109 protein-coding genes, 1 tRNA gene and 6 pseudogenes (2 of these 116 cut by a window edge) are annotated in these 115,343 nt (G+C 35.9%); 90 read left to right on the forward strand and 26 right to left on the reverse strand.

All coding sequences use genetic code 11. The annotated features are described in order from the left end of the window. Nucleotides 1-281, forward strand: partial view of an MDR family MFS transporter gene (locus tag ABH961_RS14615; RefSeq protein ID WP_098079643.1) — the end only. 958 nt of this gene lie to the left of the window's left edge; 281 of the gene's 1,239 nt are visible here — the last part of the coding sequence; its start codon lies off the left edge, out of view; it ends in the stop codon at nucleotides 279-281. Between the two features lie 92 nt (nucleotides 282-373). Here the strand turns inward: ABH961_RS14615 and ABH961_RS14620 are convergent, their stop codons facing one another. Beyond that, complete coding sequence (locus ABH961_RS14620; RefSeq protein ID WP_140386854.1) at nucleotides 374-760, reverse strand: Hsp20/alpha crystallin family protein; 387 nt, start codon at nucleotides 758-760, stop codon at nucleotides 374-376. A gap of 124 nt (nucleotides 761-884) precedes the next feature. After that, entirely contained in the window at nucleotides 885-1,007 is a 123-nt protein-coding gene (locus ABH961_RS14625; RefSeq protein ID WP_000517650.1) for a small acid-soluble spore protein P, read from the reverse strand. 121 nt (nucleotides 1,008-1,128) lie between these two features. On the opposite strand from ABH961_RS14625, the gene ABH961_RS14630 reads away from it, so the two are divergent. Together ABH961_RS14630 and pdaB are read left to right on the forward strand one after the other, a co-directional pair. After that, nucleotides 1,129-1,392 (forward strand): hypothetical protein, encoded by a 264-nt coding sequence (locus ABH961_RS14630; RefSeq protein ID WP_001146295.1) that lies wholly within the window; start codon nucleotides 1,129-1,131, stop codon nucleotides 1,390-1,392. A 46-nt stretch (nucleotides 1,393-1,438) separates the two neighbouring features. Beyond that, a complete protein-coding gene (gene pdaB, locus ABH961_RS14635; RefSeq protein WP_095205706.1) occupies nucleotides 1,439-2,164 on the forward strand; it encodes a polysaccharide deacetylase family sporulation protein PdaB in 726 nt (241 codons plus the stop codon). A 40-nt stretch (nucleotides 2,165-2,204) separates the two neighbouring features. Here the strand turns inward: pdaB and sspO are convergent, their stop codons facing one another. Further along, nucleotides 2,205-2,354, reverse strand: a complete 150-nt coding sequence (sspO, locus tag ABH961_RS14640; RefSeq protein WP_098079641.1) for an acid-soluble spore protein SspO — start codon at nucleotides 2,352-2,354, stop codon at nucleotides 2,205-2,207. Nucleotides 2,355-2,645: 291 nt separating this feature from the next. On the opposite strand from sspO, the gene acnA reads away from it, so the two are divergent. Then, on the forward strand, nucleotides 2,646-5,369 hold the full coding sequence (gene acnA / locus ABH961_RS14645; protein WP_048544062.1) for an aconitate hydratase AcnA: 2,724 nt from the start codon (nucleotides 2,646-2,648) through the stop codon (nucleotides 5,367-5,369). Between the two features lie 116 nt (nucleotides 5,370-5,485). Continuing rightward, the gene (locus tag ABH961_RS14650; protein ID WP_142330306.1) at nucleotides 5,486-7,135 is read left to right on the forward strand and encodes an ABC transporter ATP-binding protein; all 1,650 of its coding nucleotides are present in this window, start codon (nucleotides 5,486-5,488) and stop codon (nucleotides 7,133-7,135) included. 23 nt (nucleotides 7,136-7,158) lie between these two features. Here the strand turns inward: ABH961_RS14650 and ABH961_RS14655 are convergent, their stop codons facing one another. Then, nucleotides 7,159-7,416, reverse strand: a complete 258-nt coding sequence (locus tag ABH961_RS14655) for a hypothetical protein (RefSeq protein ID WP_048544059.1) — start codon at nucleotides 7,414-7,416, stop codon at nucleotides 7,159-7,161. 250 nt (nucleotides 7,417-7,666) lie between these two features. Here ABH961_RS14655 and ABH961_RS14660 point away from each other — a divergent pair, with 250 nt between their 5' ends. The 4 genes from ABH961_RS14660 (at nucleotide 7,667) to sspN (ending at nucleotide 9,769) form a co-directional block, all read left to right on the forward strand. Continuing rightward, nucleotides 7,667-8,242 carry a TlpA family protein disulfide reductase gene (locus tag ABH961_RS14660; protein WP_000269060.1) on the forward strand — a complete coding sequence of 192 codons (576 nt, stop codon included), beginning with the start codon at nucleotides 7,667-7,669 and terminating at the stop codon, nucleotides 8,240-8,242. A 115-nt stretch (nucleotides 8,243-8,357) separates the two neighbouring features. Further along, nucleotides 8,358-9,305, forward strand: a complete 948-nt coding sequence (locus ABH961_RS14665; RefSeq protein WP_098048234.1) for a 3'-5' exonuclease — start codon at nucleotides 8,358-8,360, stop codon at nucleotides 9,303-9,305. Between the two features lie 142 nt (nucleotides 9,306-9,447). Further along, nucleotides 9,448-9,591, forward strand: a complete 144-nt coding sequence (locus ABH961_RS14670) for an FbpB family small basic protein (protein ID WP_001254698.1) — start codon at nucleotides 9,448-9,450, stop codon at nucleotides 9,589-9,591. Nucleotides 9,592-9,634: 43 nt separating this feature from the next. Then, on the forward strand, nucleotides 9,635-9,769 hold the full coding sequence (sspN, locus tag ABH961_RS14675) for an acid-soluble spore protein SspN (protein WP_000527987.1): 135 nt from the start codon (nucleotides 9,635-9,637) through the stop codon (nucleotides 9,767-9,769). Between the two features lie 68 nt (nucleotides 9,770-9,837). Here the strand turns inward: sspN and ABH961_RS14680 are convergent, their stop codons facing one another. Next, nucleotides 9,838-11,130, reverse strand: coding sequence for a glycoside hydrolase family 18 protein (locus tag ABH961_RS14680; RefSeq protein WP_046954571.1), 1,293 nt, complete (start codon nucleotides 11,128-11,130; stop codon nucleotides 9,838-9,840). A gap of 109 nt (nucleotides 11,131-11,239) precedes the next feature. Here ABH961_RS14680 and ABH961_RS14685 point away from each other — a divergent pair, with 109 nt between their 5' ends. Next, nucleotides 11,240-11,659: an acyl-CoA thioesterase gene (locus tag ABH961_RS14685; RefSeq protein WP_000495804.1), complete on the forward strand. Its 420-nt coding sequence runs from the start codon at nucleotides 11,240-11,242 to the stop codon at nucleotides 11,657-11,659. 26 nt (nucleotides 11,660-11,685) lie between these two features. Here the strand turns inward: ABH961_RS14685 and ABH961_RS14690 are convergent, their stop codons facing one another. Both ABH961_RS14690 and plsY read right to left on the reverse strand, forming a co-directional pair. Further along, on the reverse strand, nucleotides 11,686-11,976 hold the full coding sequence (locus tag ABH961_RS14690; RefSeq protein ID WP_001054448.1) for a HesB/YadR/YfhF family protein: 291 nt from the start codon (nucleotides 11,974-11,976) through the stop codon (nucleotides 11,686-11,688). 108 nt (nucleotides 11,977-12,084) lie between these two features. Next, a complete protein-coding gene (gene plsY, locus ABH961_RS14695) occupies nucleotides 12,085-12,681 on the reverse strand; it encodes a glycerol-3-phosphate 1-O-acyltransferase PlsY (RefSeq protein ID WP_098091643.1) in 597 nt (198 codons plus the stop codon). A 225-nt stretch (nucleotides 12,682-12,906) separates the two neighbouring features. Between plsY and ABH961_RS14700 the strand changes: the two genes are divergently transcribed. The 8 genes from ABH961_RS14700 to ABH961_RS14735 all read left to right on the forward strand — a co-directional run bounded on the left by ABH961_RS14700 (nucleotide 12,907) and on the right by ABH961_RS14735 (nucleotide 23,869). Next, nucleotides 12,907-14,763, forward strand: a complete 1,857-nt coding sequence (locus ABH961_RS14700; protein WP_098079633.1) for an anaerobic ribonucleoside triphosphate reductase — start codon at nucleotides 12,907-12,909, stop codon at nucleotides 14,761-14,763. After that, the gene (gene nrdG / locus ABH961_RS14705) at nucleotides 14,760-15,212 is read left to right on the forward strand and encodes an anaerobic ribonucleoside-triphosphate reductase activating protein (protein WP_048544052.1); all 453 of its coding nucleotides are present in this window, start codon (nucleotides 14,760-14,762) and stop codon (nucleotides 15,210-15,212) included. Before ABH961_RS14700 ends, nrdG begins: the two co-directional genes overlap by 4 nt. Before the next feature lie 18 nt (nucleotides 15,213-15,230). Then, nucleotides 15,231-15,908, forward strand: a complete 678-nt coding sequence (locus tag ABH961_RS14710; RefSeq protein ID WP_001044683.1) for a response regulator transcription factor — start codon at nucleotides 15,231-15,233, stop codon at nucleotides 15,906-15,908. Between the two features lie 202 nt (nucleotides 15,909-16,110). Further along, nucleotides 16,111-17,352 carry a S1C family serine protease gene (locus ABH961_RS14715; RefSeq protein ID WP_048544050.1) on the forward strand — a complete coding sequence of 414 codons (1,242 nt, stop codon included), beginning with the start codon at nucleotides 16,111-16,113 and terminating at the stop codon, nucleotides 17,350-17,352. 79 nt (nucleotides 17,353-17,431) lie between these two features. Further along, complete coding sequence (locus ABH961_RS14720; RefSeq protein WP_048544048.1) at nucleotides 17,432-17,845, forward strand: CoA-binding protein; 414 nt, start codon at nucleotides 17,432-17,434, stop codon at nucleotides 17,843-17,845. A 374-nt stretch (nucleotides 17,846-18,219) separates the two neighbouring features. Then, the gene (gene parE / locus ABH961_RS14725) at nucleotides 18,220-20,184 is read left to right on the forward strand and encodes a DNA topoisomerase IV subunit B (RefSeq protein WP_048544043.1); all 1,965 of its coding nucleotides are present in this window, start codon (nucleotides 18,220-18,222) and stop codon (nucleotides 20,182-20,184) included. 1 nt (nucleotide 20,185) lies between these two features. Beyond that, nucleotides 20,186-22,609 (forward strand): DNA topoisomerase IV subunit A, encoded by a 2,424-nt coding sequence (gene parC, locus ABH961_RS14730; RefSeq protein WP_001147486.1) that lies wholly within the window; start codon nucleotides 20,186-20,188, stop codon nucleotides 22,607-22,609. Between the two features lie 228 nt (nucleotides 22,610-22,837). Next, complete coding sequence (locus ABH961_RS14735; RefSeq protein WP_048544041.1) at nucleotides 22,838-23,869, forward strand: oxidoreductase; 1,032 nt, start codon at nucleotides 22,838-22,840, stop codon at nucleotides 23,867-23,869. Between the two features lie 56 nt (nucleotides 23,870-23,925). Here the strand turns inward: ABH961_RS14735 and ABH961_RS14740 are convergent, their stop codons facing one another. Further along, nucleotides 23,926-24,369 carry a VOC family protein gene (locus ABH961_RS14740; protein ID WP_098079631.1) on the reverse strand — a complete coding sequence of 148 codons (444 nt, stop codon included), beginning with the start codon at nucleotides 24,367-24,369 and terminating at the stop codon, nucleotides 23,926-23,928. An 83-nt stretch (nucleotides 24,370-24,452) separates the two neighbouring features. Between ABH961_RS14740 and ABH961_RS14745 the strand changes: the two genes are divergently transcribed. Continuing rightward, nucleotides 24,453-25,397, forward strand: a complete 945-nt coding sequence (locus ABH961_RS14745) for a helix-turn-helix transcriptional regulator (protein WP_098079630.1) — start codon at nucleotides 24,453-24,455, stop codon at nucleotides 25,395-25,397. Nucleotides 25,398-25,490: 93 nt separating this feature from the next. Here the strand turns inward: ABH961_RS14745 and ABH961_RS14750 are convergent, their stop codons facing one another. Next, nucleotides 25,491-26,111, reverse strand: coding sequence for a TetR/AcrR family transcriptional regulator (locus ABH961_RS14750; protein ID WP_098079628.1), 621 nt, complete (start codon nucleotides 26,109-26,111; stop codon nucleotides 25,491-25,493). A 137-nt stretch (nucleotides 26,112-26,248) separates the two neighbouring features. Between ABH961_RS14750 and ABH961_RS14755 the strand changes: the two genes are divergently transcribed. The 11 genes and pseudogenes from ABH961_RS14755 to ABH961_RS14805 all read left to right on the forward strand — a co-directional run bounded on the left by ABH961_RS14755 (nucleotide 26,249) and on the right by ABH961_RS14805 (nucleotide 39,452). Beyond that, nucleotides 26,249-27,142 carry an ABC transporter ATP-binding protein gene (locus ABH961_RS14755; RefSeq protein ID WP_098048240.1) on the forward strand — a complete coding sequence of 298 codons (894 nt, stop codon included), beginning with the start codon at nucleotides 26,249-26,251 and terminating at the stop codon, nucleotides 27,140-27,142. Then, nucleotides 27,135-27,941, forward strand: coding sequence for an ABC transporter permease subunit (locus ABH961_RS14760; RefSeq protein WP_098068981.1), 807 nt, complete (start codon nucleotides 27,135-27,137; stop codon nucleotides 27,939-27,941). Before ABH961_RS14755 ends, ABH961_RS14760 begins: the two co-directional genes overlap by 8 nt. A 50-nt stretch (nucleotides 27,942-27,991) precedes the next feature. After that, the gene (locus ABH961_RS14765; protein ID WP_098068980.1) at nucleotides 27,992-28,363 is read left to right on the forward strand and encodes a VOC family protein; all 372 of its coding nucleotides are present in this window, start codon (nucleotides 27,992-27,994) and stop codon (nucleotides 28,361-28,363) included. Between the two features lie 127 nt (nucleotides 28,364-28,490). Then, nucleotides 28,491-29,024, forward strand: coding sequence for a sigma-70 family RNA polymerase sigma factor (locus ABH961_RS14770; RefSeq protein WP_098642780.1), 534 nt, complete (start codon nucleotides 28,491-28,493; stop codon nucleotides 29,022-29,024). Nucleotides 29,025-29,036: 12 nt separating this feature from the next. Next, complete coding sequence (locus tag ABH961_RS14775; RefSeq protein WP_048544025.1) at nucleotides 29,037-30,035, forward strand: hypothetical protein; 999 nt, start codon at nucleotides 29,037-29,039, stop codon at nucleotides 30,033-30,035. 18 nt (nucleotides 30,036-30,053) lie between these two features. Then, complete coding sequence (locus tag ABH961_RS14780; RefSeq protein ID WP_098630860.1) at nucleotides 30,054-31,091, forward strand: LCP family protein; 1,038 nt, start codon at nucleotides 30,054-30,056, stop codon at nucleotides 31,089-31,091. Between the two features lie 156 nt (nucleotides 31,092-31,247). Continuing rightward, a pseudogene (locus ABH961_RS14785) lies at nucleotides 31,248-32,466 on the forward strand (dicarboxylate/amino acid:cation symporter). Between the two features lie 348 nt (nucleotides 32,467-32,814). Continuing rightward, nucleotides 32,815-34,527, forward strand: a complete 1,713-nt coding sequence (locus ABH961_RS14790; protein WP_098079622.1) for a peptide ABC transporter substrate-binding protein — start codon at nucleotides 32,815-32,817, stop codon at nucleotides 34,525-34,527. A 339-nt stretch (nucleotides 34,528-34,866) separates the two neighbouring features. Beyond that, nucleotides 34,867-36,573 carry a peptide ABC transporter substrate-binding protein gene (locus tag ABH961_RS14795; RefSeq protein ID WP_098079620.1) on the forward strand — a complete coding sequence of 569 codons (1,707 nt, stop codon included), beginning with the start codon at nucleotides 34,867-34,869 and terminating at the stop codon, nucleotides 36,571-36,573. A 304-nt stretch (nucleotides 36,574-36,877) separates the two neighbouring features. Beyond that, entirely contained in the window at nucleotides 36,878-38,584 is a 1,707-nt protein-coding gene (locus ABH961_RS14800; RefSeq protein WP_048544017.1) for a peptide ABC transporter substrate-binding protein, read from the forward strand. A gap of 148 nt (nucleotides 38,585-38,732) precedes the next feature. Beyond that, nucleotides 38,733-39,452 carry a class I SAM-dependent methyltransferase gene (locus ABH961_RS14805; protein WP_098077941.1) on the forward strand — a complete coding sequence of 240 codons (720 nt, stop codon included), beginning with the start codon at nucleotides 38,733-38,735 and terminating at the stop codon, nucleotides 39,450-39,452. A 40-nt stretch (nucleotides 39,453-39,492) separates the two neighbouring features. Here the strand turns inward: ABH961_RS14805 and ABH961_RS14810 are convergent, their stop codons facing one another. Further along, nucleotides 39,493-39,861 (reverse strand): hypothetical protein, encoded by a 369-nt coding sequence (locus ABH961_RS14810; protein ID WP_098706651.1) that lies wholly within the window; start codon nucleotides 39,859-39,861, stop codon nucleotides 39,493-39,495. A 135-nt stretch (nucleotides 39,862-39,996) separates the two neighbouring features. Between ABH961_RS14810 and ABH961_RS14815 the strand changes: the two genes are divergently transcribed. From ABH961_RS14815 to ABH961_RS14835, 5 genes are all read left to right on the forward strand, one after another. Next, nucleotides 39,997-40,332 carry a hypothetical protein gene (locus ABH961_RS14815; protein WP_088064493.1) on the forward strand — a complete coding sequence of 112 codons (336 nt, stop codon included), beginning with the start codon at nucleotides 39,997-39,999 and terminating at the stop codon, nucleotides 40,330-40,332. Nucleotides 40,333-40,500: 168 nt separating this feature from the next. Beyond that, complete coding sequence (locus ABH961_RS14820; RefSeq protein ID WP_098077944.1) at nucleotides 40,501-40,839, forward strand: VOC family protein; 339 nt, start codon at nucleotides 40,501-40,503, stop codon at nucleotides 40,837-40,839. Nucleotides 40,840-41,095: 256 nt separating this feature from the next. Further along, entirely contained in the window at nucleotides 41,096-43,195 is a 2,100-nt protein-coding gene (locus ABH961_RS14825) for a vWA domain-containing protein (RefSeq protein WP_098078833.1), read from the forward strand. Between the two features lie 73 nt (nucleotides 43,196-43,268). After that, complete coding sequence (locus ABH961_RS14830) at nucleotides 43,269-46,631, forward strand: tubulin-like doman-containing protein (RefSeq protein WP_098068974.1); 3,363 nt, start codon at nucleotides 43,269-43,271, stop codon at nucleotides 46,629-46,631. A gap of 57 nt (nucleotides 46,632-46,688) precedes the next feature. Then, nucleotides 46,689-46,823 (forward strand): hypothetical protein, encoded by a 135-nt coding sequence (locus ABH961_RS14835; RefSeq protein WP_001116178.1) that lies wholly within the window; start codon nucleotides 46,689-46,691, stop codon nucleotides 46,821-46,823. A gap of 79 nt (nucleotides 46,824-46,902) precedes the next feature. Here ABH961_RS14835 and ABH961_RS14840 read toward each other — a convergent pair whose 3' ends face one another. Genes ABH961_RS14840 through ABH961_RS14850 form a run of 3 tightly spaced genes read right to left on the reverse strand, consistent with a single transcriptional unit; the run spans nucleotide 46,903 to nucleotide 50,672 of the window. Further along, complete coding sequence (locus ABH961_RS14840) at nucleotides 46,903-48,039, reverse strand: Ger(x)C family spore germination protein (RefSeq protein ID WP_098077949.1); 1,137 nt, start codon at nucleotides 48,037-48,039, stop codon at nucleotides 46,903-46,905. Beyond that, the gene (locus ABH961_RS14845) at nucleotides 48,040-49,137 is read right to left on the reverse strand and encodes an endospore germination permease (protein ID WP_048544002.1); all 1,098 of its coding nucleotides are present in this window, start codon (nucleotides 49,135-49,137) and stop codon (nucleotides 48,040-48,042) included. After that, nucleotides 49,134-50,672: a spore germination protein gene (locus tag ABH961_RS14850; RefSeq protein WP_048544000.1), complete on the reverse strand. Its 1,539-nt coding sequence runs from the start codon at nucleotides 50,670-50,672 to the stop codon at nucleotides 49,134-49,136. Before ABH961_RS14850 ends, ABH961_RS14845 begins: the two co-directional genes overlap by 4 nt. Nucleotides 50,673-50,969: 297 nt before the next feature. Between ABH961_RS14850 and fdhF the strand changes: the two genes are divergently transcribed. The 17 genes and pseudogenes from fdhF (at nucleotide 50,970) to ABH961_RS14935 (ending at nucleotide 66,438) form a co-directional block, all read left to right on the forward strand. Then, on the forward strand, nucleotides 50,970-53,909 hold the full coding sequence (gene fdhF, locus ABH961_RS14855) for a formate dehydrogenase subunit alpha (RefSeq protein WP_098077952.1): 2,940 nt from the start codon (nucleotides 50,970-50,972) through the stop codon (nucleotides 53,907-53,909). 12 nt (nucleotides 53,910-53,921) lie between these two features. Continuing rightward, complete coding sequence (locus tag ABH961_RS14860) at nucleotides 53,922-54,404, forward strand: helical membrane plugin domain-containing protein (RefSeq protein WP_000729894.1); 483 nt, start codon at nucleotides 53,922-53,924, stop codon at nucleotides 54,402-54,404. Nucleotides 54,405-54,520: 116 nt separating this feature from the next. Continuing rightward, a complete protein-coding gene (locus tag ABH961_RS14865; RefSeq protein WP_000039582.1) occupies nucleotides 54,521-54,865 on the forward strand; it encodes a Na-translocating system protein MpsC family protein in 345 nt (114 codons plus the stop codon). A 16-nt stretch (nucleotides 54,866-54,881) separates the two neighbouring features. Continuing rightward, nucleotides 54,882-55,679, forward strand: a complete 798-nt coding sequence (fdhD, locus tag ABH961_RS14870) for a formate dehydrogenase accessory sulfurtransferase FdhD (protein ID WP_098068969.1) — start codon at nucleotides 54,882-54,884, stop codon at nucleotides 55,677-55,679. Between the two features lie 20 nt (nucleotides 55,680-55,699). Then, entirely contained in the window at nucleotides 55,700-56,716 is a 1,017-nt protein-coding gene (moaA, locus tag ABH961_RS14875; RefSeq protein ID WP_098077955.1) for a GTP 3',8-cyclase MoaA, read from the forward strand. 200 nt (nucleotides 56,717-56,916) lie between these two features. Continuing rightward, nucleotides 56,917-57,696, forward strand: a complete 780-nt coding sequence (locus ABH961_RS14880) for a formate channel (RefSeq protein WP_033656377.1) — start codon at nucleotides 56,917-56,919, stop codon at nucleotides 57,694-57,696. Nucleotides 57,697-57,720: 24 nt separating this feature from the next. Further along, a complete protein-coding gene (locus tag ABH961_RS14885) occupies nucleotides 57,721-58,737 on the forward strand; it encodes a molybdopterin-synthase adenylyltransferase MoeB (protein ID WP_404519573.1) in 1,017 nt (338 codons plus the stop codon). Nucleotides 58,738-58,755: 18 nt separating this feature from the next. Next, the gene (gene moeA / locus ABH961_RS14890; protein WP_098642781.1) at nucleotides 58,756-60,063 is read left to right on the forward strand and encodes a molybdopterin molybdotransferase MoeA; all 1,308 of its coding nucleotides are present in this window, start codon (nucleotides 58,756-58,758) and stop codon (nucleotides 60,061-60,063) included. Beyond that, nucleotides 60,044-60,508 (forward strand): molybdopterin synthase catalytic subunit MoaE, encoded by a 465-nt coding sequence (moaE, locus tag ABH961_RS14895; protein WP_000529379.1) that lies wholly within the window; start codon nucleotides 60,044-60,046, stop codon nucleotides 60,506-60,508. The genes moeA and moaE overlap by 20 nt, the downstream gene beginning before the upstream one ends. 4 nt (nucleotides 60,509-60,512) lie before the next feature. Continuing rightward, complete coding sequence (gene moaD, locus ABH961_RS14900; protein WP_000628495.1) at nucleotides 60,513-60,749, forward strand: molybdopterin converting factor subunit 1; 237 nt, start codon at nucleotides 60,513-60,515, stop codon at nucleotides 60,747-60,749. A 60-nt stretch (nucleotides 60,750-60,809) separates the two neighbouring features. After that, nucleotides 60,810-61,859 carry a P-loop NTPase gene (locus ABH961_RS14905; protein ID WP_000632629.1) on the forward strand — a complete coding sequence of 350 codons (1,050 nt, stop codon included), beginning with the start codon at nucleotides 60,810-60,812 and terminating at the stop codon, nucleotides 61,857-61,859. Nucleotides 61,860-61,874: 15 nt separating this feature from the next. Continuing rightward, nucleotides 61,875-62,100, forward strand: a pseudogene (locus tag ABH961_RS14910) (hypothetical protein). Nucleotides 62,101-62,142: 42 nt separating this feature from the next. Further along, the gene (locus ABH961_RS14915) at nucleotides 62,143-62,541 is read left to right on the forward strand and encodes a nucleoside triphosphate pyrophosphohydrolase family protein (protein ID WP_000367292.1); all 399 of its coding nucleotides are present in this window, start codon (nucleotides 62,143-62,145) and stop codon (nucleotides 62,539-62,541) included. Between the two features lie 158 nt (nucleotides 62,542-62,699). Next, entirely contained in the window at nucleotides 62,700-62,948 is a 249-nt protein-coding gene (locus ABH961_RS14920) for a DUF1294 domain-containing protein (RefSeq protein WP_000871331.1), read from the forward strand. A 91-nt stretch (nucleotides 62,949-63,039) separates the two neighbouring features. Then, a complete protein-coding gene (gene rarD / locus ABH961_RS14925; RefSeq protein WP_000535553.1) occupies nucleotides 63,040-63,981 on the forward strand; it encodes an EamA family transporter RarD in 942 nt (313 codons plus the stop codon). Nucleotides 63,982-64,059: 78 nt separating this feature from the next. Then, nucleotides 64,060-64,485, forward strand: a complete 426-nt coding sequence (locus tag ABH961_RS14930) for a divergent PAP2 family protein (RefSeq protein WP_000447816.1) — start codon at nucleotides 64,060-64,062, stop codon at nucleotides 64,483-64,485. A 99-nt stretch (nucleotides 64,486-64,584) separates the two neighbouring features. Continuing rightward, a complete protein-coding gene (locus ABH961_RS14935) occupies nucleotides 64,585-66,438 on the forward strand; it encodes a terpene cyclase/mutase family protein (protein ID WP_000928142.1) in 1,854 nt (617 codons plus the stop codon). A gap of 73 nt (nucleotides 66,439-66,511) precedes the next feature. On the opposite strand, the gene ABH961_RS14940 is transcribed toward ABH961_RS14935, so the two are convergent. Further along, nucleotides 66,512-66,661, reverse strand: a complete 150-nt coding sequence (locus tag ABH961_RS14940; protein ID WP_001035806.1) for a YfhD family protein — start codon at nucleotides 66,659-66,661, stop codon at nucleotides 66,512-66,514. A 133-nt stretch (nucleotides 66,662-66,794) separates the two neighbouring features. On the opposite strand from ABH961_RS14940, the gene fabG reads away from it, so the two are divergent. After that, a complete protein-coding gene (fabG, locus tag ABH961_RS14945; RefSeq protein ID WP_000395031.1) occupies nucleotides 66,795-67,535 on the forward strand; it encodes a 3-oxoacyl-ACP reductase FabG in 741 nt (246 codons plus the stop codon). 51 nt (nucleotides 67,536-67,586) lie between these two features. On the opposite strand, the gene dhaS is transcribed toward fabG, so the two are convergent. Further along, nucleotides 67,587-69,071 (reverse strand): aldehyde dehydrogenase DhaS, encoded by a 1,485-nt coding sequence (dhaS, locus tag ABH961_RS14950; protein ID WP_000080277.1) that lies wholly within the window; start codon nucleotides 69,069-69,071, stop codon nucleotides 67,587-67,589. 272 nt (nucleotides 69,072-69,343) lie between these two features. On the opposite strand from dhaS, the gene ABH961_RS14955 reads away from it, so the two are divergent. From ABH961_RS14955 to ABH961_RS14980, 6 genes are all read left to right on the forward strand, one after another. Further along, entirely contained in the window at nucleotides 69,344-69,622 is a 279-nt protein-coding gene (locus tag ABH961_RS14955) for a YhdT family protein (protein ID WP_000800717.1), read from the forward strand. A gap of 3 nt (nucleotides 69,623-69,625) precedes the next feature. Beyond that, nucleotides 69,626-71,065, forward strand: coding sequence for a sodium/pantothenate symporter (gene panF / locus ABH961_RS14960; protein WP_001104842.1), 1,440 nt, complete (start codon nucleotides 69,626-69,628; stop codon nucleotides 71,063-71,065). A gap of 119 nt (nucleotides 71,066-71,184) precedes the next feature. Next, nucleotides 71,185-72,117, forward strand: coding sequence for a nucleoside hydrolase (locus ABH961_RS14965; protein ID WP_000756434.1), 933 nt, complete (start codon nucleotides 71,185-71,187; stop codon nucleotides 72,115-72,117). 117 nt (nucleotides 72,118-72,234) lie between these two features. Further along, nucleotides 72,235-73,344: a serine hydrolase gene (locus ABH961_RS14970; RefSeq protein ID WP_098048265.1), complete on the forward strand. Its 1,110-nt coding sequence runs from the start codon at nucleotides 72,235-72,237 to the stop codon at nucleotides 73,342-73,344. Nucleotides 73,345-73,597: 253 nt separating this feature from the next. Next, nucleotides 73,598-75,106, forward strand: coding sequence for an argininosuccinate lyase (gene argH / locus ABH961_RS14975; protein WP_098090568.1), 1,509 nt, complete (start codon nucleotides 73,598-73,600; stop codon nucleotides 75,104-75,106). 66 nt (nucleotides 75,107-75,172) lie between these two features. Then, nucleotides 75,173-76,006, forward strand: coding sequence for a GNAT family N-acetyltransferase (locus ABH961_RS14980; RefSeq protein ID WP_098048266.1), 834 nt, complete (start codon nucleotides 75,173-75,175; stop codon nucleotides 76,004-76,006). A gap of 35 nt (nucleotides 76,007-76,041) precedes the next feature. Here ABH961_RS14980 and ABH961_RS14985 read toward each other — a convergent pair whose 3' ends face one another. Then, complete coding sequence (locus ABH961_RS14985) at nucleotides 76,042-76,791, reverse strand: (S)-benzoin forming benzil reductase (protein ID WP_048543960.1); 750 nt, start codon at nucleotides 76,789-76,791, stop codon at nucleotides 76,042-76,044. 117 nt (nucleotides 76,792-76,908) lie between these two features. On the opposite strand from ABH961_RS14985, the gene ABH961_RS14990 reads away from it, so the two are divergent. Next, nucleotides 76,909-84,381, forward strand: a complete 7,473-nt coding sequence (locus ABH961_RS14990) for a DUF7507 domain-containing protein (protein ID WP_404519577.1) — start codon at nucleotides 76,909-76,911, stop codon at nucleotides 84,379-84,381. Nucleotides 84,382-84,411: 30 nt separating this feature from the next. On the opposite strand, the gene ABH961_RS14995 is transcribed toward ABH961_RS14990, so the two are convergent. Continuing rightward, entirely contained in the window at nucleotides 84,412-84,600 is a 189-nt protein-coding gene (locus tag ABH961_RS14995; RefSeq protein ID WP_098077977.1) for a hypothetical protein, read from the reverse strand. A gap of 429 nt (nucleotides 84,601-85,029) precedes the next feature. Between ABH961_RS14995 and ABH961_RS15000 the strand changes: the two are divergent. Continuing rightward, nucleotides 85,030-85,209: pseudogene (locus ABH961_RS15000) on the forward strand (M4 family metallopeptidase); the annotation flags it as partial. Between the two features lie 28 nt (nucleotides 85,210-85,237). Further along, a tRNA-Ile gene (locus ABH961_RS15005) sits at nucleotides 85,238-85,311 on the forward strand. Between the two features lie 75 nt (nucleotides 85,312-85,386). Here ABH961_RS15005 and ABH961_RS15010 read toward each other — a convergent pair. Together ABH961_RS15010 and ABH961_RS15015 are read right to left on the reverse strand one after the other, a co-directional pair. Beyond that, entirely contained in the window at nucleotides 85,387-85,815 is a 429-nt protein-coding gene (locus ABH961_RS15010; protein ID WP_000673783.1) for an ImmA/IrrE family metallo-endopeptidase, read from the reverse strand. 22 nt (nucleotides 85,816-85,837) lie between these two features. Further along, nucleotides 85,838-86,266, reverse strand: a complete 429-nt coding sequence (locus tag ABH961_RS15015; protein ID WP_048543952.1) for a helix-turn-helix domain-containing protein — start codon at nucleotides 86,264-86,266, stop codon at nucleotides 85,838-85,840. A 136-nt stretch (nucleotides 86,267-86,402) separates the two neighbouring features. On the opposite strand from ABH961_RS15015, the gene ABH961_RS15020 reads away from it, so the two are divergent. The 12 genes and pseudogenes from ABH961_RS15020 to ABH961_RS15075 form a co-directional block, all read left to right on the forward strand. Then, complete coding sequence (locus ABH961_RS15020; RefSeq protein ID WP_098642783.1) at nucleotides 86,403-86,639, forward strand: helix-turn-helix transcriptional regulator; 237 nt, start codon at nucleotides 86,403-86,405, stop codon at nucleotides 86,637-86,639. 86 nt (nucleotides 86,640-86,725) lie between these two features. Further along, nucleotides 86,726-87,622, forward strand: a complete 897-nt coding sequence (locus ABH961_RS15025) for a DnaD domain-containing protein (RefSeq protein ID WP_098077980.1) — start codon at nucleotides 86,726-86,728, stop codon at nucleotides 87,620-87,622. A gap of 104 nt (nucleotides 87,623-87,726) precedes the next feature. Continuing rightward, a complete protein-coding gene (locus ABH961_RS15030) occupies nucleotides 87,727-88,113 on the forward strand; it encodes a hypothetical protein (protein ID WP_098048271.1) in 387 nt (128 codons plus the stop codon). A 237-nt stretch (nucleotides 88,114-88,350) separates the two neighbouring features. After that, nucleotides 88,351-89,367, forward strand: coding sequence for a lysozyme family protein (locus tag ABH961_RS15035; RefSeq protein WP_098077983.1), 1,017 nt, complete (start codon nucleotides 88,351-88,353; stop codon nucleotides 89,365-89,367). A gap of 265 nt (nucleotides 89,368-89,632) precedes the next feature. Then, nucleotides 89,633-90,517 carry a M23 family metallopeptidase gene (locus ABH961_RS15040; RefSeq protein WP_098122274.1) on the forward strand — a complete coding sequence of 295 codons (885 nt, stop codon included), beginning with the start codon at nucleotides 89,633-89,635 and terminating at the stop codon, nucleotides 90,515-90,517. A gap of 132 nt (nucleotides 90,518-90,649) precedes the next feature. Beyond that, nucleotides 90,650-91,702 carry a glycoside hydrolase family 25 protein gene (locus ABH961_RS15045; protein WP_098048272.1) on the forward strand — a complete coding sequence of 351 codons (1,053 nt, stop codon included), beginning with the start codon at nucleotides 90,650-90,652 and terminating at the stop codon, nucleotides 91,700-91,702. Nucleotides 91,703-92,100: 398 nt separating this feature from the next. Next, nucleotides 92,101-93,219, forward strand: a complete 1,119-nt coding sequence (locus ABH961_RS15050; RefSeq protein WP_098048273.1) for a lysozyme family protein — start codon at nucleotides 92,101-92,103, stop codon at nucleotides 93,217-93,219. A gap of 106 nt (nucleotides 93,220-93,325) precedes the next feature. Then, on the forward strand, nucleotides 93,326-94,288 hold the full coding sequence (locus ABH961_RS15055) for a M23 family metallopeptidase (protein ID WP_048543936.1): 963 nt from the start codon (nucleotides 93,326-93,328) through the stop codon (nucleotides 94,286-94,288). A 383-nt stretch (nucleotides 94,289-94,671) separates the two neighbouring features. Beyond that, nucleotides 94,672-94,958 (forward strand): annotated as a pseudogene (locus ABH961_RS15060) (hypothetical protein). 78 nt (nucleotides 94,959-95,036) lie between these two features. Continuing rightward, complete coding sequence (locus tag ABH961_RS15065) at nucleotides 95,037-95,273, forward strand: hemolysin XhlA family protein (protein ID WP_048543933.1); 237 nt, start codon at nucleotides 95,037-95,039, stop codon at nucleotides 95,271-95,273. Continuing rightward, nucleotides 95,273-95,512, forward strand: coding sequence for a hypothetical protein (locus tag ABH961_RS15070; RefSeq protein WP_048543932.1), 240 nt, complete (start codon nucleotides 95,273-95,275; stop codon nucleotides 95,510-95,512). The genes ABH961_RS15065 and ABH961_RS15070 overlap by 1 nt, the downstream gene beginning before the upstream one ends. 13 nt (nucleotides 95,513-95,525) lie before the next feature. After that, nucleotides 95,526-95,612: pseudogene (locus ABH961_RS15075) on the forward strand (5-deoxy-glucuronate isomerase); the annotation flags it as partial. A gap of 71 nt (nucleotides 95,613-95,683) precedes the next feature. Here ABH961_RS15075 and ABH961_RS15080 read toward each other — a convergent pair. Together ABH961_RS15080 and ABH961_RS15085 are read right to left on the reverse strand one after the other, a co-directional pair. Continuing rightward, nucleotides 95,684-96,791, reverse strand: a pseudogene (locus ABH961_RS15080) (IS3 family transposase). Nucleotides 96,792-96,872: 81 nt separating this feature from the next. After that, the gene (locus tag ABH961_RS15085) at nucleotides 96,873-97,430 is read right to left on the reverse strand and encodes a CatB-related O-acetyltransferase (protein WP_000898178.1); all 558 of its coding nucleotides are present in this window, start codon (nucleotides 97,428-97,430) and stop codon (nucleotides 96,873-96,875) included. 139 nt (nucleotides 97,431-97,569) lie between these two features. Between ABH961_RS15085 and ABH961_RS15090 the strand changes: the two genes are divergently transcribed. The 9 genes from ABH961_RS15090 (at nucleotide 97,570) to ABH961_RS15130 (ending at nucleotide 102,684) form a co-directional block, all read left to right on the forward strand. Continuing rightward, nucleotides 97,570-97,911, forward strand: a complete 342-nt coding sequence (locus ABH961_RS15090; protein WP_048543930.1) for an ASCH domain-containing protein — start codon at nucleotides 97,570-97,572, stop codon at nucleotides 97,909-97,911. Beyond that, nucleotides 97,908-98,303 (forward strand): NUDIX hydrolase, encoded by a 396-nt coding sequence (locus tag ABH961_RS15095; RefSeq protein WP_048543928.1) that lies wholly within the window; start codon nucleotides 97,908-97,910, stop codon nucleotides 98,301-98,303. The genes ABH961_RS15090 and ABH961_RS15095 overlap by 4 nt, the downstream gene beginning before the upstream one ends. Before the next feature lie 86 nt (nucleotides 98,304-98,389). Further along, nucleotides 98,390-99,010 carry an acetate uptake transporter gene (locus tag ABH961_RS15100; RefSeq protein WP_000070936.1) on the forward strand — a complete coding sequence of 207 codons (621 nt, stop codon included), beginning with the start codon at nucleotides 98,390-98,392 and terminating at the stop codon, nucleotides 99,008-99,010. A gap of 139 nt (nucleotides 99,011-99,149) precedes the next feature. Continuing rightward, on the forward strand, nucleotides 99,150-99,593 hold the full coding sequence (locus tag ABH961_RS15105) for a flavodoxin (protein ID WP_001062763.1): 444 nt from the start codon (nucleotides 99,150-99,152) through the stop codon (nucleotides 99,591-99,593). A gap of 16 nt (nucleotides 99,594-99,609) precedes the next feature. Beyond that, entirely contained in the window at nucleotides 99,610-100,509 is a 900-nt protein-coding gene (locus tag ABH961_RS15110) for a WD40/YVTN/BNR-like repeat-containing protein (protein WP_048543926.1), read from the forward strand. Between the two features lie 216 nt (nucleotides 100,510-100,725). Beyond that, nucleotides 100,726-100,926 (forward strand): cold shock-like protein CspB, encoded by a 201-nt coding sequence (gene cspB, locus ABH961_RS15115; protein WP_001179147.1) that lies wholly within the window; start codon nucleotides 100,726-100,728, stop codon nucleotides 100,924-100,926. A 192-nt stretch (nucleotides 100,927-101,118) separates the two neighbouring features. Beyond that, complete coding sequence (locus ABH961_RS15120; RefSeq protein ID WP_048543924.1) at nucleotides 101,119-101,964, forward strand: exonuclease; 846 nt, start codon at nucleotides 101,119-101,121, stop codon at nucleotides 101,962-101,964. Between the two features lie 192 nt (nucleotides 101,965-102,156). Further along, complete coding sequence (locus ABH961_RS15125) at nucleotides 102,157-102,312, forward strand: hypothetical protein (protein WP_048543922.1); 156 nt, start codon at nucleotides 102,157-102,159, stop codon at nucleotides 102,310-102,312. 24 nt (nucleotides 102,313-102,336) lie between these two features. Continuing rightward, complete coding sequence (locus ABH961_RS15130) at nucleotides 102,337-102,684, forward strand: hypothetical protein (RefSeq protein ID WP_048543919.1); 348 nt, start codon at nucleotides 102,337-102,339, stop codon at nucleotides 102,682-102,684. Between the two features lie 392 nt (nucleotides 102,685-103,076). Here ABH961_RS15130 and ABH961_RS15135 read toward each other — a convergent pair whose 3' ends face one another. Both ABH961_RS15135 and ABH961_RS15140 read right to left on the reverse strand, forming a co-directional pair. Then, nucleotides 103,077-104,168, reverse strand: coding sequence for a DUF3900 domain-containing protein (locus ABH961_RS15135; protein WP_098077988.1), 1,092 nt, complete (start codon nucleotides 104,166-104,168; stop codon nucleotides 103,077-103,079). A 117-nt stretch (nucleotides 104,169-104,285) separates the two neighbouring features. Further along, nucleotides 104,286-104,627, reverse strand: a complete 342-nt coding sequence (locus ABH961_RS15140) for a hypothetical protein (protein WP_001997954.1) — start codon at nucleotides 104,625-104,627, stop codon at nucleotides 104,286-104,288. Nucleotides 104,628-104,988: 361 nt separating this feature from the next. Here ABH961_RS15140 and ABH961_RS15145 point away from each other — a divergent pair, with 361 nt between their 5' ends. Together ABH961_RS15145 and ABH961_RS15150 are read left to right on the forward strand one after the other, a co-directional pair. Then, nucleotides 104,989-105,900 carry a VanW family protein gene (locus tag ABH961_RS15145; protein ID WP_098078878.1) on the forward strand — a complete coding sequence of 304 codons (912 nt, stop codon included), beginning with the start codon at nucleotides 104,989-104,991 and terminating at the stop codon, nucleotides 105,898-105,900. Between the two features lie 188 nt (nucleotides 105,901-106,088). Beyond that, nucleotides 106,089-106,997 carry a VOC family protein gene (locus tag ABH961_RS15150; protein ID WP_048543916.1) on the forward strand — a complete coding sequence of 303 codons (909 nt, stop codon included), beginning with the start codon at nucleotides 106,089-106,091 and terminating at the stop codon, nucleotides 106,995-106,997. A gap of 21 nt (nucleotides 106,998-107,018) precedes the next feature. Here ABH961_RS15150 and ABH961_RS15155 read toward each other — a convergent pair whose 3' ends face one another. Together ABH961_RS15155 and ABH961_RS15160 are read right to left on the reverse strand one after the other, a co-directional pair. Further along, nucleotides 107,019-107,936, reverse strand: a complete 918-nt coding sequence (locus ABH961_RS15155; protein WP_048543914.1) for a hypothetical protein — start codon at nucleotides 107,934-107,936, stop codon at nucleotides 107,019-107,021. Next, nucleotides 107,933-108,451: a GNAT family N-acetyltransferase gene (locus tag ABH961_RS15160; RefSeq protein WP_048543912.1), complete on the reverse strand. Its 519-nt coding sequence runs from the start codon at nucleotides 108,449-108,451 to the stop codon at nucleotides 107,933-107,935. Before ABH961_RS15160 ends, ABH961_RS15155 begins: the two co-directional genes overlap by 4 nt. A gap of 289 nt (nucleotides 108,452-108,740) precedes the next feature. Here ABH961_RS15160 and ABH961_RS15165 point away from each other — a divergent pair, with 289 nt between their 5' ends. Both ABH961_RS15165 and colA read left to right on the forward strand, forming a co-directional pair. Beyond that, the gene (locus ABH961_RS15165; RefSeq protein WP_098068282.1) at nucleotides 108,741-109,418 is read left to right on the forward strand and encodes an MgtC/SapB family protein; all 678 of its coding nucleotides are present in this window, start codon (nucleotides 108,741-108,743) and stop codon (nucleotides 109,416-109,418) included. Nucleotides 109,419-109,621: 203 nt separating this feature from the next. Then, complete coding sequence (gene colA / locus ABH961_RS15170) at nucleotides 109,622-112,537, forward strand: collagenase ColA (protein WP_404519584.1); 2,916 nt, start codon at nucleotides 109,622-109,624, stop codon at nucleotides 112,535-112,537. Nucleotides 112,538-112,567: 30 nt separating this feature from the next. Here the strand turns inward: colA and ABH961_RS15175 are convergent, their stop codons facing one another. Then, nucleotides 112,568-113,071, reverse strand: coding sequence for a GNAT family N-acetyltransferase (locus ABH961_RS15175; RefSeq protein WP_098077993.1), 504 nt, complete (start codon nucleotides 113,069-113,071; stop codon nucleotides 112,568-112,570). Between the two features lie 255 nt (nucleotides 113,072-113,326). Here ABH961_RS15175 and ABH961_RS15180 point away from each other — a divergent pair, with 255 nt between their 5' ends. From ABH961_RS15180 to ABH961_RS15190, 3 genes are all read left to right on the forward strand, one after another. Further along, nucleotides 113,327-113,725 carry a DUF2871 family protein gene (locus ABH961_RS15180; RefSeq protein ID WP_087984040.1) on the forward strand — a complete coding sequence of 133 codons (399 nt, stop codon included), beginning with the start codon at nucleotides 113,327-113,329 and terminating at the stop codon, nucleotides 113,723-113,725. A gap of 171 nt (nucleotides 113,726-113,896) precedes the next feature. Next, nucleotides 113,897-115,288: an FAD-binding oxidoreductase gene (locus ABH961_RS15185; RefSeq protein ID WP_098077996.1), complete on the forward strand. Its 1,392-nt coding sequence runs from the start codon at nucleotides 113,897-113,899 to the stop codon at nucleotides 115,286-115,288. A 4-nt stretch (nucleotides 115,289-115,292) separates the two neighbouring features. Next, a protein-coding gene (locus ABH961_RS15190) for a bile acid:sodium symporter family protein (protein ID WP_404519587.1) crosses the window boundary here: on the forward strand, nucleotides 115,293-115,343 show its beginning. 918 nt of this gene lie beyond the right edge of the window; only the first 51 of its 969 coding nucleotides appear in the window; its start codon is at nucleotides 115,293-115,295; its stop codon lies beyond the right edge, outside the window.

A 115,343-nucleotide genomic window follows, 5' to 3' on the forward strand; every position in this document is an offset into this window, starting at 1 on the left:
TTCTCATGTTTTCCATGACGGATGTGTTTATAGATGATATAGCTGTCTCGCATTTAAAAGGAACCTATTTTGGAGCGATGGGGTTTTCAGGAATTGGAGCAGTAATTGGTCCGTGGCTTGGGGGCGTACTTCTCGATTACTACGGGTATCAAAATGGATTTATTGTCTTTTCAGCGCTAGCTATAATTTCAACTGTAGCATTTCCTGTACTTTTAGTTACAAAAGGTTTATTGAAAAAAAGATATGATAAAAATTGTAATTTAGAATTATATGCGAAATAAAATAAGCCCCAGCAGATGACTGGGGCTTATTTTTGTATTTATCCCGCTATTTGCGGGCAGTAAGAACCCACTGATTAAAGCTTTACTTTATTTTACTTCTCAATTTGAAAAAGAACTTTTTCTTCATGTTTATTAGCAACTTCATTTTTGGAAATATGAATGGCTAAATATCCATTCTCTAAGCAGGCTAGCATCTTTTTATAAATAATAGTAGCGGGTAAAGGGATGATCCGCTGCAAAGAAATATTTTTATGAAGTATACAAATATTTAGGCCTGTCTCCATCTTTTTAATAACTACATTTTGTTCGGATACATTTGGTACATCTGTTTCCAAAATGTATTCTTGTTCAGTTTCACAAAGGTCAATATGAATTTGATTTGGGAAACTAAAGTTACTACAAGAATCAGAACAAAATTGATCCATCCATTCTTCGAAACCATCAACATGAAAAAGACAATCCTTCTTTTTCTTGCCCATGTAAGACACCCTCCGTAAAATCTCAATTCATACTATGTTATGCATGAATGAAGTAGGGGTGAAGAATAAATGAAAAAATATAAACATTGTATGCGGCAAAGGTAGCTAGTGTGAGCCTTTTGTTTTACATATCATGATGTGCATGATTTTTTTGGCGTGAATGGTTACGGTTTTTTACTTTATGAGATCCGCTTAATGGTTCAGGTTGTCCCTTTTTTTCTTTCGCTTCACGATTGTTTTTTCCCATTGTATGTGACACCTCCTCTTTCTCTTTAGAATGAGAGAAGTTTGCAAATTTATACGAGAATGTTTTTAGAAAAAAAGGTAAAGATAAATGGGACTAACTATTATGGAAAGGGGATTATATAATGCCATATCATAAAGATAAACAACAAGCTTTTCAAGCAGCGCAGCAAGGAGTTACACAAGCAGAAAACGCATTTAATAACATTGTAAAAAATGATCCAAACTACGGTCATGATTTAAAAGAGTTACGCCAAGAGGTTCAGGAAGCGTATGAACAAATTCAAAATGCGTTAGAGGTAGCTTCTGAAACACAACGCCCACAACTTGAGCAATACGAAAATAATCTCCAAAACATTATGCGAAATGTAGATCAATTAGAAAAGTAAATGAGATTGTTGTGTATTCGACAACCTTATTACTTTGACGAACGTTATGCTAAAACAGAAGATTTTTCTATTCGTTTTTTGTTTATTATGCGCAGTACATATATTTCAAGTTGAAAAAGTGGAAGCGAAAATGTTGCTCAGAAAAGAGCTAGAACCAACTGGCTATGTAACGTGGGAAGTACCTAATAATGAAAAGATTATTGCCATTACATTTGATGATGGCCCAGATCCAACTTATACACCGCAAGTTTTACATTTATTACGTCAATATAAAGCAGAAGCAACATTTTTTATGATTGGATTTCGAGTTCAGCGTAATCCATATTTAGTGAAACAAGTGTTAAAAGAGGGACATGAAATTGGAAATCATACGATGAATCATTTATATGCGAGTAATTCATCGGATGAAAAATTAGAACATGATATTTTAGATGGAAAGAAATTTTTCGAAAAATGGGTGAAAGAACCTTTACTATTCCGTCCACCTGGCGGATATATTAACGATGCTGTATTTAAAACAGCGAAAGAAGCAGGTTATCAAACTGTTCTATGGTCGTGGCATCAAGACCCGCGTGATTGGGCAAATCCAGGGGTTGAATCCATTGTAAATCATGTAGTGAAAAATGCTAAAAGTGGAGATATCGTATTGTTACATGATGGAGGAAATGATCGTAGTCAAACAGTAGCAGCATTAGCAAAAATTTTACCTGAGCTGAAAAAACAAGGATATCGATTTGTAACGGTTTCAGAATTACTACGTTATAAACATTAGAAAAAATCCCAAAAGGAAGTGGACCTTTTGGGATTTTTCGTTACTGGTTCTTTTTACGTTTTTTATTATTTTGTCGCTCTGCTGGAGTTAAAGGCTCGTTTGCAAATTCTTCATTATAACCAGCACCTTGTCCTCGTGCAGATGCCGCATTCATTCCTGAAATAGTATGATTTGCTTTTCTTTTACCCATTTTATTTCACCTCTATAACTTTTTTTGTATGTTGAATGATGAGCAGTTCATAGTATGTATGAACTGTAAGTAAAGCACTAATAGAGCACTTTACTTTATGGTAATAGTATTCATAAGGAGCGTGAACACTATTCAAATTTAGGAACATAAAGAAAACTTATGATAATCTATAAGTTTCTTATTATTTACTTATTTAGAAAGTTGTAATAAGATATTATCGTAAGGTATTGAAAAGTTTGTCTACATTTTATATTCAGACAACTTAGTCACGTTTAACAGGGGGGAAACATAATGGTCAAACATAATCCATTTCAATCACGTGCAACTTTTGAATTAGATGGAAAAACGTATCATTATTATGATTTGAAAGCGCTTGAAAACGCAGGGGTTGGCAACGTATCTCAATTACCATATTCCGTGAAAGTTTTACTTGAATCAGTACTTCGTCAAGTAGACGGACGTGTAATTACAGAAGAGCATGTTACAAATTTAGCGAAATGGGGAACGAAAGATGTGCAAGATATCGATGTTCCATTTAAACCATCTCGTGTAATTTTACAAGATTTCACTGGTGTACCAGCTGTTGTAGATTTGGCTTCGCTTCGTAAAGCAATGGCAGATATGGGCGGGGATCCTGATAAAATTAATCCGGAAATTACTGTAGACCTTGTAATTGACCACTCTGTACAGGTTGATAGAGCGGGTACGGCAGACGCGCTTGCATTCAACATGGACTTAGAGTTTAAACGTAATGAAGAACGTTATAAATTTTTAAGCTGGGCACAAAAATCATTTGATAACTATCGCGCAGTGCCACCAGCTACAGGTATTGTACACCAAGTAAACCTTGAATATTTAGCACCAGTTGTTCATGCTGTGAAAAATGCTGAAGGTGACTTAGTTGCATACCCAGATTCATTAGTTGGAACAGACTCACATACAACAATGATTAACGGTATCGGCGTTCTTGGATGGGGCGTTGGTGGTATAGAAGCGGAAGCAGGAATGCTTGGACAGCCTTCATACTTCCCAGTACCTGAAGTAATCGGTGTGAAATTAACTGGTACACTTCCAAGTGGTACTACAGCAACTGACGTTGCATTAAAAGTAACACAAGTATTACGTCAAAAAGGTGTAGTTGGTAAATTCGTTGAGTTCTTCGGTAATGGGCTAAAGAGCATGCCTTTAGCTGACCGTGCAACAATTTCAAATATGGCACCAGAATACGGTGCAACTTGTGGATTCTTCCCAATTGACGATATTTCATTAGAATACTTACGTTTAACAGGTAGAGATGAAGAGCAAATTCGCATTGTTGAAGAATACTGTAAAGCAAATGGTCTATTCTATACAGCAGACAGCAAAGATCCAATTTACACTGATCTTGTTGAAATTGATTTAAATACAATCGAATCTAACCTTTCTGGACCGAAACGCCCACAAGATTTAATTCCACTTTCAGATATGAAAGATGCGTTCCATAAAGCTGTTGTAGCACCAGTTGGAACACAAGGACTTGGATTTAATGAGCAAGAGTTCGATAAAGAAGTGAAGGTTACATTAGAAGATAAAGAAGTAACGATGAAAACAGGTGCAATTGCAATCGCTGCAATTACAAGCTGTACAAATACATCAAACCCATACGTATTAATTGGGGCAGGTCTAGTTGCGAAGAAAGCAATTGAAAAAGGGCTTGTAGTACCTGAGTACGTAAAAACATCATTAGCACCAGGATCTAAAGTTGTTACTGAATACTTAGATAAATCAGGTTTAACAACATATTTAGATCAATTAGGTTTCCAAACAGTTGGTTACGGTTGTACGACTTGTATCGGTAACTCTGGTCCGTTAGCAGAGGAATTAGAAGAAGCAATCGCAGCAAACGATTTATTAGTAACATCTGTTTTATCTGGTAACCGTAACTTTGAAGGTCGTATTCATCCACTTGTAAAAGCAAACTACTTAGCATCACCACCACTTGTTGTGGCATATGCACTTGCAGGTACTGTTGATATTGACCTGAAAAATGATGCAATCGGTAAAGATGCAAATGGCAATGCTGTTTACTTCAACGACATTTGGCCATCAGCTAAAGAAATTGAAGATGTAGTTCAAAACGTTGTTACATCTGAACTGTTCAAGAAAGAATATGCACAAGTATTTAACAGCAATGAGCGCTGGAATGAAATCCAAACTTCAAATGAAGCTTTATATACTTGGGATAATGATTCAACTTATATTCAAAACCCACCGTTCTTTGAAGGATTATCTAAAGAGCCAGGTGAAGTTGAAACGTTATCAGATTTACGCATAGTTGGTAAATTTGGGGACTCTGTAACGACAGACCATATTTCACCAGCAGGTTCAATTGGTAAGCATACACCAGCAGGACGCTACTTATTAGAAAACGGCGTACAACCTGTTGACTTTAACTCTTACGGTTCTCGTCGTGGTAACCACGAAGTTATGATGCGTGGTACATTCGCGAACATCCGTATTAAAAACCAAATCGCACCAGGAACAGAAGGCGGATACACAACATATTGGCCAACTGGTGAGGTAACATCAATCTATGATGCTGCTATGAAATATAAAGAAGATGGCACAGGCCTTCTAGTTATTGCTGGTAAAGATTACGGTATGGGAAGTTCTCGTGACTGGGCTGCGAAAGGTACAAACTTATTAGGTATTAAAGCAGTAATCGCAGAAAGCTTCGAACGTATTCACCGTAGTAACTTAGTATTAATGGGTGTATTACCACTTCAATTTAAAGATGGCGAAAGCGCTGAAACGTTAGGTCTTGTTGGTAATGAGTCATTTGAAATTCAAATTGACAAAACAGTTAGACCACGCGATCTTGTAAAAGTAGTTGCAACTGATGCAGATGGCAACGAAAAACAATTTGAAGTAGTAGCTCGTTTCGATAGTGAAGTAGAAATTGACTACTACCGTCACGGTGGTATTCTGCAAATGGTTCTTCGTGAGAAAATTGAAGAGTCTAAAGTGTCAAATTAAATAATTGAAATGAACGATAAGGAAGCTAACAGCTGTTAGCTTCCTTATTTTATGGAAAGGGATGAAACCATTTGGTTTCATCCCTTTCTTTTTACTATAAAAATGGAGGGAACATCATGAAAGAATATAAAAGAATATTGTTACCGTTACAGAAAGAAAAATTATTAGTAATAGCAGCTGTCTGTAGTGGATGCTTTGCTGCTATTTTAAATTTATCTCGTCCACTATTCATGGGATTAATTGTAGATAACCTTATTCAACGAGAGTTAAAGGAGGTGTATCTTTACATTACTTTGTTTGCAGCTAGCCGCTTGTTGATGTGGGTGAACAATCTTTCATTTGATTATGTAAGTTCAAAAGCGAGTCAGCGAATATTACGAGAGAAGCGTATAGATGTATTGCGTCATTTCTTCTCATTACCGTTTGAAGAGAGTGAGAAGATTAAGGGAGGAGAGTTAGAGACATTAGTTGTGTCTGATATTCCGAACTGGGTCAGATTATATGGATCTATATTAATAGAATATATACACGCTATTGCCCAATTTATTGGCGCAATCATAGCACTACAACATATAGATATAAAGTTCATATTGTGGGTAGCTCCGTTTTTATTTTTAAGTGCAACGGTTCCGATGTTGATGGGGAAAAAGGTAAGAAATATCGCCAGCATTGCTCAAAGAAATCAATCAAGTGTTGTAGAGATGGTGTCACAGTTTGTAAAAGGAGCACAAGATTTACGTAGTTTGGAAAAAGAAAAATGGGCCATTCGCTTATTTAAGGGAGTAACGGCACAATCTTATAAAACAGAAGTAAAGAAGACGATGATGCAACATTGCATTGGAGTAGTTGGAACCGTGATTGAAACAGGGGCATATATTGTTGTTCTCATTATAGGCGCGCAGAAAATAATGAAGGGGGAAATGGAAGTTGGTTCAATTGTTGCTGTGTTAGCCACAATTGAAATGCTCTTTTTTCCAGTCCGCTACGTTGGCGATTTATTAATGATGACACAAGTTGCAGTCGCTTCGGCAAATAGAGTTTTTTCCTTTTTAGATAAACGAGTGGCAAATAGTAAGGTAGAAAGAGCGATGGGGATGACGGTAACAAATGTTTCATTTCAGGAGAGTAATGAAGAGAAATGCAGAATTCATAATATTGATTTGCAAATTAATCCTGGTGAATTCGTTATGATTGTAGGAGAAAGTGGTGCAGGAAAAACAACGCTTTTAAAATTAATGACAGGTTTGTATAAACCATCTAACGGTAGCGTTGTTTATTATGGTAATGAGGCTCGTATGAAGACAGTGTGGCAAGAACCTCGTTTCTTTCGGACGACAGTAAAAGAAAATATGTATTTCGGTGAAGAGTATATAGAACACCAGTTAGAAAAAAATATTGAACTAGTAAATGGAACATCCATTATTAGGAAGTTGCCTGAAGGGGTTCAAACTGTACTACATAAAAGTGGTGAAGAATTTTCTGGAGGAGAAAGAAAACGTCTTGCATTATTACGTGCTATTGTTTCAAATCCGAATCTTATTATTTTAGATGAACCGACTGCGGGATTAGATCCGAGCAACCAAGAAACTGTTTGGAATATGATAGAAGGATTAGGAAGAGAGGTCACGAGAATTGTGGCAACACATGATGTAGAGAAAGCGATACTAGCAGATCGTGTTGTTATAATGAGAGAAGGAAGTATTGTTGCATGTGGAAGTCCTGAAAAATTAATAAATAGTCATTCGTTTTTACAGAGATATGAATAAAGATAAGAGCAGTGCTCTTATCTTTATTCAGCATCATTTATTTGATACTCGATAGATTCGGAGTGATTCAGATCAACGTTAAAAGTAGCAGTCATAAGGAAAGTTGCAATTCCGAGAATTAAGAAAAGGACGAATGAGACTAGAGAGACGTAGAGACAAATACGCCCTACTTTCTTTTTTTCAAAATCTTTACTAAAGAGTGAAATGATCCATGTAATAATGCCGATTGGGTATAAAAGAAAACTAAGAATATATAATGTTGTTTTTTCGAATGAATTCATAAACAATCCCCCTTTGCTGAAGGTTATATAACTACGAGAATAAATAGGTAAGTGGGTCAATAAGAAGATAAAACACCTCATCTGTTTTTCTAATTATATGATAAAAAGGAAAAAACTTCACTTTAAATAAGAATATTCTAATTATTTTGACTGTGAATATTTCCAAGCTTGTCCGTATAAGCTAAAATAAGGTATATAGTATTTGGGTAATTAGGTTAATAAGAAGATAAATACGTTAGGGTGATATAAAATGTGGCGGAAGCTTACGATTATTGTAGTGTTACTTTGTTTAGCGGGGTATGCAGCTTATGAACAGTTTGGTAAAAAAGACCAGGCGGTACAAGGGGAGCAAGAAAAAAGTGAAGCTGCTATGAAAGAGATGATTGCAAGTAATGGTATCGAAATAGGGAAGAGTGCGCCAAACTTTGAATTAACGAAGTTAGATGGAACGAATGTAAAGTTATCAGATCTGAAAGGAAAGAAAGTGATTTTAAACTTTTGGGCAACGTGGTGTGGACCTTGCCAGCAAGAAATGCCGGATATGGAGGCTTTCTATAAAGAACATAAAGAAAATGTAGAAATTTTAGCAATAAATTATACGCCTTCAGAAAAGGGCGGGGGAGTAGAAAAGGTAAGCAATTTTGCAAAAGAAAAAGGAATTACTTTTCCTATTTTATTGGACAAGAACATTGATGTGACAACAGCGTATAAAGTAATTACGATTCCAACTTCGTATTTTATAGATACGAAAGGTGTCATTCAAGATAAGTTTATTGGACCGATGACGCAAAAAGAGATGGAGAAACGGATTGCTAAATTAAAATAATGGTGAAAAGGTAGAGGTGGAAAGTTACCATTTCTGCCTTTTCTTTTTCACGTAGTGATAGCAGCATGTTATGATAAAAGAAATATAAACGTTTAGAGGTAAAGGAGTGTTTGGAGTGGGGAATGTATCCTTACCGTTAGATTATGTTGTAATTGATTTTGAAACAACAGGATTTAACCCTTATAATGATAAAATTATTCAAGTAGCAGCAGTGAAATATCGTAATCATGAACTAGTAGATCAATTTGTTTCCTATGTGAATCCAGAGCGTTCAATTCCGGACCGAATAACGAGTTTAACAGGTATTACAAATTATCGTGTTTCAGATGCACCGACGATTGAAGAAGTATTACCTTTATTTTTAGCATTTTTACATACAAATGTTATTGTCGCTCATAATGCATCTTTTGATATGCGTTTTTTAAAAAGTAATGTAAACATGCTTGGGCTGCCTGAACCTCAAAATAAAGTGATTGATACTGTGTTTTTAGCGAAGAAATATATGAAGCACGCACCTAATCATAAACTTGAAACGTTAAAGCGAATGCTTGGCATTCGTTTAAGTTCTCATAATGCATTTGATGATTGTATTACTTGTGCAGCTGTTTATCAAAAATGTGCATCTATTGAAGAAGAAACAAACAGGAAATCGAATACAGAAGTACTTGATGAAACCGTAGTATATGAAGCAGTAAAAAAGATACTTGTACGAAATAAACGTGATATCGAATGGATTCGTTGTATGAATGTAGGAAGCTATTTAGATATAAAAGCTTTTTATCCAGTTATGAGAGTAAAAGTAAAAGGGCGAAAGAAATACGTATTAACAGAGATATTAGAAGATGATGTGAAAGAAATATGTACGAGTTTAAATTGTGAACCCGCGTTAAAAAGTGAAGTTGGTAATACGAGAATTATGCTTAATAGCTTAGAGGATGTCCTGAAATTAGAAAGTTATATTTTAGGACAGTATGATTTCGTACTGCAAGCGCTAAGTGAGTATAAACAAAGTGAAATGAATGCAGATGAAAAGCTAAAAGAATATTTAAATATAATGGTATAAAAAAACTCCGTGTACAAGAAGTTGTGCACGGAGTTTTTTTAGGAATACTAAAACATAAAATTTTCTTACAAATCTGATTAAAGAGTTTTTCATTTGCTCATACTATGTATAGTAAGAATGCGAAGGAGAGAGGGTGAACAGCATGAGAAGAAGTCGCCGTAAATCATTTGACGAACTTGTGAAAGAAAATAAACAACAATTATTAAGTGATCGTGATGCAATCGATCGCATTGAAGAGCGTATTGAAAAACGTTATGAAATGCAACTTTTTAAGCAAGCTGAATAATTCTTAACACTAGTACGATACTAGTGTTAAGGAGGCGATAGTAATGGGTAATCCGAAAAAGAATTCAAAAGACTTTGCACCGAATCATATTGGAACACAATCAAAAAAAGCTGGTGGCAATAAAGGGAAGCAAATGCAAGACCAAACAGGCAAACAACCGATTGTTGATAACGGTTAAAAAAGGGAGAATGTTGTCATTCTTCTTTTTGTGAAGGATTTTTAATAGTCAAAAAGGGCTGACTTATGTCAGCCCTTTTTCGTAATCGTAAAATTTTCAACGAGTAAACGCCAATTTTGCGGGAATGGTAAGCCAATCTTCCAGTAACTAATACCGCCTATACCTTGTTCTTTCATTAAATTGAATTTGCTTTGAACAGACCGTGAATCTTCAAACCAAACTTCGTGTTGAACACCATTTTCATCAAAATAATTAAAATGAGGAGCTTGAGCTGTGAAATCATAGCGGATGGGGACATTGTATTTACGAGCTAGTGCGACAGCTGCGACAGAGCTAATTGCTTTTGCAGGCGGATTGCCTTGTTTGAACGGAAGTTTCCAATCGAATCCGTATAAGTTTTGTCCCATCATAATTTTTTGGGGAGGCATTTGAGATTTTGCATATTGAAGTACTTCTTTTACAGGACCGATAGGAGAAATAGCCATCGGTGGCCCGCCTTGCCAACCCCAGTCATATGTCATAATGACGACGAAATCAACAATTTGCCCTTGTGCTTTATAATCGTGAGCTTCGAAAAATTTTCCCTTTTGATTTGAACTTGTTTTCGGTACAAGCGTTGTACTCAATGTGTATCCGTTAGGTAAGCGTGTTTTTACATTTCGTAAAAAACGATTATACGCTTCGCGATCTTCAGGTGCTACACTCTCGAAATCAAAATGAATGTCTCGCATACCGTACTTCTCAGCTGTTTGTAAAATGTTAGTAATAAATTTGTTTTGAATCGATGCATCGCGTAAAATAACCGATGTCAGATCGGCACTGAAATTTCCATTTTCAATATTTGTAATAACGAGCATCGGGATGGTTTTGCCTTGCGTTGCAATATTAGCGATTTTAGCTGTTTCAGTTGGTTCTTTTAACGTACCATCTCTTTTTGCCTCGAAACTGAAGTAAGCCAAATATGTTAAAAATGGATTAATGGCACGCGTAGCGTTAACTAAACTTTCTTTTATTGGTATTGTTGAAGGTTGTAAATAAGCGATGGATTCTACTGCGCGTTTTGTCCCTTTTGGTATATATAATTGCTGTCCAACATGAAGAATGGATTTTAAAGATAAGTTATTGACCTTAGCTAAACTAGCGAGAGGTACGTTATATGTTTGAGAGATTCGATATAGGCTATCGCCAGGCTGTACATAATAATTATTCCCTTTCGTATTAACGATCAGTGCCTGACCTACAACGAGTGTTTCAGCTGGATTTAGTCCATTGTCCTTTACTATTTCGTCAGGTGTTGATCCGTACTTTGATGCCAAGCTATATACGCTATCACCGCTACGAACAGTTACAATTTGAATCATATGCTTGCTCCTTTCAGTAAAAGATTCACTGTTTTTATTTTATTTTTGATGTCACTGTATTATGATTAAATGTATGCAAGGTAGCAGAAGTGAAAGAAGGCGAATACATATGTTTGTAGCAGAACATGAAGTTGAAATCCGTTATGCGGAAACAGATCAAATGGGTGTTGTTTACCATTCAAACTATTTGGTGTGGCTTGAACTAGGTCGCACGAAACTTATACAAGATTTAGGATTTTCATATGTTGAAATGGAGAAAGAGGGAATTATTTCTCCTGTGTTAGATTTGCAAATTTCATATCGTAAAGCGATGCGTTACGGAGAAAAAGCAATTGTGAAAACGTGGATTGATACTGTTAGTCCGCTTCGCGTTGTATATGGTTATGAAATATATAACGGTGAAGGTGAACTTTGTATTACTGCAAGTACGACGAATATTTGCGCGAAAAAAGAAGGGTTCAGGCCCGTATCATTTAAAAAGTTATATCCTGAGTGGTATGCGAAATATGAGGAAATTAAGAAAAAATAAAAAAGCGTGGCAGAAGCCACGTTTTTTTATTTTTCATAATTAAATTGCGGGAAATCATCACCGTCGTTAAAGGTAACAGCTAAATTATGTCCATCGAAGAACCACTCATCATCGCCTTCAATAAAGAAGTTAATACCTTCTTCTTGAGTTTGAACAGCAGGATGTGCAGGATCATCTTTACGAATACCTAAAGAAAGTCCTTTTTGCACAGTACTGCAACCGCCGTATTGTACGAAAAGGCGTAGTGTTTCACCCGATTGTAAGTTTAATTCGTTTTTATACCATTGTGCTGCTTCTTTTGTTACGGAAAGATTCATGTATAGTTCCTCCAAATTATGTTGCTTTTTCTTTAGTATAAAAAATAACGCAAAAAGACGCTATTAATATGCTTCACGTTTTCTTTTTGCGTTATGTGGGTTACGATCTTATTTTTGCTTTTTTGAAAAGTTTGCTTTCGGTTCAGTTTTATTTATAATTCGTCCGATATTTGCACGGTGTTTATAAATAACCATACCTGCTAATAAACACATCGCAATAATGAAGATTTTATCCCCGCTAACAATGGATGCAATAACAGCAACGACGGCTGTTACCATAGAAGAAAGTGATACGTATCTTGTTGTAAATAAAAGGCTGAAAAAGACAACAGCTAATATTGCAAAAACAACTGGAGAGTAGCATAATAGCACGCCAGCAGAAGTTGCAACAGCTTTACCACCACGGAATTTCGCGAAAATCGGATACACATGTCCAAGAACAGCTGCTAATCCGAACCATAGTGGGTGAACATCTAAACCGAAAATAAGCGGTAGACTTGTTGCTAATGTACCTTTTAAAATGTCAGCAATTGTAACGATAAAACCTGCTTTTTTCCCTAGTGTGCGGAATGTATTTGTCCCGCCTAGATTACCGCTTCCATGCTCACGAATATCGATTCCGTAGCCGATTTTCCCAACGACTAGTGCGAATGGAATCGAGCCAAGTAAGTAGGCAACGATAAATAAAAGATATGTAATAACCATAAGTTCAGTCTCCTTTATTCAAATGTGTTGATAAAGGGTAAAAAGAGTTTTTCCCGTATATTGTACCATACATTTGTAAAGAGCACATTTCTTTTTTGTAAATGAAAAATTCATTATTTCGTGAAAAAAATTTCACAGGAATGTTACATTTCTCACAGAAACACCAAGACTATATGTAGTAACATTTTAATCAAAAGACAACAACATATTGGTGGAGGGTTATAAATGTTACAACGAAATGTACGTGGAGAAGAATTAATGAGAGTGTTTGAGACGATTGTCCACGGTAGTGAGCAAGATTTAATGCAAGAAAATGCAAATGTAGATGGTCGCTCTCCAATGGGAGTAATGGGAACGTTCGCATCAGAGAGTGCGAAATATTATGCAGTTGAAAATTTATTGTCAGATCAAGTGAAAAAAGCGATAAATCAAAATATATTATATCCACATGACTTAGATTTTTATGCGACAGGAACGACGACTTGTTCGCAAATTCCGTTAGCGCAAATGCTTGCGGACGGTTTTCATACCGGACATGGGCATATGAGACAACCGCAGGATATTAAAAGTGCATTGGCTCTTTCGTCTATTATTTTTCAAGCGAATCAAAATATGCAGCACGGTGGTCAATCATTTGCACTCTTTGATATTGATTTAGCTCCATATGTGAGAAAAACAGTAGCGAGACATAAGAAACGATTACAGTCATATCCGCTTACGAAAGAACAAATAGAAGAATTTGCATGGGAAGAAACAGAAAATGATACGTATCAGGCGTGTGAAGCTTTCGTTCATAATTCAAATAGTATGCACAGTAGGGGCGGGGGACAAGTACCGTTTATTTCTATTAATTATGGAACAGACACATCAAAAGAGGGACGGTTATTAGTTAGACAACTTTTAAAAGCGACACAAGCTGGTCTTGGTAAAGGAGAAACACCAATTTTTCCGATTCAAATTTTTAAAATGAAAAAAGGTGTGAACTTTGAAGAATGTGATCCGAACTATGATTTATTTGAATTAGCGCTAGAGACAACGGCGGAACGATTATTCCCTAACTTTTCATTTTTAGATGCGCCATTTAATGCAGTGCATTATAACGGAAGACCGGAAAGTGAAGTATGTTATATGGGATGTCGTACCCGTGTTATGTCTAACATACATGGAGAAGAAACAGCGATTGGAAGAGGCAATTTATCATTTACGTCTATCAACTTAGTGAAATTAGCGTTAATTAGTGGTTCAAAAGAAGCATTTTTTGAAGCGTTAAATTATTACCTAGACTTAGGAATTAAGCAATTATTAGAGAGATTTGAGTATCAATGTACGAAGCGAGCAAGAGATTTTCGATTTTTATATTCACAAGGTGTATGGCGCGGTGGAGAGAATTTACAGCCTGAAGATTCTGTAGCATCCATTTTAAAGCAAGGGACGTTAAGTCTTGGTTTTATCGGTCTTGCGGAGTGCTTAGTAGCTTTAACAGGAAAGCATCATGGAGAAGATGAAGAATCATGGAAACTCGGGTATGAAATCATTTCCTTTATGAGAGATAGAATGGATAAAGCGACGGAAGAACATGAACTGAATTTCTCAGTAATTGCAACTCCTGCAGAAGGGTTATCAGGGAAGTTTGTGAAAAAAGATAGAGAAGAATTTGGTGTGATTAGCGGTATAACGAACCATAATTATTATACGAATTCATTCCATATCCCAGTTTACTATAGCATTCAAGCGATAAATAAAATTCGTTTAGAAGGACCTTTCCATGCCCTATGTAATGGGGGACATATTACGTATATTGAGCTAGACGGAGCAGCTATGCATAACAAACAGGCGTTAAAACAAATTGTACGAGCGATGGCAGATCATGGCGTTGGATACGGTTCAATTAATCATCCTGTTGACCGTTGTAAGTGCTGCAGTTATCACGGAGTTATTGGAAATGAATGCCCAAGTTGCGGAAATGAAGACGAGGCTAATATAGAAAGAATTCGCCGTATTACAGGCTATCTTGTAGGAGATATGTCGAAGTGGAATAGTGCAAAACGTAGTGAAGAGATGGATCGGGTGAAGCATCAATGAAAGTGATGAATATCATTCATGATAGTGTAGTAGATGGAGAAGGGTTGCGGACAGTCGTGTTTTTTGCGGGCTGTCCGCATCGTTGTTTCGGTTGCCATAATCCGAAATCGTGGAATATTTGTAATGGAACTGAAATGACAGTAGTAGAAATTGTGAAAGAGATTGCAAGTAATTCATTAACTGATGTAACATTTTCAGGTGGAGATCCATTTTTTCAAGCTGCTGAAGTGAAAAAAGTAGCAAAAGCTGTGAAAGACTTGAAAAAAAATCTTTGGATGTATACAGGTTATACGTTAGAAGAGATACAGAGTTCTCAAAATAATGATATGATAGAGTTGTTACATTATGGGGATGTTTTAGTCGATGGAAGATTTGAAATCGAGAAAAAAGATTTAACACTTCCATTTCGCGGAAGCTCCAATCAACGTATTATTCGATTGAAAGAGTAAAAAGGCGGGATAGATGATATGAATAAAACAGTATTACTAGTTGAAGATGAAAGAAGATTACGTGAAATCGTTAGTGATTATTTTCGTAATGAAGGCTTTGAAGTAATCGAAGCAGAAGATGGAAAAAAAGCGTTAGAATTATTTGCAGAGCATGAAATTGATTTAATTATGTTAGATATAATGTTACCAGAAATAGATGGATGGTCTGTTTGTAGACGAATTAGAAAAGAATCAGCAGTACCAATCATTATGTTGACAGCACGTTCGGATGAGGATGATACATTACTAGGGTTCGAATTAGGTGCAGATGAGTATGTAACGAAACCTTTCAGCCCGAAAGTGTTAGTAGCTCGCGCGAAGACATTATTGAAGCGTGCGGATGGCGTGGTAGGAGTAGCGGAAGAAAATGCTATGTCTTTAGCTGGAATAGAAGTGAATCGTCTATCTAGAACCGTTTTAGTAGATGGAGAAGAAATTATATTGACACATAAGGAATTTGAACTTCTTGTTTATTTAATGGAGAACAAAGGAATTGTGTTGTCACGTCAACATTTATTAGATCAGTTATGGGGATATGATTACTACGGTGATGACCGAACGGTTGATACTCATATTAAAAAACTACGAAATAAGCTAGGAGATAAAGCGAAGCATATCGGTACTGTTATTCGAGTGGGTTACAAATTTGAAGAATAACCTTTAAATTACTATGCGCTTTAGCTTTGGGATATAGCAAATTTATACTCTCTTTTGTAGGTGGAATGTACAAAAAATACTTTTCTTGTCTACAATGTTAGATAAGAGTATTTTTTTAATTGGATTTCACGATGAGTTCACAAGAAGGACACAAAACGTGACTATACTGAAAATACGAATTCACCAGAGAGGGGAAGTAAACATGGGATATTACGACGGACCAAATTTAAATGAAGAGCATAGTGAAACGAGAGAAGTGAGAAAATCAGGTAGTAAAAAAGGTTATTTTTTCACAGGTTTAGTCGGAGCTGTAGTTGGGGCTGTCACAATTAGTTTTGCGGCACCATATATGCCATGGGCTCAAAATAATGGAGCGGCTGTATCATCATTCAGTTCGGATTCAAAAGTTGAAGGTACTGTAGTTCCTGTTGTCAATAAAGCAAAAAATGAAACTGATTTACCTGGTATGATTGAAGGCGCGAAAGATGTTGTTGTAGGTGTTATTAATATGCAACAAAGTGTTGATCCATTTGCAATGCAACCGACAGGCCAAGAGCAACAAGCTGGCTCAGGATCGGGTGTTATTTATAAAAAAGCAGGAAATAAAGCGTATATTGTAACGAACAACCATGTAGTAGATGGAGCGAATAAACTTGCTGTAAAACTAAGTGATGGTAAAAAGGTAGATGCAAAACTTGTAGGGAAAGACCCTTGGTTAGATTTAGCGGTTGTAGAAATTGATGGATCTAATGTAAATAAAGTTGCCACTTTAGGTGATTCAAGTAAACTTCGTGCGGGTGAAAAAGCGATTGCAATTGGTAACCCACTAGGGTTTGATGGAAGTGTAACGGAAGGTATTATTAGTAGCAAAGAACGTGAAATTCCAGTAGATATCGATGGCGATAAGCGTGCAGATTGGAATGCTCAAGTTATTCAAACAGATGCAGCAATTAACCCAGGTAATAGTGGTGGTGCGTTGTTTAACCAAAATGGTGAAATAATTGGGATTAATTCAAGTAAAATTGCACAACAAGAAGTTGAAGGAATTGGATTTGCTATTCCAATTAATATTGCAAAGCCAGTTATTGAATCACTTGAAAAAGACGGAGTAGTGAAACGTCCAGCTCTTGGAGTAGGTGTCGTTTCATTAGAAGATGTGCAAGCTTATGCAGTAAATCAATTGAAAGTACCGAAAGAAGTAACAAACGGCGTTGTATTAGGTAAAATTTACCCAATATCACCTGCAGAAAAAGCTGGTTTAGAGCAATATGATATTGTAGTATCATTAGATAATCAAAAAGTAGAAAATTCACTTCAATTCCGTAAATATTTATATGAAAAGAAAAAAGTAGGCGAGAAAGTAGAAGTTACATTCTATCGTAACGGTCAAAAAATGACGAAAACAGCTACTTTAGCAGATAATTCAGCTACAAAGAATCAATAATTGAAATAAAAGAAAGTCTCTTTCATATTGAAAGAGACTTTCTTTATCGGCTATACTAAAGGAATAGGAGGGATAAATTATGACAATTGAAAACCCAACTCGTACGGAAATTGGTGAAGTATTAAAGAAAAGCAAAACGATTGCAGTTGTTGGATTATCGGATAAGCCAGAACGTACATCGTATATGGTTTCAAAAGCAATGCAAGATGCTGGGTATCGCATTATTCCAGTAAACCCAACAGTAGATGAGGTGCTTGGAGAAAAAGCAGTTTCTTCACTAAAGGATATTAGGGAACATGTTGATATTGTAAATGTATTCCGTCGTTCAGAATTTTTAATGGATGTTGCGAAAGAGTTTGTAGAGATTGATGCAGATGTTTTTTGGGCACAATTAGGAGTACAAGATGAAGATACATATAAACTTTTGCAAGAAAAAGGCTATACTGTAATAATGGATCGTTGCATTAAAGTAGAACATGCGATGACAAAATAGTATAGGTTTTAAAGAGAGAAAGATTGATTCAGCCCTCGTTATAAATAAGTAGGGCCGATGAACGAGGTGTTCATCATGAGATTTTTTAAAGGCTGTTTGTGGGGATTGTTACTTGTTATCCCATTTTGGATATTGATCATTTGGATCATGATAAAGGTTTGGAATGTATAATCTTGGCATACATATCCATTTCTCGTTGACAAACGATTATTTTTCTGAAATAGTAGCCTAGAGGAATCCTTGTGAAAAAACAAGGATTTTTCTATTGAAAATGGTATATAAAAGAGATAAGATAACTTGCCAAAACTATAGTCGAGGCGTTATTCTATAATAGAAACATATGTTCTGATTTGATTAGGAAAGGGGCAAGGAGTTTGGCAAAGCATCAGTTCCAATATAATGAAGATGCAATTCAAGTGCTAGAAGGACTTGAAGCCGTTCGAAAACGCCCGGGTATGTATATCGGGAGTACGGATAGCCGTGGATTGCATCATTTAGTATATGAAATAGTAGATAACTCCGTTGATGAAGCGTTAGCGGGATTTGGCGACGAAATTTCTGTCGTAATACATAAAGATAATAGTATTAGCGTTATTGATAAAGGGCGAGGAATGCCTACGGGAATGCATAAACTTGGGAAACCTACACCTGAAGTTATTTTAACTGTACTTCATGCCGGTGGTAAGTTTGGTCAAGGTGGCTATAAAACAAGTGGAGGTTTACACGGTGTTGGGGCATCAGTTGTAAATGCCTTGTCAGAATGGTTAGTAGTGACGATTAAACGTGACGGAAATATTTATGAACAACGCTTTGAAAATGGTGGTATTCCTGCAACGACACTGGAAAAGATCGGGAAGACGAAAGAGTCTGGTACGACAATACATTTTAAACCAGATACAACGATTTTCAGCACAACAAATTATAATTACGAAACATTATGTGAAAGATTACGTGAATCTGCATTCTTATTAAAAGGGATGAAAATCTCAATAAAAGATGAGCGAAATGATTTAGAAGATGTCTTTCATTATGAAACAGGAATCGAAGCTTTCGTTTCATACTTAAATGAAGAAAAAGATTCAATCCATCCGGTTGTATATTTTACTGGTGAACAAAATGGAATTGAGGCAGAGCTAGCTTTTCAATTTAACGATGGCTACTCAGAAAATATTCTTTCGTTTGTAAATAATGTACGTACAAAAGATGGTGGAACACACGAAGCTGGGTTTAAGACAGCAATGACACGTGTGTTCAATGAGTATGCTCGTAAAGTATCGTTATTAAAAGAAAAAGATAAAAACTTAGAAGGTACAGATATTCGTGAAGGTGTAGCGGCTATCGTTTCTGTACGTGTACCAGAAGAAGTACTTCAGTTTGAAGGGCAAACGAAAGGGAAACTTGGTACAAGTGAAGCTCGTTCTTCAATTGATGCAGTTGTATCTGAGCATTTAGCTTACTTTTTAGAAGAAAACCCGGATGTTGCTACACTTCTTGTGAGAAAGGCAGTTAAAGCAGCGCAGGCACGTGAGGCTGCTCGTAAAGCGAGAGAAGAAGCGCGTACTGGTAAAAAGAAAAAGAAATCAGAAGGTACATTAAGTGGTAAGTTAACACCAGCACAATCACGTAACCCGCAAAAAAATGAACTGTACCTAGTAGAGGGTGACTCTGCGGGTGGTTCAGCGAAACAAGGTCGAGACCGACGTTTCCAAGCGGTATTACCGTTACGTGGTAAAGTAATCAATACAGAAAAAGCAAAACTTGCTGATATCTTTAAAAATGAAGAAATTAATACAATCATTTACGCTATTGGCGGTGGTGTAGGGAATGAATTCGCTGTTGAAGATATTAACTACGATAAAATTGTAATTATGACCGATGCTGATACAGATGGTGCGCACATTCAAGTATTGTTACTAACGTTTTTCTACAGATATATGAAACCACTTATCGAAGCTGGCAAAGTATTTATTGCACTTCCTCCTTTATACAAAGTAAGTAAAGGAAAAGGTAAGAGTGAAGTGATTGAGTATGCATGGTCTGATGAAGAATTAGATGGTGTAACAAAAAAGGTCGGTAAAGGCTACATGCTGCAGCGCTATAAAGGACTTGGCGAAATGAATGCCGATCAATTATGGGAAACGACGATGAATCCTGAAACACGTACGTTGATTCGTGTGAAAATTGACGATGCATCAAGAGCGGAGCGCCGAGTTACGACATTGATGGGTGATAAAGTAGAACCTCGCCGTAAATGGATCGAACGAAATGTACAATTTGGTATGCAAGAAGAAGGAAATATTTTAGAAAATGAAATGATTATGGAGACGGAGGTGGAATAACATGCAGGCAGAGAAGTTTCATGACCTCCCGCTTGAAGACGTGTTAGGTGACCGCTTTGCACGTTATAGTAAATATATTATTCAAGATCGCGCGCTTCCAGATGCGCGTGACGGTTTAAAACCGGTACAAAGACGTATTTTATATTCTATGTATGTAGAAGGAAATGTACATGATAAAGCATTTCGTAAATCAGCTAAAACAGTTGGTAATGTTATCGGTAACTACCATCCACACGGTGATTCCTCTGTATATGAGGCGATGGTACGTTTAAGTCAAACTTGGAAAGTACGTAATGTTTTAGTTGAAATGCATGGTAATAATGGTAGTGTGGATGGCGATCCAGCAGCGGCAATGCGTTATACGGAAGCACGATTATCACCAATCGCATCTGAGTTATTGCGTGATCTCGATAAAGAAACAGTAGAATTCGTGTCAAACTTCGATGATACGAGTGAAGAACCTGTTGTACTTCCAGCGATGTTCCCGAACTTACTAGTGAACGGATCGACAGGAATTTCAGCTGGTTATGCAACAGAAATTCCTCCGCATCACCTTGGGGAAGTAATTGATGCGACGATGATGCGTATTGATAAGCCGAATAGTACTGTTGATGATTTATTAACAGTTATGAAAGGACCAGATTTCCCCACGGGTGGTATTATTCAAGGGATTGATGGTATTAAAAAAGCGTATGAAACAGGAAAAGGTAAAATTATTATTCGGGGAAAAGCGGAAGTTGAAACGATCCGTGGTGGGAAGCAACAAATCGTTATTACAGAAATTCCGTATGAAGTAAATAAAGCGAACCTTGTTAAAAAAATGGATGAATTACGTCTAGATAAAAAACTAGATGGAATTGCTGAAGTACGTGATGAGACAGATCGTACAGGTCTTCGCATCGTTGTAGAGTTAAAAAAAGAAGTAAATGCTGAAGGTATTTTAAATTATTTATATAAGAACACAGATTTACAAATTCCATATAACTTTAATATGGTAGCGATAAATAATCGTCGTCCGACACTTATGACATTACCTAAGATTTTGGATGCGTATATTGGGCATCAAAAAGAAGTTGTTACGAGACGCTCACAATATGAATTAAGAAAAGCAGAAAACCGTCAACATATTGTAGAAGGTTTAAAGAAAGCATTATCGATTTTAGATGAAGTGATTGAAACAATCCGTGCTTCTAAAGATAAACGTAATGCAAAAGATAATTTAAGTACGAAATTTGGATTTACAGAAGCGCAATCAGAAGCAATTGTTTCGCTGCAACTATATCGTTTAACGAATACAGATATTACGGCGCTAGAACAAGAAGCAGACGAGCTTAATAAGAAGATTATAGAGTTACAGTCAATTTTACAAAGTGAAAAAAGACTTCTTCAAGTTATTAAAACAGATTTGAAGAGAGTCAAGAAAACATATAGTGATGATCGCCGTGCTATTATTGAAGAACAAATTGAGGAAATTAAAATCGATGTGGAAGTTATGATTCCGCAGGAAGATGTCATCGTTACTGTAACGAAAGAAGGATATGTGAAGCGAACAGGTTGGCGTTCACATAATGCATCGAACGGAAAAGACTTCGGTATGAAAGAGGGTGACATCTTACTGGAGCGATTCGATACGAATACGACAGAGACAGTCCTCTTATTTACGAATAAAGGAAACTATATATATCTGCCAGTATATGAAATGCCAGAAATTCGTTGGAAAGATTTAGGTCAACACGTTGCGAATCTCGTTTCACTCGAGCGGGATGAAATGATTATTTGGGCGACCGTCGTACCGAACTTTGAAGAAGAAAAACGATTTATCGTATTTGTTACACGAAATGGTATGATTAAGAAAACAGAATTAAATCAATATAAAGTTCAGCGTTATTCAAGAGCGTTCGTCGCTGTGAATTTGAAAAAAGATGATTATGTTGTAGATATATTTGCAACAGATGGAACGAGTGATATTGTTCTTGCAACCTATGGTGCATATGCACTTATTTTCCATGAAGATGAAGTAAGTCCAGTCGGTGTAAGGGCCGCTGGTGTAAAAGCAATTAACTTAAAAGAAGATGATTATGTCGCTTCTGGTAAACCGTTAAATGGTGACAAAGATCAACTTATTCTTGTTACGCAGCGAGGTGCTGTAAAACGTCTAAAAGCATCAGAAATTGAGAAATCAACGAGGGCGAAGCGAGGCCTTGTTATTTTTAAAGAGTTAAAACGTAATCCATACCGTATTGTCGGTATTGAAATTGTTCGAGATGATGAACTAGTATATATGAAGACTGAGAAACATATTGTAGAAGAAATTGACCCGAAAGCGTATCGAAATAAAGACCGGTATAGTAACGGTAGTTTAGTACTAGATGTTAATGATACTGGTGAAGTTATTGAAACGTGGACAAAAAAACGACCGGAGTAAAAAAGCATCTTGCTATGAATAATGGCAAGATGCTTTTTTCTAGGCAAATTATTATGTAAATAATAATAATCTTGTTATAATAACTGAATGAAATCGTTCTCATAAAGTGAAACTTTAATTAATCGGACTTTTACGAGCAGTTGATTCCTCAACTAATTTCTTTGCTTTCGCTGAATTTTGAGGTAGGAATCTTACTGTCCGTTAAAGCGGGACAGATGGAGGAGCAACATGGAAAAAATAGGTGTAGGCATTGTAGGATTTGGATTTTCTAGTACAACATTTCACATCCCATTATTACAAACGATAGAAGAATATGATATTCGTGCTATTTTATCTTCAAAAGAAGAACTAGTGAGGCAAGCATTACCAAATGCTGAAGTTGTTGGCACAATTGAGGAATTAGTAAATCGTGCTGATATTGACTTAGTGGTCATTACTTCACCGAATACAACTCATTTTCCATATGTAAAAGAAGCAATTTTACATGGTAAGCATGTAGTTGTGGAGAAGCCATTCGTTGTTTCAATTGAAGAAGGCGAAGAACTAATTTCATTAGCAAAACAACATAATGTGGTGTTAAGCGTGTATCATAATCGCCGTTTTGATAATGATTTCTTAACGATAAAGAAATTGTTAGAAGAAAATAGAATAGGGAATCTATACGCATATGAAGCGCATTTCGATCGTTTTCGCCCGAATGTACGTGATCGCTGGAGAGAAAAGAATTTACCAGGATCAGGTATACTGTATGATTTAGGATCGCATTTAATTGACCAAGCATTATCATTATTTGGGAAACCAGATGCGATAAGTGCAGATGTAATCAAACAACGACCAGGTGCAGAAATTGATGATTACTTCCATGTTATACTTCACTACGGTGTTAAACGTGTCACTTTACATAGTAGCAGTTACGTAAAGCAAGAAGGTCCACACTTTACACTGCATGGAGATAAAGGTTCTATCGTGAAATACGGTATGGATTCACAGGAAGAACAATTAAAAAATGGAATGAAGCCAGGCGATAACGGTTATGGATTAGATGCTGAAGAGAATTTTGCTACTTTACATACGGAAGAAAAGCTAGAGCGTATTCCAACAGAAGTTGGCTGTTATGACATGTATTATAAAGGTGTAAGAGATAGTATAGTAAATGGTGAGAAACCACCTGTAACAGCACAAGAAGGCTTAGAAGTTATTCGACTTATTCAATTAGCGATTGAAAGTAGTGAAACCGGTAGAGTCATCACTGTAAAGTAAAAAAGACACGAATTTCGTGTCTTTTTTATTAGGAATATGTGAATATGGATAATTATTTAGTTTAATCGTTTGTCATACATTAACTGGATTTGTATGCCGTAAGGATCTTCAATAATCCCATATGCTTCACTAAATATATTTTTTTCTAGCGGAGAGATTATCCTCACATGCTTATCGGAAATTAAATTAGTATAAAACCTTTGTATTTCTTCTAAATTAGCGCTTTGAATGCAAAGTGACATGTTATTTCCAACGTTATAACGTTCATTAGGCTTCATTGTATCTTCTGCTATCATTAGCTTTGTATTCCCAATTTGTAAAACAGAGTGAGCAATATGATCTTTATTTTCACTTGTAATTTTAAAAGAACTATCTCTTTTGGCCAGTTCTCCATACGTAACAATCATTAACTGCGTAGCTTCTAAATTACGTGTGTAAAAATTAATTGCCTCCTTTGCTTGCCCATTCATTGAAAGAAAAATAGCTATTTCTAATGTCATAAATATATAACTCCTTTCTTAGTTAATAATTATAATATAGACTAAAAAGGTTTCAATACATGACACCTTTTTAGGAGGGAAATATGAAAAAAACGGAACGAATAAATGATATGCTTATTTTCTTGAATAATAAAAGATATTTTAATTTAAAAGATTTAATGGCTAGATATGATATTTCTAAAAGTACCGCGTTGCGAGATATTCAATCATTGGAAGAAATAGGTGTACCAATATATTCCGAACTGGGTAGAAATGGAAGTTATAAAATTATAGAAAATAGTGTGTTATCGCCAATTTATTTTAGTGTGGATGAAATGTATGCGTTATACTTTTCGATTCTTACGCTAAATGGATACAAGACAAAACCATTTAATGTAGAAAGTATTGCGCTTGAAAATAAATTTAAACATGTATTACCTGATAATGTGCGTAAAAATATTTCAATTATGGAACGAACGCTTTCTTTTGAAGTAACAAATCATAGTAATTTTAGTCCGTTCTTAAAAGAAATTTTGCAGGGGATTTTTGCTGAGCGAGTTTATCATGTAACATATTTAAAAAAAGATGAGGAGAAAGCCTTGGTCGCACAATTTATTCGAATAGAATCTAAATTTGGCCAGTGGTATGCTAAAATCTTTAATTTTGAGACAAATCATGTTCAAATAATTAGATGTGATAAAATTCTTTCTATTGTGGAAACAAGTAATATTCATCCAAAAAATCTTGAAGAATTATTAAGTTATCTTACTAATTTTCACAGGAAGCCTGATGCAACGGATTTTAGTGTCATTGTTAATCAAAAAGGAAAAGACATTTTTGATAAAGAGAATTACCCTTCCATGAGGATGCAAAAGAAAAATGAAAATTATATTATAACAGGCTATTTTAATAAACAAGAAGTTGATTTTATCTCGAACTATTTTCTGAATTTCGGTGAAACGATTATCTCGATTCAGCCTGTTATGCTAAAAGAGTTAATCTATAATAAGGTGTTATCTATAAAGCAGCATTTAACTTCTTTAAGATAAAGTTAGTTTTAGCTATTTATTTGATATGAAAAAGCCCTTGAGATTTAAATATCCAAAGGGCTTTTTGGGGATTTTACTTGTTTTTAGAAACAATTATTTTTCAGGGACGGACAGTCCATAAAAGAACATCGTAACGATATCTTGTATATGTTTTTCACGATCTCCTTCAAGAAGCTGAGCCCCGAAATCATCACCTAGTTTAGTGAACATTTGAATGTATAGTAACATCATTTCTTTAGTAAGGTGAGGGTTAATTTCATTTTTTTGCTGTGCTTGTTCTAATATTTCTAAATACCAAGGCAAGATTTTTTCGTTTTGATAACTATAAATAAACTCTCGGAGCTCTTCATCTCTTTGCATCATTTGTAGTAACATATCCGGCTGAAATAACCCACCAGTATTCATTTTTCTTACAATCATTTTTTGCATTATCTCATGAAAAGGTAATTTGTCCTCTGCAAGATCTTTATAATATTGAAATTCAGATATGATAAATTCTTGTATAAGTTCTCTAAATAACGCATCTTTACTTCCGAAATGATTATAAATGGTAACTTGAGAAACGTTTGCTTCTTTTGCAATATGTTCTATTTTCACTTCATTAAATCCACGTTCTGAAAATAATAAGAAGGCTGCCTCTTTAATGGCACGTTTTTTCTTTTCTTTCACTTTTTCAAAGCCGTTCAATGCAATCACCTCAATTAAAATATACAAGAAAAATTAATGGAAAACAATAATTTTGAAATATGGACATATAAATATTTCAAAAAGTTGTTGCGAATATGAAAGATGAGGAGTACAATAATTTTGAAATATCACATATTAAATATTTCAAAAAATGAGGTGGAATTATGATTTCAGTTCAAAATGTCACAAAACAGTTTTCAAATGGAAAAGGTTTGTTTCATATTACATTTGATGTAAAAGAAGGGGAAGTATTTGGTTACTTAGGACCAAATGGTGCTGGGAAATCCACAACCATTCGTAATTTAATGGGATTTATAAAACCGACAGCTGGTAAAGCGACAATTTTTGGATTAGATTGTTGGAATGAAGCGGCGAAAATCCAAAGGAAAGTTGGTTATCTGCCAGGTGAAATTTCTTTTATTGAAGGAATGAACGGATTAGATTTTTTAAAGTTAATGCAAGGAATGCGCGGGTTAAAGGATACGAAAAGACAAGATGAATTAATAGAACGTCTACAATTTGATGTGAAAACACCGATTCGAAAAATGTCTAAAGGAATGAAGCAAAAAGTAGGAATTGTTGCTGCTTTTATGCATGATCCGGAAGTGTTAATTTTAGATGAACCAACATCAGGACTCGATCCACTTATGCAGCAAGTTTTTATAGATTTAATAATAGAAGAAAAGCAAAGAGGAAAAACAATTCTTATGTCGTCGCATATTTTTACTGAAATTGAACGTACATGTGACCGAGTAGCGATTATTAAAGATGGTCGCCTTGTAACGGTTGAAAATATTCATGATTTACAAAGTATGAGACGACAAGTGATAGATGTAACCGTATCATCAGAGGAAGAGATTGAATCTCTTACACAATGTAATTTGCAATTTGAAGCGGTAAAAGGTAGAGAGGCATCGATTATTGTGCAAGGAAACTATCAAAATGTTTTACAAACACTTTCAAACTATAATGTAACGGCGCTTCAAACGAGAGCAATGGATTTAGAACATTTATTTATGCATTATTACGATAAGAAAGAAGGGGTAAAGCATGAATAAGCAATTGTTTTTAGCTAGTTTGAAAGAAACACAAAAAAGTATTTTGAGTTATGCAACTGGTGCAGCTCTATATTTATGGTTATTAATTTGGATCTTCCCTTCAATGGTATCAGCGAAAGGGTTAAATGAATTAATAAGTGCTATGCCTGATAGTGTGAAAAAAATTGTTGGAATGGAAAGTCCGATTCAAAACGTAATGGATTTTTTAGCTGGCGAATATTATAGTCTATTGTTTATTATCATATTAACAATTTTTTGTGTAACAGTTGCAACGCATTTAATTGCTCGTCATGTAGATAAAGGAGCGATGGCATACTTGCTAGCAACACCTGTATCTAGAGTGCAAATTGCAATCACGCAAGCGGTTATTCTCGTATTAGGGCTACTAATCATAGTAACTGTTACGTATGTAGCGGGTATAGTAGGTGCAGAGTGGTTTTTAGAAGATAATAACTTAAATAAAGAATTATTCCTGAAGATAAATATAGTGGGTGGGTTAATATTTTTAGTCGTTAGTGCGTATTCATTTTTCTTTTCTTGTATATGTAATGACGAAAGAAAGGCACTTAGCTACTCAGCAAGTTTAACTATTTTATTTTTCGTAATGGACATGGTAGGTAAATTAAGCGATAAGTTAGAGTGGATGAGAAATATATCATTATTTACGCTATTTCGTCCGAAAGAAATTGCTGAGGGAACGTATAATATATGGCCAGTGAGTATAGGTTTAACTGCTGGAGCCCTTTGTATTTTCATAGTAGCAATTGTAGTGTTTAGGAAGAGGGATTTACCGTTATAAAGTAGAAAGTCCACTGATAGAGTGGGCTTTTTTTGATGAGGAGGAAACGAATGAATCATTTGTTCCGGGTTAAGCTATATGTAAATGATATTGAGAAGTCATTATTGTTTTATGAAGAAGTAACTGGTTTACAGTTGTATAAAAGAAGTATGCATGCAGCACGCTTTAATCACGATCAGTTTTCTCTGTTACTAGCTACTGATTCAACATTGAGTGAAAATCACTATTTTTACAATCGAAAAGACATGAAGGGGAATGGCTTTGAACTAATTATTGTTGTCAATCGGATTGAAGAAGTATATGAACGTTGTAAAGAGAAGCGATGCACAATACAAGAAGAAATTCAAACTTATCCGTGGGAGATGCGGGGATTTAAAGTTGTCGATCCAGATGGATATTTCCTTAGAATTACATCTGAGTAAAGGTAAACATGAAGAATGTTTACCTTTTTTTATGGAAATATTCAAAAAAATGAACCTTTTTCTAGGCTCATCCGTCTAATACATGTAAAGTTAAATTTGAAGTGAGGATGAAACAGGAGGAGCAATTGTGAAAGTAATCCCTTTATATAAAATGATTGTAAAAGAAGAAACCGATGTTTCTTTAGCGAAAAAAGGTGATCATGAAGCGTTTATGGCGCTTATACATACAGAAAAAGTGAAGATGTATCGCATTGCAAAGGCTATGTTACGCGATGAGACAAATATAGAGGATGCGATACAGGCAACAATTTTAAAAGCCTATGAAAATATAAAAAAATTAAAGAAAGAAGAGTTTTTTCAAACTTGGTTAATTCGAATTTTGATAAATGAGTGTAACAACATTATTAGATCATACAAAAAGATAATGGTAATAGAAGAAAATGATTACAATATGAGTGCTTATGATCAGTATGAAGATATAGATTTGTGTAATGCGATTCAATCATTACATGAAGAGTTAAGAGCTGTTACGGTGCTTTTTTATTATGAAGATATGAATCAAGAAAGTATAGCGAAGCTTTTAGAAGTGCCAAAAGGAACAGTGAAATCGAGATTGGCACGCGCGAGGGAACAATTGCAAAAGCGATTAAAGATGGAATAGGGGGTGTATAGGATGGATAACGAAAAATTATTTGATGAGAAAATAAAAAAGAGAATAAAAGAAGAGAATGTTATAGTACCACCAGAGTTAAATGAAAAGATTAATCGTACACTACATAATCTTCCGGTAAAAAAGAAAGGTTACAAAGTTTATATGATGGCTATAAGTGCTGCGGTTCTAACACTGTCCATTGTGTCTATGTCGGAGTTTTCTGATCAAATTTTTGCTCAAAATGGTGGGGTATTTGAATATGTAAAGAAAAAGGCGTTTTCTGATTATGAAAATGAAGAAGAAATAAAATCGAACGTAAACTATCCAGATAAAGAAAAGATTCATGAAAAGATGCTGGATTCCATTGATCATTTTAAAAATATTTCAGGACAATTTGAGGAATATTCTAGTTCGTCAAGAATTGCTACAACATACAAATATGCGATTGATACGGAGCAACAAAGAGGTATCTCTTCGAAAGAAGATAAGCTAACGAAAAAACGAACAATTATATATAACGAGGGCAAGAAAAAAGAATTTGATGATGAGAAGTATACATATAGAGAGACAAAATGGAGCCCGAAGGAAAGAAACTATGAACTATTAAAATTAAATCCTACGGAAAGATTATTGAGAAAATCAGGTGAAAAGAAACGATATGATGACGAATATGTGGGATTTGCGAAGTATAGTATGCAATCAGAATTTGCTGAGCTATTAATTCGATATAAAGATTGGAATTATAAAGAAACGAAGTATCTTGGACTTGATTGCTACAAAATAGAAGGGACAATAAACATAGAAATGCCTGTAAGTACATCTGAAGATTTAAGAGGGAAATTTGAAATGGTTGTAGAGAAAAATACGGGGATTATGCTAAAGTTCCTTAGTTTCCACGAAGGTATGATTCAATATTCGATTACGACTGAATGGATACAAATAAATAAAGGATTGAAAGAGAATGTATTTCAAAAGGATAGCGCTAAGTATGAAAAATTGAAAAACATATTAGATGAATAGAAAACGGGGGGGAAATATATGGAGAATACCTCTTCTTCAAGAGAAAAGAAAAATAAAAGAAAATATAAGAAGACAATGATAATAAGTGTATTGTTAGTAGTATTACTATTTGGCGGAGTGGGATATGGTGCTTATGTGTATATGAAAACTTCTAATCTCGTACAAAAGTCTAGTTTAAATTTAGCACGTGGTGAAAAATCACATTTACGTGAGAACACCGTAAAACCAATTGCAAATAATGTTTCACTTTTAATTATGGGAATTGATGAAAATCAAGAACGACAAAAGGAGTATAATGGTGCTTTTCATACAGATGCACTACTGCTAGCTACTTTTAATAAAGATGATAAAACAGTGAAGTTAACGAGCATACCACGTGATACATATACATATGTTCCAGTTGAAAAGAAAAAAGATAAAATAACGCATGCATATGGAAGTGGTTTCGTTAAAAATGGTAAAGATGGAGGACCGCAAGCTTCAGTGGAAGCGGTAGAAAAATTGTTACAAGTACCTGTTGATTATTTTGTGAAGTTCAATTTTAATGCATTTACTAAAATTGTTGATGGATTAGATGGGATTGAAGTAAATGTCCCAGTTGAATTTACGGAGCAAAATAGTAAAGATGAGCCTGACGCAATTCATTTGAAAAAAGGACTACAAAAACTAACAGGGGAAGAAGCACTTGCACTGGCAAGAACGCGTCATATTGACAGTGATGCAATGAGAGGTCAGCGTCAACAGCTTGTTATTGAAGCGATGTTAAGTAAATTAAAAAGTGTAGGTTCGATTACGAAACTAGAAAAAATGGTTGAGGCGGTTGACGGTGATTTTAAAACAAACTTAGTAATGGATGATATTTTATCTTTTTATAAATACGGATTAAACGGTTCAGTTGAAAAGATTCAATTAGCTGGTGATGATTTATATTTACCTAACGGTCCAAATGGACAACGTGTATATTATTATAACCCTAATAAAAAAGATCTACAGAGTTTGAGTAATACGCTTAGAACACATCTAGGATTAAGTGAAAAGCAGATTGAAGAGAATTGAAGCAGGCATAATGTCTGCTTTTTTATTACGTTTAATAGTATGACATTTAAATTCAAATATTATATACTATTTTCAAGTTATGGATGATAGTATAACATAATGATGTGATTTAAGTTAAATACCAGGGGGGATATTACATAAAATACATCATTAGCAATTATTTGTGGTATTGCAGTAGGGGCAATTTGGCCTAGTGTTGGACAAGAGAAGAAGCCAATTGGTGAAACATTCATCAATATGATTAAAATGGTTATTGCACCGATAATCTTTTTAACGATTGTGCTTGGTATTGCAAGTATGGGAAGTATGAAAAAGGTAGGTCGTGTTGGTGGGAAGGCACTATTATATTTTGAAATCGTTACAACAGCGGCTTTACTTATTGGTATCATCGTAGCGAATGTTGTACGTCCCGGAGATGGATTAGATCCTTCGAAACTAAAGGGCGGAGATGTTTCACAATATGTACAAAGCGGGCAAGAAATGCAGTGGATGGATTTCTTTTTACATATTGTGCCGTCTAACATGTTTGAAGCATTTGCAAAAGGTGATATTTTACAAGTTCTGTTCTTCTCCATTTTATTCGGTGCAGGGTTAACGATGCTCGGGAAAAATGGACAACCTGTTATCGACTTTTTTGAAAGATTATCGAAAGTATTTTTTAATATTTTATCTATTGTTATGAAGTTAGCACCAGTTGGAGCATTCGGTGGAATGGCGTTTACAATTGGTAAATATGGTTTAAGTACGTTAATACCACTTGTTAAACTAATGATTTGTGTATACGACAATGGCATTATTCGTTTTTATTGTTTTAAATTTTATTTGTAAACTGTACAAATTTAGCTTGTGGAAATATTTAGCACATATTAAAGAAGAATTACTTATTGTTCTAGGGACATCATCATCAGAATCAGTACTGCCGCGAATGATGACAAAGATGGAAGACTTCGGGTGTTCTAAGCCAGTAGTAGGTTTAGTCATTCCGACAGGTTACTCTTTTAATTTAGATGGAACGACGATTTATTTATCGATGGCAACTATATTTTTAGCTCAAGTTTTTCACGTCGATCTTTCACTAGGTCAACAATTAACTATAATAGCTATTTTATTAGTTACATCTAAAGGGGCAGCAGCAGTAACAGGTGGAGGTTTTATAGTACTAGCATCTACTTTATCTGCAATGAATGTTATCCCGTTAGAAGGGTTAGCGCTATTACTTGATGTAGATCGTTTCATGTCAGAAGCACGTGCTATCGTCAATTTAATTGGTAACGGTATTGCGACTGTAGTTGTTGCAAAAAGTGAAAATGAATTTGATGAAGAGAAGTATACGAGAGTAATAGAGGAAATGAAAAAAGAGAAAATGGTCGGATAAAAAAGTCAGCAAAGCTGACTTTTTTATTTTTGTAGAAAAGAGGTTTGTTACGATATACATTATTTATTAACAATAATTTACAAGTGTTTTATAGTGGAGGGATATAAAGGTTATTAAATCAATACATAGAATTCAATGAGATATAGTGTTTCGAAAGATTATGGAATTTTTATGAATATTACTGTAAAAAAATAATTTTTTAAAAATTTTCAATAATAACACTTTACAAAACTCAAAAAATTAGTAGAATAATAGTTAATAAGAATCTTCTGATAAATATATAAAGAAAAACAGAATTATCAGAAAATTCTTAAATGAGAGCGTTAAGAATTAGGGAGGGTACAGAAAGTGAAAAAGAAAAAAATCAAAAAACTAACAGCAGTTGTAGCACCAGTTTTAGCAATGAGTATGGCATTGACAGCATGTTCTACATCAGGCGGAGATAAGAAAACAAGCACAAATTCTAGCTCTGGCGGAGATAGCAAATCAGAAGAAAAATTAGCAGCGAAACAAGTGCTAAATCGTACAGAAACAAATGAGATTCCAACAATGGATACTTCTAAAAATACTGATACATTAGGTTCTCAAATTTTAGGGAACACAATGGAAGGTTTATATCGATTAGATAAAGATAACAAACCAATCCCAGCTGCGGCAGAGTCAAGCACGAAGAGTGAGGATGGTAAAAAATATACATTCAAATTACGTAAAGATGCAAAATGGTCAAATGGTGATCCAGTAACAGCGAAAGATTTCGTATATGCATGGCAACGTTTATTAGATCCAAAAACAGCTGCTGAGTATGCATTCATTGCATTCCCAATTAAAAATGCAGAAGCGGTTAATAAAGGGGAAAAACCTGTAACTGAACTAGGAGTAAAGGCAGTAGATGACCTTACTTTAGAAGTTGAATTAGAACAAGCAGTACCATACTTCTTAAACTTAGTAGCATTCCCATCATACTATCCGTTAAATGAGAAGTTCGTAAAAGAAAAAGGAGATAAATACGGTTTAGAGTCTGATACAACAGTATATAACGGACCGTTCGTTCTTACTGATTGGAAACATGAGCAAGGCTGGAAACTAAAGAAAAACGATCAATATTGGGATAAAAAGACTGTAAAACTAGATGAAATCAATTATAGTGTAGTAAAAGAAGTAGCTACAAGAGTAAACTTATATGATACAAATGCAATTGATTTCGCGCTATTAACAGGTGAATTCGTTGATAAGTATAGAAACAATAAAGAAGAGTTTGGTTCATACTCACAAGTAAGTACTTACTTCTTACGTATGAATCAAAAACGTGGTGGACAAGATACACCGTTAAAGAGCCAAAAATTACGTGAAGCAATCGCATTATCAATCGATAAAAAGAATTTATCAAACGTTATTTTAAATGATGGATCTAAGCCTGCGGACTTCTTAGTACCGAAAGGATTAGCAACTGGACCAGACGGTAAAGACTTCCAAGAAACATTTAAAAATGGTATTAAACCAGATGCGAAAAAAGCAGCAGCTGCATGGAATGAAGCGAAAAAAGAGCTTGGGAAAGACCAAGTTACAATTGAGCTATTAAACTATGACACTGGTAATGCGAAAAAAGTTGGGGAATATGTAAAAGATCAAATTGAGAAAAACTTAAAAGGTGTAACTGTTAATATTAAACTTCAGCCATTCAAACAAAAGCTGAAATTAGAAACAGAGCAAGACTATGATATATCATTTGCTGGTTGGGGACCTGACTACGCTGACCCAATGACATTCTTAGATATGTTCCAGTCTAATCATTCTCATAACCAAATGAGCTTCGCTGATTCAAAATATGATGATATGATTAAAAAAGCTGGTGGAGAATTAATGGGTGACGCGAAGAAACGTTGGGAAGAGCTCGGAAAAGCTGAGAAATTACTTCTTGAGCAAGATGTAGCACTTGTACCTTTATACCAACGTGGTGATGCATACGTTCAAAAACCAAATGCAAAAGGCATCGTTCACCATAACATTAGCCCAGAGTATAGCTTCAAGTGGGCATACATGACTGAAAAAGATGGAAAATAATTTTTAAATAGTGGTTTTATCTTTAAGTGGATATATGCAAGTTCCTTATCTTATTCTTGCATTGAGAATCTCGCTGTCCACAATAGAAGGATAAAATAATAGAGCATTCCAAAGGTAGATTCTTTACTTTTGGAATGCTTTTTATTATGAGATTAAATGTAAAAAGTAATGAATATAAGGTTTCTATTGTGAAAAGAATAATTTTTAGAATATTTTAAAAATAACTTTACAAAACCAGAAAAAATAGTAGAATATTAATTAATAAGAATTTTCTGATAACTAATTATTAGGAAATTACTCAAATCTAGTTTCGTACATATAATTGGGGAGGGTACAAAAATGAAGAAAAAGATGAAAAAGTTCACGGCGGTTGTAGCGCCAGTTTTAGCGATGAGTATGGCGTTGACAGCGTGTTCTGGATCTGGTGGGGAGAAGAAATCAAGTACGACGTCTAGTGGTGGTGGGGAAGAGAACAAATCCGAAATTAAATACGCAGCAAAACAAGTGTTAAATCGTACAGAACAACAGGAAATTCCGACGATGGATACGTCTAAATCTACTGATACGCTAGGGGCGCAAATTTTAGGAAACACGATGGAAGGATTATACCGTCTTGATAAAGATAATAAGCCAATTCCTGCTGCTGCAGAATCTAGTACGAAAAGCGAGGATGGCAAAAAATATACATTCAAATTACGTAAAGATGCAAAATGGTCGAACGGTGACCCTGTAACAGCGAAAGATTTCGTATACGGATGGCAACGCTTACTCGATAAAAATACTGCTGCAGAATATGCGTTTATTGCTTACTATATTAAAAATGCAGAAGCAATTAATAAAGGTGAAAAACCTCTTACAGATTTAGGAGCAAAAGCGGTAGATGATTATACGCTAGAAGTAGAATTAGAAAAGCCAGTACCATACTTCTTAAATTTACTAGCATTCCCGTCATACTATCCGTTAAATGAAAAATTCGTAAAAGAAAAAGGCGATAAGTACGGTTTAGAAGCAGATACAACGGTGTATAACGGGCCGTTCGTGATGTCTTCATGGAAACATGAACAAGGATGGCAGCTAAAGAAAAATGATAAGTATTGGGATAAGAAGACTGTGAAATTAGATGAAATTAACTATAGTGTAGTAAAAGAAGTTGCGACGAAAGTAAACTTATATGATACAGGATCAATTGATTTCACACTACTATCAGGAGAGTTTGTAGATAAATATAAATCGAACAAAGAAGAATATGGCGAGTATGCAGAATCAAGTACATTCTTCTTACGTTTAAATCAAAAGCGTAACGGACAAGATACGCCGTTAAAGAGCAAAAAACTTCGTGAAGCAATCGCATTATCAGTTGATAAAAAAGGTTTAGCAAATGTTATTTTAAATAATGGTTCAAAAGCAACAGATCAATTAGTACCAAAAGGACTTGCGACAGGACCAGACGGTAAAGATTTCCAAGATACATTTAAAAATGGTCTGAAATATGATCCGAAAAAAGGTGCAGCAGCGTGGGAAGCAGCGAAAAAAGAACTTGGAAAAGATCAAGTTACAATTGAATTACTAAGTTATGATGATGGAACTGCGAAAAAGATTGCTGATTATGTTAAAGATCAAATTGAGAAAAATTTAAAAGGTGTAACAATTAATACAAAAATTCAGCCGTTTAAGCAAAAATTAAAATTAGAGACTGCACAAGATTATGAAATTTCTTATGCAGGTTGGAGTCCAGACTATGCGGATCCAATGACATTTATTGATATGTTTGAATCTAAGAGCCCATATAACCAAATGAGTTATTCAAATGCCAAATATGATGATATGGTATCAAAAGCAGGTAATGAATTAATGGGTGATGCGAAGAAACGTTGGGAAACGTTAGGAAAAGCTGAAAAACTATTCCTTGAAGAAGATGCTGGGCTAGTTCCTTTATATCAAACAGGAAGAGCGTATGTAATGAAACCGAATGTTAAAGGAATTGTGAAACATAACATCAGTCCAGAATATAGCTTTAAGTGGGCGTATGTAACGGAAGGGAAATAAGAAAAAAGAGCGTTTGAAAAATATATTATTTATTTTTTAAACGCTCTTTTACTATTCAATTAAATTTAAATAAATAGAGAAGAATAAGAAAAGTGGTACTTACATATAGTAGATGGGGGAGAATTCGTATAGTAGTAATAGATTGTTATTGATTTAAATAAATTAATTATTACGAATATTCTTTAAAAATACTTTACAAATCGTGAAAAATTAGTAGAATGATAATTAGTAATAATTTTCTGATAATTTAAATTGGAAATCTCTCAAAGTTAGTTTCGTACATATAATTGGGGAGGGTACAAGAATGAAGAAAAAGATGAAAAAGCTCACGGCGGTTGTAGCGCCAGTTTTAGCGATGAGTATGGCGTTAACAGCTTGTTCTGGATCTTCTGGTGGGGAGAAGAAAACGACAACGACATCTAATAATGGTGGAGAAGAGAAGAAATCTGATATTAAATATGCGGCAAAGCAAGTGTTAAATCGTACTGAAACGAATGAAATTCCGACGATGGATACTTCAAAAAGTACAGATACACTTGGCGCACAAATTTTAGGGAATACGATGGAAGGTTTATATCGTCTTGATAAAGATAATAAGCCAATCCCAGCTGTAGCAGAATCTAGCACAAAAAGCGAGGATGGTAAAAAATATACATTTAAATTACGGAAAGATGCAAAATGGTCAAATGGTGATCCAGTAACAGCGAAAGATTTCGTATTTGCATGGCAACGTCTAGTAGATCCAAAAACAGCTGCTGAGTATGCATTTATTGCTTACTATATTAAAAATGCAGAAACAATTAATCAAGGAAAAGCAGAAGTTTCTACATTAGGTGTAAAAGCGGTAGATGATTATACGCTTGAAGTGGAATTAGAAAGACCAGTACCATATTTCTTGAACTTAATGGCATTTGCGTCATACTATCCATTAAATGAAAAGTTTGTAAAAGAAAAAGGGAATAAATTCGGTTTAGAGTCTGATACAACAGTATATAACGGACCGTTCGTTCTTACTGATTGGAAACATGAGCAAGGCTGGAAATTAAAGAAAAATGATCAGTATTGGGACAAAAAGACTGTAAAACTAGAAGAAATTAACTATAGTGTAGTAAAAGAACCAGCTACTAGAGTAAATTTGTATGATACAGGTGCAATTGATTTCGCACTTTTATCAGGAGAGTTTGTTGATAAGTATAGAAATAATAAAGAGGAGTTTGGCGCATATTCGGAAACAAGTACGTTTTACTTACGTTTAAATCAAAAGCGTGGTGGGCAAGATACACCGTTAAAGAGCAAAAAACTACGTGAAGCAATTGCATTATCCATTGATAAGAAAGCTTTAGCGAATGTCATTTTAAATGATGGTTCAAAACCAGTGGATTACTTAGTACCAAAAGGTTTAGCGAGTGGACCAGATGGTAAAGATTTCGCAGAAACGTTCAAGAATGGTTTAAAACAAGACACTAAAAAGGCAGCAGCAGCTTGGGAAGAAGCGAAAAAAGAACTTGGAAAAGATCAAGTAACAATTGAACTGTTAAATTATGATACTGGTAATGCGAAAAAAGTTGGGGAGTATGTAAAAGATCAAGTTGAAAAAAATCTAAAAGGCGTGACAGTAAATATTAAACTGCAACCATTTAAGCAAAAGCTAAAATTAGAATCAGACCAAGATTATGATTTTTCATATGGTGGCTGGAATCCAGATTACGCGGATCCAATGACGTATCTTGATATGTTTGAAACGACAAATTCTCAGAACCAGATGAGCTACTCAGATTCAAAATATGATGACATTATTACTAAAAGTAAGACAGAATGGATGGCTGATGCAAAAAAACGTTGGACAGAGTTAGGGAAGGCAGAGAAATTGTTACTTGAGGAAGATGTAGCGCTTGTACCTTTATATCAAAGTGCTAAATCATATGTTATGAAACCAAATATAAAGGGAATTGTGAAACATAATATTAGTCCGGAATATAGCTTCAAATGGGCATATATTGAAGAGAAATAATAAAGTGAAACTTTAATTAGGCTGCCCAGCAAATAGCAGGATAAAAGAAAAAGCATTTTCAAGTTGCGGTATTAGAGCGATTGAAAATGCTTTTTCTATGCACTTTTATTTCTTCCCCGAATATATAAAATAAAAAAGGGAGAATCCCATGGAACGAAATACTTACATCGATTTCCTAGCTTATTACGGAATAGGAAGTGCTCATCCTGGTGGTTTTACGTTAACAAAACAATTGTTGGAGCAACTACCTTTTAGATTTGGAGCGAATGTCCTTGAGATAGGGTGCGGTACGGGGAAAACAGCGGCATATATGACAAAAGAATGTGGTTATAAAGTAACGGCGGTTGAAAAGAATGAGATTATGATTCAAAAGGCGAAAGATAGATGGTCGTTTGAAGGAATAGATATTCAATTAATTGAAGGAAGTGTAGAGCAATTACCTTGTTTGCATGATTCATTTGAGTTCGTACTCGGAGAATCGATACTCGCTTTTACAGAGAAAGAAAGGGTTATCTCGGAGTGCTATCGTGTATTACAGAAGGAGGGCAAGCTTGTTGTCATTGAAATGATTATTGATAGGCACATTGAGAAGAGTGAGGAAGAAAAGATTGCCCAGTTATACGGGATGAAAGAACTATTAACTGAGAGTGAATGGGTACAATTATTTCAGAAAGCAAATTTTAAAAGAATTACAATTGCTGGCGGTGGTACAATTGCAGAAACAATCTCGGGCTATATAGAAGAGCCAGAATGGAATGTATCCTCGCATATTCCAAATGAATTATATGAGGCATGGGTACAGCATGAAAATGTACGACTTATGTACCAACATATTTTAGGACATCGTATTTTTATATGTGAAAAATAAAGAAAGAGAGTTGACTAAAGCTAGTCAACTCTTTACTATGTTAAATGAAAAATAGTGCAGCTAATGTAATTCCGAAGATGAAACCAAATCCGAGTTCAACGCCCCAGCCACCACAACTACCGCAACCACGACCGCCACATCCACAGCCGCTGAATCCACCACCACAACCAAATCCGCAACTATCACATCTGCTAAGGCCCCCACAAAGGTCACAGCCACCGTTTGCATATGCGTCATAGTATCCAAATCCTGTATCAAAAGATGAGCGCTGTTGCACTGGTTCAATCCATACAGAGCTGTTTGTCACATCAATTATTTTGCCTAAATGAATGCGACCATCACGATCTTCAATTCGAACGACTTTACCGAAATAACGTTGGCACGTATCGTAACATTTTTGTCTATGCATGTTTTTTCCTCCTTCCCCATTACAGTAATACGATATGTAAGGGGGACAAGTGCGGCTTGTACGAATGTCCTATCTATCATAATTGTTATAGGAAAGGGGAAATATAGGAGAAGGATATATAAGGAGGAAAAAGGCATGAAATCTACAGATCAGTTTCAGACATACGAAGTACCGTGGGAAGAATTTATTGAAGCATTGCGAGAAGAAATGAAGAAGCAAGTAGGGGCAGATATAATTGATACAGTAGTTTGCAATTTAGAAGATGGCTTTGAAGTGTATACATACGTGCAGGGGGATTTGGAGTTTGAATACAAGGAAGCACTTGAAAGAAAATACGGAAGCGATGCAAAAACGCCTAATGTGTTAACGATTATGTTATTAGCTAGTATTTATAGTACAAGTGAAGAGAATTTACGCTTGCATGCGGATAATAAAGAAAATCCGGTTGTTGAAGTGTATGTGAAGCAATGAAACACGCTGTGAAAGGCGTGTTTTTTATTTGTCCCGCTATTTGTGGGCAGCAAGACCCCCACCTCAAAATTCAGCGGAAGCAAAGAAGTTAGGTAGGGGATTAACTACCTGTAATAGCCTTCACTTTATGTGGTAAAATGTTAGAAAATTAAGAAAGAAGGTGGCGGTTTGAAAATTAAACATCTTAATTTAACAGTTTCAGATGTAGTAGCTACTAGAGAGTTTTTAGAAAAATATTTTGGTTTAACTTGTAGCGGAACAAGGGGAAATGGCTTTGCAGTTTTGCGTGATAATGATGGGTTTATATTAACATTAATGAAAGGGAAAGACGTACATTATCCACAAACATTTCATGTAGGGTTTCCTCAAGAAAGTGAAGAACAAGTAAATAAGATGAATCAAAGATTGAAGGAGGATGGCTTTTTGGTCGAACCTCCTAAGCATGCACATGCGTATACGTTTTATGTGGAAGCACCTGGTGGATTTACAATTGAAGTGATGTGTTAATTTAAAATCAAACTTTTTGATGCTTGTTTTCAATATAAAAAGTAGGAAAAGTCTGTTTAAGTGTAGAGCTTAAACAGGCTTTTTTTACTTATATTATCGGATAGAAAATGCTAGAAGGAATCATAACTTTATTATATAACTGTTTACATAATAAAGTTATGGTGCGCTTGTTGTCCTGAAATACAAGTCATATATCTTGTATCCTCTCATAAATTTAAACATAGGAATTTGTCTACAAAGGTGGCGAAGCCTCATCATGAAAATTCGAATTTGTGCCACATTCATGTTGTTTCTATTTATATGGTTACATCCTTTTTGGACTTTTGCAAAAGGAGAGGAGGCAAAGGAAAGGGTCGTTTCACTTGTATATGATGATTCGGGCAGCATGAGAAATAACGATCGCTGGAAATATGCCAATTATGCTTTGCAAAGTTTAGTTGCGCTATTAGATGAAAAAGATAAATTCTCTTATGTTCCAATGAGCAAGCCGAATGATCCATTAAACATTTCGTTAACGAAGGATAAGAGACAAACAGAAATTGAGGGAATTGGAGCATGGAAAACGTATTTAAATACTCCGTTTAGCGCAGTAGAGACGGCGATGCAATCTATAAAAAAGGAAGCAGATATAGATGGAAAACGTGAATTTTGGCTTATTGTCTTAACTGACGGGGCATTTAATGATTTAGAGAAAGATAAGATTGGCGGAAAAGAACAAATTACAAAGAAGCTAGCACAGTTTAAGAAAGAAATGGATGCAAAAAAGATATCTTTACATCCAATTTTAATTACGATGGAAGAGGATTTAGGGCAGCAAGAAAAGGCACAACTAAATACGTTTAAAGAAATATGGAAGAAAGAGATAAATGGCGTTACGATGCCATCTAGTGGAGAGGATGGTATTGTAAAAAGCGTCAATCAAGTGGCAGCATTAGTTGCAAATCGTGATCCGTTCTCCTCGGTTGAATCGATTGTAAAAACGAAAGTAGTAGGAAAGAAAGTAGAGATTACAACACCATTCCCGTTAAAGCGTATGACGCTTGTACGGCAATCGCCTTCTTTGTCTAATTATCAGGTCACACAAATTTCTAAACCGTTACAATTACAATCTTCTTATTCCATACATGCACCAGGAGAAGCGAAATTATTCGGAAATATAGTTCATATAAGTACGGAAAATCAGGAAGTTATTAAACCAGGAACGTATACGATAGAAGTGGATCGAGATATTGAGAAAGAAGGATTACAAGTACTAGTTGAACCGGCGCTTAACTATACTGTTTCTACTTATGACAAAGACGATAGTAGTCAAAAAAATGTGGAGAAAATGTACGAAGGTGTTACTGCTGTTATTGAAGCGAAGCCTACGGAATTACCAATTCAGTCTTCATATTTTCAGTCAGAAGTAGAAATAGACGGAAAACAGTATCCGATGAAGTGGAACGATAAAAAACATGTATTTTACTACGAAACGAAGATCGATAAAGGGTTAGTGCGCGGGAAAGTTCATATGAACATAAAGGGGTTTTACAGACAGACGAAGGAATTTAAAATCGAAGTAACTGAAAAACCAAAATTATCATTGCAAACTATTACGAAAGATTATGAGGAAAAAGTAACGAATTTAGAGAATAGTAAACCGTTTATTATACAACCACAGTTAGATGGTAAGCCGATGACAGAAGAAGCTGTAAAGAAACTATTAAAATCTACTGGTGTCACATCTAAACAATCAATCAACTATGAAATAAAACAACAGGATAATCAAATTTATATTTATCCTCGCCCCCATTACTCCGACACATTCAATTTTACAGATACCGGCACCGTAGAAGCTACCATCGTAGTGCAAGATTCAAAATTACAAGAAGTAAAGAAAAATATATCACTTCATATTCAAAACGCACCGTTCTATGAAAAATATGCGCTTATTTTTAAGTTTGTTATTCCTATCACTTTATTATTGTTAGTAGTAGGAATAATCGTTTTAGGATGGATTGTTCGTCCAAGATTTCACCGAAAAGCACTATTGTATTACGAATGGGATCAAGAGGTAGCGAAAGATTGGTTATATCAATCTGAGCCAGAATTACTTAAAAATAAATGGTGGAAACATTATTTTGGCATTCCGTTTAGGGCAGAAAGAAAGACTGTGCAATCCGTTACGTTTATAGCAAAGAAAGGATCGAAATCAATATTTGTAGCGAAAGAGTCACAAGTAGTAGGAATGATTATTGATGGGATGTTTATAACAGAAGATGAGGTTGGAATGGAACATAAGACGTTATATCCAAATGAACTTTTAGTAATTGATAGAGGGTATGGTAAAGAAATTTACAAATATGAGTGTGAATAGTAGATAGGGAAAAGGAGGGAGTCTTATCTTTCTCCCCTCTTTTCAAACAAGCAAGAATAGGAAGGTGGTTCACATGACGTTACAAGTTCCAACGATATTAATTGGTTTAGGTGGAATCGGTAGTACTGTGACACATCAAATATATGAAAGGCTACCTGAGGAGCGCCGAAAAAAGGTAGCAATGCACGTATTTGATACAGATGTGAATACATTGAGTAAATTTGATCATATTCGAAAGTTTAAGACGCAAACGAGTTCTAGTAAAACGCCAAGAGAGTATATTGCAGGAGATCCAACGATTCCAGAGTGGTTTCCGATGGACCCGACTATACTTGATAAACCACTGACAGAAGGGGCAGGACAGTTACGCGTCATTTCCCGTTTAGCGTTACTTGCTGCGATGAAAGAAGATAAATTGACATCCTTTTGGCAAGAAATCGAGAAGATTTTTCCGGTTACAAGCGATCAAACGGAATATGGAGTGCGTGTCATTATCGTAACATCACTAGCGGGCGGAACAGGTTCAGGGATGTTTCTACAAATTGCATTATATTTACGTGAAATGCTTCGGAAAAAACTGCAGCATCACAACATTTTAATACGTGGTGCGTTTTTAATGCCGGATGTTTTAGTTAAGACGAGAACGGTTAGTGCGAAAGAGTTTGAAACGGTGCAAGCAAACGGCTATGCCTCGTTAAAAGAATTACATGCCATTACACTCGGTTCCACTGGAGAATTATCAAAACGTGGCGGTGTGACGATTGAATTAGAATATCGACCTGATCAAGTAGATGAAGACGGAAGAACGAATCATACGATTAAACAACATCATTTACCATACAATTATTGTTTCCTATACGATTACGAAAATCTACATGGACACCATCTGCACAATTTATCAGATTATATGGAGCAAATGGCAAATACGATTTATTTACAGTTATTTAGTCCGATGTCTGCAAATCATTTTGCACAGGAAGATAATCAAATTCAGCAATTAGCAGAATCAAGTGGGAAAGGACGATATTGCGGGGCAGGAACGGCAAAGATTATTTATCCGTATGAGCACGTGTTAAAATATTGTGCTTTAAAATGGGCTGTGCAAGGTTTAGATGAGTCTTGGCTGCATTTAGATCAACTGTTTCAAGAAAAGAAGCAAAGATATGACCAAGACGTCAAACGCGGGATGCAACGTGAAAAGCCAGAGCGTGGGAAAAGTTATTTAGAAGACTTAGAACATCTTGCTACCCGTCCAGAACAGGCTCATATTTTTTATAGACAAATGTACAATGAAACGCGTGAAGGAGCAGAGGGCGGTAAGGTCGGTGTTGCGAAATCTAAACTGTTTTTAGAGGCTGTAGAAAGTTATGTACAGCGTACGGTGCAAAAAGATGAGGAATTAAACCGACTGCAGCACGAGTGTAAAATTTCGGCTGCTAAACTGAAAATGATGGAGCAAATGAAAGGTGAAGTAGCAAGGGTGGATCATGCGGTTCGTTTATATGCGTATGCGATTCCGAGCCGCGTACATGAGCATGTAACGACACTATTGTATGACATGATTGAATCAGACCGTTTTGCACCAAGTGGTTCTGAAGGGCAGTCCTATCAATTAAATACATGGTTTTTAAAGAAAACGGATCCTGTTCATCCAGTATCAGCTCGTTTTATGTTGTATGAAATTCGAAAGCAGTTAGTCGAGAAAATGAATCGACTACATGAAAATAATGAACAAAAGCGCAATTTAATTCAAAACTACGATAAGAAATTTAATGTGAGTAATATTGATGGAACGGTAACAGCTGTTCGCCGGGTAGAAATCGCGCAGCAACAAGGCTGGTTTGGAAAAATGATTAATAATCAGCAGCGTTTATTTAAAAAAGAATTTGAAGATATTGTAACGCAGTACGTACACAAATTAAACGAGTATCGTAAAGAAATGCTATTAGAACTCGTTTATCAATCGCTATATCAAGCGGTTAATAAAATGATTCAATATTGGGAAAGGTTTTTTGATAATTTATACGAAACACGTGAAAATTTATTGTTCGAAATTCAAAAACGAAGCAAGGAATTTGAAGGGAAAACAAACCCAACGAATGTATACGTATTAGCTGAAGAGAAATTGCAAGAAAAGATATGGCAAGATATGCAGCAACATTTAAATTTGGGAGTGTTACCGAAAGATATATCTGCGGAAATTTATATGAGTTTATACGGGGAATATTGCCGGGATGCAAAAACAGAAGAGATTCAATCGAAAAAAGTAGAAGATTTTTATCGTGAGCACATACTAAGTTATTGCTACGATGAATTACAAATACGCTATCGTGATAAATTAGAGCTGAATATCGTTGAGGCGTTACGAAAAGAGGCGGATTATAAGAAGCGTGATCGTGATGAATACGTCCGTGAAAAAATTGAAGACTTATTCCATTTAGCAAGTCCATTCGTTCCGAAAGTTTCCCATCATAGGGAATTACAATATTGGGGTATACATCCATCTTTAAAGAAAGAATTGCAAGAGGAATTAATTCAAGAAATGTTTAAAGAAAAAGATACAGTACATGAAGCTTTTTCGCCATTTGAAGTCATTTGTTATCGTGCGCATTACGGTTTATCACTACAAGACTTTCCTAAGCTGTCGTCAGGACATATTGCAAATGGATTTATGAATGATAAAGGTGATTATTTTCAGTCTTACTATCGCCGTGTGAACAAGTTGAATAGTAAAAAATCTAGTTTAACGCCGCATTTAGATAAATATTGGCACTTGCCAGCTTTCATGCCAGACTTAAATGCAACGCAAACGAAGTTGGATTACGATAAATGTAATCGCGCTCTTCTATACGCGTATATGTATCGTTGGATTAGTTTAGTTGCTGTTGATGGCCAGTTCGTGTATCAATATAACGGTGTTGGACGTAGCTTCTTAATTCAGTCGATGGGAAAAAATATTTCAAGTGAAAGTTATAAATTACACAGAGCATTGCTTCATAATCCGTTTATTTATGAAAACATCTTGTCCAGATTTGAAGAAGAACAAGAAAAAGCTATGATACAGGGCGGACATTTATATACACATCCGTTCGTATTAGGTGCTCAAGATATTAGATGGCTTCGTAAAGAGCATGTCCATAATATTTTAGATATGATTTTAATGTATGACCGTGAAGCGAAATATGATCCAACGTTAGAAGAAACTTCTGATGAATTATTAAGATTATTCCTTGACGAAATTGAGTTATATTTCCAAAACTATTACGGTACAGGTGCCGATATGGTTGCAAAGAAAGAGAAAGAAATGTTTATTAAACAATTGTGGGATCGTTCGTACGCGAAAGGTTATGTAGATCCAAATAGTGCTCCTTATAAAAAGTGGCAAAATTTATTAAGCGTTCATGATGAAGAAGAAACGCCAAAAACGAATGTATAATGAATGAAAAGGGAATCCTTAAAAGTGGCAATACAACTTTAGAAAAGAGGGATTCCGATGCCGTTTTTAGGAAGTGTATATCAAATATTTGGATTGTATCCAGAAATTTATTATGGAATGATTTCAGCCGAACTTGCGGAGCAGCAAAGATTGGAACAGGCGGAAAACGAAGAACCAGAAACAGAAGCGTAACTGCATAGGAAGCTTCAAAATAAAAATGATAACACGCTACTTACTCTTTACACGTATAAGAGCAAGTAGCGTGTTTTTTTTATTTAATAATCCCGTTCTCTAAAATTTTAATAGTAGGTGCTACTTTCACATTAGACTTTGAAAAGGCACTCGGCCAATCGTCTTCAACCGTTTTCCATTCTTTATATTGAAATGCTCTCGCATAATCACCAAACCCGAATGGATCAAGTTGCTGTTTTTGAATTTTGTGGATTAAATTGTTTAAATCTTTGTTTAGTTGTTTTGTAATAAGTGAAGTTATTTTCTTTCTACCTTTGTCTATATCCATGTTGAATGTAAGTTCAGATACGGAAACTTTAAAATTCATTGCAATATTAAATTTGAAGTGGTTATCGTTATAGCCTGTGTGAATGTCACGATTCATGCTAAGAACATTTATTGTTACGAAGTCGTCGCCGTCTGTATCTTTTAGATGACTATTACTTTCAACTGAATGAGAAGGGATTTTCAGTGTAAGTGAAACGGGTATATTCGCTTTCTTTTGTAATAGAAGAAGAAGGGCACTTTCATATCGATTTAAAGACATTTTATAGATTCCGCGAGAAGTTAATAATGCAGAGCCGGTAACGAGAATATCTTTTTTACCTTTTTTTATTTCTGAGATAGCAGGTGTTATACCTTTATTAAAAGTTTGCCTATGGAATTCATGGAATGTCGTAAACGCGGTTCGATTGTATAGTTTGTTCGTATTAATTAAATCTGTTAAATATTCAGGAAGTGCAGGCTTATCTTTAAAATTATTATATATAATTGAAGAGATTGGACCGTCTACTGCAACCATGCGCATATTTCCAGTATTTTTAGGGTCGCGATACCAAACATCAAGGTAAGGCATAGCTCCTTCTTGTTTTAAAAATTTCGTACTAAATAAAATGAGTTGTAACTTTTCTGTAGATACTAAACCGCTACTTGAACTATTAAATGTTGCTTTTGCTTCTCGAGGGGTATGTACTGTCGCTTCATGAGTTTCGTATTTTTTCTCCACATCTTCATTAAAAATAGGGTTTACGTGGTATACAATTAATTTTCCTTTTGCTTTTGTATCAAACCCGTAAATTAATGAAATGGATTGTTTTTCTAAGTCGAGCCGATCTCCTCCACATCCTGTTAAAAAGGTTATGAGAAAGCAAAATATAGTGAAAATAAAGCGTCTCATTTAAATTTTTCTCCTTTTCCAATGCTGATAAAGTGTCATGTATAAGAGAAATACGACTGGGAATAGAAAAACGATAAAATAACTTGCAGTTCCCCAAAATTCCCGCAATGCACTTATTTGATACGAGGATGGGATATAAAAACATAAAACGAAAACACACCCGAATAATAAAAACCAAATAGGTAATGAACTCCCTTTTTTGTTAAGTAACTGATTGATTCCATCTGAGGCAGTAAAAATATAAGGAATGCAAGAATCAAAAATAATGAAGAGATAAAATGACAAAAAGATAATTTCAAACCGTTCCAGAAATGAAAAGTGAAATGGTGTAACAAGAGAAAGAGTGGGCCATAAAAACTTAGTTATACCATCTGGGCTAAAATAAACGAAAGAAACGAACGTAACTTGCAGGTAAACGAATAAAGTAATCATATTTGCAATAACGATTCCTTTTTTTGCAGATGATTTATTACTGAGATAAGGATAAAGGACAAATGCAAACTCAAATCCGAGAAAGGCAATAATAGTTGATTTTACGGTGTTGAAAACTGGTAGCCATCCCTCTTTAAGGAGAGGAAGCAGATAAACCCAATGCCCGTCTTTAAGTGGGATAAATAAGAGCAATGGCATCCAGAGTGTAAATAAGACAGTAAAAACAGCATAGCGGCTAATAATAAGAACACCTTTACATGCGAGCATAACCATTGGGATAGATAATAACATCATGATTAAAAACATTGGAGATCTAGGTAAAATCCAAATGTGAATAACGTATAAGAGGGAAAAAATTAAGGATACAGCTGCAAGAACAGCATATAAAATCCAAAAAATCATTCCTACTCTTCCTAGCCACTTCCCAAGATAACGAGTTAGCACATCAAGTAAAGTATATCCGGGATGTTTTTCCATAATTTTTACAATACATAGACTGACTAAAGTAGTGATAGCGCATCCTATTATAATAGACATCCAGCCATCTGTATTCGCCCCTTGCGCAACTTCACGTGGCAGTGTAAGTACACCGAACCCTACTTGAACACCACTAATCGTTAAAATGTATTGAAATAAACTAATCTCCCTCTTTGCACGCTTTGTCACTTATCTTCCTCCGTTTCTTCTATATCGCGTTGTCGATTCTCTTGTTTTAAGTTGAGGGATAGTGGTCGTTTCTTCATTAGTTTCCATGGTAAACGTACAAGAATGTCTTTTAAATCTGAAGCAAATGACGGAGAAAAAGGACTACCATAAGGAACACCAAGTGATTCCATAGAAAGAATATGGATGATGATAACTGCCATCCCGACCATAATTCCAATGACCCCAAACAAAGAAGCGGTTATCATCATTGGAAAGCGAAGAAGTCGAATTCCTGCTGACATTTCCATGTTAGGGATGATAAAAGAAGCGACTGCAGTAATAGATACGACGATAACCATAACATTACTTACTATTCCTGCTTGGACAGCAGCTTGTCCAATGACAATCCCTCCTACGACTCCAATCGTTTGTCCAACGGGACCAGGAAGCCGAACCGCAGCTTCGCGGAGCATTTCAAGTACTAGTTCCATCAAAAGTGCTTCTAATATGGGGGGGAAAGGAATTTTAGCTCGAGATTCTCCAATTGTTAACAATAATTTAAGTGGAATCACTTCATAATGAAAGGAAATCATAGCAATATAAAGAGCTGGAGCAAATATTGCAATAAATAGTCCGGTAAAACGAAGTAGTCGTATGAAAGATGGAATCATTGGCCGGAAGCTGTAATCATCTATCGTCTGAAAAAAAGATGAAAAGGTCATAGGTCCAATTAATACGCCGGGTGAGCGGTCTACAACAACAGCAATTCGTCCATCCAAAATGTGATGGGCCGTTGTATCAGGGCGTTCGGTTATTGATAATTGCGGAAAGAGAGTATAGGAATTATCTTCAACAAACCCTTCTAATTCTCCGGTAGTAATAATGGCATCCACTTTGATTGATTCGATACGGCATGCCATTTCTTGTACAACGTCTTCGTTTGCAACATCTGCTAAGTACAGCAAAAAAACCTTTGAAGTAGCTCGTTCACCAACAGTGAATTCCTTCACTTTCAATTCGCGATTTGGAATATATCGACGAATAAGTGCAAGACTGTCGCTCGCTACTTCATTAAATCCTTCGTGGGAGCTTTTTATAGCAGTTTCTGTTGTAGGTTCTTCAATACTTCTTTTTGGCGCCGATTGCGTATCTAGTTCTAATGCTGTAAGTTGTCCATTTATAAATAAAATGCTTTTCCCATGTAAAAGGGAATGTTCAATGTCGGACCACTGCTGAACTTTCTTTATATTCCCGACTGTAACTGAGGATTCCCAACAATCAACTTCATTCCACTCTTTAAATAGGAGAGGGCGAAGAATATCAATGTTAATAACGGTTTTGTCTACAAGTCCTTCCATATATATAATTGCAGCTTCTTTTCCGTTTTTTAACGGAAAAGTACGTGTAATTAATTCTGGAATACCGCTAAAAAGTTTGGACAAGTGCTTTAGATTAAGGGAAAGAGAGGAAGAGATAGATTTATTTAAAAGGTGATCAGCTTGTTCTTGTGCAGAGAAAGATTTTTCACCACGTATCCATTTATTAAAAGACCCCATTTGTTTGCTTACTCCTTGTTATGTTTTATATGGGTTATTATGGATAGTTCCGTGCTGACATATGCGTAGTTTAAATTTTATATTGTATATTTCCATCTTTAACGCTATAATTATAGTGTTAAAGATGGAATCGTGATATGACCTGTTATGAATCTATCGTTTTATTTATGAATAAATGGATTGGTATTTTAGCAAGATGTGCTAATAAACTACTCCACCATGATAATAACGTGCCGAAATGTGGTGCGTATATTTTCGTGGTGGAGTTTTTTTTATTCTCAAAAAGGGGGAAAGACCATGAATAACAACATGGTTCATATTACAATTGACGGAAAAAAGTATACAGCGGAGCCTGGTTCAACGATATTGGGTGTTATTAATGAGAACGGGATTGAACATCCGCAAATTTGTTACGTGCCAGAAGTAGATCCTATTCAAACATGTGACACTTGTATTGTAGAGGTTGACGGAAAGTTAGTGCGCTCTTGTTCGGCAGTAGTGACAGAAGGTATGAACATTGAACGTAATTCTGCTCATGCCAAAGAAGCACAAACAGAGGCAATGGATCGGTTACTAGAAAATCATTTATTATACTGTACAGTATGTGACAACAATAATGGGAACTGTAAACTGCATAATACAGCAGAATTAATGGAGATTGAACATCAAAAATATCCTTATGAACCAAAAGTAGATGCAAGTGAAGTTGATATGACGCATCCATTTTATCGCTACGATCCTAATCAATGTATTGCATGCGGTCAATGTGTTGAGGTGTGTCAAAACTTACAAGTAAATGAAACGTTATCAATAGACTGGGAAGCGGAACGTCCACGAGTTATTTGGGATGAAGGAGTAAATATTAATGATTCTTCATGCGTGAGCTGTGGTCAATGTGTAACCATTTGTCCTTGTAACGCTTTAATGGAGAAAACGATGCTCGGTGAAGCTGGATTTATGACGGGATTAAAACCAGATATTCTTGAACCGATGGTAGATTTAATTAAAGAAGTTGAGCCTGGATATAGCGGCATTTTTGCGGTATCAGAAGTGGAAGCGGCCATGCGTGATACTCGTACGAAGAAAACGAAAACAGTTTGTACATTTTGTGGTGTAGGTTGTTCATTTGAAGTGTGGACGAAAGGGCGTAAAATCCTTAAAGTACAACCTTCTTCTGATGCGCCAGTTAACGCAATTTCTACTTGTGTAAAAGGGAAATTCGGTTGGGATTTCGTAAATTCTAAAGAAAGAATTACAAAACCTTTAATTCGTAAAAATGGAACGTTTGTTGAATCTACATGGGAAGAAGCATTAAATGTAGTTGCAAGTAAATTAGGATCGATTAAAGAAGAGTACGGTAAAGATGCTGTCGGCTTTATTTCTTCATCTAAAATTACGAATGAAGACAATTATGTAATTCAGAAATTAGCTCGACAAGTATTTGAAACGAATAATATTGATAACTGCTCACGTTATTGTCAATCGCCAGCGACAGACGGATTATTCCGTACAATTGGTATGGGCGGAGATGCTGGAACGATTAAAGATATCGCAAAATCTGGTCTTGTTATTATTGTAGGTTGTAACCCGACAGAAGGTCATCCTGTTTTAGCTACGCGTATTAAACGTGCGCATAAATTACACGGACAAAAATTAATTGTGGCTGATCTTCGTAAAACAGAAATGGCAGAGCGTTCAGACGTCTTTATTAGTCCAAAACAAGGAACAGATCAAGTATGGTTAATGGCTGTTACGAAATATATGATTGACCAAGGCTGGCATGATCAACGATTTATTGATGAGAATGTAAACTTCTTTGAAGATTTTAAAGAGAGTCTTACAGAATATACACTTGAATATGCAGAAGAAATGACTGGTATTTCAAAAGAAGCACTTATTCAAATGGCTGAAATGATTCGTGATGCAGATGGTACATGTATCCTTTGGGGTATGGGAGTAACGCAAAATACAGGTGGATCGGATACTTCCGCGGCGATTTCAAACTTACTGCTTGCAACAGGTAATTATCGTCGTCCAGGTGCTGGGGCATATCCACTTCGAGGTCATAATAACGTACAAGGTGCTTGTGATATGGGTACTTTACCAGGATGGCTTCCTGGATATCAGCACGTTACGAACGATATGGAACGTGCGAAATTTGAAATGGCTTACGGAGTGAAAATTAATAGTGAACCAGGTCTTAATAATATTGAAATGCTTCACGCAATTGATGAAGGGAAAATGAAAGCTATGTATCTTGTCGGAGAGGATATGGCTCTTGTAGACTCTAATGCGAACCACGTACATGAAGTGTTATCAAGCCTTGATTTCTTCGTTGTACAAGACGTTTTCTTATCTAAAACTGCTCAATATGCAGATGTTGTATTACCGGCAGCACCCTCTCTTGAGAAAGAAGGTACTTTCACAAATACAGAGCGTCGTGTACAAAGATTGTATCAAGTTCTTCCTACGCTTGGAGATGCGAAGCCAGATTGGTGGATTGTGCAGGAGATTGCGAATAAATTAGGTGCAAACTGGAATTATAGCCATCCAAGTGAAATTTTTGCTGAGATGGCAAGTTTATCACCACTATTCTCACAAGCAAACTATGAAGTACTTGAGGGGTGGAATAGTTTCCATTGGGGAAGTTTTGATGGAACGAATACACCACTTCTGTTCCAAGATGGATTTAACTTCCCAGATAAAAGAGCTCGTTTTGCGATTGCTGATTGGGTACGTCCAGCTGAATTCCCAGCAGAGTTCGATCTTCACATTAATAACGGTCGTATGCTTGAACATTTCCATGAAGGAAATATGACAAATAAATCAACAGGTATTCAAACGAAAGTACCTGGCGTTTTCGTTGAAATTTCTCCAGCACTTGCAAAAGAACGTGGAGTGAAAACAGGTTCGTTAGTTCGTCTTATCTCTCCTTTTGGAGCGTTAAAATTACGTGCACTTGTAACAGATCGTGTAAAAGCGAATGAGTTATATTTACCGATGAACTCTACAGATAATGAAACAGCAATTAATTTCTTAACAGGTCCTGCTGTGGACGTACGTACGAACACACCTGCTTATAAACAGACGAAAGTGCGTATGGAAGTGCTAGAAGTTGATGGCGCAAATCCGATGCCAAAAGCGAACCCACGTAATAAAAAACGTCACCCTCAAGCTGGCATTGAGGTACATCGTAAGTGGGCACGTCCAGGGTATGTGCATTTAACGGATAAGTAGGAGGAGAAAAATATGGCTGCACCTATAAAAATGATTCAAAAACAAGAATTAACTGAGGAAGAAATAAAACAGCAAAAATTAGATGATTTAAAAGAGCTCCTAGCTAATAATGAAGAGGCTTTAAATCAAATGTTTAATATTGTTGGTGAATTAAATGACATCGGAATGCTAGAAGCTGCAAATTCTATGTTAAAGGCGAAAGAACCAATCGCAAAGATAGTTCTTGGTCAAGTAACTCGTGAACCTGTTACAAATTTAATTAATAATATGATGGGTGCTGCAGGTGCTTTAACAGAACTTGATCCGGAACTTACGAAAAAGCTTATAGGTAGTTTATTAGTAGGACTAGAAGAAGGTAATGAACATCTAGAGAGTAATAAAAAAGTAGGGGTATTCGATCTTATGAAAGTATTGAAAGACCCAGACATTAACCGTGCTATCGGGTTTGGGCTTCATTTCTTAAAAGGTATGGGTAAAGGGTTAAAAGACGAATAATCTTCATGAAGTGAATCTTTTCGCCCAAATGTTTGTACGAAATATTTTGGGCGGAAGGATCATTTTGGTAAAATATATAATAAAGTAAAATGAGGATTTTTTGGAGGTATAATTGTATGTCAAAAAAAGTACATGAATTTAATGATATGATACGAAAACTTCGAAAGGAACTTTTCGGAAAAGGACCGGAACGAATTCATACTGTTTTTGCTGAAAATATGGCGATTGCGACCCTTTACGGAAACTTAACACCTACTGAAAAATTCATTTCAAGTACGATGGACGGTGCGGAAATGGTTCATATGGCTAGAACGAAAATGATTCAAGAAGTGTATGCTGCGAATTCCCGTGAACATTTGGAGGAACTTGTTGGAGCGAAGTTAGTGAATTTATTTTCAGATATGAAAGTAGAAGAGGATATTGCAGTTTCGGTATTTGTTTTTGATAAAAATATAACGTGAGAGAAGGATACTGATCGTGAAACCGATACAGGTAGAAAGAGAAATCTTTCGTTATGAACAAGGGGCGTTTAAGCATATAGAGGACAGTATTGTAACAGAGTTTCCTGTCACGATTAAAATGAACGGACAGGAGTTTGTTACAATGGTTAGTACTCCAGAATATATAGAAGATATGGTAATAGGCTTTTTAGCATCTGAAGGAATCATCCGGAAGTATGAAGATATTGATGACATATGGGTACAAGAGAAAGAAGGATTTGTACATGTCACAACGAAAAAAGTGAATCCGTATTACGAACAAATGCAAAATAAACGTTATATTACTTCATGCTGTGGTATGAGTAGACAAGGGTTTGTTTTTGCAAATGATGCATTAAGCGCGAAAAAAATGAATGGCATACATGTACAGGTTGCTGCAGAAGACTGTTTTCGATTAATGAAAGAAATGCAGCAATCTGCAGAGACATTTCGTCATACAGGCGGCGTTCATAATGCATCTTTGTGTGATGTGAATGCTATTATTTTAAGCCGAATGGATATCGGCAGACATAATGCGTTAGATAAAATTTACGGTTATTGCTTAAAAAATAATATTTCTATAAGTGATAAAATCATTGTTTTTAGTGGTCGTATTTCTTCGGAAATATTATTGAAAGTTGCAAAGATTGGTTGTGAAATTATACTTTCAAAATCAGCTCCAACTGAGTTGGCTTTGCAGCTGGCTGAAGAATTAGGTATTACAACAATAGGGTTTATTCGAAATCAATCCTTAAATGTATATACGCATCCGGAGCGTGTTTTAAATATAAAATAAGTAAAAGCGAGGCAATAAATATGAAATCTGTCACATTAGACAAACTACAACGTCCTTTAAAGGATTTACGTATTTCTGTTACTGATCGCTGTAATTTCCGCTGTCGTTATTGTATGCCGGAAGAAATATTTGGTCCTGATTATTCGTTTTTGTCTAATGATAAAATTTTATCTTTTGATGAGATTGAAAGGATAACACGTATTTTTGTTTCTTTAGGTGTAAGAAAGTTACGAATTACGGGCGGAGAACCGTTACTTCGAAGAGGACTTCCGCAGCTTATTGAGCGCCTTAATAAAATAGGGGGTGTGGAGGATATAGGTTTAACAACCAATGGATCACTACTGAAAAAGTTTGCTCCTGATTTATATAAGGCGGGTTTATCACGTGTGACAGTTAGTTTAGATTCCTTAGAAGAAGATCGGTTTTTCTATTTGAATGGCAATAGAAGCAAAGTGCAAAGGGTCCTGGAAGGCATACAGGCTGCAGCTGAAGTTGGTATGAAAATTAAAATTAACATGGTCGTTCAAAAAGGGAAAAATGAACAAGATATTTTGCAGATGGCGCAATACTTTAAGGAAAATAAGCATATTCTTCGTTTTATTGAGTATATGGACGTTGGGAATTATAACGGTTGGGAATTAAGAGAGGTCGTCTCGAAACAAGAGATAGTAGATGCCATTCATCAAGTTATGCCATTAGAACGGATAGAAGCAAATTATGCAGGTGAAGTTGCGACTCGCTATCGTTATATTGGAAATGAAGAAGAGATAGGTATTATTTCATCAGTAACAGATTCCTTCTGTTCCTCATGTACGAGAGCACGTATTTCTGCAGAGGGAAAATTATATACTTGTTTGTTCGCTTCTAAAGGAAATGACTTGAGGGAACTACTTCGATCTGGATACACTGACGAGGAAATAACAGATATCGTACGTGATATATGGAACAACCGAGAAGATCGTTATTCAGATGAACGCTTAAGTCATACAAGTAAAAAAAGATCGCCTAAAATTGAAATGTCACATATTGGTGGTTGATATATAAGAGTGACGCTTTGAGGAAGTATATACAAAATGGAAAGTATGCAACGTTTGTAGATTTTCTATTCTATAGTAAAAGTGATGATTGATATCTCTGTAAAAGATGTGCAGAGAAATTAAGCAGCATTCAAAAACCTTTATTTTGAGGAGGTTTTTTGAAGCTGCTTTTTTATTTGGAGAAAATGGAGGAATTGGTAATGGCATTTCATAAACCGGAACAAATTGCTGAGCTTGTAATTGAGGCCGGTGTTCAAAAAGTAAGTCAGACGTTGCCAGCAATGCTTATTCTCGGTTTTTTAGGAGGAGCGTTTATTTCGTTAGGTTTTTTGCTTAACATTCGTGTTTTAGGTAATTTACCTGAGCGCTGGGGTAGTTTAGTCAATGTTTTAGGAGGAGCGGTTTTCCCTGTTGGATTAATGCTCGTCGTATTAGCAGGAGGAGAATTAATTACCGGAAATATGATGTCACTATCTATGGCGCTATATGCAAAGAAAATTACATTGGTTAGTGTGCTAAATAACTGGGTTTGGATTACTTTCATGAATTTTGTAGGAGCTATTTTCGTAGCGTATTGTTTCGGTCATCTTGGCGGATTAACAGAGGGAGATTATTTAAATAAAACGGTAGCGATAGCAGAAGGAAAGTTACATGAATCATTTGGGAGAACTTTAATTTTAGCAATTGGGTGTAATTGGCTCGTTTGTTTGGCGCTTTGGCTCGCTTATGGGACGAGTGATTTTGTCGGAAAAATAATCGGAATTTGGATTCCAATTATGGCATTTGTAGTGATTGGATTTCAGCAAGTGGTAGCAAATATGTTTGTTATTTCAGCAGTTATTTTTGCAGGTCATCTGACGTGGATGGATCTTGCTAGAAATTTTGTTCCTGTTTTTATCGGAAATGTAATTGGGGGAGCTGGATTTGTTGGATTTGCTTATTTTGCTTGTTATCAAAAACAACATTCTAATATGAAATAGAGTTCGTGAGAGGAAGGATATGTAATGGCTGAGCGGTATTCACGACAACAGTTGTTCAAACCAATTGGGAGTAGAGGGCAAGAAAAAATTCGGAATAAACATGTGTTAATTGTAGGAGCAGGCGCATTAGGAAGTGCAAGTGCCGAAAGTTTCGTACGTGCAGGTATTGGCAAGTTGACGATTATTGATCGTGACTACGTTGAATGGAGTAATTTACAAAGGCAACAATTGTACTCTGAACAAGATGTGAGAGAGAAAATACCGAAAGCAATCGCTGCTAAAAATCGGCTAGAACAAATTAATTCGGAAGTACAAATACATGCTTTCGTAATGGATGCAGTTGCAGAAAATATGGAAGACCTATTAAAAAATGTAGATGTAATAATTGATGCAACAGATAATTTTGATATTCGATTTGTAATAAATGATTTATCACAAAAACATAATATTCCTTGGGTATATGGTTCTTGCGTTGGATCGTACGGTATGAGTTATACGGTTATTCCGCAAGAGACACCATGTTTACATTGTGTGCTGAAGAACGTTCCTGTTACAGGTGTGACATGTGATACAGCTGGAATTATTAGCCCGACTGTTCAAGTTGTCGCAGCATATCAAGTGGCGGAAGCATTCAAAATTTTAGTAGGAGATTTCTCAGCAATTAGAAAAACATTTTTCATGTTTGATATATGGAGTAATCAAAACCATTTTATAAAACTAGGGAAAAGCAAAACAGACGATTGCCCTTCGTGCGGTTCGAATCGAACTTATCCTTATTTATCATACGAAAACCAAACGAAGGTAGCTGCTTTATGCGGAAGAAATACAGTGCAAATTAGGCCAGTAGAAAATAGAAAGTACGATTTTGACGATATAGAAAAAGTATTAAACAAACTAGGGAAAGTAGAGCGGAATCTGTATTTACTATCTTGCCAACTAGATGATTACCGCATCGTTATTTTTCGGGATGGTCGTGTTTTCATTCATGGTACAAATGATATTTCGAAAGCGAAACAATTATATTATCGCGTATTCGGTTAATAGAAAGGGTTGTCAATAATGGAAAGAAGAGTGCCAATTACGGTTGAAGAAGCTGTTCGTAAAGTAATGGGATTTACTAATGAGGGATTAAAGGAACTACTACCTATTGAATTAGCTTACGGACGTATATTAGCGGAGGATTTAGTAGCTGACCATGATGTACCTTCATTCAATCGTTCACCGTATGATGGGTTTGCTATTAGAGCAGAAGATACGAATTTAGCGGGTTATGAAACGCCAATTGTATTTAAAGTAGTTGGTGAAATTGGCGCAGGATCGCTATTCGATGAGAAAGTAGGTCCGTTTCAAGCGGTTCGAATTATGACGGGAGCACAAATTCCGAATGGGTGTGATGCGGTTGTTATGTTAGAGCTGACTCGTCAATATGAGGAAGCTGGCAACAATTATATGGAAGTGAAGCGATCATTCAAAATGGGCGACAATATTTCTTTTCAAGGTGAAGATGCTCGTAAAGGAACGGTTCTTGCAAAAAAAGGATCATACATTCATCCAGGGATTTCAGCTCTTCTTGCTACGTTCGGATATAGTGAGGTACCAGTGGCGAGAAAGCCTGTAATTGGATTGTTAGCGACTGGTAGTGAATTACTGGATGTAAATGATTCATTACAGCCAGGGAAAATCCGAAATAGTAATACGTATATGATATTGTCTCAAATTCGAAGAGCGGGCGGAAGAGTAAAATGTTTTGGGAAGTTTAGCGATGATTTTCATACATGTTTCACAGCTGTAAAAGAAGCGTTAAGCCAAGTGGATATGCTCATTACAACAGGCGGTGTATCAGTAGGGGATTACGATTATTTACCAGCTATTTACGAAAAGTTAGGTGCATCGGTTCTTTTCAATAAAGTTGCAATGCGGCCAGGAAGTGTTACGACTGTAGCGCAATTAAATGGCAAGTTATTATTTGGTTTATCAGGAAATCCATCTGCTTGTTACGTAGGATTTGAATTATTTGTAAGGCCGTGTATTCGGACGTATATGTTTAGTGAAAAAGCACATGTAAAAAGAGAAAAAGCGTTATTAGGAGAAGATTTTTTAAAACCAAATCCATTTACAAGATTTGTGCGAGCAAAACTGACATATAACGAAGGGCAATTAATTGCTTATCCGTCAGGGTTTGATAAATCTAGCTCGGTTTCTTCTCTAGCAGAGACAAATATATTTATTGTACTTCCAGGTGGTACGAGAGGTTATAAAAAAGATATGTTCGTAGATGTTCTCTTGCTGGAAGATAACGAAGGTAGTGAATGGCCTTGGGCATTTTATAAAGTGAGAGGTGTTTCTAATGGGACAAGCGCTATTTGAGATTGTAGATATACCGATTGTAGTTGAAGAAGTAACGAATAAAGTCGCAAGAAGAGAAGCAGGTGCAATTACAACTTTTATTGGTACGGTGAGAGAGTTAACAAAAGGAAAACGAACATTACATTTAGAGTATGAAGCATATAAACCGATGGCAGTAAAACAACTTACGAAAATTGGTGAAGAAATTAATGGAAAATGGCCGGACGCAAAAGTAGCAATTACGCACCGAGTAGGGCGGTTAGAAATCATGGACATTGCGGTCGTTATTGCAGTTTCATCACCGCATCGTAAAGTAGCGTATGAAGCGAATGAATACGCGATTGAACGTATAAAACGAATCGTCCCAATTTGGAAAAAAGAATTTTGGGAAGATGGAACGATGTGGATTGGAGATCAAATTGAAAATACGGCATATCCGGATGGAAAACCGAAGAAGGAAGAATGAGAAGATGATTACAATTTTATTGTTCGCAAATTTACGTGAGGAAGTCGGATCGGATCGACTAGTAATTTTAGAAAAGCAAGAAATGACAGTTCAGCAATTAAAAGAATGGCTCAAAGCAAGCTGCTGCTTACAATCGCTTGATAGAGTGATGGTGGCTGTTAATGAAGAGTTTGTAACGGATGAAGAGATGATAAAAGCTGGAGATATAGTCGCATTAATCCCGCCCGTTAGTGGGGGATAATAAGCTTTTTCGCCAAGAAGATGTTGTATATAAATTCGAATACGAGAAGGGATGAGTTCTATGATTACTCAAGAACAAATAATGAACGCATTAAAACATGTAGAGGATCCGGAGTTACACAAAAGTATTGTAGAATTAAATATGGTTAGAAATATACAAATGAATGGAACAGAGGTTAAACTTGAAGTAGTGCTAACGATTCAAGGTTGTCCATTAAAGGCAAAAATTCAACAAGATGTGGAAGAGTCTCTTCAGGCAATTGGTGCATCTAAAGTAGATTTGACATTTGGTTCTATGACACAAGAAGAACGAGCTGCGCTAACAGAGAAGTTAAAGAAAAATAGTAGAACAGAAACTGGAATGCCGAGCATGCTTCGCCTTGATTCAGGGATACGATTTATTACTGTAACGAGCGGTAAAGGTGGAGTTGGAAAATCAACGGTGACAATTAACCTTGCCACTGCTTTAGCTCGTATGGGCAAAAAAGTGGGGATATTAGATGCAGATATATATGGTTTTAGCATTCCAGCTATGATGGAAACGAATCAAAAACCGACGATGATTGATCAAACAGCAATTCCAGTTGTTAGTCACGGTGTTAAAATTATGTCGATGGGATTTTTTACGGAAGGAAATAACCCAGTTATGTGGCGCGGACCGATGTTAAATAAATGGATTCAAAATTTCCTTGCGAATACGCACTGGGGGGAATTAGATTATTTACTTCTTGATTTACCACCTGGCACAGGAGATGTAGCTATTGATGTTGCAGCAATGATCCCGCAGGCGCAAGAAATTATCGTTACAACACCACACAACGTAGCTTCATTCGTAGCATCTAGAGTAGGTGTTATGGCAAAACATACGAAACACGAGATTTTAGGGATTGTAGAAAATATGGCTTATTATGAAGAACAAGATGGATCGAAAAATTATCTCTTCGGAAAAGGTGGCGGCGAAATGCTTGCAGAACAATTGCAAACAGAAGTGATTGCACAAATACCTTTTGCAAAACGAGAAGAAAATAATGGTTCATCTGTATATGATGAAGAGTCTCTTGTAGGAGAAGTGTTTACATCGTTAGCGGAGGATATTATTTATAGAGGATAGAGGGGGAAGTTTAGTATGGCGTGTAATATCGATCATTCTATGGAAGATGTAATGAATAAGCTTGAAAGTCAAAAGAGTTTTTTGCCTAAAGAGATTTTTTACAGGATTGAAGGGATTTTTGCAAGGTAATCATTCACAGGAAATATTAAATGATATCTTTCATCTTTTAAAAAAGTATGACTTAGTTAGTGAAGAAGAACGAGAGATGAGAAATACTCAATTATTGCTGATTATAAAATAAATACGCTTTGGCTTTTGTTTTTTTGCAGAGGGGGTGAATGTAATGGATATGAAAAAGATGATTGAAACGATAGAAGCAACTAAAGTGACTGACGAAGAATTATCGATTTCTACTTTACATCAAAAGCTTGTGAAGTTGTATAGTCAAAAAGATAGTGCGGAGTATACGGAGATATTAAAATATATTTTATCATTATCCGTGCAGCTGAACCTACATTTCGTATTGAAATATTTTGGTGTGCGCCCGGTTGTTGCTGCAGATGAACGTATGCAATTTCAAGAGATATTTAAATGTTTAGCTAAGAAAGATGATAATGGGGAATGGTTTCTAAATTTCGTTTCTTTATATGTAGGACTAATTGTAGTTCTGCATTTTGATGAAAAAGAGATTGAGAGAAGTTTTTTCGATGATATGGTAGTGGATGAAGGGAAGGCAATATAAGATTCTGCTCATAATATCTTTCTATTTAATTGCTTTAACTGCAATTTTAGTTGGTTATTTAAATATAAAGGTAACTAATTAATAAAAAGAGTTCTTCAGTTGTTTCCATCGTTTTTTCATGTTACCATTAAGCGAATTTTTCATAGGGAGAGAAAGCGATGAAATGGATTTATTTTATTATTATTAACGTTATAGCTTTTAGCCTTATGGGGCTTGATAAACGAAAAGCGAAGAAGAAACAGTGGAGAACGCCAGAAAGTACGTTGTTTTTATCAGCGGTAGCTGGAGGCGCAGTTGGTGCTTGGATTGGTATGTATATGTTTCACCATAAAACACATAAAAAGAAATTTGTTTTCGGTATACCGTTACTTGTCGTTATAACAGTATGTTTACTTTTTGCTGTATGAGAAATGTCGAAAGAATTGCAGATTGATTATTGGTAAACTGAGCATGCGGGACCGTATAATGGAGAAAAATGAGAAGAGGAGAAAAGGGAAGATGGGGAGTCAATCAGCACAGCAAAAAAAAGGGATTATATATGCGGCTGGTGCTTATACGATGTGGGGAATCCTACCAATCTATTGGAAATGGGTTGAGGAAGTTCCAGCAGATGAAATATTAGCACACCGCATCGTTTGGGCGTTCGTTTTTATGTTACTTGTGTTAGGTGTTACGAAAAGGTTTCGTCAGTTTATTGGGGAGTTCGTGAATCTTTTTAAACGACCTAAATTATTAATGTCATTAACAATAGCTTCAGTCTTGATTAGCGGAAACTGGTTTGTCTACATATGGGCCGTTAATCATAATCATGTCATTGAAGCAAGTCTTGGATATTATATTAATCCGCTTATTAGTATTTTACTTGGTACAGTCGTTTTAAAGGAAAAGTTAAACTTTTGGCAATATGTTGCAGTTGGTTTAGCTGGAATAGGGGTTATCATTTTAACAGTCCGTTTCGGATCTATTCCGTGGGTTTCTTTATCACTTGCCTTTTCATTTGGATTATACGGATTAACAAAAAAATTGTTAAACTATGATGCGACAATTGGTCTTACGATGGAAACAATGTTAGTGACGCCGTTTGCGATTATCTATCTCGTTATGACAGGAGCGCATGGATTCGGTTCATTTGGATCTATTTCCATGTCATCGACGTTACTATTAATAGGAGCAGGCATTGTTACAGCTTTACCACTTTTTTATTTTGCAAAAGGAGCACAACTTATTCCGCTTTATATGGTAGGATTTTTACAATATATTGCACCAACGATTAGTTTAATTTTAGGTGTATTCGTATTTGGTGAACATTTCACATCTACTCATATGATGGCATTTTTCTGTATATGGGTTGCATTATTTGTGTTTTCAATAGCGAAAACAAAGTTTTTAGTGCAGAAACAACCGAAATTTATAAAAAATAAATCAGCAAAAGTATCATAATGCGTAGTATTTTCTACGCATTTTTCTTTATACTGATACTATATAGATTTCCATTATAGTCAGTAGGGAGCTGAGAACGTGGAAACAATTTTACATAATGATCCGCTTATGGCCGCTGTAATTTCATGGTTTCTAGCACAATTAACGAAAGTAGTCTTTAAATTATTCAAAACGGGTGAATTTGATTTTGCAAAGTTTTTCGCTTCAGGTGGGATGCCGAGTTCTCATGCTTCAACTGTTACAGCACTTGCGACAGGTGTTGGCGTTGTGGAAGGTGTGGAAAGTACCTTATTTGCTATTGCTGCTATCTTTGCAATAATTGTTATGTATGATGCTTCAGGAGTAAGACTTGCAGTTAGTAAACAAGCGAAAATATTGAATGAGTTCTTTCACGGTAGACAAACAGAATATAAGAAGTTAAATGAACTTGTCGGGCATACACCGTATGAAGTAGTAGTCGGTGCTTTAGTAGGGATTATTGTCGGAGTGGGATATTGCTTATGAGCAGAACATTTTATATGTTCTGTTTTTCTTTGTTTTCATACATATTTAGCTACCTTTTTGAATATCGTTATACGGATTTCGAAAGGGTGGGTGAGTAACTTGTTATTATATGAAAAAGTGCATGAAGAAATAGCGAGAAGAACAACTGCACTTCAAACGATGCAACGGCAAGATGGTACGTGGCAGTTTTGTTTTGAAGGAGCACCATTAACAGATTGCCATATGATTTTTTTATTAAAATTATTAGGTAGAGATAAAGAGATAGAACCGTTTGTAAAAAGATTAGCATCACTTCAAACAAATGAAGGAACATGGAAATTGTATGAAGACGAAGTGGGTGGCAATTTATCTGCTACAATTCAATCTTATACTGCCTTACTAGCTTCAAAAAAATATACAAAAGAAGATGCGAATATGAGGCGAGCCGAAATGTTTATTAAGGAACGTGGAGGCGTGGCGCGTGCTCATTTTATGACGAAGTTTTTATTAGCAATTCATGGAGAATATGAATACCCTTCGCTTTTTCATTTGCCAACACCGATTATGTTTCTGCAAAATGATTCAGCCCTCAGTATATTTGAATTGAGTAGCTCAGCACGTATCCATTTAATTCCGATGATGGTTTGTTTAAATAAAAGATTTCGAGTAGGAAAAAAGTTACTGCCAAATTTAAATCATATCGCAGGCGGGGGCGGGGAATGGTTTCGGGAGGAGCGGTCTCCGTTGTTTCAAACGTTATTAAGTGATGTAAAACAAATTATATCGTATCCACTTTCTTTACACCATAAAGGATATGAGGAAGTCGAACGTTTTATGAAAGAGCGTATTGATGAAAATGGAACGTTATATAGTTACGCAACTGCCTCATTTTATATGATTTATGCTTTACTCGCGTTAGGACATTCTCTTCAATCATCGATGATTCAAAAAGCTATAGCAGGGATAACATCTTATATATGGAAGATGGAAAGAGGGAATCATTTGCAAAACTCTCCTTCAACTGTATGGGATACGGCTTTACTCAGCTATACGTTACAAGAGGCCCACGCTTCGAAAGATAATAAGATGATTCAACATGCAACAGCGTATGTATTAAAAAAACAGCATACAAAAAAAGCTGATTGGAGCGTACATGCTCCGGCGCTGACTCCAGGCGGTTGGGGTTTTTCGGATGTGAATACGACAATTCCAGATGTCGATGATACAACAGCTGTGCTAAGAGCGTTGGCAAGAAGTAGAGGGAACGAAAATGTAGATAATGCTTGGAAGAAAGGGGTTAATTGGGTTAAAGGATTACAAAATAATGATGGTGGTTGGGGAGCGTTTGAAAAAGGTGTGACGAGTAATTTATTAGCAAATTTACCAATCGAAAATGCAAGCGATATGATTACAGATCCCTCTACACCAGATATTACAGGAAGAGTGTTAGAGCTTTTCGGGACATACGCGCAAAATGAATTGCCTGAGAAACAAAAACAAAGTGCGATAAATTGGTTAATGAATGTGCAAGAGGAAAATGGATCATGGTATGGGAAATGGGGGATTTGTTATATATATGGTACGTGGGCTGTTATGACTGGTTTACGGTCACTCGGAATTCCATCTAGCAATCCATCAATGAAAAGAGCAGCTTTATGGTTAGAACATATACAGCATGAAGATGGTGGGTGGGGGGAATCGTGCCACAGTAGCGTGGAAAAAAGGTTCGTTACTTTACCATTTAGTACACCATCCCAAACAGCTTGGGCGTTAGATGCTCTCATTTCTTACCATGATGAAGAAACACCAGCTATTCGAAAAGGTATTTCATATTTGCTTGCGAATCCTTATGTGAATGAAAAATATCCTACCGGAACAGGTTTGCCAGGTGGGTTTTATATTCGTTATCATAGCTATGCCTATATATATCCGCTACTTACTTTGGCACATTATATAAAAAAATATAGAAAATAAACCGAGAGGATATCTCTCGGTTTATTTTGTTGGGTAGTAGGTCCCTGTTGAAAAGAATAAGGTTGTGCGTTCCTTATTTTTCTGTTGACTGGCGTTTTTGACGTGCATCAGCGGCATTTGCACGTGCGTTTGCTTCTAAGTCATTGTGGTCAGCGAGTTCGCGAGAGAACTCAACATCAATGCCATCAGCAGCTTTGTTTTGCTTGAAATTTTTTTTGTTCATTCGACACAATCTCCTTGTGTTTTATGCGACGTTGCAAAGTTAGTTTGACACAAATAGACTTTTTTATACAAAGAGGAATTGGGAAGCAAAGAGCCGAAATATACAGTATAAGTAATAGAAATGAGGGATAGGGATGGAGTTTTTAAATGGGAAAACAGCTGTAGTAACAGGAGCTGCACAGGGAATTGGAAAAGAGATTGCAAGGGTTTATGCAAAACTAGGGGCGAAAGTATTAATTAGCGATGTAAATGAAGAGAAGCTACAAAAAACGACACGTGAATTATCAGATGAAGGATATGAAGTGAAGCAGTATCGTTGTGATGTGAGTAATCAAAATGATGCGAAGTCCTTAATTGAATACGCTGTCCAAACATTTGGTACACTGCACATTTTAGTAAATAATGCAGGAATTACGCGAGATGCAATGTTACATAAAATGGAGAAACCTGCATGGGAACAAGTACTGCAAGTAAATTTAACAGGTGTTTTTTATTGTATGCAACCAGCGCTTCTTTACATGAGACAACAAGGGTATGGACGCATTATTAATATATCTTCAATTAGTAGAGAAGGAAACATAGGTCAAGCGAATTATGCTGCTACAAAGGCAGGAGTTGTAGGTTTAACGAAAACAGCGGCGAAAGAAGTTGGAAGCTTCGGCATTACGTGCAATGCGATTTGTCCAGGGTTTATGGATACAGATATGACAAAAACGATACCAGATAAAGTGAAAGAAAAGATGGTTGGCGCAATTCCAGTTGGTAGAATTGGAACGCCAGAAGATATTGCGAACGCAGCAGCCTTTTTAGCATCAGAATACGCATCCTATATTACAGGAGAAGTATTGAATGTGAGCGGAGGACTACAAGTTTAAAGGAATACATAATGAAAAGAACCTGACCGGATAGGCCAGGTTCTTTTTTCGTTAATTTAAGTTGAGCCAAACGCTCTTCACTTCTGTATAGTTATTTAATGCGTAAGATCCCATTTCACGGCCAAGACCGGATTGTTTAAATCCTCCAAATGGAGATGCTGCATCAAAGACGTTATAACAGTTTACCCATACAGTACCAGCACGTACTTTACTTGCAACATAGTGTGCTGTTTTAACATTTTCTGTCCACACACCAGCCGCTAAGCCGAATTGTGATTTATTTGCACGTTCAATTACTTCATCAATATCGTTAAAAGGTATTGCAGAAATAACTGGACCGAAAATTTCTTCTTTTGCGATCGTCATTTCGTCATTTACGTCAGCGAATACTGTAGGAGAAACGAAGTAGCCTTGATCGAATGGATTACTTCCTCCGCAAAGTACTTCAGCACCTTCTTCAATTCCTTTTTCAATGTAGCCCATTACACGTTTTTGTTGTTCTTCAGAAACGAGAGGACCGATTGTAGTTTCTGGACTTAAGCCAGCACCTTGATTTAATTTTTTAGAGTAAAGGACAAGGTCAGCCATGACATTATCATACATTTTCTTCGGAACAAATAAGCGTGATCCAGCAGAGCATACTTGTCCTTGGTTAAACATAACACCAGAAAGTGCACCAGGAATCGCGCGAGATAAATCAGCATCTGGCAAGATGATATTTGGTGATTTACCGCCTAACTCAAGTGTAACGCGTTTTAATGATTCAGATGCTTGTCGCATAATTTGTTTACCAACTGGAGTAGAACCAGTAAATGCAATTTTATCAACGAGTGGATGATTAACAAGAGCCTGTCCAGCTGATTCACCGAATCCAGGAACGATATTAATAACACCTTTCGGGAACCCAGCTTCTTCAATTAATTCAGCTAAGTATAGAGCGGATAGTGGAGTTTGCTCTGCAGGTTTTAAAACGATTGTACATCCTGTAGCAAGCGCCGCTCCCATTTTCCACATTGCCATAAGAAGTGGGAAGTTCCAAGGAATAATTTGACCAACGACACCAACAGCTTCATGGCGTGTATAGTTAAAATAATCACCGGAAACAGGAATTGTTTGACCAACGATTTTCGTAGCCCAGCCAGCATAATAGCGCATATGTTCAATTGCAAGTGGTATGTCTGCTGCCATTGTTTCACGGATTGGCTTTCCGTTATCTAACGTTTCGAGCTGTGCAAGCTCTTCTTTATGTTCTTCCATTAAATCAGCTAACTTGTACATAAGACGGCTTCGCTCAGCAGTGCTCATGCGAGACCAAGGACCTTCGTCGAAAGCCATGCGAGCTGCAACGACAGCTTTATGAATATCTTCTCGACCAGCTTCAGAAACGACGGCAAGTGTTTCGCCGGTTGCTGGGTTAGGTGTTTTAAATGTTTTTCCGGAAGCGCTTTCGATAAAAGATCCATTCACATATAACTTTTTTGTACCTTGAAGAAACTTTTCTACCTTTTCATGAAGATTTACAGCTAGTTGACTCATTGTATAACCCCCTTGAAAATATAATGTAAACGCAGTACGAGACGGCGTTTATTCCGAAATCAAGGATGTGGGAACTAGATGGAAAGCCTCTAATTTTAATCATAATTAACAAATACTGAAAATTCAAATTTCATTTGTGTTACAATTGTAAAAAATATGTAATGTAAGAGAAACTTCTATATGATTATAAAAAATCCTGCTTGTTTTTGCTTTCTAGTAGGAAAAACTAGAAGAACAATGGTACAATAATACATCGTGAGAGGAGGGAGAAAATGAAGAATTATCATGATGATCCACGCTTTCGAATTGCCCATAGAGAAGCGTTAATTGGTCTTGGACTTGCTATTATCAATTTTATAATATGGTACGGATTTGCTTATGGGCTTGGTAGTGAAAATCCAAGTGAATATACATATGTATTCGGTTTTCCAGCATGGTTTTTTTATAGCTGTATCGTTGGATTTATCGTTATGGTTATTTTACTTAGTTTAGTTGTTCGTTTTGTATTTCAAGATATTTCACTCGATGAGGAAGAAAAAAGTGAGGAATAATAGATGAATTGGTATGTAATCATTCCAATGATAATTTCGTTTATCGTTGTATTTTTAATTGGTGTATATGCTTCAAGACGCGTACAAGCGACTGCTAATAATAAATTTTTACAAGAATATTTTCTTGGTGGGCGTGAACTTGGCGGTTTATTATTAGCGATGACAATGATTGCTACGTACGGTAGTGCTAGTAGCTTTATTGGTGGTCCAGGTATTGCGTACAATATGGGCCTCGGATGGGTATTATTATCTGCGATTCAAGTTGTAACAGGGTATATCGTTTTAACGGTTATCGGTAAAAAATTTGCAATTATCGCTAGGAAGATGGAAGCCATTACTCTTATCGACTATTTAAAGGGAAGATACAATAATAAAGCAGTTGTTATACTTTCTGCGTTATGTATTATTATCTTCTTATTTTCAGCAACAGTAGCTCAATGGGTCGGCGGTGGCCGATTAATTGAATCGCTAACGGGTCTATCTTATACAACAGCACTATTTTTATTTACTTTTTCTGTACTTGTGTACGTATTAATTGGTGGATTTCGTGCAGTTGCTTTATCAGATACGTTATTAGGAATCATTATGTTAGTTGGAACGACAATCATTTTAATTGCTACTGTCATTGCTGGTGGTGGAATTGAAAAGATTATGCAGGAGCTTATTCAAATCAATCCAAATTTAATTACACCATTCGGAGCGGATGGTAGTTTAACGAAATCATATGTGACATCATTTTGGATTTTAATTGGAATTGGTGTTGTTGGGTTACCGCAAATTAGCGTGCGTGCCATGTCTTATAAAAATTCAAAAGCTATGCACCAAGCGTTAATAATTGGAACGGTTGTTGTAGGTACAATCATGATTGGTATGCATTTAACAGGTGTATTTGCGCGAGTCGTACTTCCGGGGATAACGGTACCGGATAAAGTCATGCCGCTACTCGCGATGGAAGTGTTGCCACCTTGGCTAGCTGGAGTTTTCTTAGCTGCGCCAATGGCAGCAATTATGTCTACAGTAAACTCGTTATTGTTACTTGTAAGTTCATCAATTATTAAAGACATATACGTAAATTACATAAATAAAGATGCAGCAGACAGTACGATTAGAAAAGGAAGTTTGTGGATTACTGGTATCGTAGGGCTGCTCGTTTATGCAGCAGCAATTAAACCACCAGATTTTTTAATATGGTTAAATTTATTTTCTTTCGGTGGGTTAGAAGCAGCATTCATTTGGCCAATCGTATTAGGGTTATATTGGAGAAAAGGAAATGCAACAGGAGCGCTTGCCTCTATTTTAGTTGGGGTAGGCTCATATATGTGTATTCATCTTTTCTATCCAAATCCGTTCGGTATACATACAGTTGTCTTCCCAATTTGTTTTGCGTTTATCGCTTATATCATTGGAAGTATGAGTGCTGTGAAGAAAAACAGTATAGGTTAGAGGAAGAACGTAGTCCTTATAGAGGACTACGTTTTTTTGTGTGAATTTATTCTTTTTTATTCTGTATATGTAAGGTTATTCATAAATTAATAACAATTGAGGGGATGGAGTTGAGGTCGATGAAAAAAGTGTTATTTTTGGGAGACCCAGGAATTGATGACTCTTTAGCCATCATGTATGGAATTATGCATCCTGATATAGATATTGTTGGTGTTGTAACCGGATATGGAAATGTAACACAAGAAAAGGCGACAAGTAATGCAGCATATTTGCTGCAAATGGCAGGGCGGGAAGATATACCTGTTATTAATGGTGCGAAAATTCCTTTATCCGGAGATGTTACAACGTATTATCCAGAAATTCATGGGGCAGACGGTTTAGGGCCAATTAAACCTCCAAAAGCTTTTTCGCCAAATATAAAACCTTTTTGTGCTTTTTTTGATATTCTTGAAAAGTATAAAGGAGAATTAATCATTGTTGATGCTGGTAGGTCAACGACACTAGCAACAGCATTTATTTTAGAAAAGCCGATGATGAAGTATGTGAAAGAATATTATATAATGGGTGGTGCTTTTTTAATGCCCGGCAATGTGACACCAGTCGCAGAGGCGAATTTTCATGGTGATCCGATTGCGTCACAATTAGTTATGCAAAATGCCAAGAATTTGACATTAGTGCCACTTAACGTTACATCTGAAGCAATTATTACACCAGAAATGGTGAAATATATTACGAAACACTCTAAAACGAATTTTAATAAATTAATTGAACCAATATTTACGTATTATTATAAAGCGTATAAAAAGTTAAATCCGAAAATAACAGGTAGCCCAGTACATGATGTTGTTACAATGATGGTTGCGGCGAATCCGTCTATTTTGGATTATGTGTACCGTCGTGTCGATGTAGATACAGTGGGGATTGCAAAGGGAGAAAGTATTGCTGATTTCCGTCCACAACCTGATGCAAAATCCTTAAAGAATTGGGTGCGAATTGGTTGGTCATTGCACTATAAAAAATTTCTCGAAGACTTCGTGAAAATTATGACGTAGACATAATAGGAGAATACAAGTTAAAATAATGGAGATGATTACTAAAATAATCATCTCCATTATTTTGTTTGAAAGAGATAGATAGAGAAGAGTTATACAATAGGAGAGGAATTTTACTTGAAAAAAACTATAGTATGCGCAGTGATTGTGGGTATTTTCGTTTTGCTAATATCGGGTAATTTTTTAGTGAAAAAAGTGTGGAGTTCAAATAATGATGATGCACAGTATATCGCATCCTTTATTGAAGAACATAAAGATGAAAAAAATAGTGCGCTTCTCGTGAAGAGAAACGATAAAGTTGTTTATTCTGTAAATCCAAATGTTGTATTGCCAGTTGCTAGTACGATGAAGTTAATTGTGGCGCTTGAATATACGAAACAAGTTACGGAAGGGAAAATTGATCCGTCTAGTTTCATTTCTATTAATGATATAAATCGTTATTATGTGCCGAATACAGATGGCGGTGCACAAGATAGATGGCAAAGGTATTTGCAAAAGACAGACAAGATAACAGAAGGGGCAGTTTCTTTAGAAGAAGTGGCAAAAGGAATGGTTAAGTTTAGTTCGAATGCGAATGCTGAATATTTAATGGAAGTGTTAGGGTTAGATAATATTAATCGAAATTTACAAAGTTTATCCCTTCCAGCACATCAGCCGCTATTTCCGATTGTTTCATCTTTATACATCCCTGGATATTTGCATAAAGAATTACATGTTCCGAAATATAAAATAGAGAAAAAATTAAAAGAAATGTCTCAAGAGCAATATCGTGAATATGCGATGATTATTCATGAGCGCTTAAAAAAGAAGGGACCATTATTACAGAAGGACATACCTCTTTATTTAGAGGAACGTTACGATAAAATTTGGTCAGATCGATTACCAGCAGCTTCTGCAAACGATTATATGGTACTGCTTCAAAAGGCAAATCATAAAGGTGGCCTAACAGACGCAGAAGAAAAAGTGTGGGCTAATATCGTTGAAACGGATATGAGTGCTAAAAAATATCGTAAAACATTTAGACATGCAGGGCAAAAGAATGGTTATACACCATGGACAGTTACAAAAGCAGTTTATGCGATGGATAAACGTGGGAACTGTACAGAAATAGTGTTTTTAGCCAATAATTTAAATGAGGACGACAGTGCAGAAATACGGAAACATTTAGCAAACTTACATTTCCAAGTGTTGCAAAGTGATAAGTATGATGCGACTTTTATTAAGTAAACTCGGTGTAGAGAGCATCGAGTTTATTTTTATCCCGCTTTAATGGGCAGTAAGACCCCCACCTCAAAATTCAGCGAAAGCAAAGAAGTTAGGTGGGGGTCGGGCTGCCCCTAAAAGTCCGATTGGTGAGGGCTGATAATCAGTGGGGATGAAGAAAACCCCCACTGATTAAAGTTTCACTTTATGTACAAGCACTTTTTTCCTATCTCTGGGTATGATGGGTAGTAATACTTAGGTGAGAGGGGAAAAGGTGATGAAACAAAGTAAAGAAGAGTTTATAAAGAGTGAAGGCGCTGATTTCCCTGGAAAAACATATGTAGATTGCGTATTACAACATGTATTTCATTTTCAGCGAAATTACTTATTGAAAGATATGTTTCAAGTGCATAAAGCGCATATCACGATGCTGACTGAAGAAAATTTAATGAAAAAGGAAGAAGCTAAAGTTATACTACACGCATTAAAAAAGGTAGAAGGAATTCCAGAAGAGCAATTGCTCTATACAGAGCGGCATGAAGATCTCTTTTTTTTAGTGGAGCATTTAATTTCTCAAGAAGCGAAAAGCGATTTTGTAAGTAATATGCATATTGGTAGAAGTAGAAATGATATGGGTGTAACGATGTATCGTATGAGTTTAAGACGATATGTATTACGATTAATGGAACATCATTTATTATTGCAAGAAAGTATACTACAACTTGCTGCTGATCATAAAGAAACGATTATGCCAGCTTATACACATACACAACCAGCGCAGCCCACAACATTTGGTCATTATACGTTAGCGATTTATGATACGATGCAGAGAGATTTAGAACGAATGAAACGAACGTACAAACTTTTAAATCAGTCTCCAATGGGAGCCGCAGCTCTTTCTACAACAAGTTTCCCAATTAAACGAGAGCGAGTTGCCAATTTACTTGGGTTTACAAATGTAATTGAGAACTCATATGATGCTGTTGCTGGAGCGGATTATTTATTAGAAGTTAGCTCGTTACTTATGGTAATTATGACGAATACGAGCAGATGGATTCATGACTTTTTATTATTAGCGACGAAAGAATATGATGGTATTACTGTTGCAAAGCCATATGTACAAATAAGTAGCATTATGCCGCAAAAGCGAAATCCAGTTTCCATTGAACATGCCCGTGCGATTACGAGTAGCGCTTTAGGAGAAGCATTTACAGTATTTCAAATGATCCATAATACACCATTTGGTGATATTGTCGATACAGAAGATGATTTGCAGCCGTATTTATATAAAGGGATTGAAAAGACCATTCGTGTTTTTTGTATTATGAATGCAGTGATTCGAACGATGAAAGTAGAAGAAGAAACGTTGAAGAGTCGTTCTTATAAACATGCAATTACGATAACTGATTTCGCAGATGTTTTAACAAAAAACTATAGCATTCCATTTCGGCATGCACATCATGCAGCAAGTGCGATTGCGAATATGTCATTGGAGCAGAAAAAGGAGTTACATGAATTAAATTTCAAAGACATAAATGTATACTTACAAGAAAATTTGAAAGTGAATTTATTAGAAAAAGAGTGGAATGAAATTATATCGCCAGAAGCATTTATTCAAAAAAGAAATGTATACGGTGGACCGAGTAAAAAAGAAATGGAGCGTATGATTAAAAATCGAAAAGAGTCATTTCAAAAAGAAGAAGAGGTATTTGAAAAAGAAAAACAGAGAATTTTACAAGCTGAAACTGATTTGAATATGTTAACTTCGCATAGTATTGAATCGTAAAAGAAGGATTTAATGAATTAATCGCCAATACTTAATGAAACTATAAATAGAGGGAAGAGATTGTCGATGATTCAATTACATGTATATGAAGAGATTCTTAATTTTAAAGAAGAGGTTACACCATTTTTAGAAAAGAATGAGCAGGAAAATAATCTCATATTAGGTGTATTACAAATGGTCCAACAACCGATATTTATGGGGGTAGCAAAACAAGAGGAAGAAATTGCAGTTGTATTTCTTCAAACAGAAGAAAAGAAACAAATCATTGTTGCTACGTCTGAAATTGCGGAAGAGGATATCGTGGAACTTGCAAAAAAATTAACGAAAGTATATTCAAATGTTCCTGGATTAATTGGTAATAAGAAAATTGTACAGAAATTAGCGGAAGAGATTGCAGTGTTAGAAAATAAGAAAACTACTGTTGCAATGGAGCAAGGTATATATGAATTAAAACAAGTGAAGAAAAAGTGGAACGGAGATGGAGTATTTCGAGAAGTAAGTAGTGATGAGCTAACATTAATAGAACAGTGGATTTATCAATTTTGCGAAGATGTAAGGCTTCCTACTACGAAAGAAGAAGCGAAACAAACCGCTCATACATTAATTACGAACCGTCGTCTATTTGGTTTAGAAGTAGATGGGAAGCTTGTTTCTGTAGCTGCAAAAACGAGACCAACTACAAACAATATAACAGTTAATTTCGTATATACACCGAAAGAAGCGCGGAAAAAAGGGTACGCATCTAGTTGTGTCGCTGCACTTAGTCAACGTATGTTAGATGAAGGATATAAGACGACTACGTTATATACTGATCTAGCAAACCCTACGTCTAATAAAATTTATCAAGAAATTGGTTATGAAAAAATTGCGGAGTCTGTACTTATATTTTTAGAGAAATAAAATGAAAAGGCACGCTATTAGAGCGTGCCTTTTTGTTATTCATCAATTCGAATGACTTCACCTTGCGGGAAATTCTCAGTTTCTAGTAAGCTACGAATTGCTTTCGCAACGTATTCAGGTGACAGTAGTTTTCCTTCTTCTTTTAGTGCGATGAAGCGGTCTAAATTTATGAAGTCTTCTTTATTTGTTTCACGAATTTGTGCTTGCATACTTGTATCAACAACACCAGGTGCAAAAGCGACGATTTTTACTGGATATTCTTTTTCTGCTTCTTCGGTTGCTACGCACTGTGTAAACATATTTACACCAGCTTTCGTTGTACAATAAGCGCCCCATCCAAAATAAGGATTTTTTCCTGCACCAGATGAAATGTTTATAACACGTTTATCTACTTTCCAGTCTTTCGTATATCTCATGAAAGTAGAGGTAAGAATCATCGGTGCAAGTAAATTAATTTGAACGTTTGTAATGAAAAGCTCGCTCTCAGCTTTTTCTATTGGTTTCATGGGTGCGAGCGTACCTGCGTTATTAATTAAATGAATAGATGATACAGTATCTTCTTGAATGGATGAAATGATTTCGTTAAAGTTAGTTTCTAATTTATGTACATCTTGAAGATCTAAGGAATGAAAAATGCAATGACTGTTATATTGTTCTGCGAGTTTAGTAAGCTCTTTATTTTCTCTTCTAGAAATAGAGATGACGGTTGTATTTTCTTCTAATAATTGTGTGGCGATTGCCTCACCTAAACCTTGTGAAGTTCCTGTTATGATAACGTAGCGCATAGTGTAGTAAACTCCTCTCCATATATGTGGAATTTTGTTGGACAACGTACATTGTATAGTTTGTCTACATTTTATAGTATAGAGCACTTTTTACTATAATTGAAATGAGATGATTGTGTGCCTTTTATGAATCGCTTTACAACAACAGTAACTGGTGCCGTCACGTTCACTGGGAACACGTTAGGACTAAGTCCTACATCGCCTGCACCAAATAATAACTTCGGTACGATTGATGTATTTACAACGGTAAATACATCGCTCCAAGTACCTGGATTCCCAGCAGGAACGACGAATGACTGGCCATTAAATTCTTCAAGTGCAATTTTGAATCTTTCGGCAGGGAGTAGTATTTTATACGCAGAACTAGTATGGGCCGGCACATACCGGACCGATACAGAGGATGTTTCAGCTTTTTTAAATGATAACATTACATTTACAACACCGGCAGGAACGTTTTCTGTTACACCAGATCCTGCAACTGCGCAGCAAGGTTCAGTAGGGAACCAGTTTTATTATGCGCGCTCTGCCAATGTAACGAATCTTGTTAGTGCAGGTGGGGCAGGAACTTATACTACAGGTGCAGTGCCAGCTGCAAGAACTTCATTTGATCCAACTATTAGTCGTTCGGCTGGTTGGACACTTGAGGTTGTGTATCAAAATGCTAGTTTGCCACTTCGGAATTTATCAGTTTATGCAGGTCAAGAAATTATCGATGCTTCATCACCACCAGTGGATGCTACTATTTCAGGATTTGCTACTCCAGCCACAGGAGCTGTAACAGGACGGGTGCTCGTAACTGCTCAAGAAGGTGATTCTAACATTGTTGGAGATCAACTTCGCTTTGGGCCGAATGCGAATGCTACAGTTGCTGTATTCGGACCGAGAAATCCTGCAAATAATTTCTTTCAGTCACAAATTTGTAATGATAGTGGGAATTTAGATACAACTGGCACCTTTGGAAATTTGAATCAGCCGTTAGGGATAGCTTTAGCCGTCCGAAGACAAGGATGGGATATTACGAATGTAGATGCCTCGTCATCATTAGTAAATAATCAAACGTCAGCGACTGTTCGCTTCGTTACAAATGGAGATGGATATGCTGCAGCTGGTTTTGGTGTTCAAATTGATGCGACAGGGCCAATTATAAATCCTGTTAAATCTGTTGATAAAACCGTTGCAGCAGTAGGTGATATTCTTACCTATACGATTACTGTTCCGAATACAGGGACAGGAAGTGCAGAAAACGTTGTATTACAAGATAGTATTCCGAATGGAACTACGTTTATAGCAGGCAGTGTTACAGTAGGTGGAGTAACTCAGCCGAGCGCCAATCCAGCTAGTGGAATTAATTTAGGAACGATACCGAATAATGCTCAAAGAGTTGTCACGTTTCAAGTGAGAGTTACGTCATTCCCGAATCCGAATCCAATTTCAAATCGTGCGATGGTGTCATACCAATTCCGTCCTTTTGTTGGAAGTCCTCCTATCACAAGTACAGCTTCTTCAAATACAGTACAGACGACGGTAAATCGTGCAAATGTAAGTTTACAAAAATCTGTAGATCTACAGACGGCAACAATTAATGATGTATTAACGTACACAGTGAATGTCACGAACGATGGGAATGTCGCTGCAAATAATGTTATTTTTGTTGATAGTATACCTGCTGGAACAACGTTTATAACAAATAGTGTCACGGTAAATGGGGTAGCACGTCCAGGAGCAAATCCAGCAAGTAGTATTAATCTAGGAAGTATTAATGCTTCGCAAACGACGGTAGTGCGTTTTCAAGTTCGAGTAACATCTAATCCGCTTGTAAATCCAATTCCAAATCGTGCGAGTGTAACATTTAACTTTACTCCAGTACCTGGTCAACAACCAATTTCAGGCCAAGCGACAAGTAATACTGTATTTACTAAAATTAATATAGCTGATATAAGAACGAGAAAAACAGTAGATAGAGCTTTTGCGACAGTTAATGACGTTCTTACGTACACCGTTACAATTGAGAATACTGGGAATGTACTTGCGACGAATGTTATTTTTCAAGATCCAATCCCAATTGGAACGACTTTTATCCTAAATAGTGTGACTGTAGATGGGGTTTCACAACCTGGGGCAAATCCTGCGACTGGGTTTACCGTAGCGAATATATCTCCTGGCGGAAGTAGGACAGTGACTTTTCAAGTACGAGTGACATCTACACCATCAGGAGGTACGATTGCAAATCGTGGAAATGTGTCTGCTAATTTCGTCGTTATTCCGAATCAGCCACCGATAACGATTAATAGACAAACGAATACAGTTGTGACACAAGTTAATACAGGCGGTTTAAATGTAATAAAAGAAGTGAATACAATGCAAGCGGCGGTAGGGGATACTTTAACATACACAATTGCCGTCCAAAATACAGGAAACGTACTGTTAACAAATGTATTTTTCCAAGACCCTATTCCTTCCGCTGTTTCATTCGTTGCAAATTCTGTAACAATTAATGGAGTACCACAAAGTGGATTGAATCCGAATACAGGATTCTCTCTTCCGAATATTCCTGCGGCTCAAACAGTTGTAGTCACATTTGACGTATTAATTGTACAGGATCCAGAAAATGAAGATATTTTAAATCAAGCAAATGTAACAGCGAGTTTTCAAGTGAATCCGAGTGAACCACCAGTAACAATCAATGTTCCGAGTAATGTTGTGAATACAACAGTACAATCAGGGAACTTTGAAGTTGTGAAATCAGTCAATACGAATATTGCAACGGTAGGGGATGTTTTAGTATATACAATTGAAATCATAAATGCAGGTAGTGTAATAGCTACAAATGTGTTTTTTCAAGATTCAATTCCACAAGGGACATTATTTATTGAAAACAGTGTAGTTGTTAATGGGGTTTTACAAGAAGGGGCAGATCCAGAACTTGGATTTCCATTAAATAATTTGCCTACTGGTGCGAGTGTAATTGTTGGGTTTGAAGTATTAATTGATGAAATTCCCCAAGGAAATAATGTCGTAAATAATGCGAATGTAACTGGAGATTTTCTTGTAAATCCAACAGAGCCACCGATAACTGTAACAGTACCAAGTAATACTGTTATGACAGTGGTGAATTCTTCAGGATTAAATGTAATAAAAAGTGTAAGCGCTGCTGAAGCAGGTGTAGGAGATACTTTAACGTATACAGTTCGTATACAAAATAGTGGAACAGTAGCAGCGACAAATGTATCATTCGTTGATCCAATTCCATCTGGAACAACGTTTGTAGCAAATAGTGTAACGATAAATGGAACACCTCAGCCAGGTTTAAGCCCAACAATTGGATTTCCACTTGCTAACATTCCGGTAGGAGGGATGGTAACAGTTACTTTTCAAGTGACGATTACGAGTGTACCACCAAATAGAGTTCTTCCGAATAATGCGAATGTAACTGCTGATTTCCAAGTAAGTCCTCTCCAGCCACCAGTTACAATTGTAACGATTAGTAACATTGTTGTGACGCGAGTGAATGTAGGATCACTTAATGTAATGAAGAGTGTAAATACACCCCAAGCAGGTATAGGAGATACGCTAACGTATACGATTCGCATTCAAAATACAGGAACTGTTCCTGCAACGAATATTATTTTTCAAGATCCAATTCCGTCTGGTGCTGCGTTTGTAGCAAATAGTGTGACGATAAACGGAGTCGTTCAGCAAGGCGCGAATCCAATGGTAGGTTTCCCAGTACCAAATATTCCGGTCGGGCAAACATCTACGATTACGTTTCAAGTTACAGTGACGAGTGTTCCGAGCGGTGGAAATATAAGAAACCAATCGAACGTTACTGCAAGTTTTCTTATAAATCCAGCAAACCCTCCAATAACGACTGTTACGAATAGTAATTTCGTTGTGACACAAGTAAACACTGCTCGATTAAATATACAAAAATCTTCATCTGTACAACAAGCTGCACTTGGAGAGACTTACACGTATTCTGTAGTCATTCGAAATAACGGCACAGTAACAGCAACGAATGTTTCCTTCATTGATCCAATTGCTCCAGAAACAACATTTGTAGCAAATAGCGTAACGATAAATGGAACGCCTCAACCTGGATTTGATCCAAATATAGGTTTTACGCTTCCTAATATCGCTGCTGGAACATCATTGACTGCAACGTTCCAAGTAACAGTAGTTGCGCCATCCACGCGCGGAGCCGTATTAAACACGGCATCTGCAACAGCCACTTTTTTATTAAATCCTTTACAGCCCCCTGTAACAACAACCAATTCAAGTAATACGACAGTAGTTACGATACCGTTACCTCCTCCTGGTGAAGTAACAGCAACAAAAACAGTTGATGTTGCTGCTGGAGCGGTTGGGGATGTATTAACGTATACTGTGCTAATTTCAAACGTAGGAATTATACCAGTTACAGATGTGTTCTTTCAAGATGTCATACCAGAAGGAACGATATTTGTAGCAAATAGTGTAACGATAGGTGGGGGGCAGCAACTTGGCTTAAATCCAGAAACAGGATTTCCAGTTAGTCCGTTATTAAATGCAGGTGCAAATATTGCTGTGACGTTCCAAGTGACGATTACGGAGATTCCAGATAATGAAGTCATATTAAATGATGCAGATGTTACATTTACTTCACAACCAAATCCGCAGGAACCACCAATTACGGAAACGATATTAACGAATTTAGTAGTTACGACAATTAATATAGCGTCTATATTTCCATTAAAACTAGTCGATAAAGAGGTAGCGACGGTTGGAGAAATATTAACGTATGATGTATTAATCTTTAATTTCGGTACAGTGGCAGCAACGAATGTTAAATTTATAGATACAACTTCCGCCGGTGTAGCATTTGTACCGGGAAGTGTGAGCATAAATGGGGTGCCGGCACCAGGATTAGATCCTTTCATTGGCTTTACAGTTCCAGATATCCCTGTAGATGATTTTGTACTTGTCACATATCAGGAAGTGGTTACGAGCATACCTGAGGGGGGAACGATTGTTAACTTTGTAGACGTTACAGCTACATTTGCTGTAAGTGAAACAGAGCCGCCTATTACAGAAACAATAACAAGTAATACGACATTAACAGAAATTAATGAACCCGGTTTAAATGTTTTAAAATCAGTAAGTCAGCCGGTTGTTGCAGTAGGCGATACAATCACATATACAACAGTAGTTCAAAATACAGGTACAGTGGTAGCGACGAATGTTCAATATAGTGATGTATTGCCGTCCTCGATTACATTTGTACCAGATAGTGTAACGATAGATGGTGTGCTACAACCTGGATTCAATCCTAATAATGGATTCCCACTTCCAGATATAAATCCAGGTGAAAGTGTAGAAGTTACATTCCAAGTAACAGTTGTCAATGTTCCATCAAACGGAACAATTGTCAATACGGCAAATGTTACAGGAAGTTTTATATTAGTACCAGGAGAACCACCAATTGTAGTGAATCAGCCAAGTAACACGACGCTCACAACTGTAAATAGAGGACGATTTAATGTTATTAAACAAGTAAATAGAGCAGCTACTCTCGTTGGAGATGTATTAACGTATACAGTTCAAATAACGAATACGGGAACAGTAACAGCAAATGATGTTCAGTTTATTGATACGATTTCAGTAGGAGCGTCATTTGTCCCAAATAGTGTAACGATAAATGGAATTTCGCAACCGAATTTAAATCCGATCACTGGCTTTGGAGTTGGAGATATACCCGTTGGTGAAACGGTTATCGTGACGTTTCAAGCGACAGTTACAAACATCCCGTCATCAGGAACCATTACGAACGTTGCAAATATAACAGGAAGCTTTACTTTAGTACCAGGAGAGCCGCCGGTTGTAGTAACTGAACCGAGTAATACGACAATAACAAGGGTAAATAGAGGGAGATTTAATGTTATAAAAACCGTAAATAAGCAAGCAACACGATTAGGGGATACGTTAACTTATAGTGTGCAAGTTACAAATACGGGAACGGTATTAGCGACGAATGTTCAGTTTATCGATGTTCCGTCACCTAGTTTAGAATTCATTCCTGGAAGTGTACAAATAAATGGAATTTCGCAAGTAGGTTTAGATCCATTTGTAGGCTTTTCATTACCAGATCTTGCAGTAGGGGACAGTATATTAATTACATTTGAAGTAAATGTAATCGCAATTCCGCCTTCTAGTAGCATTATGAATACAGCGAGAGTAGCTGGTGATTTCGAATTGATTCCAGGAGAACCACCGTTTACAATTACGAACTCAAGTAATACGACAGTCACACCAGTAAATCGAGGTAGTTTAGATATGCTGAAAGAAGTAGATCATCCGATTGTTGGAGTGGGAGAAACGGTAACGTATACTGTTCGTATATTAAATACTGGTACGGCTGATGCGATGAATGTTCAATTTATAGACGTGTTATCTCAGGAAGCTGAGTTTGTTCCAAATAGTGTAACGAAAAATGGAGTTCCGCAACCAGGGTTAAATCCACAGGCTGGATTTACGATACCAGACATCCCAGTGGGTGAGACGGCACTTGTAACATATGAAGCTACGATTACAAGTTTTCCAGATGGTGGTACAGTAGTGAACCTTGCTGGGGCGTTAGCAGAATATATTTTAGTACCAGGAGAACCGCCAGTTACAGTGATGGATACGAGCAATACAGTTATTGTAACGGTAAATACTGCAATCTTATTTGTTGCAAAAGGAGCGGATTTTGAAGTAGCGATGGTAGGAGATGTTGTCACTTACGGAATTGCTGTTATAAATGATAGTACAGTTCCTGTGACGAATATTGTTTTAACAGATATCATTGATCCGAATACGTTATTTATAAATGGCTCGGTAACGGTAAATGATGTACCTTTTCCATTTGCCAACCCGAATACAGGTATTCCGTTAGGTGATTTTCAGCCAAATGATGCAGCAATTATTAATTTCCAAGTTGTAATAACAGGAGGGCAAATAAATAACTTAGTTACAAATACAGCTACGGCGAGTGGGCTTGCAATTGTGAATCCAAATGAACCGCCTGTAGTAGTTGAAGGCGATAGCAATACAGTTGTTATCCCGTTTATTCCTCAAAATGTCTCAACGACTGTTGTAAAAGTGGCAGACCATCAAACAGCAACAATAGGAGATGTTATTACGTTTACGACAGTTATTACAAATACGGGAGATACAGCGATACAAAATATTCGTTTTCAAGATATGTTAGATAGTAGTGTTCAATTTGTCCTTGGAAGTGTAACGGTTGATAATACGCCAGTGCCAAATGTAAACCCAATATCAGGATTTCTTATAGGAAGTTTAAATCCAGGTGAAGCACGCACAGTCTCGTTCCAAGTAGTAGTTCAGAGCGCGCCAAGTGGTTCAGGAAATTATATAAATCAAGCGAGTATTCGCTTCGAACATCAAGTAGGTACAGTGTTACCGCCTGTTACACAAATAATAGAAAGTAATATTGTGGTCATACCGTTCGTCCCGACGATCGAACAAATTTGTGAAACAAACTTTAATTGCTTAGAGAAAATTCCATTTCAATGTTCTCCGTGTAATCATTTGCACGAACATAAGAAATAAAAACAAAAAGAGCATTTTGTGAAGTGCCCCCTAAAAGTTAGACACGGTTATTTCATTAGGCAGCTTGATAAAAGTGAGTCCGGTATGTACCGGGCTCATTTTTAATTTTTTAATAAAGGAACCTAAATCATAACCTGTTTTTATTATAGCTATAGCTGAAATCACAATTAATGGATATTTAATATATGGATTGTTGAGGAGTTCCATTATGTTTTTCATGTTGTAAACCTCCTTGGCATTATTTATATCATTATATTTACAATATAGAATATAATGATTAGCAGTCAATATAATGTAAAGAAAGATACTTAATTGAAGGAGAACTAAACAAAATAATAGATAAAAAAACCTTTATTTTTATCATTTCTTCTACAAGTAATTAAGAGTCAGTATAGCATATAGAAACAGATCTTAGGAAAGAGGCTATTAGGCAATTGAAATAAGCCTCTACTTTTACCGTATTTAGTTTAAGAATTAGTTTGTCCAATTCTTTTGAAACATAACTATAATAATTTAATTTCAATATCATAAGCAACTCAATTATTATATAGAAATACAAATTCAATGACTTGAGTTCAATGTTTTGTTACGCTATAAATAGCTTGATTTGTTTTTAACTTAAACATATTAAGAGTACTTAATAATTTTGATGAAGGTGTACTTACAAGCATTTCAGGAGATAGTGCTCAAGATTTACAGCAACAGGGAGACTTAAATCAGTCTAGTACTCTATCAAAAGAGGATGCAAAGAACCAGATTTTTAATCTATACGGGAACGATCTTAAATTTGTTGAGGAACCTGAGATCAAAGAAGTAGTATATGTGAATACGTCCTATAAAGTAAAATTTATGCTCTGGATCTTTAGCTCAGCTGGTTAGAGCAAACGGCTCATAACCGTTCGGTCGTAGGTTCGAGTCCTACAAGGTCCACTTATAAAAACAAGGAGAAAGCACTCAAATGGGGGCTTTCTCCTTGTTTTTAATAAATAAAATGTCTTTTTTCCTTTAGCAAGGTTTATAAAATTCTAAGAGTTCAACTGGAATATTATTTTTGTATGCTATACATGCTTTTGTATCACCAGGCTGAATGGTCTTTTGGTCAATTAACAAAAGCGCAGCAAACGTATTTGCTTCTATCTCTAATTTGTCAACGGAAAAGAATGTATTCTTACGCAGAAAAGGTGTATTTGCATGAGTATGTAGGACTGCATGTCCTAATTCATGAGCACAAACAGTTCTCTGCATAGATGGAGATAAATTAGTATTAATAACAATGAAACGATTTCTTTTTTCATATTTATAAAAACCATTTATTTCTTCATGTAAATCCCATGTTAGTACATGTATTTTTAAGTAATCTGCAAGCTCATAGGGGTTTGTCGTGTTGTATTTGTTGCTAAGTTGTTGGACTAGATCTCTAATGACGAATTTCAATGTATTCCCTCCTAAGCTCGCATCAGTTATCGTCTGGTTTACGATATTTCTTAGGCACGTATTTTTTATTGATTACTTTCGTTTGTTTTACAATATACTCCATTGCATCTAATAGTGATTCTACAGCTTCTTGACTCATAGGTTCACCAGAGAACATTAAGCCATCTTCTCCTTGAAGGTCTTTTTTTATTTCTTCCATTCTTTTTGCTATGTCTTTCTCATCTTTTGGCGTTAATTGCTTCTTAGTTTCGTCCGTAACAGCTCGTCCTAGTAAATAGTCAGCTGAAACTGAAAAACAATCCGCTAATTTAGTTAGAACATCATGTGGAGGAAATCTTTCTTCTGATTCGTAGTAGCCTATCATTCTTTGGGATACTCCAATTTTTTCAGCCAATTGTTTTTGTGTTAAATTTTCTTTTTTTCGTAAGGATTTTATTCTAACTCCTATCACATTGTTCACCTCTCTAATTAAACTAATTGTTCTCTTTGGATTTATTTTAGCACAAAAAGTTCCTTTTTGCATTGACAATGAACAATTAGTTCTTTAATCTATATTTAGAACTAATTGTTCTTACGGAGGTGGATTAATTGGTAACAAAATGTATGAACCGGAAAAGAAGTTATATAAAGAACTTGCTGGTTATTGTGGGGTTACGGAACGATATATTCGAATGATTGATCAAAAAGAAAGAACTCCATCAATGGGAACAGCTAAGAAGATTGCTAAGTATTTTGATATGAGTATAGATGCTCTTTTTTTTAGTAATAAATCGAACTTAAAGTTCTTTTTAATATTGTGTTGGTTTGAAAGGAATAAAAAGTAGGTTTCATCATGGGGAAGTTATTGATAGTGAGTACAGAATCTCGAATGTAGGTATTTGATCTTAACAATAGTGAAGAGGTAGATAGTATGGGGATTTTTAGAGTTAAAAAGGATAATAATTATTCCGTTATTAATAATACGGGTTTAAAAGATAAAAGGCTTTCTTGGAAGGCGAAGGGGATATTAGCATACATACTTACACTTCCAGATGATTGGGTGTTTTATAGGGAAGAATTATCGCAGCACGCCAAAGATGGTATTAATAGCTTAAGAGCTGGAATGCAAGAATTAAAAGAGTACGGATATATTAAGAGATTTCCTATTAAAGATGTAAAAAACAAAATTGTTAGGTGGGAGACTATTATTTACGAAATCCCATTGGAGGATTTTCCACCAGTGGAAAACCCACCTGTTGATAATCCTGTTGCTGGGAATCTACTGGTGGAAAATCGCAAGCTACTAAATACTGATTTAAAAAGTACTAAAAAACTAAACACTGATACACAAAATAAGGATCATCATCATGATAATAAGGAAAAATCACTCCCACAAAGATTGATAAATGAAGATTTCAAAATAAGTTATAAATTTTTGCTGAAGAATGGAATATTGTTAAGTGAAATAGCTATTGCAGAGCTGGGTGAATTTTGCGAAGCATTAGGTAGTGAACTAATTTTGGAAGCAGTAAAGAGATCAATTGATGAGAATATACCAAAGTGGAGGTATGTACGTGGAATTCTTAAAAATTGGGAAAGTCAAAAAGTAAAAACAATTAATGATGTAGTTGTGTTAGATGCACAGTTTGATCTTTGTAAGAATAAGAAGCAATCTAGGTCAGGGTATACCAAACGAAAAGAACTGGTACCAGAATGGCTACGTGAAAAAGAAGAAGTTCCAGAAGAGCAGCCTATACAAAATAATGAGTTAACTATTGAAGAAGAGCGTGAGAGATTAAAAGCTTTATTAAGAAAATATAAATCATAATTAATATTCGTGAATTCGATTAAAAGGATAATAAAGGTTACTTTACCTTTGGTGATATTAATAAGAAACAGAATTTAATTAAAGAAAAGTAGGGGGATTATTAGATGCTTGACTGGATGAAAGATTATCAGAAACTGGAAGAAGAAATTACGTATATAGAATTTAACTTAGACAAATCAAAAGCAGAGTTAAAGCGCTGGACTAGTGGTGACTTGCAACATGTACGATTAACTACTGAATCAGAAGGTGCTAAGGTAGAAGGTCGTGTTGAAGCTATTGAATATGAATTAGGACATAAGATGAATGAAATGTTCGATTTAAAGATTTTAATTAATAAGTTTACTGGATTAGATCATCAAATACTTAAAATGAAGTATGTTGATGGAATGACTTTAGAACAAATAGCGTTTGACTTGCATTATAGTACAGGCTATATCCGACGAAAACATGCTGAAATAAGAAAGATTGTCAAGTTTTTAGAGGGGGTTTAATGTTACCTTTTTGTAGGCTACATGCAGTGTACAGAAAGTATTGAAAAAGTGATTTATAGTAGTAATATAAGATTTCGACGAAAGAGCAACTATTTTATGGTTGCTCTTTTTGTTGTGAAAGAAGCTAAGTACTATGGAGTAATTCAATAGGTTAATAGGTATTTAGAAGTTAAAAGTACTTAGTAAAATAGTAGTGTTTGGTCCAAAAATAATAGGGAAATAAGGAGATGTTTAGTAATGGGTATGTTAGCTGCGTCAGTTAAGACAAAGAATTTGCCGCAACGGGTCCTCCGATGGCAGACAATGGTAGAAAATGAATGTAATGCACAAGGGGTACCTGAGTTAGTACCTTATGTATTAGGAATTATTATGGTGGAAAGTGATGGTAATGCTGAACAGACGCCCGATATTATGCAGTCAAGTGAATCTCAAGGGAGACCGATGAATTCAATTGATAATCCTAAGGATTCAATTCATTACGGGGTAATGCACTTAATAGGAGCTTTTGCAGATGCAAAAAAATATGGTATTACAGATTTAAGTGCAATTGTTCAAGCATATAATTTTGGGCGTTTTTACATCCGTTGGTTAGCCTCTAACAATAAACAGCATTCACTGCAGGTGGCAGAACAGTATTCTAAAACTGTTGTTGCGCCATCTCTTGGAAATAGCACTGGCGCAATGATTCGATATAGTCATCCTATCGCTGTGGCATACAATGGTGGCTATAAATATAAAAATGGTGGAAATTTCTTCTATGCTGAAATTGTTAAACAGTATGTAGATTTTGTCGGAGGAGTTGATCCTACTGATGTAGATACGCGTAAAAACGTGACGCTACCTTCTGATTGGTTAACTAATAACTTAGGTTGGTTACAATGTATAGAACGACAATCTTGGGTGTATAAAGAACCAAATGAACTTGCGGAAGTAGTAGGAAAGATTCCTCTTGGCAGTGGGCATGTGTATTTAGAGACTGCATGGGATGGGAAAAGATTTTGGTTTAAAATTGCCAATGATAACTGGGTTCCTGAAACAGTAATGCGTATTGAAAAAGATGGTAGAAGTAAAGGTGTCATTTGGAATGAATGGGATGGGCTAGAATGTTACCATCACGCAAATTACAACAGTGGTATACGCGATCGAGTAGGTGTAGGTCAATGGGTAATTGAGTTTAGAGATAACAACTGGATTTACATTACAGATAAAGGGTGGGTAGAGTTTGACGAAAAAATCATTCGTTGGATTCGCTAAAAAAGATAGTGCTCTTATTGAAGTACTTCACAAAAGTCACCTGAGAAAACTAAAGTATATCTGGATGTGTTAAACATACATTATATTTTGAAAACAATACATGGTTAAAGGAAATCTTGATGTAAGGTAACGACGGAGAACTTTTTTCTATCAATCTTATGGTATGAAAAATTAGTATATAGGCCAAAAATATATAAATAGTAAATCAAGGTGCTTATGTAAGTACCTTTTTTATATGGTGTGAAAAATAGAAAGGAAGATTAATATGGCAAAATTTATTTATCCAACAGATACAACAAGGGTAACAAGTGGTTTTAGAGGCAGCAGACCAGATCATCATGGGGTAGACCTTGCAGAACCAGGTTATCATCCGATTTATGCAGCGGCTAGTGGACAAGTTAGTCGCTCTTATTATTCATCTAGTTATGGTGAATGTATTATGATTGTGAATAATATTGATGGGGTCAAATGGGAAACTGTATATGCTCATATGCGTAGTGGTTCTCGAACGGTGAATGTAGGGGATTATGTTACACAAGGACAAACTATTGGAGTTATGGGGAACACTGGAGATTCTAGTGGCCAACACTTGCATTTTGAAATGCATAAAGGTGGCTGGGATATTAATAAGAGTAATGCTGTGAATCCGTTAGACTATCTGGGAAAAGGAGACGGTGGTAACACTGGAAATGGTTTTGATCCTACTGATGTAGATACACGTAAAAACGTGACGCTACCTTCTGATTGGTTAACTAATAACTTAGGTTGGTTACAATGTGTAGAGCGACAATCTTGGGTGTATAAAGAACCAAATGAACTTGCGGAAGTAGTAGGAAAGATTCCTCTTGGCAGTGGGCATGTGTATTTAGAGACTGCATGGGATGGGAAAAGATTTTGGTTTAAAATTGCCAATGATAACTGGGTTCCTGAAACAGTAATGCGTATTGAAAAAGATGGTAGAAGTAAAGGTGTCGTTTGGAATGAATGGGATGGGCTAGAATGTTACCATCACGCAAATTACAACAGTGGTATACGCGATCGAGTAAGTGTAGGCCAATGGGTAATTGAGTTTAGAGATAACAACTGGATTTATATTACAGATAAAGGCTGGGTAGAGTTTGACGAAAAAATTATTCGTTGGATTCGATAGGTTTGTTAAAAAGAAGAGTAGGTCCTTATGGAGCGACTCTTCTTTATTTTTTATTAATTAGAATCACAAGCTAAATAACAATGTAGCTAGAAAAAGGATTTCTATCAATGATTAACAAAGGAGCATGTATAAATGAAGAAAATAGCAGATATATCTTATCATAATGGAAATATAAATTGGGCTGAAGCGAGTAATGATTTGGAGCTGGCTATTATTCGTGTACAATATGGATCTAATAAGGTTGATTCAAAATATAAAGAATATGTCCAAGGTTGTAAAGCATATGGAGTTCCATTTGGTCATTATGCTTATGGATGTTATACAAGTGTCCAAGACGCTATTGTAGAAGCAAGAGATTTTATGAATCGTGCAGACAAGGATGCAAAATTCCTTGTATTGGATGTAGAAGATGACACACTTGCTAGTTGTGGACCCACTAACTTAGCAAAAGCATCTCAGGCCTTCATTGATACATGTCGTGCAGCGGGCTGGAAAGTTGGATTATACGTGTCACATCACATGTATACAAGTTATGGACTAAATAGTGTGAGTGCAGATTTCTTATGGATTCCTCGTTATGGTGGCAGTAAACCTGCATATAGCTGTGATCTATGGCAATATACTGAAACTGGTAGCGTTGCAGGAATTACTGGTAATGTAGACTTAAATTACTTAGTAGGAAATAAAACTATTGAATGGTTTATAGGAAAGGGCTCTAATTCAAATAATCCTGATCCTACAGATGTAGACACCCGAAAGAATGTATCATTACCACCAGATTGGTTAACCAATAACTTAGGTTGGTTACAATGTGTAGAGCGACAGTCTTGGGTATATAAAGAACCAAATGAACTTGCGGAAGTAGTAGGAAAGATTCCTCTTGGCAGTGGCCATGTATATTTAGAGAGTGCATGGGATGGGAAAAGATTTTGGTTTAAAATCGCCAATGACAACTGGGTTCCTGAAACAGCAATACGTATCGAAAAAGATGGTAGGAGTAAAGGTGTCATTTGGAATGAATGGAAAGGATTAGAGTGTTACCATCATGCGAATTACAACAGTGGTATACGTGATCGAGTAAGCGAAGGACAATGGGTAATTGAGTTTAGGGATAACAATTGGATTTACATTAAAGATAAAGGTTGGGTAGAATTTGATGAAAAAATCATTCGCTGGATTCGCTAATTAAAAAAATTATTTGTATTAAAGTAAAACTAAAAAAGATGAAACATATCGATAGGATAGTTTTAGAGCAAGTAGTGTTTGACTTGCATTATAGTACAGGCTATATCCGACGAAAACATGCTGAAATAAGAAAGATTGTCAAGTTTTTAGAGGGGGTTTAATGTTACCTTTTTGTAGGCTACATGCAGTGTACAGAAAGTATTGAAAAAGTGATTTATAGTAGTAATATAAGATTTCGACGAAAGAGCAACTATTTTATGGTTGCTCTTTTTGTTGTGAAAGAAGGTGAGCAACATGAAGTAATCTTATAGATTAATGGGTATTTGACTGAGAGTCATATTTAGTAAAGCAGTAGTTTTTTAGTCAAAAATAATAGGAAAATAAGGAGATGTTTAGTAATGAGTATATTAGCTGCTTCAGTTACGACAAAGAATCTGCCACAACAAGTGTTACGTTGGCAATCAATGGTAGAAAGTGAATGTTCTGCACAAGGAGTACCTGAGTTAATTCCTTACGTACTTGGAATCATTATGGTGGAAAGTGACGGGAATTCTGAAAAAACACCTGATATTATGCAATCAAGTGAATCACAAGGGTGGCCAATGAATACAATTAAAAATCCTAAAGATTCAATTTATTATGGAGTAAAGCATCTAAAAGGAGCTTTTGATGATGCGAAAAAAAATGGTATTACAGATTTAAGTGCCATTGTTCAATCATATAATTTTGGACGAGCTTACCTTCGCTGGTTAGCTTCAAACAAGAAACAACATTCATTACCGGTGGCGGATCTGTATTCTAAAACGGTTGTTGCACCATCTCTTGGAAATAGCACTGGCGCAATGATTCGATATAGTCATCCTATTGCTGTGGCATACAATGGTGGCTACCGATATAAAAACGGAGGGAATTTCTTCTACGCTGAAATTGTTAAGCAATATGTTGATTTTGATGGGGGAACTAATCCTTCTGAAAATAAAGAACCATCAGAGTGGGCGAGAAGTGCATGGAAGTGGGGATTAGAAAAAGGAATTGTAGATGGGAATTCACATCCACATGGAACGGTAGTAGAAGAAATCTTGGTACACATGTTACAACGTGTATACAACAACAAAGTATTTTTAGGTATTGGAAGTGCAGTATCCTTCGCTATTGATACAAGTTACCGGAATGGAGAACCGTCAGAATGGGCGAGAGACGCATGGAAGTGGGGTCTAGAAAAAGGGATTGTAGATGGAAATTCACATCCACATGGAGAAGTGACAGAAGAAATTCTGGTACACATGTTGCAACGTGTATACAACAACAAAGTATTCTCAGGTACTGGAAGCTCAGGAGCATTTGTCACTAATGTAAGTTATCAAAATGGAGAGCCATCAGAATGGGCGAGAGATGCATGGAAATGGGGATTAGAAAAAGGAATTATAGATGGGAATTCACATCCACATGGAAAAGTAACAGAGGAAATTTTAGTACACATACTACAACGATGTACAAATAATGGGGTATTTAAGTAATTATAAGACTTTCATATTATAAAGATTCTTGTCAAATAAAAAAGTAAACGAAGGTACTCATTTAAGTACCTTGATTATACTGTGCAAAAAAGAAAGGAAGATTAGTATGGCAAAGTTTATTTATCCAACAGATACAACGAGAGTAACAAGTGGTTTTAGAGGCAGCAGACCAAATCACCATGGGATAGACCTTGCTGAAGCAGGGTATCATCCGATTTATGCAGCGGCTAATGGAAAAGTTAGTCGCTCGTATTTTTCATCTAGTTACGGTGAATGTATTATGATCGTGCATACTATTGATGGAGTTACATGGGAGACTGTATACGCTCATATGCGTAGTGGTTCTCGAACGGTGAACGTAGGAGATTCTGTTACCCAAGGACAAACTATTGGAGTTATGGGGAACACTGGGGATTCTAGTGGCCAACACTTACATTTTGAACTGCATAAAGGCGGCTGGAATATTAATAAGAGTAATGCTGTGAACCCATTAGACCATTTAGGAAAAGGACCTGATCCTTCTGAAAATAAAGAGCCATCAGATTGGGCAAAAGATGCATGGAAATGGGGATTAGAAAAAGGAATTGTAGATGGAAATTCTCATCCGCATGGAACAGTTTTAGAAGAAATTATAGTACACATGTTACAGCGTGTATACAATAACAAAGTATTCTTAGGTACTGGAAGCGTAGTATCGGTTTCTATTGATACAAGTTATAGAAATGGGCAACCATCGGAATGGGCGAGAGATGCATGGAAATGGGGACTAGAAAAAGGAATTGTAGATGGAAATTCTCATCCACATGGAGAAGTGACGGAAGAAATCCTGGTACACATGCTGCAACGTATATACAATAACAAAGTATTCTCAGATACTAGAAGCACAGTGTCAATCGCCTCTAATGTGAGCTACCAAAATGGAGAGCCATCAGAATGGGCGAGAGATGCATGGAAATGGGGATTAGAAAGAGGAATTATTGATGAGAACTCACATCCACATGGAAAAGTGACAGAGGAAATTTTAGTGCACATTCTACAACGATGTGCGAATAATGGAGTATTTAATTAAATAAAAAGCTTGATTCTTATTCTACTAATCCCTGTCTAATAGACAGGGATTAAAATTTATAATTAGAAGATTTAAATTCACAAATCGTTTGTTTTTAGTGTAGCTGAACTAAGTGTATACAATCTACGTTGTGTTTTAAAAATAGTATATGTTTACTAGAAACATATTTTTGATATTAGGTTACGACGTAAGTGATCCGAATTGGTAGTTTTTCTGTTAAATACTGCACTCATTAAATGTCTGAATATTCTTTCGAGTCGGAGAGTAAATATTACTCCTTTAATTAAATTAAGATATTATTTTTCAAACTACATAGCAAAATTTACGTACTAAATGAGATTGTTAGAAAATCAATAAACAAAATTAAAACGGGAGAGGAAGATATGACAAATACACATCCAGAGGAAAATCAATTTCAGAACCAAATTCTAAATCAAATCATGCCAAGTGATGACAATAAATTTATGGAAATTGATGACGTTGTGGATAATTTGGGATTATTACCGCTAGCAATTTTAACGTCAACGTGGAGCTGTTTAGAGGAAGTCCAATTACTGTTTCCATTGTAAAAACGGGAAACCCAGCAACAGAGGTTCCTACAAAAGTAGTTACCGAGGATATTATTGAGGGACAAATTGAGGTGGACGTTAAACCAGAAGGGATTAAATAATGAGATGAAAAGGCAAGTATATGCATATTAAGATTTTTAATTTTTAATTAAATACGAAGTAGGAAAGAGGTGGAAATAATGGATGGTTTGCAAGAGATGAAAGGTGATGTTCAGGAAATAAGACAAGATATTAAAGATATACGATTAGAGATTAGAGGTCTAGAAATGAGGACAGCAGGTAATGAAAAAGACATTATTAATATCAATAAGCAATTAGATAAGATTAGTGCTAATACAACATGGATCTTACGCCTTATTATTGGTGGATTAATTGGAGCAGCTCTGACCTTCCTCTTGAAAGGTGGCGGTATGTAATGATTGAAATTACGGCCATGATTGGGGTTGTTGTAGGGTTATCACAAATTGTAAAAATAAATGGATTGCAAACAAAATATATTCCAATATTTAATTTGACGCTTGGCATTATGCTAGGTGTTTTATTGTTGTCTCAAGATATCAAAATGAACATATTTCAAGGAATGATTATCGGTTTGTCAGCAAGTGGATTGTTTGACCATACGAAAATTATGAAAAAGGATGACAATAGGAACTGAAAAAGAAATCCAAATTAACCCATGGAATGATCGTATCATGGAAGAAGAACACAAGTGGTTATTAGAACCAAACGCGAAAATTTGGCCCGAAAAGGAATAGACGAAAATAAAAACGAGCACTCCTATTTATAGTGATGAAGTGACCCCTAAAAGTTAGACACGGTTATTTTATCAAGCTGCCTTAATCCGTTTTGTATTATAATAATCTATATATTTTTCTAATTCTATTTTAAAATGCTCTACACTTTCAAATTCTTTTATGTAGAGGAACTCCGACTTCATAATTCTGAAGAAATTCTCTATTACTGCGTTGTCGTAACAGTTACCTTTTCGAGACATGCTCTGTACAATAGCTCTTGATTCAAGTGTACGGACGTATTGTCTCATTTGATAATGTCATTCTTGATCAGAATCCATCAGTAGTTGGTGATTTTCAGGCAAATGTTCTAATGCATTCTCTAACATCTTTGAAACAAGTGAATACGTCGGTCTAGAACCAATTGTATAGGTAATAATTTCACCATTATACAAGTCTAATACAGGTGATACATACAGTTTCTCTCTAAACAATGTAAACTCTGTGATGTCCGTTACCTATTTTTGATTCGGTGCATCTGTATAAAAATTACGCTCTAAAATATTAGGTGCAATTCTACCGACTTTTCCTTTATAGGATTTATATTTCTTCATATGCACAACACACTTTAATCCAAGCTCTTTCATAATGCGTTGCACCTTTTTGTGATTCACTTTCTGACCACGATTCGTTAATTCATCACGAATGCGACGGTAACCATAACGACCTTCATTTTCCTCATAAATCGCTTTCATCTCAGCTTTCAAATCGGCATCTACATCTGGACGATTCATTTTCTTTACTAAATTATAATACGTGCTTCGTGGAATATTAGCTAGCTCCACGAGTGCCTTCACCGAATATTTATGCCTTAATTCATAAACTACTTGCGCTTCGTCTGGTCTCGTGATTTTTCCAAACAGAAATCGTTGAAGGGGCAGGAATGTTAAAAATAGCTGCCGTCTCAAATAAGGACATACCGTTTTCAATCATAAAGTTTAGTACGTCTAGTTTAAATTGTTGTGTGTAATTTGTACAACGTTTTAGAAAAGCTTCCACACCATTCTGTTTATACTGGTTTACCCAATTCAAAATAATTGTGTTACTTATACCGATCGCTCTACCCATTTTTCGATAACTTTCATTTCCGTTCAAATACCGTAGAACGATTTGTATTTTTTCATCAGCTGTAAATTTAGCCATAGAAAAACTGCACCTCCAATTGTTAGACTGTGTCTAACAATTGGAGGTGCAGTTCAGAATAGGATGCTCTTTTTGTATTAATCACATAGATTCATTTTCGGGCGAGGTAAAAAACTCGTTGATTTTGTTGGAAAGTAGAAATGGAATGGCTCCTTTTATTACAGAAATATCCCAATCCCACCATGCAAGATTCTCTAGTTTGTCAATCGTTTCTTGCGGGAAACGATATCGAATAAATTTTGCAGGATTACCAGCTACAATTGCATATGGAGGTACGTCTTTTGTGACAACACTCTTTGCCCCAATAATGGCTCCGTTACCAATTGTAACACCAGATAAAATGCAGGATTGATAACCAATCCATACATCGTTGCCGACTACGATGTCACCTTTTGAAGAAGGATGACCCGTAATATGTGCTCCTTCATTAAAAAATGCATTAAATGGGTATGTCGTTATCCAGTCTGCGCGATGTTCACCGCCAAGTATAAAAACGACTTCTTCTCCTAATGAACAAAACTTACCTATTTTTAATTTTGTTTCATCATTCCAAGAAAAAATGGTTGGACCTACTTTACTATAAGTATAATCACCAATATCATATTTATTATATTCAGGTTTTTGATTTAAAAATAACATAACCAATTTAGCATCCTCTCTAAAGCAAGTAATGGATATGGAACATTATATGCAACTTGGAATAAGTCGAACTGTGTTGTATGAATTGGTAATGCACAAAAATAGTAGTAGGCGCAATGCATAAAAAGGAGTGGAATGAATGATATACGAAATGGGATTATATAATAAACCTTTTCAATCAATTCAATTAGGAAAAAAAGTATATGAAGTACGTTTATACGATGCAAAACGTCAACTTATTAAACAAGGCGATCATATTGTATTTACGAACCTTACGACAGAGGAAATGATGACTGTAAAAGTAACGGAAATAAAACGATACGCAAGCTTTAAAACAATGTACGAACAAATTGATCACAAATTATTGGATTGTGAAAATGATAGTTTAGAGGAAATGCTAGAAAGTACATACAAAATATATACGAAAGAACAAGAAAAAAAGTGGGGAACAGTTGCGATTCGTATTGAGGTAATAAAATGATAAGAAATCGCGGCGGGGCTATCATTGTGCAGGAAGGGAAAATTGCTCTTATAAAACGTACTCGAGAAGGGGAAACATATTATGTTTTTCCAGGCGGAGGAATTGAAGAAGGAGAAACAGCTGAAGAAGCAACGAAGCGAGAAATTTATGAAGAATTAGGGGTACATATAGAAGTGGAGCATCTGATTGCAAAGGTGGAGTATAAAGGTACGGAGTATTATTTTAATGCCCATATTATAGATGGAGTTTTCGGAAGTGGTAAAGCTGAAGAATTCAAACTGAAAGATAGAGGGAGTTATATTCCGTTGTGGTTGCCGATACACGAGTTGGAAAAAGTGAATATAAAACCGTATGAAGTGGTCGGAAGTATATGTAATCATTATAAAAAGTAAGGTCTGACAACATACAAAAAAAACCATTGACATAGTCTTCTGATTTAAGTATTGTATTCGAGTATGTTTATAATCAGGAGGTTTATATGAGCAATCAAACAACTACACATCATGTGAAAATGACAACAGCAGATCCATCTGGAATTGGTCTATTTGGATTAGCGATGGTAACACTTGTAGCATCATCTCAAAAGTTAGGCTTAACAGATGGCGTTTCACTTGTATTACCGTGGGCAATCTTTTTAGGAGGATTTGCACAAATTTTTGCGTGCATTCACGATGCAAAGCATAACAATACGTTCGGTACAACAGCATTCGGTGCATACGGCCTATTTTGGTTAGGTGTTGGAATGACTTGGTTAATTCAACTTGGAGTATTTGGCGAAAAATTAGCACAAGCTGCAGATTCAAAACAGCTGGGTGTAGCCTTTATTGGATATTTGATTTTCACAATCTTTATGACAATTGGTGCAATGGAAACACATAAAGTATTATTTATGATTTTCGTCCTTATTGATTTCTTATTTATTGGTCTTTCATTAAGTACTTTAGGTGTTATGCCGCATGCAATGCATAATTTAGCAGCGTATTCTGAACTATGTATTTCATTATTATCTTTCTATGGTTCAGCAGCAGCAGTGTTAAATACACACTTCGGTAAAGTTGTATTACCAGTTGGAAAGCCGTTTGGTATTTTTAAAAAGTAATAAAAAAGCACAGGTGATTGTATAGTCATCTGTGCTTTTTTGTATGGAATAAATAAAAATGAAAAATATAATTGAAATTGATTCTCATTATTAATATAATGAGAATGAGAATCATTTATTGTAAGAGGGGGATGCCGAAGTGGCAAAAATTTTAATAGCTTATGCAAGTATGTCAGGAAATACAGAGAGTATTGCTGATTTAATAAAAGTTAGTTTAGATGCTTTTGATCATGAAGTAGTATTGCAAGAAATGGAAGGCATGGATGCTGAAGAATTATTAGCCTATGATGGAATCATTTTAGGATCTTATACGTGGGGCGATGGTGAATTACCGTTTGAGGCGGAAGATTTCCATGAGGACTTAGAAAATATAGATTTATCAGGAAAGAAAGTAGCGGTATTCGGATCAGGTGATACGGCGTATGAACTATTTTGTGAAGCGGTAACGATATTTGAAGAAAGACTTGTAGAACGCGGTGCAGAGCTTGTGCAAGAAGGATTGAAAATCGAACTAGCTCCAGAAGACGAAGAGGATGTTGAAAAATGCAGTAATTTTGCAATTGCATTTGCTGAGAAGTTCTAAGAATGGGAGTGTCAACGTGGAGACAATGTTAAGTGCGACCGCTATTACAAAGTTAAGAGATGGAAAACTTATGTTAGCTACTACATATGATGGCTTATTTATTGAACGAGACGGAGAATGGAAACAAATATTAAAAGGTTTTCAAAAACGAATTAGGGATTTACATAGCGAAGATAATGTAGTGTATGGTGTAGGTGACGAAGGGATTTTTATTCGTAGTATGAATGGCGGAGAGAACTGGACGGTTCAGCGTTTTCCAACAAAAGCAACGAGTTGGAATGTGTGTAGTAATGTACAAGGAACAGTCATTGCTCATGGAGATAAAACGTTGTATCGTTCTAATGATTTTGGTTCGACATGGGAAACCATTCATCCATTTCTTGAGTATGGTGGCGGGGCACCATCTATTCGATCGTTATTTTTATATAAACATTACTTATTTATCGGTACGAAAATACATGCTAAATATGGTGGTGTTTGGCTCTTTAATTTGGAGACACGTAAATTAAAGAGGATTAAAATCGTGATGAATCAGATGATCTCAGCGTTGACTGTACACAATTCTTATATAGTAGCAGCGAGTGGATCGTGCAAGGGGATTAGCGGGAATATTTCTTTTTGTAAAATAGATGAAAGTATTGAGAGTGAAAAAACATATTGGCACACATGTCAAAGTGAGCAGAAAGCAAGTAGCTATTTAGCCTTGAGTGTAGATCAACATGTGCTATATACAACGTCAACGCAAAATAAGGCGGGGATTAGTACGGTTTGTCGTGTACTTCTAGAAGAAAGACTTGTTACAGTGTGTGACTCAGTTAAAGGGCATGGCTGGCGCATCGTTAACCAAAAAGAGGGTTATGTTGTAGCTGGATCAGGTGAATCAAAAGCGATGCAATGGAAGAAAAAAATTATATAGCAAAAAAAACTTTACTTTTATTATATTGATATGATATAGTTACTTTAAACCATTTTACTTTTAATAATATAGAGATTTAAATGAGCTGTAACTTCCGAGGAGGATAGCAATGTTAAATCTCCTCTGGGGTTGCAGTTTTTTAATGTTTGAAGTATTATTGTAAAGTGGTTGAAAATGAATATGTACATATAGGTACATTGTAGGAGGATTTTTTAAATGCAAAACGGTAAAGTAAAATGGTTTAACGCAGAAAAAGGTTTCGGTTTCATCGAAGTTGAAGGCGGAGAAGACGTATTCGTTCATTTCTCAGCTATCCAAGGCGACGGCTTCAAATCTTTAGAAGAAGGTCAAGAAGTTACTTTCGAAGTAGAACAAGGTAACCGTGGACCTCAAGCTACAAACGTAAACAAGAAGTAATTACGGAAAAAAGAAGGGCTTGCCCTTCTTTTTTTTGCATTTTTATTGAATAACCTCCTATGTACATATAATAATGAGATTAAATTTTCGTTTATTAGACGAAGTATTTCATGCATAAAGTGTATGAATGAATAAATAAATACTGAAAATAGAGTATGTGTGTGAAAAGGAATTTAGAAAGAGGTAAATAAATTGGAAAACGCTACACATTTTATTGTGTTCGATATAGAGAGAAATTTCAGGCCGTATAAATCAGAAGATCCGTCAGAGATAGTTGATATTGGAGCTGTAAAAATAGAAGCAAGTACAATGAAGGTAATTGGAGAATTTTCGGAGTTAGTAAAGCCGAGTGCACGACTCACTCGGCATACGACAAAATTAACGGGAATTACAAAGGAAGATTTAATTGGTGTGGAGAAATTCCCGCAAATTATAGAGAAATTTATTCAATTTATCGGAGAAGACTCTGTATTTGTTTCATGGGGTAGAGAAGATTATCGTTTTCTATCTCATGATTGCACGTTATACGGTGTAGAATGCCCATGTATGGAAAAAGAGAGTAAATTTGATTTGCAGAAGTTTGTTTTCCAAGCGTATGAAGAGTTATTTGAGCATACACCAAGTTTACAATTTGCAGTAGAACAGCTCGGTTTAACGTGGGAAGGGAAGCAGCACCGAGCTTTAGCGGATGCTGAGAATACAGCGAATATACTTCTTAAAGTATATAGCGAGAGAGACATTCATAAACGGTACAAAAGACATGGTGAGCTTGAACTTGTAGAGAACGGAAAACTAACAGAAAAAGCGAAAAAAAAGATGCGAAAATGGGTATTTAAAGAAATGAGAAAAAATACAGAGCGTCCTTTCGTTTGGAGTGCATTTGAAAATAGTGACACGTGGGAAAGTATAACGGAAAGATATTATATAAGTGAAGCTACAGTAGAACTTCTGAAAAAGCATTTTCGTACGGCGGTGAGAAAAGCGGAAAGACAGATTAGATATTTGGCTGAGATGGAGGAGAATGTAGAGGTTAAATGACATTCTCCTCTATTTCTAGCTACATAAATTTAACGTCATTGTATTGATGGATGAATAAAGTATTCATATTAAATAGGAATTGATTTGTTGTGATTGGGCCATTATAATTGCTTTGAAAATTAAGGTGTGGTAAGGATTTTTAAATACATTCATAAAATTAGAGCCCATAGAAATAAAAGAGGGTAGAGTTAAATGGAAGCAATCTTTAACATTGTAACAGTTTTAGTTTTTGGGATAATATTTACCACGCTATTAGCAGTAATTACACTTCCTTCCATAGCAAAGAAGAAGAATTGGGAAAAGCTTAATATATCTTTAAAGCGTGGTGTATTAAAGAGTAAAATATGAGTTTTATACAGGGGAGGTGTGATAGTGATAGACTTGGATATTAAAGACGTCGCCGTACAGATGGAATTAAACGGAGTCTTTTGGGATGAGCATGGGATTGCTGAAATGACCGTGACTACAAGAGAAGAGCATTCTCTTCTTCTTCGTCTAGTAGTTGACTTAGAAAGTAAAACTATTAGGGTGACGAGTGCCGAAATAGTGAATGGATTCTGCCCTCTGTGTAAACAGAAAAGGGACGAATGTAGTGAACTTAATGACTTACAAAACAAAATGGATATTTTAGAAGAAGCTTACGATTGGGTGAGAGAGCATCCAGAATATCGTTTTCAACTATCTTTTTACGAGTACAATAAATTTGAGGTAGTGAAGTGAAATTTTCATTTTACCGATATACATAGTGACTACTCTAATGGAAATACACTTGTACAACAATAAACGCATTTACTGGTGGATCCTGCGAAAAATGTCATCTTGGATTAAAAATAAGCATATTTTGTTTTAAAGCAGAAAAACCGATTCTTAGAAGAATCGGTTTTTTTATATAACTGTCAACTATGTCCCAAATAAAAGAGCGCTTATTAACAGCGCTCAGTAAAAATAGATATATGGAAGCATTTATCCCGCATTAACGGGCAGTAAGACCCCCCTTAAAATTCAGCTGAAGCAACGAAGTTAGGTGGGGGATCAACTGCCCGTAAAAGCCCGATTGGTTCAACTAATAATCAGTGGGGATGAACAAAACCCCCACTGATTAAAGTTTCACTTTATCCAATCCCGTTCGGATCATAAGAATACTGTTGCTTATTCTCAATCCGCTCAATCACATCTTGCAATTCATCTGGCTTCAGAAACTCAATTGGAGAGAAGCCTTTCTCAAACGTAAGTGTATCAGCCTCAATCATTAATACGTACCGGTCATTTACCTTTGCGATATGTATTTGATCCCCGAAATCAGCAAGCAGGGCCTTTACGGAGATATGGTCTGCTTTTAGCTTTAATTCCACTTCAGGAGCATGCTCGACGATTTGAGCGGTAGCTTCCATTACTTCTTCGGTTGAAAATTGTTCCATAATTTCGCGTTTCGGACTGGCAGCCCATACTTCCATTGCTTGGTCGAATTGTTCGCGTTCTTCCGTACCTTCTTCAAATACATCTTCGATTTGGTCGTATACCATGTCCATTACTTGCGTTTTCATAATTTCAGGCATAGAGCGTTCGTACTCGACGAATTTTAAGAAGTCTTCAAAGTAGCGGGCGTGTGATGCTTGGTGAATTTTTAGTTCGCCCACTTCAACGATACCTTCTTCAGGCATGTACGGATATTGGATAGATTTCATATTTTTTGTTGTGATGGCCATTTCAACGTTACGAATCAGTGTGGATTCATCTGAAATAGAAGCGACTTTCGGTTCGAAGTCACATTTCATAACGAAAACGAATGGATCATCAAAGTATTTGCGTAGTTTTGCTTGCGCAATTAAAAATACACCACCGCGTACAGCGCTTGTGTCCAGATATGTATAAACGAGAGGTTCACTCATATCTTTGAAGTTTTCTTTTGTTTCCGCAAAGCGAATGCGATTAAAGAGGTTGTAATGAGGGTTTGAATCAAGTTCGTGCCCTTCTTCTACAATGAAGCGACCGATCTTTGTCGGAGCTTGTTCTGTTTTCGCATGACGTTCTACTTTTCGCTTTGAAATTTTTAATAATTCACCATTCAAAAATTCTTTTAAGGAGCTATCTTCATACTCTTCAGCGTCTAACGTTTGAAAATGTTTGTAGCGTTTATCAACAGCTTCACCTTTTCCTTCTACTTGTACAACATAAAAGGAAAGATAATTTATTTCAAAATCCATATTTATCACCTTGTTTCATTTCATTAACTCTTATCAGTATAGAGATGGAAAAAACTTTCGTCAATTTATATAAGGAAGGGGAAGCCCCCTTCCTTCATATATTTTTTATTTTCGAAATTAAAATCCGTCTTCTAATGCTGAAAATGGAATGTTCAGTCTGTTTTCTACTGTACGTAAACGTTGGTTTAAGCGGTTTAATCTACGTGTATGACGCTCAACCGTGTTTTCTAATTGACGTACTCTTTGTTCAAGCTCATTTACTCGTCTTTCTAATTGACGGTTTCCAGCACCAGGAAAAGAGATTGGAAGTTGGAATTGTCGAGTTTGATCATATGGATTAACTTGTTCTACTGGATCTATATATTGTTGGTATTGTGCTTGTAAATCATATTGAGGTTGATAACCAGTTTGGTTATATGGATCGTATGGATTGTAGGGGTACATAAAAACATCCTCCATTTCTTTAAAATAGGTTAATTCACCATAATGTATGTGTAAAAGCGGAGTGTGGCACGGCAAATACCTATTTATGTTCACAGGATGTTTTTTATAAATACGAATATGGAGTTTTACATTTGAATTTCGTTCGTTTTATGGTATATACTGGATAATAGGGAGAGGTTACATAAAAGTTACAATTCTATCAAACTCAAACTTTTATGTAAATATGTATAGACATTTGGAAAAGAAAAGAGTAATTTATATAGAGTAAAAAATAACTTGTAACAATTTATAAATATATTGTAAAATGATTGTAACAAAACATACATAAAAATGAAATAATACATAAAAGTAGTATTGGGGAAAAGGGGAGAGTATATTGTTCCGTAAAGTAAAGGGTATATTAGTTGGGGTGTTATGTGTAGCTGTAGTGAGTGGCTGTGGTACAAAAGTAAGTGATGTTGCATTAGTAAGTGATATTGGTGGCCACACGGTAGAGGCTAAAGCAGAAGTACAGGATTCTATTAGTTTAGTAGATGGTCGTACAGGTACGGAAGTGAAAAAGCTAGATTTGTCGAGTCTAGGTTATTTTGAAGATGAAGCGAAATTTAAAAAATCAGTTGAGAAGGTTGCTAGGGAAGTTGGGAAAAATGTTGACAAAAAGATGGTCCCTTCACGTCTAGGACCTGATGGAAGTTGGCAAGAAGGAAAACCTTCTTATGAATTAATGGAAAAAGAATTAGTAAATAAATTATTAAACGTAGGTATGTGGGATTCTTCATATCAATTACCTATTGTTGAGAAAAACCCTACCGCTACATTAAGTGATGCGCAAGGAAGTGGCACGGTAATTGGTAGATATGAAACGAATTTAGGTGGCTCAACAGGTGGACGTATTGAAAATATTCGTTTGTCAGCAGCGAGCATAAATGGAGTTGTATTAGCGAAAGGGGACAGTTTCTCTTTCAATGCATTAATTGGTGATACAACGCCAGATAAAGGATATCAATTAGGAAAAGAAATTGTAGATGGTAAGTTAGTAGATGGATATGGCGGTGGTGTTTGTCAAACATCATCAACATTATACAATGCAGCAGATCAAGCTGGTTTGAAAATGGTAGAGAGAACGACACATTCTAAAACGGTAGGTTACGTTCCACAAGGAAGAGATGCTACAATTGCATATCCATACTTAGATTTAGTGTTTGAAAACACGAATGATGCACCTGTGAAACTTTATATGGGCATTCAGGGCGGAAAGTTAGTTGCTGAAGTACATAAAATGCGATAAGAATTAGAACAGACTGTTTTTGTAAAGTCACCTTTTCTGAAAGTTAGAAGAGGTGACTTTTTTATTATGAATATAAAAAAGTGTAAATTCTGACTTTTCTTATTTACATAGGATGATTTTAGTTGTATCCTTCATAGTAACGGTTATATGTAATGGGAAAATATTTGGATAAGGAGATGAAGTTACTCATGGTACAAATTCATCCAAAAACACGTATTGGTCATGTTGAATTTAAGGTGTTAGATTTAGAACGTCAAATTGCTTTTTACGAGAATGTTGTAGGTTTAGAAGTAATTAAGCAAGAGGGGAATAAAGCGTATTTATCTGGAAAAGGTGGAAAGAACACGTTACTTGTTCTTGAAAAGTTAGAGGACGGGGTACTGCAAGAGCCGCGTACGACTGGTATATATCATATAGCCTTTTTAGTTCCGACTCGTGAGGCTTTTGCGTCGGCATTATTTGGTGTGATTCGTAATAAGAATGTAATTGATAGTCCGGCTGAGCAAGAGGGACGTTATACATATTCAAATGAAATTTTACCAATTTCAAGGTTTAATAGTGCAAGTGATCATACGTATAGCGAAGCGTTTTATTTACAGGACTTAGAGGGAAATGGTATAGAAATTTATGCAGACCGCCCGCGTGATCAATGGGGAGAAGGACCAGGAGGAAGTACGCCGCTAGATTTAAAAGAACTGGCAACGCTCGTTGATTATGAGGTTGATGGATTACCTGCTAATACTGTCGTTGGGCACGTACATTTACGAATAGCAGATGTAGAGAAGTCACACGAGTTTTATGTAGAGACAGTAGGATTTGAAGTACAACAGCGTGAAGATGACTGCTTATTTATTTCTGCAGGAGGATATCATCACCATATCGGTGCAAATACGTGGAACGGAGTAAATAATCCGCACCCACCGGCATATGCAACTGGATTAAAAGTGTATACGATAGTACTGCCGCATAAAGAAGCGTTAGATGAAGTGAAAGAAAGATTAATAGAAAAACAACATGGAATAAATGAGATTTTAAATGGATTTACTGTAGTAGACCCGAGTGGTATTACAGTACAGTTTGAAATAGAAACAGCATAAAAGAAGTCGGAAGGTGTATAATTACCTTCCGATTTCTTTTTGATACGTAATCCAGGTAGCACAAGGATTGAAAGGAAAGGATTTTAATATCTCCATTGCATATATACTCGTTGAATCGAATTCACCTTGAATGAAAGAATAACCGTGTGTATTTGCATACATAGCTTGTTTGAAAACGAGAAGTTTCAGTAAGGATGCATTTTCTGTATTGTGAGTCCCGCACCATCCTAGTTCTACCGTATTATCCTTTTCTGATGTATGGAGGAAAGAGTACGCAATAATTTCAGTCTCTTCATCTATTATTACAAAGCTCCCATCTAGTAACACATCATCAGCTAAGATCTGTTCTTTCCAAGCTTCGAGCGGGAATGAGGCAACTGGGTTTGCTAAGTGAGTCTCTTCATAATTCGTTTTTACTACGTAGGCTAGTTTTTCAAAGAAGCTATTATTGGATAAAATGTTTGATAAACTTTGTACAGCATAATTTGAATGAAGCATTGTATCGATAGTTATGATTTTTCGTACGTCTAATATTGGCATATATGTTCTTCGGATTTCCGTAAAATTATGTTCCTCAAAAAACGCTTTTAAATGAGCTGATGTTTCCCATATAGAGGTTTGTAATGGTAGTTTGAAGTTTTCTCTTTTTGAAATCTCGTTTAATAAAAATTGTTCAATGTGTAGCTCTGAATAGAACGGATTTGTATACATTCGAAAGTATGTGCAGTATGGATGGAAGTTACTGTTCCACGTGAAAAAGACGCCTACTACATCTTTTTTATAGTAGGCAATATACGCACATTTTGTTTTATTCTCTCGTAATAAGTGAAATAGATAAGAGTCTTCATTATATAAATCAATAAGTTGTTTTACTTGTAGCTCATTACTTCTACTATACTTCTCTATAACAAGAGTATGTTTATTGGTGGACTTCTTCATAGCTCAATCCAAAACCTTCTTACTACATTCCCATCTTCCTCAGTGAAATCATCATCACGAAGCCCACCATTATGTAAAATTGTTTTTTCAGAAGCTGTATTCACTTCGTCACAAACGACAAGTACTTTCTCGATGTTTAATTCCTTCGTTTTTTCTAGAGATAATTTTAATAACTTCGTAGCATAACCTTTTCTTCTTTCAGAAGGGCGAATGCCATAACCGATATGACCGCCAGCGTTAAATAAATGTTCGGTTAAACTATGACGTATATTAACAGCGCCTACAATTCTATTATGATCTGTAACGAGCCAATACGTAGAATCTGGTACCCAAGATTCAGGGAGGTTTATTCCGTTATGAGCATCGTGAAGTTCTTGAATCATTGCCGTGAAATTAGAGGGATCTTTTGAGATAACCCATGGAATCATTGTTTCACCGCTATCTTTCCATTCGTTATAAAAATCTAAGTATTCTTCTTGTAAATCGATAGTAGGTGTAAGTAAAGAGACGTTCATTGTTAGTAAGCTCCTTTATTTATTTAGTATGTATAAAAAAATACGGCTTAAAATGTAAGCGTTTTCCAAACTTTCTCAACCTCATTTCATGGAATCCACCTTTGTTTTTTAAGAAAATTAGTGGAGTTTTAAAATTAGAAGTTATTTATTTTATGTTAATATTTAAAATATTAACATAAAACGGGCGGGGTATTAAGTGTATTTTAGCAAAATTCCTTCATATCGATAAAAGGATGTGTGTGATAATTTTTGTTTTATCTATCTATAATGAATGAAAGGGGGAAGGCTCGTGAGTGTAAATTTTGATTTGATTATACGAATCGGTGTTGCGGGTTTGTTAGGAGCAATAATCGGTATTGAAAGGGAAATTCGATCAAAAGAAGCGGGATTAAAAACACATTTCCTAGTAGCGGTAGGAAGTGCATTAATAATGGTCGTTTCGAAATATGCTTTTTCAGATATTATGAATGAGGAACATATGGCTCTTGATCCGAGCCGTATTGCAGCACAAGTTGTAAGTGGAGTAGGGTTTTTAGGTGCAGGTACAATTATTATTCAAAAGCAGGCGGTGAAAGGGTTAACGACAGCGGCTGGTTTATGGGCTACAGCAGGAATTGGATTAGCAATTGGCGCTGGCATGTATGTAGTAGGCATTGGAGCGACGATTCTAGTTTTAATTGGTTTAGAGATTGTGAGTCGTATTTTTAAGGTGCAATTTTTATTTCCGAAAAATATAACAGTGCAAATGTGTATAAATAAACATGAGGCGGTACAACAAATAATAGAAACTCTACAAGTGAAAGGTATTCCAATACTGTCATATGAAGTGGAAGCTCTACAGCGAGGTACAGAAATAGTTTATAAGGTAGGGATGCAGCTGAAAAATATATCGTCAGAAGAAAAGAATGAATTTATTCAGCGTATGCAAACATTACCGGAAGTTACGTTTATAAAGTTAAAATCATAGCGTTCAAAACGAGGATAGATATAGCAGGAATTTCGCTATTATCTATCTTTTTTGATATAAAATTCACATAAAGTCAAGTGTTAATTTTGCGCGGTATGGATACATATGTGAACGTTCCCTTATTTTTTTCTCAATACAGAATAAAAAGTAAGAATAGTAAAATAATGGTGCGGGACACTAAAAAATGTAAGGTAGGGGAGAGCATGAAAGGCTATTCAAAAAAAGTGTTAGTAGGGGTAAGTTTTGCTAGTTTAATGTTAGGGAGTTTTCAAGGGAGCACATTGGCAGAAAGTAAAAAGGGAGAGCAAGTTTCTTATCGGAATGTGCTCAAAATGGAGCCAGTTGGTGTACAACTGCCAATGCAAGAATTAGCTCATTCATCAAAAGTGCTTGAAAATAAGTCTTTTGAGAAAAGGCTACAATTTGCTGATTTGTCGCAAAGGCCACCTGAAGTAAAAAAAGAAAGTAAGCAATTAGCTGCAGCGAAAACTTATACAATTGCTGAATTAAATCAATTAAACAATCAGCAATTAGTAGATCTACTCGTAACAATTGATTGGGAGCAAATTACAGGTCTATTTCAATTTAATAAGGATAGCCTTGCATTCTATCAAAATGATAGTAGGATGCAGGCAATTATTGATAAATTGAAGCAGCAAGGACAAGCTTATACGAAAGATGATTCTAAAGGGATTGAGACTTTAGTAGAAGTATTACGTTCAGGGTTTTATTTAGGATTTTATCATACAGAATTAAGTAAACTAAATGAGCGGAGCTATCATGATAAATGCTTACCTGCATTAAAAATGATTGCGAATAACCCGAATTTCAAACTCGGTACGTTAGAACAAAATAGAGTAGTATCATCATATGGAAAATTAATAGGAAATGCTTCGAGTGATGTGGAAACGATAACATCAGCTGCAAAGATTTTTAAACAATATAACGATAGTTTTTCTACATTGGTAGACAATCTTTCAGCTGGAAATGCAATTTACGATATTATGCAAGGTGTTGATTACGACATTCAATCGTATTTGTACGATACGAGAAAAACACCGAAAGACACAGTATGGTACCAAAAAATTGATAGCTACATTAATGAATTAAGTCGTTTTGCCTTAATTGGAACGGTGACAGAGAAGAATGGTTGGTTAATTAATAATGGTATTTATTATACAGGTAGACTTGGTACGTTCCATAGTACAGGAACGAAAGGATTGCAAGTTGTAACGGACGCAATGAAAATGTATCCGTATTTAGGAGAACAATATTTCGTAGCCGCTGAGCAAATTGCGACGAACTATGGCGGGAAAGATGCAGATGGAAATGTTGTGAATTTAGATCAAATACGAGAAGATGGGAAGAAAAAGTATTTGCCGAAAACGTATACGTTTGATGATGGGGCAATTGTTTTAAAGGCTGGAGATAAAGTGGCAGAAGAAAAAGTAAAACGTCTATATTGGGCGGCAAAAGAAGTGAAGGCACAATTCCATCGTACAGTTGAAAGTGATCAACCTTTAGAAAAAGGAAATCCTGATGATGTATTAACGATGGTTATTTATAATAGTCCAGCTGAATATCAATTTAATCGTCAATTGTACGGATATGAAACGAATAACGGTGGCCTTTATATAGAAGGAACAGGTACGTTCTTTACTTATGAACGTACGCCAGAAGAAAGTATTTATAGTTTAGAAGAATTGTTCCGACATGAGTTTACTCATTACTTACAAGGTAGATATGAAGTACCAGGGCTTTGGGGACAAGGTAAGATGTATGAGAATGAGAGATTATCTTGGTTTGAGGAAGGGAATGCGGAGTTTTTTGCGGGGGCAACGAGAACGGATAATGTTGTACCGAGAAAGAGCATTATAGGGGGAATATCTTCAAATCCAGCAGAACGTTATACGGCAGAGCGAACGTTAAATGCAAAGTATGGAACGTGGGATTTCTATAATTATTCATTCGCTTTACAATCGTATATGTATAATAAGAGATATGATATGTTTGACAAAGTTCATGATCTTATTAGAAAAAATGATGTAACAGCATATGATGCATACCGCTCTGCATTAAGTAAAGATGCGAATTTAAATAAAGAGTATCAAGACTATATGCAAATGTTAGTCGATAACCGAGAGAAATATAATGTTCCATTAGTATCAGATGATTATTTAGCAACTCACGCACCAAAACCAGTTTCAGATATTGCGGCAGAAATTACAGCAGAAGCAAAATTAAGTAATGTATCAGTTAAGAAAAATAAATCACAGTTCTTTAATACATTTACACTGCAAGGAACGTATACGGGTACTACTGCAAAAGGGGAATATGAAGACTGGAAAACAATTACACAACACGTAAATGATACGTTAAAACGTTTAAGTGAAAAAGAATGGACAGGCTATAAAACAGTAACAGCTTACTTTGTAAATTATCGTGTGAATGCATCAGGACAATTTGAATATGATGTTGTATTCCATGGTATGAATACAGAAGAAGGTGCTGTGAATAAAGCACCAGTTGCGGTTATAAATGGTCCATATAACGGAAATGTAAATGAAGCAATTTCGTTTAAAAGCGATGGATCAAAAGATGAAGATGGGAAAATTGTTGCTTATAAATGGGAGTTTGGTGATGGTACTGTAAGTAATGAACAAAATCCAACTCACGTGTATACTAAAGAAGGAACGTACACTGCAAAATTGACAGTAACAGACGACAAAGGATTAACGAATACTGTTACAACGAATGTAACGCTTCAAAAGAAGGAAGATAACAGTGTAGAAAAAGAGCCAAATAATTCATTCCAAACAGCAAATAAACTGCAATTAAATCAAGTTTTACGTGCTAGTTTAGGAAATGGTGATACGAGTGATTACTTTGAAATAAATGTGGAAACTGCGAAAAACCTACAAATTAATGTAACGAAGGAAAATAATATCGGAGTAAACTGGGTTCTTTATTCAGAAGCAGATTTAAATAATTATGTTACGTATGCCCAGCAAGAAGGGAATAAGTTAGTAGGAAGTTACTACACATATTCAGGGAAATATTATTTACATGTGTATCAGTATGGCGGGGGATCAGGGAATTATACGGTAGAAGTGAAATAGTAAAAAGGTCGCCGTGAGTGGCGACCTTTTTTACGCATTATACCCGAATAATTTTAAATCTTCTCCTGAGTCTGAAATTATCTTTTCGAACTGAAATCCTACTTTTTCTAGAAGCTTTCCTGAATTGATGTTATCAATAGTAGTAATTGCTACAATTCGTTTTAGTCCTAGTTTTTGTACTCCGTATTCGATTACAGCAGAAGCTGATTCAAAGCCATACCCATTTGAACGGAATTTCTCTAAAAAGGCAAAGCCGATATCGACATCTTCTAATGAATCTCTTTTAATAAGTCCGCACATACCAAGTGGAGTGAGATCTTTTTTTCGTTCAACTAAGTAAAGGCCAAATCCCATTTTGTTATACATATCAACAGGGCCGTTTAAGATGTATTTTTTTGCATCTTCTAAGTCTTTAATCCTTTTATCACCAATAAACTGAATCCATGCAGGATCGTTTACTAATTCAAGAATAAATGGAGCATCTTTTATATCAAACCAGCGAAGAACGAGTCGTTCAGTTTCAAGAACTATCAATCCATTGCACCACCTTTAATAGTTATAACAATTAGTATGGGTTGCGAAATACAAAAGTGCAACATATTTTCATTATGCTCTGCTTGTTCACATAAAGTTCGTTTGTTTTGTATAAAGGGATATCCTATAATTAAAATTGATTGTAAAGAGTGAGATGCTTATACAATGACTCCTAGGTGACTAGGAGTTTTTACTATATAACTATCATTATTACTAAATATGACACACTACACATTCTACTCAAGGAGGTACATAATGAAGAAATTATATAATGCATCATTTACGTATTTGATTATCGGTTTATTATCAGGAATTTTCGCCAGGGAGTATGGAAAGTATAAGGGGATTTTAGGCTCTACTTTGTTAAATTTATTGCATACACATACACTTGTACTTGGCTTTTTCTTCTTTTTAATTGCTTTAGGATTAGCAAAAGTATTCGCGTTTCATGAAGCGAAAAGTTTTAATAAGTGGTTTGTTGTACATAATATCGCATTAATTTTAATGTTAGGTTCATTGGCCGCAAGAGGGCTTCTTCAGTTAAATGGAGCGGACTTTAATGGGTTAACTTATATTGTAGGGTTTTCCCATTCGCTGATGGCAGTTACTTTAATTTGGTTTATGTTGTTAATAAAGAAGTCATTTAAAATGTAGTTTTATAGAAAAGAACTTGCGATAGGTATTGCAAGTTCTTTTTGTTTATTCGACAGTCTGAAACGAATTGCATATGTATAAAACTTGAATTATTTAATTTTTCGGATTATTATGTATAAAATAGTTAACATATTTTGTAATTCAAATTTATAGAAAGTAGGAGAGTGTAAGATGGAAATAACGGTAGAGCGTTTAGTAAATGAATTAAAGGGTGTACTTCCCGAAGATCGAGTAGTTGTAAATACGACAGTAAGAGAGTTACATAGTAAAGACGAATCTTATCATACTAGTAGTTTACCTGATGTAGTTGTTTTTCCGAAAACGACTGAAGAGGTTAGTAGGATAATGAAAGTAGCGAGTGAGCATGGAAAACCTGTCGTTCCTTTTGGGGTAGGTTCTAGTTTAGAGGGACATGTTATTCCATATGAAAAAGGAATTACAGTGGACTTTTCGCTTATGAATAAAATACTCGAAATAAGAGAGAAAGATTTCCTTGTAAGAGTACAGCCAGGAGTGACTCGCTCTCAGCTGAATAAAGAATTGAAAAAGTATGGATTGTTTTTTAGTGTAGACCCAGGTGCAGATGCAACGTTAGGTGGAATGGCTGCCACAAATGCGAGCGGAACGACAGCAGTTAAGTATGGGGTAATGCGTGATCAAGTTCGTGATTTAGAAGTCGTTCTTGCTGATGGGGAAGTAATACATACTGGAAATTTAGCAGCGAAGTCATCATCAGGTTACCATTTAAATGGTGTTTTCGTAGGTTCAGAAGGGACGCTTGGATGCTTTACAGAGTTAACATTAAAAGTATACGGCATACCAGAACATGTTATGGCTGCAAGAGCATCGTTTCCAACTATAAATGATGCAATAGAAGCTGTGATTAATATACTACAAGCGGGTATTCCAATTGCGAGAATTGAACTTGTAGATGAATTATCTATGAAACAAGTAAATCATTATAATGAAACAAGTTACAGAGAAGAACCTACACTGTTTTTAGAGTTTCACGGTAATGAAGCAGGACTAAAGCAAGATATTGAATTCACGAAGGAAATTGTTTTTGATCATAAATGTAAAGAAGTTGCTTTTGAAATGGAAACTGCGGCGAGAAATAAATTATGGGATGCGCGGCATAATCTAGCATACTCTTACGTTCATAGCTATCCTGGTAAAAAGCTTATGAGTACAGACGTATGTGTACCAATTTCAGAATTAGCTGGTGCAATCCAACATGCGAAAGAGACGTTAGATAAAGTAGGCCTTGTCGGTGGTATTCTTGGTCATGTAGGAGACGGGAATTTCCACGTGCTCTTAATGATTGATCCGAACGATAAAGAAGAAGTGGAAAAGGCGGACGAAATAAACGAAAGTATCGTTTTATATGCTCTTAAACGAGGTGGAACGTGTACGGGAGAACATGGCGTTGGAATCGGAAAACGGAAGTATCAAGAAGAAGAACATGGGGCGGCATTACTCGTAATGGAAAAAATAAAGAAAGCTCTTGATCCGCAAAATATTTTGAATCCGAATAAAGTTTTTCAGCTGAAGGATAGGGGATGATGGGGTGAAAGTACTAGAAGCGATAAGTAATATAGCTGGAAAGTATTTTGCATTT

The sequence above is a fragment of the Bacillus sp. RC251 genome, assembly GCF_044908765.1.
Classification (GTDB): domain Bacteria; phylum Bacillota; class Bacilli; order Bacillales; family Bacillaceae_G; genus Bacillus_A; species Bacillus_A wiedmannii.

Bases quoted from the DNA above. Each gene is read 5' to 3' on its own strand.
- ABH961_RS14620 (WP_140386854.1), bottom strand. From the start codon at position 760: ATGGGCAAGAAAAAGAAGGATTGTCTTTTTCATGTTGATGGTTTCGAA.
- ABH961_RS14625 (WP_000517650.1), bottom strand. From the start codon at position 1,007: ATGGGAAAAAACAATCGTGAAGCGAAAGAAAAAAAGGGACAACCTGAA.
- ABH961_RS14630 (WP_001146295.1), top strand. From the start codon at position 1,129: ATGCCATATCATAAAGATAAACAACAAGCTTTTCAAGCAGCGCAGCAA.
- pdaB (WP_095205706.1), top strand. From the start codon at position 1,439: ATGCTAAAACAGAAGATTTTTCTATTCGTTTTTTGTTTATTATGCGCA.
- sspO (WP_098079641.1), bottom strand. From the start codon at position 2,354: ATGGGTAAAAGAAAAGCAAATCATACTATTTCAGGAATGAATGCGGCA.
- acnA (WP_048544062.1), top strand. From the start codon at position 2,646: ATGGTCAAACATAATCCATTTCAATCACGTGCAACTTTTGAATTAGAT.
- ABH961_RS14650 (WP_142330306.1), top strand. From the start codon at position 5,486: ATGAAAGAATATAAAAGAATATTGTTACCGTTACAGAAAGAAAAATTA.
- ABH961_RS14655 (WP_048544059.1), bottom strand. From the start codon at position 7,416: ATGAATTCATTCGAAAAAACAACATTATATATTCTTAGTTTTCTTTTA.
- ABH961_RS14660 (WP_000269060.1), top strand. From the start codon at position 7,667: ATGTGGCGGAAGCTTACGATTATTGTAGTGTTACTTTGTTTAGCGGGG.
- ABH961_RS14670 (WP_001254698.1), top strand. From the start codon at position 9,448: ATGAGAAGAAGTCGCCGTAAATCATTTGACGAACTTGTGAAAGAAAAT.
- sspN (WP_000527987.1), top strand. From the start codon at position 9,635: ATGGGTAATCCGAAAAAGAATTCAAAAGACTTTGCACCGAATCATATT.
- ABH961_RS14680 (WP_046954571.1), bottom strand. From the start codon at position 11,130: ATGATTCAAATTGTAACTGTTCGTAGCGGTGATAGCGTATATAGCTTG.
- ABH961_RS14685 (WP_000495804.1), top strand. From the start codon at position 11,240: ATGTTTGTAGCAGAACATGAAGTTGAAATCCGTTATGCGGAAACAGAT.
- ABH961_RS14690 (WP_001054448.1), bottom strand. From the start codon at position 11,976: ATGAATCTTTCCGTAACAAAAGAAGCAGCACAATGGTATAAAAACGAA.
- plsY (WP_098091643.1), bottom strand. From the start codon at position 12,681: ATGGTTATTACATATCTTTTATTTATCGTTGCCTACTTACTTGGCTCG.
- ABH961_RS14700 (WP_098079633.1), top strand. From the start codon at position 12,907: ATGTTACAACGAAATGTACGTGGAGAAGAATTAATGAGAGTGTTTGAG.
- nrdG (WP_048544052.1), top strand. From the start codon at position 14,760: ATGAAAGTGATGAATATCATTCATGATAGTGTAGTAGATGGAGAAGGG.
- ABH961_RS14710 (WP_001044683.1), top strand. From the start codon at position 15,231: ATGAATAAAACAGTATTACTAGTTGAAGATGAAAGAAGATTACGTGAA.
- ABH961_RS14715 (WP_048544050.1), top strand. From the start codon at position 16,111: ATGGGATATTACGACGGACCAAATTTAAATGAAGAGCATAGTGAAACG.
- ABH961_RS14720 (WP_048544048.1), top strand. From the start codon at position 17,432: ATGACAATTGAAAACCCAACTCGTACGGAAATTGGTGAAGTATTAAAG.
- parC (WP_001147486.1), top strand. From the start codon at position 20,186: ATGCAGGCAGAGAAGTTTCATGACCTCCCGCTTGAAGACGTGTTAGGT.
- ABH961_RS14735 (WP_048544041.1), top strand. From the start codon at position 22,838: ATGGAAAAAATAGGTGTAGGCATTGTAGGATTTGGATTTTCTAGTACA.
- ABH961_RS14740 (WP_098079631.1), bottom strand. From the start codon at position 24,369: ATGACATTAGAAATAGCTATTTTTCTTTCAATGAATGGGCAAGCAAAG.
- ABH961_RS14745 (WP_098079630.1), top strand. From the start codon at position 24,453: ATGAAAAAAACGGAACGAATAAATGATATGCTTATTTTCTTGAATAAT.
- ABH961_RS14755 (WP_098048240.1), top strand. From the start codon at position 26,249: ATGATTTCAGTTCAAAATGTCACAAAACAGTTTTCAAATGGAAAAGGT.
- ABH961_RS14760 (WP_098068981.1), top strand. From the start codon at position 27,135: ATGAATAAGCAATTGTTTTTAGCTAGTTTGAAAGAAACACAAAAAAGT.
- ABH961_RS14765 (WP_098068980.1), top strand. From the start codon at position 27,992: ATGAATCATTTGTTCCGGGTTAAGCTATATGTAAATGATATTGAGAAG.
- ABH961_RS14775 (WP_048544025.1), top strand. From the start codon at position 29,037: ATGGATAACGAAAAATTATTTGATGAGAAAATAAAAAAGAGAATAAAA.
- ABH961_RS14780 (WP_098630860.1), top strand. From the start codon at position 30,054: ATGGAGAATACCTCTTCTTCAAGAGAAAAGAAAAATAAAAGAAAATAT.
- ABH961_RS14795 (WP_098079620.1), top strand. From the start codon at position 34,867: ATGAAGAAAAAGATGAAAAAGTTCACGGCGGTTGTAGCGCCAGTTTTA.
- ABH961_RS14800 (WP_048544017.1), top strand. From the start codon at position 36,878: ATGAAGAAAAAGATGAAAAAGCTCACGGCGGTTGTAGCGCCAGTTTTA.
- ABH961_RS14805 (WP_098077941.1), top strand. From the start codon at position 38,733: ATGGAACGAAATACTTACATCGATTTCCTAGCTTATTACGGAATAGGA.
- ABH961_RS14810 (WP_098706651.1), bottom strand. From the start codon at position 39,861: ATGCATAGACAAAAATGTTACGATACGTGCCAACGTTATTTCGGTAAA.
- ABH961_RS14815 (WP_088064493.1), top strand. From the start codon at position 39,997: ATGAAATCTACAGATCAGTTTCAGACATACGAAGTACCGTGGGAAGAA.
- ABH961_RS14825 (WP_098078833.1), top strand. From the start codon at position 41,096: ATGAAAATTCGAATTTGTGCCACATTCATGTTGTTTCTATTTATATGG.
- ABH961_RS14830 (WP_098068974.1), top strand. From the start codon at position 43,269: ATGACGTTACAAGTTCCAACGATATTAATTGGTTTAGGTGGAATCGGT.
- ABH961_RS14835 (WP_001116178.1), top strand. From the start codon at position 46,689: ATGCCGTTTTTAGGAAGTGTATATCAAATATTTGGATTGTATCCAGAA.
- ABH961_RS14840 (WP_098077949.1), bottom strand. From the start codon at position 48,039: ATGAGACGCTTTATTTTCACTATATTTTGCTTTCTCATAACCTTTTTA.
- ABH961_RS14850 (WP_048544000.1), bottom strand. From the start codon at position 50,672: ATGGGGTCTTTTAATAAATGGATACGTGGTGAAAAATCTTTCTCTGCA.
- fdhF (WP_098077952.1), top strand. From the start codon at position 50,970: ATGAATAACAACATGGTTCATATTACAATTGACGGAAAAAAGTATACA.
- ABH961_RS14860 (WP_000729894.1), top strand. From the start codon at position 53,922: ATGGCTGCACCTATAAAAATGATTCAAAAACAAGAATTAACTGAGGAA.
- ABH961_RS14865 (WP_000039582.1), top strand. From the start codon at position 54,521: ATGTCAAAAAAAGTACATGAATTTAATGATATGATACGAAAACTTCGA.
- moaA (WP_098077955.1), top strand. From the start codon at position 55,700: ATGAAATCTGTCACATTAGACAAACTACAACGTCCTTTAAAGGATTTA.
- ABH961_RS14880 (WP_033656377.1), top strand. From the start codon at position 56,917: ATGGCATTTCATAAACCGGAACAAATTGCTGAGCTTGTAATTGAGGCC.
- ABH961_RS14885 (WP_404519573.1), top strand. From the start codon at position 57,721: ATGGCTGAGCGGTATTCACGACAACAGTTGTTCAAACCAATTGGGAGT.
- moeA (WP_098642781.1), top strand. From the start codon at position 58,756: ATGGAAAGAAGAGTGCCAATTACGGTTGAAGAAGCTGTTCGTAAAGTA.
- moaE (WP_000529379.1), top strand. From the start codon at position 60,044: ATGGGACAAGCGCTATTTGAGATTGTAGATATACCGATTGTAGTTGAA.
- moaD (WP_000628495.1), top strand. From the start codon at position 60,513: ATGATTACAATTTTATTGTTCGCAAATTTACGTGAGGAAGTCGGATCG.
- ABH961_RS14905 (WP_000632629.1), top strand. From the start codon at position 60,810: ATGATTACTCAAGAACAAATAATGAACGCATTAAAACATGTAGAGGAT.
- ABH961_RS14915 (WP_000367292.1), top strand. From the start codon at position 62,143: ATGGATATGAAAAAGATGATTGAAACGATAGAAGCAACTAAAGTGACT.
- ABH961_RS14920 (WP_000871331.1), top strand. From the start codon at position 62,700: ATGAAATGGATTTATTTTATTATTATTAACGTTATAGCTTTTAGCCTT.
- rarD (WP_000535553.1), top strand. From the start codon at position 63,040: ATGGGGAGTCAATCAGCACAGCAAAAAAAAGGGATTATATATGCGGCT.
- ABH961_RS14940 (WP_001035806.1), bottom strand. From the start codon at position 66,661: ATGAACAAAAAAAATTTCAAGCAAAACAAAGCTGCTGATGGCATTGAT.
- fabG (WP_000395031.1), top strand. From the start codon at position 66,795: ATGGAGTTTTTAAATGGGAAAACAGCTGTAGTAACAGGAGCTGCACAG.
- dhaS (WP_000080277.1), bottom strand. From the start codon at position 69,071: ATGAGTCAACTAGCTGTAAATCTTCATGAAAAGGTAGAAAAGTTTCTT.
- ABH961_RS14955 (WP_000800717.1), top strand. From the start codon at position 69,344: ATGAAGAATTATCATGATGATCCACGCTTTCGAATTGCCCATAGAGAA.
- panF (WP_001104842.1), top strand. From the start codon at position 69,626: ATGAATTGGTATGTAATCATTCCAATGATAATTTCGTTTATCGTTGTA.
- ABH961_RS14965 (WP_000756434.1), top strand. From the start codon at position 71,185: ATGAAAAAAGTGTTATTTTTGGGAGACCCAGGAATTGATGACTCTTTA.
- argH (WP_098090568.1), top strand. From the start codon at position 73,598: ATGAAACAAAGTAAAGAAGAGTTTATAAAGAGTGAAGGCGCTGATTTC.
- ABH961_RS14980 (WP_098048266.1), top strand. From the start codon at position 75,173: ATGATTCAATTACATGTATATGAAGAGATTCTTAATTTTAAAGAAGAG.
- ABH961_RS14985 (WP_048543960.1), bottom strand. From the start codon at position 76,791: ATGCGCTACGTTATCATAACAGGAACTTCACAAGGTTTAGGTGAGGCA.
- ABH961_RS14995 (WP_098077977.1), bottom strand. From the start codon at position 84,600: ATGAAAAACATAATGGAACTCCTCAACAATCCATATATTAAATATCCA.
- ABH961_RS15025 (WP_098077980.1), top strand. From the start codon at position 86,726: ATGGGGATTTTTAGAGTTAAAAAGGATAATAATTATTCCGTTATTAAT.
- ABH961_RS15030 (WP_098048271.1), top strand. From the start codon at position 87,727: ATGCTTGACTGGATGAAAGATTATCAGAAACTGGAAGAAGAAATTACG.
- ABH961_RS15035 (WP_098077983.1), top strand. From the start codon at position 88,351: ATGGGTATGTTAGCTGCGTCAGTTAAGACAAAGAATTTGCCGCAACGG.
- ABH961_RS15040 (WP_098122274.1), top strand. From the start codon at position 89,633: ATGGCAAAATTTATTTATCCAACAGATACAACAAGGGTAACAAGTGGT.
- ABH961_RS15045 (WP_098048272.1), top strand. From the start codon at position 90,650: ATGAAGAAAATAGCAGATATATCTTATCATAATGGAAATATAAATTGG.
- ABH961_RS15050 (WP_098048273.1), top strand. From the start codon at position 92,101: ATGAGTATATTAGCTGCTTCAGTTACGACAAAGAATCTGCCACAACAA.
- ABH961_RS15055 (WP_048543936.1), top strand. From the start codon at position 93,326: ATGGCAAAGTTTATTTATCCAACAGATACAACGAGAGTAACAAGTGGT.
- ABH961_RS15065 (WP_048543933.1), top strand. From the start codon at position 95,037: ATGGATGGTTTGCAAGAGATGAAAGGTGATGTTCAGGAAATAAGACAA.
- ABH961_RS15070 (WP_048543932.1), top strand. From the start codon at position 95,273: ATGATTGAAATTACGGCCATGATTGGGGTTGTTGTAGGGTTATCACAA.
- ABH961_RS15085 (WP_000898178.1), bottom strand. From the start codon at position 97,430: ATGTTATTTTTAAATCAAAAACCTGAATATAATAAATATGATATTGGT.
- ABH961_RS15090 (WP_048543930.1), top strand. From the start codon at position 97,570: ATGATATACGAAATGGGATTATATAATAAACCTTTTCAATCAATTCAA.
- ABH961_RS15095 (WP_048543928.1), top strand. From the start codon at position 97,908: ATGATAAGAAATCGCGGCGGGGCTATCATTGTGCAGGAAGGGAAAATT.
- ABH961_RS15100 (WP_000070936.1), top strand. From the start codon at position 98,390: ATGAGCAATCAAACAACTACACATCATGTGAAAATGACAACAGCAGAT.
- cspB (WP_001179147.1), top strand. From the start codon at position 100,726: ATGCAAAACGGTAAAGTAAAATGGTTTAACGCAGAAAAAGGTTTCGGT.
- ABH961_RS15125 (WP_048543922.1), top strand. From the start codon at position 102,157: ATGGAAGCAATCTTTAACATTGTAACAGTTTTAGTTTTTGGGATAATA.
- ABH961_RS15135 (WP_098077988.1), bottom strand. From the start codon at position 104,168: ATGGATTTTGAAATAAATTATCTTTCCTTTTATGTTGTACAAGTAGAA.
- ABH961_RS15140 (WP_001997954.1), bottom strand. From the start codon at position 104,627: ATGGAGGATGTTTTTATGTACCCCTACAATCCATACGATCCATATAAC.
- ABH961_RS15150 (WP_048543916.1), top strand. From the start codon at position 106,089: ATGGTACAAATTCATCCAAAAACACGTATTGGTCATGTTGAATTTAAG.
- ABH961_RS15155 (WP_048543914.1), bottom strand. From the start codon at position 107,936: ATGAAGAAGTCCACCAATAAACATACTCTTGTTATAGAGAAGTATAGT.
- ABH961_RS15160 (WP_048543912.1), bottom strand. From the start codon at position 108,451: ATGAACGTCTCTTTACTTACACCTACTATCGATTTACAAGAAGAATAC.
- colA (WP_404519584.1), top strand. From the start codon at position 109,622: ATGAAAGGCTATTCAAAAAAAGTGTTAGTAGGGGTAAGTTTTGCTAGT.
- ABH961_RS15180 (WP_087984040.1), top strand. From the start codon at position 113,327: ATGAAGAAATTATATAATGCATCATTTACGTATTTGATTATCGGTTTA.
- ABH961_RS15185 (WP_098077996.1), top strand. From the start codon at position 113,897: ATGGAAATAACGGTAGAGCGTTTAGTAAATGAATTAAAGGGTGTACTT.